This is a genomic window from Streptomyces sodiiphilus (assembly GCF_039529215.1).
GTDB lineage: Bacteria > Actinomycetota > Actinomycetes > Streptomycetales > Streptomycetaceae > Streptomyces > Streptomyces sodiiphilus.
This window is the reverse complement of sequence record NZ_BAAAMJ010000016.1, coordinates 1-113,581: the sequence shown is the minus strand read 5'-3', so window position 1 is coordinate 113,581 and position 113,581 is coordinate 1. Positions and strand designations below refer to the sequence as shown.

95 protein-coding genes and 3 pseudogenes (1 of these 98 cut by a window edge) are annotated in these 113,581 nt (G+C 72.4%); 52 read left to right on the top strand and 46 right to left on the bottom strand.

All coding sequences use genetic code 11. The features are described from left to right. The 3 genes from ABD299_RS10150 to ABD299_RS10140 form a co-directional block, all read right to left on the bottom strand. Window positions 1-705, bottom strand: partial view of a hypothetical protein gene (locus ABD299_RS10150; protein WP_344260655.1) — the 5' portion only. The gene continues 174 nt to the left of window position 1, outside the view; the window shows 705 of its 879 coding nt (coding positions 1-705); it begins with the start codon at window positions 703-705; the stop codon falls past the left edge of the window. Beyond that, window positions 666-2,402 (bottom strand): serine/threonine-protein kinase, encoded by a 1,737-nt coding sequence (locus ABD299_RS10145; protein WP_344260653.1) that lies wholly within the window; start codon window positions 2,400-2,402, stop codon window positions 666-668. Before ABD299_RS10145 ends, ABD299_RS10150 begins: the two co-directional genes overlap by 40 nt. Window positions 2,403-2,514: 112 nt before the next feature. Continuing rightward, the gene (locus tag ABD299_RS10140; RefSeq protein WP_344260651.1) at window positions 2,515-3,744 is read right to left on the bottom strand and encodes an ROK family protein; all 1,230 of its coding nucleotides are present in this window, start codon (window positions 3,742-3,744) and stop codon (window positions 2,515-2,517) included. A gap of 259 nt (window positions 3,745-4,003) precedes the next feature. On the opposite strand from ABD299_RS10140, the gene ABD299_RS10135 reads away from it, so the two are divergent. The 5 genes from ABD299_RS10135 to ABD299_RS10115 all read left to right on the top strand — a co-directional run bounded on the left by ABD299_RS10135 (window position 4,004) and on the right by ABD299_RS10115 (window position 12,023). Beyond that, on the top strand, window positions 4,004-5,704 hold the full coding sequence (locus ABD299_RS10135; RefSeq protein WP_344260649.1) for an ABC transporter substrate-binding protein: 1,701 nt from the start codon (window positions 4,004-4,006) through the stop codon (window positions 5,702-5,704). Between the two features lie 52 nt (window positions 5,705-5,756). After that, window positions 5,757-6,746 (top strand): ABC transporter permease, encoded by a 990-nt coding sequence (locus tag ABD299_RS10130; protein ID WP_344260647.1) that lies wholly within the window; start codon window positions 5,757-5,759, stop codon window positions 6,744-6,746. 19 nt (window positions 6,747-6,765) lie between these two features. After that, window positions 6,766-8,667, top strand: a complete 1,902-nt coding sequence (locus tag ABD299_RS10125; protein ID WP_344260645.1) for a dipeptide/oligopeptide/nickel ABC transporter permease/ATP-binding protein — start codon at window positions 6,766-6,768, stop codon at window positions 8,665-8,667. Beyond that, window positions 8,664-9,677 carry an ABC transporter ATP-binding protein gene (locus tag ABD299_RS10120; RefSeq protein ID WP_344260643.1) on the top strand — a complete coding sequence of 338 codons (1,014 nt, stop codon included), beginning with the start codon at window positions 8,664-8,666 and terminating at the stop codon, window positions 9,675-9,677. The genes ABD299_RS10125 and ABD299_RS10120 overlap by 4 nt, the downstream gene beginning before the upstream one ends. Before the next feature lie 198 nt (window positions 9,678-9,875). Further along, on the top strand, window positions 9,876-12,023 hold the full coding sequence (locus ABD299_RS10115) for an alpha-galactosidase (RefSeq protein ID WP_344260641.1): 2,148 nt from the start codon (window positions 9,876-9,878) through the stop codon (window positions 12,021-12,023). Between the two features lie 47 nt (window positions 12,024-12,070). Here ABD299_RS10115 and ABD299_RS10110 read toward each other — a convergent pair whose 3' ends face one another. Beyond that, window positions 12,071-14,272 (bottom strand): alpha-galactosidase, encoded by a 2,202-nt coding sequence (locus ABD299_RS10110; RefSeq protein WP_344260639.1) that lies wholly within the window; start codon window positions 14,270-14,272, stop codon window positions 12,071-12,073. Window positions 14,273-14,393: 121 nt separating this feature from the next. Here ABD299_RS10110 and ABD299_RS10105 point away from each other — a divergent pair, with 121 nt between their 5' ends. Beyond that, window positions 14,394-16,877, top strand: coding sequence for a glycoside hydrolase family 2 protein (locus ABD299_RS10105; protein WP_344260637.1), 2,484 nt, complete (start codon window positions 14,394-14,396; stop codon window positions 16,875-16,877). A gap of 1 nt (window position 16,878) precedes the next feature. Next, window positions 16,879-17,751, top strand: coding sequence for a LacI family DNA-binding transcriptional regulator (locus ABD299_RS10100; protein ID WP_344260636.1), 873 nt, complete (start codon window positions 16,879-16,881; stop codon window positions 17,749-17,751). Between the two features lie 50 nt (window positions 17,752-17,801). Here ABD299_RS10100 and gdhA read toward each other — a convergent pair whose 3' ends face one another. The 5 genes from gdhA to ABD299_RS10075 all read right to left on the bottom strand — a co-directional run bounded on the left by gdhA (window position 17,802) and on the right by ABD299_RS10075 (window position 23,833). After that, window positions 17,802-19,166, bottom strand: a complete 1,365-nt coding sequence (gdhA, locus tag ABD299_RS10095; RefSeq protein WP_344260634.1) for an NADP-specific glutamate dehydrogenase — start codon at window positions 19,164-19,166, stop codon at window positions 17,802-17,804. A gap of 124 nt (window positions 19,167-19,290) precedes the next feature. Beyond that, the gene (locus ABD299_RS10090) at window positions 19,291-21,138 is read right to left on the bottom strand and encodes a glycoside hydrolase family 15 protein (RefSeq protein WP_344260632.1); all 1,848 of its coding nucleotides are present in this window, start codon (window positions 21,136-21,138) and stop codon (window positions 19,291-19,293) included. Continuing rightward, the gene (locus tag ABD299_RS10085) at window positions 21,135-22,091 is read right to left on the bottom strand and encodes a TIGR03885 family FMN-dependent LLM class oxidoreductase (RefSeq protein WP_344260630.1); all 957 of its coding nucleotides are present in this window, start codon (window positions 22,089-22,091) and stop codon (window positions 21,135-21,137) included. The genes ABD299_RS10090 and ABD299_RS10085 overlap by 4 nt, the downstream gene beginning before the upstream one ends. 121 nt (window positions 22,092-22,212) lie before the next feature. Further along, window positions 22,213-23,178 carry a TIGR03557 family F420-dependent LLM class oxidoreductase gene (locus ABD299_RS10080; RefSeq protein ID WP_344260628.1) on the bottom strand — a complete coding sequence of 322 codons (966 nt, stop codon included), beginning with the start codon at window positions 23,176-23,178 and terminating at the stop codon, window positions 22,213-22,215. A 139-nt stretch (window positions 23,179-23,317) separates the two neighbouring features. Next, on the bottom strand, window positions 23,318-23,833 hold the full coding sequence (locus ABD299_RS10075) for a snapalysin family zinc-dependent metalloprotease (RefSeq protein ID WP_344260626.1): 516 nt from the start codon (window positions 23,831-23,833) through the stop codon (window positions 23,318-23,320). A gap of 293 nt (window positions 23,834-24,126) precedes the next feature. Here ABD299_RS10075 and ABD299_RS10070 point away from each other — a divergent pair. The 4 genes and pseudogenes from ABD299_RS10070 to ABD299_RS10055 form a co-directional block, all read left to right on the top strand. Continuing rightward, window positions 24,127-24,441, top strand: a pseudogene (locus ABD299_RS10070) (GntT/GntP/DsdX family permease); the annotation flags it as partial. A 15-nt stretch (window positions 24,442-24,456) separates the two neighbouring features. After that, the gene (locus ABD299_RS10065; RefSeq protein WP_344260677.1) at window positions 24,457-25,713 is read left to right on the top strand and encodes a D-arabinono-1,4-lactone oxidase; all 1,257 of its coding nucleotides are present in this window, start codon (window positions 24,457-24,459) and stop codon (window positions 25,711-25,713) included. Further along, window positions 25,710-26,096, top strand: coding sequence for a sensory rhodopsin transducer (locus tag ABD299_RS10060; RefSeq protein WP_344260625.1), 387 nt, complete (start codon window positions 25,710-25,712; stop codon window positions 26,094-26,096). The genes ABD299_RS10065 and ABD299_RS10060 overlap by 4 nt, the downstream gene beginning before the upstream one ends. Further along, the gene (locus ABD299_RS10055) at window positions 26,097-27,203 is read left to right on the top strand and encodes an FUSC family protein (protein ID WP_344260623.1); all 1,107 of its coding nucleotides are present in this window, start codon (window positions 26,097-26,099) and stop codon (window positions 27,201-27,203) included. 18 nt (window positions 27,204-27,221) lie between these two features. Here the strand turns inward: ABD299_RS10055 and ABD299_RS10050 are convergent, their stop codons facing one another. The 5 genes from ABD299_RS10050 to ligD form a co-directional block, all read right to left on the bottom strand. After that, complete coding sequence (locus ABD299_RS10050) at window positions 27,222-28,076, bottom strand: 3-hydroxyacyl-CoA dehydrogenase family protein (RefSeq protein ID WP_344260621.1); 855 nt, start codon at window positions 28,074-28,076, stop codon at window positions 27,222-27,224. 337 nt (window positions 28,077-28,413) lie between these two features. Continuing rightward, window positions 28,414-30,669, bottom strand: coding sequence for a catalase (locus ABD299_RS10045; RefSeq protein WP_344260619.1), 2,256 nt, complete (start codon window positions 30,667-30,669; stop codon window positions 28,414-28,416). A 73-nt stretch (window positions 30,670-30,742) separates the two neighbouring features. Further along, complete coding sequence (locus ABD299_RS10040) at window positions 30,743-31,540, bottom strand: Mut7-C RNAse domain-containing protein (protein WP_344260617.1); 798 nt, start codon at window positions 31,538-31,540, stop codon at window positions 30,743-30,745. Continuing rightward, a complete protein-coding gene (locus tag ABD299_RS10035) occupies window positions 31,537-31,818 on the bottom strand; it encodes an acylphosphatase (RefSeq protein ID WP_344260615.1) in 282 nt (93 codons plus the stop codon). The genes ABD299_RS10040 and ABD299_RS10035 overlap by 4 nt, the downstream gene beginning before the upstream one ends. A 103-nt stretch (window positions 31,819-31,921) precedes the next feature. Beyond that, window positions 31,922-32,932 carry a non-homologous end-joining DNA ligase gene (ligD, locus tag ABD299_RS10030; protein WP_344260614.1) on the bottom strand — a complete coding sequence of 337 codons (1,011 nt, stop codon included), beginning with the start codon at window positions 32,930-32,932 and terminating at the stop codon, window positions 31,922-31,924. A 76-nt stretch (window positions 32,933-33,008) separates the two neighbouring features. Here ligD and ABD299_RS10025 point away from each other — a divergent pair, with 76 nt between their 5' ends. After that, window positions 33,009-34,079 carry an ATP-dependent DNA ligase gene (locus ABD299_RS10025; RefSeq protein WP_344260612.1) on the top strand — a complete coding sequence of 357 codons (1,071 nt, stop codon included), beginning with the start codon at window positions 33,009-33,011 and terminating at the stop codon, window positions 34,077-34,079. Here ABD299_RS10025 and ABD299_RS10020 read toward each other — a convergent pair. After that, window positions 34,070-34,303: a hypothetical protein gene (locus ABD299_RS10020; RefSeq protein WP_344260610.1), complete on the bottom strand. Its 234-nt coding sequence runs from the start codon at window positions 34,301-34,303 to the stop codon at window positions 34,070-34,072. The two genes, ABD299_RS10025 and ABD299_RS10020, sit on opposite strands and share 10 nt — an antisense overlap. Window positions 34,304-34,464: 161 nt before the next feature. Further along, entirely contained in the window at window positions 34,465-34,896 is a 432-nt protein-coding gene (locus tag ABD299_RS10015) for an HIT family protein (RefSeq protein WP_344260608.1), read from the bottom strand. A 215-nt stretch (window positions 34,897-35,111) separates the two neighbouring features. On the opposite strand from ABD299_RS10015, the gene ABD299_RS10010 reads away from it, so the two are divergent. The 4 genes from ABD299_RS10010 to ABD299_RS09995 all read left to right on the top strand — a co-directional run bounded on the left by ABD299_RS10010 (window position 35,112) and on the right by ABD299_RS09995 (window position 40,506). Beyond that, window positions 35,112-35,495, top strand: coding sequence for a DUF427 domain-containing protein (locus ABD299_RS10010; RefSeq protein ID WP_344260606.1), 384 nt, complete (start codon window positions 35,112-35,114; stop codon window positions 35,493-35,495). A 155-nt stretch (window positions 35,496-35,650) separates the two neighbouring features. Continuing rightward, complete coding sequence (locus ABD299_RS10005) at window positions 35,651-38,326, top strand: glycoside hydrolase family 9 protein (RefSeq protein ID WP_344260604.1); 2,676 nt, start codon at window positions 35,651-35,653, stop codon at window positions 38,324-38,326. Window positions 38,327-38,566: 240 nt separating this feature from the next. Next, window positions 38,567-38,995 carry a hypothetical protein gene (locus ABD299_RS10000; RefSeq protein ID WP_344260602.1) on the top strand — a complete coding sequence of 143 codons (429 nt, stop codon included), beginning with the start codon at window positions 38,567-38,569 and terminating at the stop codon, window positions 38,993-38,995. After that, window positions 38,992-40,506: an SDR family oxidoreductase gene (locus ABD299_RS09995; RefSeq protein ID WP_344260600.1), complete on the top strand. Its 1,515-nt coding sequence runs from the start codon at window positions 38,992-38,994 to the stop codon at window positions 40,504-40,506. Before ABD299_RS10000 ends, ABD299_RS09995 begins: the two co-directional genes overlap by 4 nt. Before the next feature lie 68 nt (window positions 40,507-40,574). Here the strand turns inward: ABD299_RS09995 and ABD299_RS09990 are convergent, their stop codons facing one another. Further along, window positions 40,575-41,021: an SRPBCC family protein gene (locus tag ABD299_RS09990; protein ID WP_344260598.1), complete on the bottom strand. Its 447-nt coding sequence runs from the start codon at window positions 41,019-41,021 to the stop codon at window positions 40,575-40,577. A 200-nt stretch (window positions 41,022-41,221) separates the two neighbouring features. Here ABD299_RS09990 and ABD299_RS09985 point away from each other — a divergent pair, with 200 nt between their 5' ends. Continuing rightward, window positions 41,222-41,671, top strand: coding sequence for a hypothetical protein (locus ABD299_RS09985; protein ID WP_344260596.1), 450 nt, complete (start codon window positions 41,222-41,224; stop codon window positions 41,669-41,671). Window positions 41,672-41,749: 78 nt separating this feature from the next. On the opposite strand, the gene ABD299_RS09980 is transcribed toward ABD299_RS09985, so the two are convergent. Next, complete coding sequence (locus ABD299_RS09980) at window positions 41,750-42,910, bottom strand: PP2C family protein-serine/threonine phosphatase (protein ID WP_344260595.1); 1,161 nt, start codon at window positions 42,908-42,910, stop codon at window positions 41,750-41,752. Window positions 42,911-43,100: 190 nt separating this feature from the next. Between ABD299_RS09980 and ABD299_RS09975 the strand changes: the two genes are divergently transcribed. Continuing rightward, window positions 43,101-43,526, top strand: coding sequence for a MarR family winged helix-turn-helix transcriptional regulator (locus tag ABD299_RS09975; RefSeq protein ID WP_344260593.1), 426 nt, complete (start codon window positions 43,101-43,103; stop codon window positions 43,524-43,526). Between the two features lie 195 nt (window positions 43,527-43,721). Here the strand turns inward: ABD299_RS09975 and ABD299_RS09970 are convergent, their stop codons facing one another. After that, window positions 43,722-44,138 carry a MarR family winged helix-turn-helix transcriptional regulator gene (locus ABD299_RS09970; protein WP_344260591.1) on the bottom strand — a complete coding sequence of 139 codons (417 nt, stop codon included), beginning with the start codon at window positions 44,136-44,138 and terminating at the stop codon, window positions 43,722-43,724. 335 nt (window positions 44,139-44,473) lie between these two features. Between ABD299_RS09970 and ABD299_RS09965 the strand changes: the two genes are divergently transcribed. From ABD299_RS09965 to ABD299_RS09930, 8 genes are all read left to right on the top strand, one after another. Next, window positions 44,474-45,352: an STAS domain-containing protein gene (locus ABD299_RS09965; RefSeq protein ID WP_344260589.1), complete on the top strand. Its 879-nt coding sequence runs from the start codon at window positions 44,474-44,476 to the stop codon at window positions 45,350-45,352. After that, window positions 45,349-45,747: an STAS domain-containing protein gene (locus ABD299_RS09960; protein WP_344260587.1), complete on the top strand. Its 399-nt coding sequence runs from the start codon at window positions 45,349-45,351 to the stop codon at window positions 45,745-45,747. The genes ABD299_RS09965 and ABD299_RS09960 overlap by 4 nt, the downstream gene beginning before the upstream one ends. 2 nt (window positions 45,748-45,749) lie before the next feature. Beyond that, window positions 45,750-46,217: an ATP-binding protein gene (locus tag ABD299_RS09955; RefSeq protein WP_344260585.1), complete on the top strand. Its 468-nt coding sequence runs from the start codon at window positions 45,750-45,752 to the stop codon at window positions 46,215-46,217. A 5-nt stretch (window positions 46,218-46,222) separates the two neighbouring features. Next, a complete protein-coding gene (locus ABD299_RS09950; RefSeq protein ID WP_344260583.1) occupies window positions 46,223-47,230 on the top strand; it encodes a SpoIIE family protein phosphatase in 1,008 nt (335 codons plus the stop codon). Continuing rightward, a complete protein-coding gene (locus ABD299_RS09945; protein ID WP_344260582.1) occupies window positions 47,220-48,527 on the top strand; it encodes a PP2C family protein-serine/threonine phosphatase in 1,308 nt (435 codons plus the stop codon). Before ABD299_RS09950 ends, ABD299_RS09945 begins: the two co-directional genes overlap by 11 nt. A 265-nt stretch (window positions 48,528-48,792) precedes the next feature. Beyond that, window positions 48,793-51,480, top strand: coding sequence for a pyruvate, phosphate dikinase (gene ppdK / locus ABD299_RS09940; RefSeq protein WP_344260580.1), 2,688 nt, complete (start codon window positions 48,793-48,795; stop codon window positions 51,478-51,480). Between the two features lie 278 nt (window positions 51,481-51,758). Further along, window positions 51,759-52,742: an aldo/keto reductase gene (locus ABD299_RS09935; RefSeq protein ID WP_344260578.1), complete on the top strand. Its 984-nt coding sequence runs from the start codon at window positions 51,759-51,761 to the stop codon at window positions 52,740-52,742. A 71-nt stretch (window positions 52,743-52,813) separates the two neighbouring features. Further along, a complete protein-coding gene (locus tag ABD299_RS09930) occupies window positions 52,814-54,088 on the top strand; it encodes an FAD-binding protein (RefSeq protein WP_344260576.1) in 1,275 nt (424 codons plus the stop codon). 106 nt (window positions 54,089-54,194) lie between these two features. On the opposite strand, the gene ABD299_RS09925 is transcribed toward ABD299_RS09930, so the two are convergent. Beyond that, window positions 54,195-55,310: a GH12 family glycosyl hydrolase domain-containing protein gene (locus ABD299_RS09925; RefSeq protein ID WP_344260574.1), complete on the bottom strand. Its 1,116-nt coding sequence runs from the start codon at window positions 55,308-55,310 to the stop codon at window positions 54,195-54,197. 150 nt (window positions 55,311-55,460) lie between these two features. Continuing rightward, window positions 55,461-57,362, bottom strand: a complete 1,902-nt coding sequence (locus tag ABD299_RS09920) for a hypothetical protein (RefSeq protein WP_344260572.1) — start codon at window positions 57,360-57,362, stop codon at window positions 55,461-55,463. A 125-nt stretch (window positions 57,363-57,487) separates the two neighbouring features. Between ABD299_RS09920 and ABD299_RS09915 the strand changes: the two genes are divergently transcribed. Further along, window positions 57,488-57,910, top strand: a complete 423-nt coding sequence (locus ABD299_RS09915; RefSeq protein ID WP_344260570.1) for a YchJ family protein — start codon at window positions 57,488-57,490, stop codon at window positions 57,908-57,910. A 245-nt stretch (window positions 57,911-58,155) separates the two neighbouring features. Here the strand turns inward: ABD299_RS09915 and tnpA are convergent. Further along, window positions 58,156-58,427, bottom strand: a pseudogene (gene tnpA, locus ABD299_RS09910) (IS200/IS605 family transposase); the annotation flags it as partial. Window positions 58,428-58,511: 84 nt separating this feature from the next. Here tnpA and ABD299_RS09905 point away from each other — a divergent pair. Next, window positions 58,512-59,720: a DUF4032 domain-containing protein gene (locus ABD299_RS09905; RefSeq protein ID WP_344260568.1), complete on the top strand. Its 1,209-nt coding sequence runs from the start codon at window positions 58,512-58,514 to the stop codon at window positions 59,718-59,720. Between the two features lie 60 nt (window positions 59,721-59,780). On the opposite strand, the gene ABD299_RS09900 is transcribed toward ABD299_RS09905, so the two are convergent. Further along, the gene (locus ABD299_RS09900) at window positions 59,781-60,542 is read right to left on the bottom strand and encodes an IclR family transcriptional regulator (RefSeq protein WP_344260566.1); all 762 of its coding nucleotides are present in this window, start codon (window positions 60,540-60,542) and stop codon (window positions 59,781-59,783) included. 69 nt (window positions 60,543-60,611) lie between these two features. On the opposite strand from ABD299_RS09900, the gene ABD299_RS09895 reads away from it, so the two are divergent. Both ABD299_RS09895 and ABD299_RS09890 read left to right on the top strand, forming a co-directional pair. Beyond that, window positions 60,612-61,772 (top strand): 4-hydroxybenzoate 3-monooxygenase, encoded by a 1,161-nt coding sequence (locus ABD299_RS09895; protein WP_344260564.1) that lies wholly within the window; start codon window positions 60,612-60,614, stop codon window positions 61,770-61,772. A gap of 208 nt (window positions 61,773-61,980) precedes the next feature. Beyond that, on the top strand, window positions 61,981-63,687 hold the full coding sequence (locus tag ABD299_RS09890) for a phosphodiester glycosidase family protein (RefSeq protein WP_344260561.1): 1,707 nt from the start codon (window positions 61,981-61,983) through the stop codon (window positions 63,685-63,687). 24 nt (window positions 63,688-63,711) lie between these two features. On the opposite strand, the gene ABD299_RS09885 is transcribed toward ABD299_RS09890, so the two are convergent. Continuing rightward, entirely contained in the window at window positions 63,712-65,325 is a 1,614-nt protein-coding gene (locus tag ABD299_RS09885; RefSeq protein ID WP_344260558.1) for an IclR family transcriptional regulator domain-containing protein, read from the bottom strand. A 157-nt stretch (window positions 65,326-65,482) separates the two neighbouring features. Here ABD299_RS09885 and ABD299_RS09880 point away from each other — a divergent pair, with 157 nt between their 5' ends. The 6 genes from ABD299_RS09880 to pcaDC are packed head-to-tail and all read left to right on the top strand — an operon-like array spanning window position 65,483 to window position 71,167. After that, complete coding sequence (locus ABD299_RS09880) at window positions 65,483-66,304, top strand: CoA transferase subunit A (protein ID WP_344260555.1); 822 nt, start codon at window positions 65,483-65,485, stop codon at window positions 66,302-66,304. Next, the gene (locus tag ABD299_RS09875; RefSeq protein WP_344260552.1) at window positions 66,301-67,110 is read left to right on the top strand and encodes a CoA-transferase subunit beta; all 810 of its coding nucleotides are present in this window, start codon (window positions 66,301-66,303) and stop codon (window positions 67,108-67,110) included. Before ABD299_RS09880 ends, ABD299_RS09875 begins: the two co-directional genes overlap by 4 nt. Beyond that, the gene (pcaH, locus tag ABD299_RS09870; protein ID WP_344260549.1) at window positions 67,107-67,886 is read left to right on the top strand and encodes a protocatechuate 3,4-dioxygenase subunit beta; all 780 of its coding nucleotides are present in this window, start codon (window positions 67,107-67,109) and stop codon (window positions 67,884-67,886) included. The genes ABD299_RS09875 and pcaH overlap by 4 nt, the downstream gene beginning before the upstream one ends. Beyond that, window positions 67,886-68,491 (top strand): protocatechuate 3,4-dioxygenase subunit alpha, encoded by a 606-nt coding sequence (gene pcaG, locus ABD299_RS09865; protein WP_344260546.1) that lies wholly within the window; start codon window positions 67,886-67,888, stop codon window positions 68,489-68,491. Before pcaH ends, pcaG begins: the two co-directional genes overlap by 1 nt. Beyond that, on the top strand, window positions 68,451-69,983 hold the full coding sequence (pcaB, locus tag ABD299_RS09860) for a 3-carboxy-cis,cis-muconate cycloisomerase (RefSeq protein ID WP_425581295.1): 1,533 nt from the start codon (window positions 68,451-68,453) through the stop codon (window positions 69,981-69,983). Before pcaG ends, pcaB begins: the two co-directional genes overlap by 41 nt. Continuing rightward, entirely contained in the window at window positions 69,980-71,167 is a 1,188-nt protein-coding gene (gene pcaDC / locus ABD299_RS09855) for a bifunctional 3-oxoadipate enol-lactonase/4-carboxymuconolactone decarboxylase PcaDC (RefSeq protein ID WP_344260540.1), read from the top strand. Before pcaB ends, pcaDC begins: the two co-directional genes overlap by 4 nt. A gap of 83 nt (window positions 71,168-71,250) precedes the next feature. On the opposite strand, the gene ABD299_RS09850 is transcribed toward pcaDC, so the two are convergent. After that, window positions 71,251-71,691, bottom strand: coding sequence for an STAS domain-containing protein (locus tag ABD299_RS09850; protein WP_344260537.1), 441 nt, complete (start codon window positions 71,689-71,691; stop codon window positions 71,251-71,253). Between the two features lie 131 nt (window positions 71,692-71,822). Beyond that, window positions 71,823-72,644 carry an IclR family transcriptional regulator gene (locus ABD299_RS09845; RefSeq protein ID WP_344260534.1) on the bottom strand — a complete coding sequence of 274 codons (822 nt, stop codon included), beginning with the start codon at window positions 72,642-72,644 and terminating at the stop codon, window positions 71,823-71,825. A 275-nt stretch (window positions 72,645-72,919) separates the two neighbouring features. Here ABD299_RS09845 and ABD299_RS09840 point away from each other — a divergent pair, with 275 nt between their 5' ends. Further along, window positions 72,920-73,966, top strand: coding sequence for a tripartite tricarboxylate transporter substrate-binding protein (locus ABD299_RS09840; protein WP_344260532.1), 1,047 nt, complete (start codon window positions 72,920-72,922; stop codon window positions 73,964-73,966). A 51-nt stretch (window positions 73,967-74,017) separates the two neighbouring features. Then, window positions 74,018-76,174 carry a tripartite tricarboxylate transporter permease gene (locus ABD299_RS09835; RefSeq protein WP_344260530.1) on the top strand — a complete coding sequence of 719 codons (2,157 nt, stop codon included), beginning with the start codon at window positions 74,018-74,020 and terminating at the stop codon, window positions 76,172-76,174. An 83-nt stretch (window positions 76,175-76,257) separates the two neighbouring features. Here the strand turns inward: ABD299_RS09835 and ABD299_RS09830 are convergent, their stop codons facing one another. From ABD299_RS09830 to ABD299_RS09790, 9 genes are all read right to left on the bottom strand, one after another. Then, complete coding sequence (locus tag ABD299_RS09830) at window positions 76,258-76,782, bottom strand: DUF5709 domain-containing protein (protein WP_344260527.1); 525 nt, start codon at window positions 76,780-76,782, stop codon at window positions 76,258-76,260. A gap of 190 nt (window positions 76,783-76,972) precedes the next feature. Then, on the bottom strand, window positions 76,973-77,668 hold the full coding sequence (locus ABD299_RS09825; protein ID WP_344260524.1) for a TetR/AcrR family transcriptional regulator: 696 nt from the start codon (window positions 77,666-77,668) through the stop codon (window positions 76,973-76,975). Between the two features lie 10 nt (window positions 77,669-77,678). Then, window positions 77,679-79,319: an amidohydrolase gene (locus ABD299_RS09820; RefSeq protein ID WP_344260522.1), complete on the bottom strand. Its 1,641-nt coding sequence runs from the start codon at window positions 79,317-79,319 to the stop codon at window positions 77,679-77,681. After that, on the bottom strand, window positions 79,309-79,821 hold the full coding sequence (locus ABD299_RS09815; protein WP_344260521.1) for an acyl-CoA thioesterase: 513 nt from the start codon (window positions 79,819-79,821) through the stop codon (window positions 79,309-79,311). The genes ABD299_RS09820 and ABD299_RS09815 overlap by 11 nt, the downstream gene beginning before the upstream one ends. Next, the gene (locus ABD299_RS09810) at window positions 79,818-81,416 is read right to left on the bottom strand and encodes an AMP-binding protein (RefSeq protein ID WP_344260519.1); all 1,599 of its coding nucleotides are present in this window, start codon (window positions 81,414-81,416) and stop codon (window positions 79,818-79,820) included. The genes ABD299_RS09815 and ABD299_RS09810 overlap by 4 nt, the downstream gene beginning before the upstream one ends. Then, window positions 81,413-82,219: an enoyl-CoA hydratase/isomerase family protein gene (locus ABD299_RS09805; protein WP_344260517.1), complete on the bottom strand. Its 807-nt coding sequence runs from the start codon at window positions 82,217-82,219 to the stop codon at window positions 81,413-81,415. Before ABD299_RS09805 ends, ABD299_RS09810 begins: the two co-directional genes overlap by 4 nt. 86 nt (window positions 82,220-82,305) lie before the next feature. Beyond that, entirely contained in the window at window positions 82,306-83,070 is a 765-nt protein-coding gene (locus tag ABD299_RS09800; RefSeq protein ID WP_344260515.1) for an amino acid ABC transporter ATP-binding protein, read from the bottom strand. Between the two features lie 12 nt (window positions 83,071-83,082). Then, window positions 83,083-83,736, bottom strand: coding sequence for an amino acid ABC transporter permease (locus ABD299_RS09795; protein WP_344260513.1), 654 nt, complete (start codon window positions 83,734-83,736; stop codon window positions 83,083-83,085). Between the two features lie 47 nt (window positions 83,737-83,783). Then, entirely contained in the window at window positions 83,784-84,572 is a 789-nt protein-coding gene (locus tag ABD299_RS09790; RefSeq protein WP_344260511.1) for an ABC transporter substrate-binding protein, read from the bottom strand. A 233-nt stretch (window positions 84,573-84,805) separates the two neighbouring features. Between ABD299_RS09790 and ABD299_RS09785 the strand changes: the two genes are divergently transcribed. After that, the gene (locus tag ABD299_RS09785; RefSeq protein WP_344260509.1) at window positions 84,806-85,051 is read left to right on the top strand and encodes a hypothetical protein; all 246 of its coding nucleotides are present in this window, start codon (window positions 84,806-84,808) and stop codon (window positions 85,049-85,051) included. 76 nt (window positions 85,052-85,127) lie between these two features. Here ABD299_RS09785 and ABD299_RS09780 read toward each other — a convergent pair whose 3' ends face one another. Further along, a complete protein-coding gene (locus ABD299_RS09780; protein ID WP_344260507.1) occupies window positions 85,128-85,304 on the bottom strand; it encodes a hypothetical protein in 177 nt (58 codons plus the stop codon). A gap of 232 nt (window positions 85,305-85,536) precedes the next feature. On the opposite strand from ABD299_RS09780, the gene ABD299_RS09775 reads away from it, so the two are divergent. Then, complete coding sequence (locus tag ABD299_RS09775) at window positions 85,537-86,754, top strand: NAD(P)/FAD-dependent oxidoreductase (protein ID WP_344260505.1); 1,218 nt, start codon at window positions 85,537-85,539, stop codon at window positions 86,752-86,754. A gap of 45 nt (window positions 86,755-86,799) precedes the next feature. Beyond that, window positions 86,800-87,471, top strand: a complete 672-nt coding sequence (locus ABD299_RS09770; protein ID WP_344260503.1) for a peroxiredoxin — start codon at window positions 86,800-86,802, stop codon at window positions 87,469-87,471. A gap of 52 nt (window positions 87,472-87,523) precedes the next feature. Here the strand turns inward: ABD299_RS09770 and ABD299_RS09765 are convergent, their stop codons facing one another. Both ABD299_RS09765 and ABD299_RS09760 read right to left on the bottom strand, forming a co-directional pair. Next, entirely contained in the window at window positions 87,524-88,489 is a 966-nt protein-coding gene (locus ABD299_RS09765; protein ID WP_344260501.1) for a M23 family metallopeptidase, read from the bottom strand. A gap of 71 nt (window positions 88,490-88,560) precedes the next feature. Then, entirely contained in the window at window positions 88,561-89,094 is a 534-nt protein-coding gene (locus tag ABD299_RS09760) for a DoxX family membrane protein (RefSeq protein ID WP_344260499.1), read from the bottom strand. Between the two features lie 150 nt (window positions 89,095-89,244). Between ABD299_RS09760 and ABD299_RS09755 the strand changes: the two genes are divergently transcribed. Together ABD299_RS09755 and ABD299_RS09750 are read left to right on the top strand one after the other, a co-directional pair. Further along, window positions 89,245-90,357 carry a CapA family protein gene (locus ABD299_RS09755; protein WP_344260497.1) on the top strand — a complete coding sequence of 371 codons (1,113 nt, stop codon included), beginning with the start codon at window positions 89,245-89,247 and terminating at the stop codon, window positions 90,355-90,357. A 140-nt stretch (window positions 90,358-90,497) separates the two neighbouring features. Next, a complete protein-coding gene (locus ABD299_RS09750) occupies window positions 90,498-91,721 on the top strand; it encodes a VanZ family protein (protein WP_344260495.1) in 1,224 nt (407 codons plus the stop codon). 29 nt (window positions 91,722-91,750) lie between these two features. Here the strand turns inward: ABD299_RS09750 and ABD299_RS09745 are convergent, their stop codons facing one another. Beyond that, window positions 91,751-91,915, bottom strand: a complete 165-nt coding sequence (locus ABD299_RS09745; protein ID WP_344260493.1) for a hypothetical protein — start codon at window positions 91,913-91,915, stop codon at window positions 91,751-91,753. A gap of 48 nt (window positions 91,916-91,963) precedes the next feature. Next, window positions 91,964-92,890 carry a sulfotransferase domain-containing protein gene (locus tag ABD299_RS09740; RefSeq protein WP_344260491.1) on the bottom strand — a complete coding sequence of 309 codons (927 nt, stop codon included), beginning with the start codon at window positions 92,888-92,890 and terminating at the stop codon, window positions 91,964-91,966. Between the two features lie 142 nt (window positions 92,891-93,032). Between ABD299_RS09740 and ABD299_RS09735 the strand changes: the two genes are divergently transcribed. From ABD299_RS09735 to ABD299_RS09725, 3 genes are all read left to right on the top strand, one after another. Beyond that, the gene (locus ABD299_RS09735) at window positions 93,033-94,064 is read left to right on the top strand and encodes a glutathione S-transferase family protein (protein WP_344260489.1); all 1,032 of its coding nucleotides are present in this window, start codon (window positions 93,033-93,035) and stop codon (window positions 94,062-94,064) included. Window positions 94,065-94,560: 496 nt separating this feature from the next. After that, window positions 94,561-94,716: a hypothetical protein gene (locus tag ABD299_RS09730; RefSeq protein WP_344260487.1), complete on the top strand. Its 156-nt coding sequence runs from the start codon at window positions 94,561-94,563 to the stop codon at window positions 94,714-94,716. Between the two features lie 99 nt (window positions 94,717-94,815). After that, the gene (locus ABD299_RS09725; RefSeq protein ID WP_344260485.1) at window positions 94,816-96,012 is read left to right on the top strand and encodes a calcium/sodium antiporter; all 1,197 of its coding nucleotides are present in this window, start codon (window positions 94,816-94,818) and stop codon (window positions 96,010-96,012) included. Window positions 96,013-96,046: 34 nt separating this feature from the next. Here ABD299_RS09725 and ABD299_RS09720 read toward each other — a convergent pair whose 3' ends face one another. After that, window positions 96,047-97,798 (bottom strand): TIGR03767 family metallophosphoesterase, encoded by a 1,752-nt coding sequence (locus ABD299_RS09720; protein WP_344260483.1) that lies wholly within the window; start codon window positions 97,796-97,798, stop codon window positions 96,047-96,049. 136 nt (window positions 97,799-97,934) lie between these two features. Here ABD299_RS09720 and ABD299_RS09715 point away from each other — a divergent pair, with 136 nt between their 5' ends. The 3 genes from ABD299_RS09715 to ABD299_RS09705 all read left to right on the top strand — a co-directional run bounded on the left by ABD299_RS09715 (window position 97,935) and on the right by ABD299_RS09705 (window position 101,485). After that, on the top strand, window positions 97,935-98,633 hold the full coding sequence (locus tag ABD299_RS09715) for a Crp/Fnr family transcriptional regulator (protein ID WP_344260481.1): 699 nt from the start codon (window positions 97,935-97,937) through the stop codon (window positions 98,631-98,633). 114 nt (window positions 98,634-98,747) lie between these two features. Next, on the top strand, window positions 98,748-100,415 hold the full coding sequence (gene hcp / locus ABD299_RS09710) for a hydroxylamine reductase (protein WP_344260479.1): 1,668 nt from the start codon (window positions 98,748-98,750) through the stop codon (window positions 100,413-100,415). Beyond that, on the top strand, window positions 100,412-101,485 hold the full coding sequence (locus ABD299_RS09705; RefSeq protein ID WP_344260477.1) for a 2Fe-2S iron-sulfur cluster-binding protein: 1,074 nt from the start codon (window positions 100,412-100,414) through the stop codon (window positions 101,483-101,485). Before hcp ends, ABD299_RS09705 begins: the two co-directional genes overlap by 4 nt. Before the next feature lie 67 nt (window positions 101,486-101,552). On the opposite strand, the gene ABD299_RS09700 is transcribed toward ABD299_RS09705, so the two are convergent. The 5 genes from ABD299_RS09700 to ABD299_RS09680 form a co-directional block, all read right to left on the bottom strand. After that, window positions 101,553-103,457, bottom strand: a complete 1,905-nt coding sequence (locus tag ABD299_RS09700) for a propionyl-CoA synthetase (RefSeq protein WP_344260475.1) — start codon at window positions 103,455-103,457, stop codon at window positions 101,553-101,555. Window positions 103,458-103,711: 254 nt separating this feature from the next. Further along, entirely contained in the window at window positions 103,712-105,085 is a 1,374-nt protein-coding gene (locus ABD299_RS09695) for an MFS transporter (protein WP_344260473.1), read from the bottom strand. Further along, window positions 105,082-105,939, bottom strand: a complete 858-nt coding sequence (locus ABD299_RS09690; protein ID WP_344260471.1) for an SDR family NAD(P)-dependent oxidoreductase — start codon at window positions 105,937-105,939, stop codon at window positions 105,082-105,084. Before ABD299_RS09690 ends, ABD299_RS09695 begins: the two co-directional genes overlap by 4 nt. Continuing rightward, entirely contained in the window at window positions 105,936-107,294 is a 1,359-nt protein-coding gene (locus ABD299_RS09685) for a flavin-containing monooxygenase (protein ID WP_344260469.1), read from the bottom strand. Before ABD299_RS09685 ends, ABD299_RS09690 begins: the two co-directional genes overlap by 4 nt. 55 nt (window positions 107,295-107,349) lie before the next feature. Next, entirely contained in the window at window positions 107,350-108,099 is a 750-nt protein-coding gene (locus ABD299_RS09680) for an SDR family NAD(P)-dependent oxidoreductase (protein ID WP_344260467.1), read from the bottom strand. Window positions 108,100-108,279: 180 nt separating this feature from the next. Between ABD299_RS09680 and ABD299_RS09675 the strand changes: the two genes are divergently transcribed. The 3 genes and pseudogenes from ABD299_RS09675 to ABD299_RS09665 form a co-directional block, all read left to right on the top strand. Further along, window positions 108,280-109,407: a helix-turn-helix domain-containing protein gene (locus tag ABD299_RS09675; RefSeq protein ID WP_344260465.1), complete on the top strand. Its 1,128-nt coding sequence runs from the start codon at window positions 108,280-108,282 to the stop codon at window positions 109,405-109,407. A gap of 193 nt (window positions 109,408-109,600) precedes the next feature. Next, the gene (locus ABD299_RS09670) at window positions 109,601-112,732 is read left to right on the top strand and encodes a penicillin acylase family protein (RefSeq protein WP_344260675.1); all 3,132 of its coding nucleotides are present in this window, start codon (window positions 109,601-109,603) and stop codon (window positions 112,730-112,732) included. 605 nt (window positions 112,733-113,337) lie between these two features. Further along, window positions 113,338-113,581: pseudogene (locus tag ABD299_RS09665) on the top strand (hypothetical protein); the annotation flags it as partial.

Sequence of the window (113,581 nt, the reverse complement as noted above, 5' to 3'; positions counted from 1 at the left end):
GTCGTTGCGCAGCCACCGGTAGCGCAGGCTGCCGGGTTCGCCGTTGGTCGTGACCACGGCGGTCACCTCGGTGGTGCTGTCGCAGTCCGCCGTCCCGGCCGGGGCGTCGGTGTGCACCGAAACGCCGGTGACGCTCAGCTCCGGCCCGCGCTGCTGCCACAGCAGGAACGCGGCGACGGCGAACAGGACGACGGCGGCCGGCAGGTACCTGCGCGGTGACGAGAACCGGTGCCCGCGGGTCCTCGCCGGAGGCGGCTCCGGCGGCCGCAGGTCCACCAGGGTGGCACCCGTTCCGCCTGCCGTGCCGGCAGCCCCGGGTGCCGCCGGGGCGGGTCCGCCGACGGTTGCGGGGACGCCGGGTCCGAACCGCAGCAGCGTCTCCGGCAGCGCGTCCGGCGAATCCCCGCCCGCCGGAGCGGCCACCGTCCGGTCCGGGCCGCCGTCCACCGGCTCGGCCCGGCTGTCGTCCAGGACGGTCGCGCTGCCGGGGGAGCCGTCAGGCCCGGGCTCGGGACCGTCCCCCGGCGCGTCGCCCTCCGCCTCGGACGACGCCGCCTCCGCTGCGGGGGACCGGTCGACGCGCGAAGGCCAGATCGTCTCACTGACCCGGGGATCCCGGGCAGCCGGCCCGGCCGGCTCCCCGGAGGGCTCCGGGCCGGGCGGGCTCAGTGGATCGTGCAGTACTGGGTCACGATCTGCTGCCACTGCTGCCCTCCCGCCTCTCTTCCGGCCGTCGCGGCAACCGCCCAGTAGCAGACGTTGACGTTCTCCTTCTGGAAGGTGTGCTCCACCACCACGACGTAGTGGGACTTGCCGCTCAGGGGCACATGCTCGGTGTTTCCGTCCTGCGGGCCGAGGGACCCCTCGGTCCACCCGGCGTGCCAGGAGACCGGCACGGTCACCGGGCCGGTGCCACTGGTGTGGATCTCCAGCTCCGCCGTGGCCCGGCTGCCCGACTGGACGAGGTTGCGCAGCCCGAGGGACTGCACCGTGGCGGGAGGCGCCTCGGGCGGCGGCTCGTCACCGGGCGGCGGATCCCCCGGCCCGCCGTCGGTACCGCCCGGTCTTCCCGGAGCCGGATCCCCGCCGTCGCCTGTGTCCCCCGGTGTGCCGTCTCCGGTGCCCTCGCCCGTACGGTCCCCCGTGGTCTCCTCCCCGGGGTCCTCCCCGCCGGTGTCCGAACCACCCTCCCCCTCGCCGTCGTTCTCGTCCTCGCCGGGCGCGTCGGAGGCGCCGTCGGAGTCCTCCGTGTCCGGCGGTTCCTCCACCATCTCTCCGTCCCCCCAGGGGGTGGCCTCGGTGGTGGCCTCGGCCTCGGAGGCGGCCGGTGACGCGTCGCCGTCGCTCTGGGGCACCGCGGCCAGGGCCAGCAGCCCGGCGACGACCAGCGCGCTCACCGCCGCCGGCAGCACCCGGACGCCCGGCTTGTGTCCCGGCCTGGACGGCGGAGCGGGTTGCGGCTGCTCGGCCAGCACGGTGGTGGCCCGCTGCCGGGCCGGCACCCCGGGGGAGCCAGGCACCGGTACCAGGAGCGGCAGCATGGCCACCAGGGTGGCGAGACGGCCCCGGCCGCGCTCGGCCCAGTCCTCGCCGTAGCCCTTCCGGGCGGCCTCCTCCAGTTCCCGGACGAAGGCCTCCGCGTCCGCCGGCCGGTCTTCGGGGTCCTTGGCCATGCCGTGCCGGAGCAGCCCTCGCACGGCTTCCGGCACCCGGTCCTCCGGCACGGGAGCGGTAAGGTGCTTGACGGCGAGTTCGGGGTAGCTCCCGCCGGCGTAGGGCCGCTCGCCGGTCAGGCACTCGAAGAACGTGGCGGTCGCGGCGTAGACGTCGGTGGCGGGCGACGCCGGATCGCCGTTCCACTGTTCCGGGGCCATGTAGAGCGGAGTCCCGGCCACCTGCGGCGTCGAGCCGCTGCGCGCCGCGATGCCGAAGTCCACCAGGCGTGAGACGCCCTCCGTGGTCACCAGGACGTTCGCCGGCTTGTAGTCGCGGTGGACGATACCGGCCCGGTGGGCGGTGGCCAGCCCCAGGAGCGAGCCCCGCAGGATCAGCAGTGCCGCCTCGGGGCCGGTGGGGCCCTCCTGGCGCAGCAGGGCACCCAGACTGACGCCGTGCACCGGCTCCATCACGATGGCCGCGCCCTGCGGGCCCTCGATGTACTCGTAGAGGTTGGTGATGTGCGGGGAGCGCAGCTCCCCGAGCACCCGGGCCTCCTCGCGGAAGGCATGGCGGAAGGCGCCGTCCCCGGTCAGTGAGCCTTCCAGGTACTTGACCGCCACGTGGGTGCCGGTCGGTTCGTGCACGGCGAGCACCACCCGGCCGCTCGCTCCTGTCCCCAGCTCCCGGACCTCCGTGCAGTCCGGGAGCTGCCATCTGCCGCCTGTGGTGTCCCTGCCGTCCATGTCTTCTCCCCCTGACCGCCGGGCGTTCGGACCCGGCAGTCTTCCAGACACCCCGATGCCCTGTGCCGGTTCCCCCGGGGACTGTCCGGTTCGCCGGGAAGGCGGGGGTGGGTCAGGTGCGGGAGGCGGGGGCGGGCTCGCTGCCGGCGAGGTCCTTGGGCAGCCGGTGTCCCTCGCGCAGCGGGACGAGCTCGGACTGGAGCACCAGTGCCGCCGCGCCGATCGCCGGGGCGGTGGCGGCCGACCGGGAAAGCCGGACGGTGACCGGATGCGTGGCGCGGGCGAAGAAGGCGCGGTCCAGTTCCTCCTGGACCACCGGCAGGTACACCGAGCCGGCGATCGCCAGGCTCGGGCCGGTGAGCACCAGCTGCTCCAGGTCCATGACGTTGGCGAAGGTGCGGGCGGCGACCGCGAGGTGGCGGGCCGAGTCCTCCAGCAGGGCGCGTGCCCCCTCCTGGCCCCGCCGCGCGGCGCGGGTGACGGCCGCGAAGTCCGCCGCCACCGAGGAGCGGGAGCGGTCCGCGCCGCTGTCGAGCCCCGCGGCGCGGGCGACCACCGGGTCCGCCAGGGCCGAGGCGACGACGGCTGCCGGACCGGCCAGGACCTCGGTGCAGCCGCGGGCTCCGCACCAGCACTCCGGCCCGTCGATGTCCAGGCAGATGTGGCCGATCTCGCCGGCGTTCCCGCTGGCCCCCCGGTAGGTGATGCCGTTGATGAGGAGGCCCGCTCCGATGCCGGTCCCCATGTACACGGCTGCGAAGGTGGAGGTGCCGTTGACACCTCCGGACCAGTGTTCGCCGAGCGCGGCGGCGGTGGCGTCGTTGTCCAGCACCACGGGGAGCCCGGTGGCCTCCCGCAGCGCGCCGTCCAGCGGGAAGTCCTCCCAGTGCCGCATCGCGGGCGGCGTCGGCTGCATGCCGGCGGTCGCGGTCAGCGGTCCGGGGGAGACCAGCCCCAGGCCGAGCACCAGGCTCCGGTCCACCCCGACGCCCTCGATGACGCCGTCGATCTCTTCGGCCATCCGTTCCACCACTTCGCCGGGGCCGGTGGCGCCGGCCCCGGCCCGCGACATCCGGGCGACGACCGATCCGCCGAGGTTGGTCAGGACGTAGGTGATACCGGCATGGTCCAGGTGCACCCCGATGGCGTAGCGGGAGGACTGGTTGAGGGCCAGCAGGACTCTCGGTTTCCCCCCGGTGGACTCCGCCCGTCCGGTCTCCACCACCAGCCCGTCGTCGATGAGCCGGCGCACGACGGTGGAGATGGTTGCTCCCGTGAAGCCGGTCGCCTTGATGAGCCCCACCCGGCTGATGGTGCCCGCTGCCCGGATCACGTCGAGCACGGCCGATCTGCTGCTTGCGTGGGGAGTGGCCCCCGGTCCGCCCATGGGCGCCTCCCGGTTCCGTAGGTGGGACGGGGGGCGCGAAGGCCCCTGAACGGCTGGCGCCACGGCGCCGGGCAAAGCTTAGTTCATTTGCTTGACGAACCCCTCGGAATGGCGGGACCGGCCCGTGGATGCCGCTCACCGCAAGGGGTTGACTTTCTTTCTTTGGCTGCTTAACAATCCTGAAACCCGGCGGATCCCATGAGAGGACCGGAAGATGGCCCAGCGGCGACGGCGCACGGACGCACTCAAGGCAGCTGCCGGGGTGGTGGCGGCCGCTGTGCTGGCCACCGCGTGCTCCGGGGGTTCCGGTGACGGGGCCGGCAACGGAGGCGCGACTCCGCCCGGCACCCTGGTCGCGTACACCGGGCAAGCAGGCGACTACCAGGCAAACTTCAATCCGTACTCGCCCAGCATGATCGAGGGGCCGGGCACCATCTTCGAGCCGCTGTTCTACTTCAACCAGGCGCGCGAGACGGAACCGGTGCCGAGGCTGGGCACCGGTTTCTCCTGGAACGACGAGGGCACCGAGCTGTCGGTGACCGTCCGGGACGACGTCTCCTGGACCGACGGCGAGCCCTTCTCCGCCGACGACGTGAAGTTCACCTTCGACCTCCTCCTGGAGGAGCCCGCCCTCAACACCACCGGCTTCACGGGCGAGACAGAGGTGGTCAGCGACACGGAGCTGGTGATCCGCTTCGACGAGCCGTCCTTCATGGAGGGCCCGCAGCTCCTGGGCCGGATCTGGATCGTGCCCGAGCACCTCTGGTCCCGGATCGAGGACCCGGCCAACGACACGGTCCGGGAACCGGTCGGCACCGGACCCTTCATGCTGGACGACTTCAAGGCCCAGGCGTTCACCCTGACCGCCAACCCCGGCTACCACGGGGGGAAGCCCGAGCTCGAGAAGATCCGCTTCGTGGCACTCTCCGGAAACCAGGCCGGCGCCGACGCCCTGTCGGCGGGCACCGTCGACTGGCAGACCGGACCGGTGCCGGACATCCACAACGTCGGGCAGAACTACCCCGGTTACCAGGGCATCATCGTCCCGCTGTACCAGATCGCGCTGCTCACCTGCTCGGACGCGGGTCTGGGATGCACCGGCCCGCAGATCGACCCGGCCGTCCGCCGGGCCGTGTACTACGCGATGGACCGCACCCAGCTCAACACCCTCGCCTTCGAGGGCACGGCCAGCGAGATCTCGCCCGGGTTCGCCCTGCTCGAGCGCGACGAGGCACTGCTGTCCCCCGGTCTGGAGAACACTGTCGCCCCCATGGAGCCCGATCCCGGCCGGGTGGCGCGGCTCCTGGAGGGCGCCGGCTGGGCCAAGGGCGGGGACGGCATCTACGCCAAGGACGGCGAGCGCCTGTCGATGTCCGTGAGCGTGGTCTCCGGCTGGACCGACTACATCACCGCGGTGAACACCCTCGGCCAGCAACTGAAGGCCATGGGCATCGAGATCACCGCGCAGCAGTCCTCCTGGAACGAATGGTCCGACGCCCGTGCCCGGGGCGACTACCAACTGCTCATCGACTCCCTCTACCAGGGCCCGGCCCCCGACCCCTACTACCTCTACAGCTACTTCTTCGCCTCGGAGAACACCGCGGAGGTCGGATCGAGCGCCAACCCGAACTTCGCCCGGTTCACCGACGACGAGGTGGACGCCGCCCTGGACGCCCTCAAGCGGATCGATCCGCAGGACACCGCGGCCCGCCAGGAACAGTTCGGCATCATCCAGCGCGCGGCCGAGCAGGACATGCCCTACATCCCCGTCCTGACCAGCGGGACCTCCAGCCAGTACAACGCGGCGAAGTTCACCGGCTGGCCCACCGAGGACGACCTGTACGCCTTCCCGGCTGTCTGGAGCCGGCCCGACCACTCGCAGATCCTCCTCCACCTCGCACCGGCCGGCCGCTGACTCCCCTCCGCGACCCGGGCCGAGGAGGAGATCTGGTGATCGGCGGCAACCGATGAGGTACTACGTTCGCAAGTGCGGGTTCTATCTGGTCGCCCTGTGGGCCGCCCTGACGCTCAACTTCTTCATTCCGAGGCTGATGCCGGGCAATCCGGTGGATGTTCTCCTCGCCAAGCTCCAGCAGAGAGGCGGCGTGGTGGACCCGTCGCTGCGCCGCTCCTACGAACTCCTCCTCGGCACCGACAGCGACGAGCCGCTGTGGAACCAGTACGTCGCCTACCTGGCGAACATGGCACGTGGCGACCTCGGGGTGTCGGTCAGTGTCTACCCCGCGGACGTATCCGAGGTCATCGCGCAGTCGCTGCCGTGGACGGTCGTCCTGGTGGGCATCGCGACGCTGCTGTCGTTCGTCCTCGGCATCCTGCTGGGAACCGTCGTGGGCTGGCGCCGCGGCAGCTGGACCGACACTCTGGTGCCGGCCACCACCGTGCTGTCCGCGGTGCCCTACTTCTGGCTGGCGCTGCTGCTGGTGGCGCTGTTCTCCTCGGTACTGGGCTGGTTCCCGCTCCAGGGCGGCTACGACGTCGCCCTGAATCCGGGGTGGAACGGGGAGTTCATCGCCTCCGCCGTCCACCACGGCTTCCTGCCGGCCCTGACCGTCGTCATCTCCTCCGTGGGCGGCTGGCTGCTGGGCATGCGCAACATGATGGTCTCCACCATGTCCGAGGACTACGTCCTGACCGCCCGGGCGAAAGGGCTGCGCGAGCGGCGGATCATGACCCGCTATGCGGCGCGGAACGCGATCCTGCCGTCCATGGCCGGATTCGCCATCTCCCTCGGCTTCGTGGTCGCCGGCTCCATCATCACCGAGCAGGTCTTCTCCTACCCGGGCATCGGCTCCAAGCTGCTCCAGGCAGTGCAGAACAACGACTACGCCCTGATGCAGGGGATCTTCCTCGTCATCACGGTAGCGGTGCTGGGTGCCAACCTGATCGTCGATCTGTTCCACGGCGCCATCGACCCCCGCACTCGCGTCGAGACCTGACAGCCGAGGAGCCGGCATCGTGACGGACATCAGCACCCTCACCGGGACCGCCGACGAGGAAGGCCGTTCCAGCGGCCGGCGTGCCATGCTGCCGGGCTGGTCCCCCAAGCTGGGCACCGGCCTGGCACTCGTGACCGGCATCACCCTGTTCGGCGTCGTCGGCCCGTGGCTGATGGGCGACCCGGACGCCATCAGCAGCATCGGGATGACCGCACCGGGCGGCGAGCACTGGCTGGGCACCACCCAGACCGGCCAGGACGTGCTCGCCCAGCTCGCCCACGCCACCCGGGGCTCGCTGCAGATCGGCCTGCTCGTCGGGGTCATGGCGACGCTGCTGTCGGCGTTCTTCGGCATCATCGGCGGATACCTCGGCGGCGTGGTCGACGAGGGCTTCTCGCTGTTCTCCAACGTGATGCTGGTGATTCCCGGTCTGCCGCTGGTCATCGTCATCGCCGGCTTCGTGCCCGCCTCCCGGCGCGGGGCCTGGACCATCGCTGTCGTGCTGGCCATCACCGGATGGGCGGCGTCCGCCCGGGTCCTGCGCTCCCAGACCCTGTCCCTGCGCAACCGGGACTACGTGGCCGCCGCCCGGGTCGCCGGCGAGAAGCGCTGGCGGATCGTCGCCGTGGAGATCCTGCCCAATCTCCTCCCGCTGCTGGCCTCGCAGTTCGTCTTCGCCGTCATCGCCGCGATCCTCGCCGAGGCCGGCCTGTCCTTCCTCGGGCTGGGTGCCTCCAATGCCTCCACGCTGGGCACCATGCTCTACTTCGCGCAGAACGGCTTCGCGCTCCAGTGGGGAGCCTGGTGGTGGTTCGTCCCGCCGGGCCTGGTGATCGCGCTCTTCGGCTGCGGACTGGCACTGATCAATTTCAGCATCGACGAGATCATCAACCCCAAGCTGCGCCGGCAGGGCAAGGCGCTCGTGGCGTCCGGCAGGAAAGCAGCGGTGGCAGCACCCACCGCGGACAGGGTCCCCGGGACCTGCCACGGACCGGGACACCCGCCCGCCGGGGGCGGGACCGGCGCCGGCGGAACGGCCGCGGACCCGGTCCTCACCATCGACCGGCTCCATGTGGTCTACCGGGTGGAGAACCCCGTGCACGCCGTCAAGGACGTGTCGCTCACCCTGGGCCGCGGTGAGATCCTCGGCCTGGCCGGCGAATCCGGGTGCGGCAAGACCACGCTTGCCCACGCCGTCAATCAGCTGCACCTGCCCCCGGCCGAGATCACCTCCGGGTCGGTCACCTTTCACGACCGCTCCGGCCGGGACATCGACCTGCTCGCCCTGCGCGGCGAGGAACTGCGGGCCTTTCGCTGGGCCAAGCTCTCCATGGTCTTCCAGGGGGCGATGAACTCGCTCAACCCGGTGATCTCCATCCGTTCCCAGCTGGAGGACGTCCTCACCACCCACCGGCCGGGCATGACGGGTGCGGGCCGGCGGGAGCGGTGCGCCGAGGCGCTGGAACTCGTCGGGGTCGACCCCCGACGGCTGGACTCCTTCCCGCACGAACTCTCCGGCGGGATGCGCCAGCGCGTCATGATCGCCATGGCGATGCTGCTCGACCCCCAGGTGATGATCATGGACGAGCCGACCACCGCGCTCGACGTGGTCGTCCAGCGCGGCATCCTCCAGGAGATCCTGAGGCTGCGGGACGAGATCGGCTTCGCCGTCGTCCTCATCACCCACGACCTGCCGCTGCTGCTCGAACTGAGCGACCGCATCGCCGTGATGCACGAGGGAGAGGTCGTCGAGTACGCCCCCGCCGCACAGATGTACCGCGACCCCCGGCACCCCTGCACCCGCCGGCTCCTGGCGTCCTTCCCCAGCCTGACCGGCGAGCGGGGCTCCTTCCTCCGCACCGGCGAGACCACCGGCGGCCGGTACGCCGGATCCGACCCGACCGAGAGGACCCCGGGATGACCACCCTCGCTGTCCGCGACCTGGTGAAGGACTACGCCCTTCGTTCCGGGCTGCGCCGCTCCACCCTGCGGGCCGTGGACCGGGTGTCCTTCACCCTGGAGCCGGGCCGGACCGTCGCGCTGGTCGGCGAGTCGGGGTCGGGGAAGTCCACCGTCGCCCGGATGATCGCCCGGCTGGAGAAGCCCAGCGCCGGGCGGATCACCGTCACCGCACCGGACGGACGGCCGGTACCGGACCGCCACTACCGCCACCACGTGCAGATGGTCTTCCAGGACCCCTTCGGCTCGCTCAATCCCTTCCACACCGTCGAGCACCACCTCGCCCGGCCGCTGCGTCTGCACGGCCGCGCCAGGAACCGCGAAGAGGCCCGCGCTCTGGTCGAGGAACTGCTCGAACGCGTCAATCTCGGCCCGGCGCGCACCATCGCCCGGCGCAGACCGCACGAACTGTCCGGCGGCCAGCGGCAACGGGTGGCCATCGCCAGGGCACTCGCGCCCGGTGCCACAGTGGTGATCGCCGACGAACCGGTGTCCATGCTCGATGTCTCCATCCGGCTCGGCATCCTCAACCTGCTGGCCAGGCTCCAGCGCGAGGACACGCTCGCCGTCCTCTACATCACCCACGACCTGGCCACCGCGCGGCACTTCTCCGACGACATCCTGGTGATGTACCGCGGCCGGGTCGTCGAGCGCGGCCCGGCCGACGAGGTGATCCTGCGGCCCCGGCACCCCTACACCCGGCTGCTGGCCTCGGCCGCGCCCGACCCCGGGGCCCGCGGCCGCTCGCCGGAGGCCGCGGTCGTGACCGGTGCCGCCGGGGAGCGATACGCCGCCGGCGCCGGCAGCGGCTGTGACTTCCGCGGGCGCTGCCCGCGGGCCACGGACGCCTGCTCCCGCGTCCCGGAGGACGCCGAGGTGGGCTACGACCACTACGCCAAGTGCTGGCACCCGCTGGCGGCGACGACCGGGCCGGACACCGCGGCGGACAGCGGGGAGCGGCGGGCCGGCTGACCCGGCCGCCGGGGCGGGGGACGGGCGCCTCGTCGGCGCGGGGGTCTCCCCGCGGAATTCCCGGGAGCCCGGAGGAGGTCAGAGATACCGCCAACTGGTTTGGTACCGCAGTCTGTTGGGGACCGGATCACCGGTCGCAGACCGCACCTCCAGCACCGGCAGCAGCACCGCGCCGCCCCCCCACGCGAGGAGTCCCCGATGTCCCGTTCCCTGGTCACCTGGTCCGGCAGCGAGGTGACGCTGCACTTCGCCATCGGCGGGAACCTGCCCGTCAGCCTCCTCTCCCTGCGGCCCGCCGGCTCCCCGTACACCCCGCCCGCGGAGCTGGACGGCGCCCCGCTGGTGGAGGTCCAGGCGCTGGGACACGGCCGCTCTCCCGGCAGTCACCGGTACGCCGGCACCGTCACCGGATCGCGCCTGCGCTACGCCCGGCACACCACGGCCCGGAAGGAGGCCGAGGCCGCCGACGAACTCCGAGTGGAGCAGAGCGACCCGGTGACCGGCCTGATGGTCACCAGCGTCTTCCAGGCCAGTGACGGGGTGCCGGCCGTGCGCACCTGGACCGAGGTCCGCGCCGAGCCCGATGATCCGGGCGAGCCGGCCCGGACCCTGCGGCTCCAGGCCGTCACCTCACTGGTCACCGGGGCGTTCCTCGACGACGCGGGCTGCCGGCCGGAGGAACTGGACCTGCTGCACGGGGACAGCGACTGGGCGGCCGAGTCCCGCTGGCACCGCATCCCGCTGCGCGGGGCCGGGCCGGCGGACCGCGACCCGGCTCTCCACCCTCACGCGCCGCGCGGCCGGTTCGCCCTGACCTCCCGCAGCTCCTGGTCCACCGGCGAGCATCTGCCCACCGGGGCGCTGCTGGCCCGCGACGGTTCCTGGGCGCTCTCCTGGCAGATCGAGCACAACGGTGCCTGGCACTGGGAGGTGGGGGAGCGGAAACGGGGCGCCTATCTGGCGCTGCTGGGACCGACCGACGCCGAACACCAGTGGAGCCGTACCGTCACCGCTCAGCGGGGTTTCAGCACGGTGCCGGTGTCGCTGGCGGTCGCCGCGGGCGGCCTCGACGAGGCACTCGGTGCGCTGACCCGGCAGCGGCGGGCGCTGCACCGGGGACGGCCGGGCGCCGGTCTTCCGGTCGTCTTCCACGACTGGGGGAGCACCCGGGGGGAAGACCCCACCGCCGCCCGGCTGAGGCCGCTGGTGGACGCCGCGGCACGGGCGGGGGCCGACTGCTTCTGCCTCGACGCGGGCTGGTGCGACGAGGACGGCCGCTGGTGGGACATCGTGGAGGAGTGGCAGCCCTCCCGCAGCCGCTTCCCCGCCGGGCTGGAGGAGGTGGTGGACCGCATACGCGGCCACGGCATGGTTCCGGGGATCCGGCTCGAACCGGAGGCGGTCGGCGTCCGCTCGCCGGTCGCGCGGCGGCTGCCCGACGAGGCGTTCTTCCTGCGCGACGGGCAGCGCGTCGTGGAGCACGGCCGGTATCACCTGGACCTGCGGCACCCCCGGGCCCGGGGGCATCTGAACGAGGTGATCGACCGGCTCGTCACCGACCTGGACATCGGCTGCTTCACGTTCGACTACGGCATCATGCCCGGCCCGGGGACAGACCGGGACGGAGCGGCACCCGGGGACGGGCTGCTGGCCCACAACCGGGCCCATCTGGCCTGGCTGGACACACTCCTGAGCCGCTATCCGGACCTGCTCGTCGAGAACCGCGCCTCCGGGGCGATGCGGATGGACTACGCCATGCTCTCCCGGCTGCACCTCCAGTCCGTCTCGAATCAGCGGAACCCGCTGTTCTGTCCGCCGATCGTGGCCGCGGCCCCGGCCTCCGTGCTGCCCGAGCAGGCGGGCAACCGGGCGTCCCCGCGGCCCGGAACGGACACCGAGGAGACCACCTTCACCCTGGCCGGCGGCATCCTGGGGCGGTTGTGCCTGTCCGGCCCGCTGGACGGCATGACCCCAGGTCAGACGGAGCTGATCCGTGAGGCCGTCACGGTCCACAAGCAGCTGCGGTCCTGGATCGCCCGGTCGCTGCCGCTGTGGCCGCTGGGCCTGGCGGGACCGTCCACGCCCTGGGTCGTGCAAGGACTGCGCTCCCCGGAGGCGAGGGGTGACTGCGCCCTGACCGTGTGGCGGCGGCCGGGAGCCCCCGCCGAGCTGGAGGTGCCGGTGGCGCACCTGCGGGGCGCGGCGGCCGAGCCGCAGATCCTCTTCCCGGCCAAGGCCGGGCCATGGGACCTGCGATGGGACGCCGGGGGCGGTGTCCTGCGGATCGCCGTTCCCGCCGACGGCCCGGTTGCCGCCGCCCGGGTGATTCGCCTGAGCCCGTCCTGAGCCGTGCCGTGCCCGGGCCGGTCAGGCCCGTCCCGGGCGCCCGGCGGTCACTGACGAGTCGCCCGCAGCAGGGCCAGGCGCTCCGGGAAGAGCACCGGGGCCTGCAGCCCGGGGCCGCCCAGGACCCGGCCGGGAAGCCGGACGCCCCGCGGGCTCCACCAGGGGAGTTCCGCGCCCCACCGGTGGGCGTTGCCGTCGGGGACGTCCCCCGGAGGCTGGGGCCGTACGTGGTAGACGGCATCCGGGGCCAGGCCGGGCAGCGTGACCGGACCCGGCGGGTACAGCTCGGAACTGGCCGTGGCGACCAGCGCGTACAGAGCCTCGGACCGGTCGGCCGCGACCACACCGTGCAGCCGGTAGGCGGGGTCGGGGTGGTCGGTGTGGACCGAGGTGCCGGTGTGCAGCAGCCCGCGCAGTTCCTTGTAGAGGCGGACCCAGGCGGCGAGCCGTTCCCGCTCGCCCTCGCCGGCCGCGGTGAGGTCCCATTCGATGCCGAAGTGGCCGAACAGCGCCGTCCCGGCCCGGAAGTCCAGCGGATGACGGCGGTCGGTGGTGTGCGCCAGACCCGAACCCACGTGGGTGCCCATGAGTTCCAGGGGGACGAGCAGATTGGTCCAGCGCTGGATCCCGCCGCGCTCCAGGGCGTCGATGCAGTCCGAGACCCACACCCGGTCGGTGCGTTCCAGGATCTCCAGGTCGACGCGGGCGCCGCCGGAGGAGCAGGACTCGATCTCCACCGACGGGTGGCGGCTCCGCAGCTCGTCGATCAGCCGGTAGGCGGCCAGCGTCTGGTCGTGCACACCGGCCCGGCCCGCGGGCTGGTGGCCGGCCTCGACGAGGTCCCGGTTGTGGTCCCACTTGAGGAAGGAGACCGGGTACTCGGTCAACAGGGCGTCCAGGCGCCCCAGCACATGGGCGAACGCGGCGGGCCGGGAGAGGTCGAGGACCTGCTGGGAGCGGGCGGCACCGGGCAGCCGGTTCCCGGTGGCCATGATCCAGTCCGGGTGGGCACGGGCCAGGCCGGAGTCCTCGCTGATCATCTCCGGCTCGACCCAGAGTCCGAACTCCATGCCCAGGCCGGTGACATGGTCGGTCAGCGGACGCAGCCCGCCGGGCCAGACCTCGTCGGAGACGTACCAGTCGCCCAGGGCGCGGCGGTCGTCGCGTCGGGCGCCGAACCACCCGTCGTCGAGGACGAAGCGTTCGGCGCCCACCGCCGCCGCGGCGTCGGCCAGCGCGCACAGCCGGTCCAGGTCGTGGTCGAAGTAGACGGCCTCCCAGGTGTTGACCACGACGGGCCGGGGACCGATGGGGTGGTGCGGACGGGAGCGCAGGTGCCGGTGGAAACGGGCGGAGAGCCCGTCGAGCCCTTCACCGTGTGCGCCGTACTGCCAGGGCGAGGTGTACGAACCCTCCGGCGGCAGGATCACCTCCCCGGACAGCAGCAGTTCCCCGGAGCCCAGCAGGGAGACGGAGTGGAAGGTCCGCTCGGCGAACGTGCGGTGGTTCCCGGACCAGGCGGTGTGCACGGCCCAGATCTCGCCGGAGCGGTTGCCGAAGCCGGCGGTGCCCGCGGCCAGCAGGTAGGCGGCGTCGTAGCCGGTGCGGCCGGTGCGGTTCTCCCGCACCCGCAGCCCTTGGGTGAAGGCGGTGCGCTGCGGACTGCGCTCGCGCAGGTGATGCCCGGTGAAGTCGAGCAGTTCGGTGGCGGCGGGCGGGACGGGGAGGGTCAGCTGGAGGGCGTCCAGCGCGAAGGGGGTGTCCCCGAGGTTGGTGAGCGTCGCGCGCTGACGGACCAGCCCGGCCGGCGTGAGCTCGACGGTCAGGCCGAGGCCGAGGGCGGCGGTCTCGTCCCGGGCCCGGACGGTCAGCCCGCCGCCCTCCCGCGAGTCGCCGGCGGCGGGGAGGGGAAGGACCTCGTGGACCAGGAAGGCCGTGGAGAAGTCGGCCCCGCCGCGGTTGCCGGTGAGGCCGGGGGTCCCCAGCCAGCCCGCCGACTGCTCCGGCAGCACCGAGATCTCGACCGGTTCGTCCACCGAGAAGCCGATCGGCTGCGGGCGCCGGGCCAGCTCCAGGTCCCGCAGGGCGGCCGGGTCCAGGGGGCCGAGATCGCCGCCCCAGTGCACGACGCGCGGCAGGGTGCCCCCGGACAGCGCCAGCACCAGGCTGACCCCTGCCGCCCGCAGGTGCGTCAGCCCGTCGCAGCCGGCGCCGGGTGTGCCGCCCGCCGGGGGAGGGTGTGGTGCCACGGTGCCCCGCCTTCCTGTTCCGCCTGTCCGAGTGGTCCGGTCTTCATTGACTTACTTTGTTCACTGGCGTAAGAATCCCGGATGATACCCGGTGGGCGGCTGACTGAGGAGAGTGCCGACGATGATGCGCCAGACCCTGCACGACGGTTGGCATCTGACGGCGGTGGCCGGCCCGGTCCCCGGGAACATCGCCGGTGCCCGCGTCCCGGCCTCCGTGCCCGGCAGCGCTCACCTCGACCTGCTGGCCGCCGGCCTGATCCCCGATCCCTACCTTGACCGCAACGAGGAGAAACTGGCCTGGGCCCACCGCACGGACTGGCGGTACCGGCGGACCCTCCGGGCCGGCCCGCCCGCCCCCGGCGAACGGGTCGACCTGGTCTTCGAGGGGCTGGACACCGTGGCGGAGGTGGAGCTCGGCGGACACCTGCTGGGCAGCACCGCCAACATGCACCGCGGGTACCGCTTCGACGCCGGCGGCCTGCTCACCGGAGGTGACCAGGAGCTGGTGGTCACCTTCCGGTCCGCCCTGGAGTACGCCGAGAGGATCCGGAAGGAACTCGGGGAGCGCCCGCGCGCCTACCCCCACCCGTTCAACATGGTCCGCAAGATGGCCTGCAGCTTCGGCTGGGACTGGGGCCCCGACCTGCAGACGGCCGGCATCTGGAAGCCCGTCCGCCTCGAACGATGGCGCACCGCCCGCATCGCCCGGCTGCGCCCGCTGGTGACGGTGACCCCCGACGGCACCGGACGTGCCGAGATCCACCTGGACATCGAACGCTGCGAGGGTGCCGAGGACACCGGACTGGTGGTGACCGCGGACGTGGACGGCCACGCCGCACGCTGCCCGGTACCGCCCGGTGCGGACACCGCCACCGTCACCGTGGAGGTTCCCGGTGCCCGGCTGTGGTGGCCGGCCGGCTACGGCGGCCAGCCGCTGTACGGGCTGCGGGTCACCCTGGGCCTGCCCGGCACGGACGAGCCGCTGGAGACAGCCCGCCGCCGCATCGGCTTCCGCACCATCACCGTGGACACCGTGCCGGACGACATCGGCACCCCGTTCACCGTGGTCGTCAACGGCGAGCCGGTGTTCGCCAAGGGAGCCAACTGGATCCCGGACGACCACTTCCTCACCCGGGTCACCCGGGAGCGCCTGGAGCGCCGGGTGGGCCAGGCCGTGGACGCGCACATGAACATGCTGCGGGTCTGGGGCGGCGGGATCTACGAGACCGAGGACTTCTACGACGTGTGTGACGAGCGGGGCATGCTCGTCTGGCAGGACTTCCCCTTCGCCTGTGCCGCCTACCCGGAGGAGGAACCGCTGCGCGGCGAGGTCGAGGCCGAGGCCAGGGAGAACGTCGCCCGCCTGACCTCGCACCCCTCGCTCGCCCTGTGGTGCGGGGGCAACGAGAACCTGTGGGGCTTCCGTGACTGGGGGTGGCGCGAGGAACTGGCCGGCCGCACCTGGGGCCTGGGCTACTGCACCGGCGTGCTGCCCTCGGTCGTCGCCGAACTCGATCCCACCCGCTTCTACGCCGAGGGCAGCCCCTTCAGTCCCGGTGCCGGGATCGACGAGGTGCACCCCAACGACCAGGACCACGGCTGCCGCCACGAGTGGGAGGTGTGGAACCGGTTGGACTACACCGAGTACCGCGCTCATGTACCGAGGTTCTGCTCGGAGTTCGGCTTCCAGGGGCCACCGGCCTGGTCGACGCTGATCCGCTCCGTGCACGACGAGCCGCTGACCCCGCACGCCCCGGGCTTCCTGCTGCACCAGAAGGCGGAGGACGGCAACGGCAAGCTGGAGCGCGGCCTGGCCCCCCATCTTCCGGTGCCCGCGGACTTCGCCGACTGGCACTGGGCCACCCAGCTCAACCAGGCCCGGGCCGTCGCCTTCGGCATCGAGCACTTCCGGTCCTGGTGGCCCCGGACCGCCGGCGCGCTGGTCTGGCAGCTCAACGACTGCTGGCCGGTCACCTCCTGGGCGGCCGTCGACGGCGACGAGCGGCGCAAGCCCCTGTGGTACGCGCTGCGCCACGCCTACGCCCCGCGTCTGCTGACCTTCCAGCCCCGCGACGGAGCACTCGCACTGGTGGCCGTGAACGACACCGCCCTCCCCTGGGAGGGCGAGGTGCGCCTGGAGCGGCAGACCTTCGCGGGCACCGGGCGGGCGGCGGCTAGGATCCCTCTGGACGTGCCCGCCCGGTCGGCCGTCGTGCTCGACCCGGGCGGGGAAGTGGTGGCGGCCGGCCGGCCGGAGGAGGAGGTCCTGGTGGCGACGGCGGACGACATCCGGGCCGTCCACCTCTTCGGCGAGGACGCCGATCTCGCCTACGCCCCCGACTCGCTGCGTGCCGAGGCGGTGGCCGTCGAGGGCGGCTACCGGGTGGACGTGCGGGCGGTGTCCTTCACCCGGGACGTCGCCCTCCTCGCCGACCGGCTCGCCCCCGACGCGGAGGTGGACGAGATGCTGGTGCCGATGCTGGCCGGGGAGGCACGCTCGTTCACCGTGCGCACCGCCGCCCGGCTCACCGCCGCGGAGCTGACCGGGCCCGCGGTGCTCCGCTCGGCGGGCAGCCTGTGCGCCGCCCGGACGGCACGGTCCTGAGGTGGCGCGGGACTCAGGGACCCCGGAGGCGGCGGCCGTCGGCCTGGTGCTGGCCCGGCCCGCGCGGCTGCTGGGCATCGAGCCGTTCTTCATGGAGTTCATCGCCGGGATCGAGGAGCGGCTGGCCGAACGCGAGCTGTCGGTGCTGCTCCACGTGGTGCCCACGCACGACGCGGAGATCGCCGCCTACCGCCGGTGGGCCGCGCGGGGTCTGGTCGACGCGGTCGTGGTGGTCAACCTCGCCGCCGGTGACACCAGACCCGGGGTGCTGCGCGAGCTGGGCATGCCCGCGGTGGTCGTCGGCAACCGGGAGGGCGAGCCGGGCATGCCGTCGGTCCGCACCGACGACACCGGCCCCGTGCACGAGGCGCTGGCCCATCTCCTGGCGCTCGGACACCGCCGGATCGCCCGGGTCAGCGGCCCGGCGGAGCTGCTGCACACCCGGGCCCGCGGTGCGGCCATGGCAGGCCGGCTGCGCGATGAGGGCCTGGAGGCGGTGACCGTGGAGGGGGACTACTCCGAGGAGTCCGGAGCCCGGCTCACCGAGCAGTTGCTGCGGCGCCCGGAGCCGCCCACCGCGATCCTCTACGACAACGACGTGATGGCAGTGGCGGGCCTCGGAGCCGCGAAGGGCCTGGGCGTGGACGTCCCCGGGCAGCTCTCGCTGGTCGCCTGGGACGACTCGACGATGTGCCGGCTGGCCACACCCGCGCTCACCACCATGAGTGTGGACGTGCACCGGTTCGGGATGTCCGTCGCCGAATCGGTGCTGGAGCTGATCGACGGCCGTCCCGTCGCCGACCGGGCATCGCCCACCGCCCACTGCGTGCCGCGCGGCTCCACCGCTGTCCGCGCCTGCCCGGCCACCGTCTGAACGCGGTGGGGGTGGGCCCGGCCGGGCCCACCCCCATTCGATCCCGCTGCTCAGACCACGCCCTGGGCGATCATGGCGTCGGCCACCGTCTCGAAACCGGCGATGTTCGCGCCCGCCACGTAGTTCCCCGGCCGCCCGTAGCGCTCGGCCGTCCCGTGGCAGGTGTCGTGGATGTGCTTCATGATCTCGGCCAGCCGGTCCTCGGTGTGCTCGAAGGTCCACGAGTCACGGGAGGCGTTCTGCTGCATCTCCAGCGCGCTGGTGGCCACCCCGCCGGCATTGGCCGCCTTGCCCGGGGCGAACGCCACCCCCGCTTCCTGCAGCACCCGCACCCCGTCGGGGTCGGTCGGCATGTTCGCGCCCTCGGCGACCACCTTGACGCCGTTGCGCACCAGCGCCGCCGCGTCCCGGCCGGACAGCTCGTTCTGCGTGGCACACGGCAGCGCCACGTCGCAGGGCACCTCCCAGATGCCGGAGCCGCTCACGAACCGGGCGCCGCGCAGTTCGGCGTACTCGGCGACCCGGCCCCGCCGCTTCTCCTTGATCTCCTTCAGCAGCTCCAGGTCGAGACCCTTCTCCTCCACCACGAAGCCGTCGGAGTCGGAGCAGGCCACGACCGTGGCGCCCAGCTGCTGGGCCTTCTCCGCCGCGTACAGGGCGACGTTGCCGGAGCCGGAGACCACCACGCGACGGCCGTCGAGCTGCTCCCCGCGGGCGCGCAGCACCTCGGAGGTGAACAGCACCAGGCCGTAGCCGGTGGCCTCGGTACGGACATGGGCGCCGCCCCAGCCGATGCCCTTGCCGGTCAGGACACCCGACTCGTACCGGTTCGTGATCCGCTTGTACTGGCCGAACAGATAGCCGATCTCACGGGTGCTGACTCCGGTGTCGCCGGCCGGCACGTCGGTGTACTCGCCCAGGTGCCGGTAGAGCTCGGTCATGAACGACTGGCAGAACCGCATGACCTCCGCGTCCGACTTCCCCCGGGGGTCGAAGTCGCTGCCGCCCTTGCCGCCGCCGATCGGCATGCCGGTGAGGGCGTTTTTGAAGATCTGCTCGAAGCCGAGGAACTTCACGATCCCGAGATTGACCGAGGGGTGAAACCGCAGGCCGCCCTTGTAGGGCCCCAGCGCACTGTTGAACTCGACCCGGAAGCCGCGGTTGACATGGCTGTGACCGGCGTCGTCGGTCCACGGGACCCGGAAGATCAGCTGCCGCTCCGGCTCGCAGAGCCGCTCGATGAGCGAGGCCTCGGTGAGGGCAGGCCGGGCCAGGAGCACCGGCGTCAGCGACTCCAGCACCTCCCGGACGGCCTGGTGGAACTCCTGCTCACCCGGGTTGCGCCGGAGGATCTGACCGTATATGCGCTCGAGAAGGCGGTCGTGGTCGGCGTTGAGATCGTGCTCTGCGGGCATCCGGTGAGGCTCCTGGTGCGAATGGCGGTCCCCGTACCGCGGTGGGTGGCGCGGTGCTCGCGGGAGGGTGCGGGCGCGGGGAAGTCTAGTCTGCCGCCCCGCACCCTCAGCGGTCCGGCACGCCTCAGCGCCGGGAGCGCCGGTTCGCCCAGGCGTGCAGGGCATCCAGACGGCCGGCCTCGTCGAGGTTCATCGCCGCCTCGATCAGGGCCAGATGAGTGAACGCCTGCGGGTAGTTGCCCAGGAATGTCCCGTCGCCGGTCATCTCCTCTGAGAAGAGGTCGAAGGGCCCCGACCGGGCGCACAGGGACGCGAAGCGTTCCCTGGCCTCCTCGGGACGCCCGGCCAGTACCAGGGCCGACACCATGTCGAAGGAACACATCAGGAACGCCCCCTCGCCGTGACCGATGCCGTCTCCGGTGGCCTCGGGGTCGTAGCGGTGGATGAGGTCGGGTCCCCCGCCCAGCTCCTGCGCGATCGCGTCGATCGTGGACGTCACTCTCGGGTCGTCCCCGTCGAGCAGCCCCAGCAGCGGCAGCTGCAGCAGAGCCGCGTCGACGTTGCGTGCCCCGTAGGACTGCACGAACGCGCCCTTCTCCTCGTCGTAGCCCTGTTCCAGCAGTTCCTGGCGCACGGCCTCGCGCTCCCGGCGCCAGTGGTCCAGCGGGGCATCCGCGTCCTCGGCCAGTTCGGCCAGCTTGATGCCGCGGTCCAGGCAGACCCAGGCGTACAGCTTGGAGTACGTCCAGTGACGGGGTTCCCCGCGGACCTCCCACACGCCGTGGTCCTTCTCCCGCCGGCGCCGGGCGCAGGTGTCCACCAGCCGGCGCACCTCGGCGATCTCCTCCGGGGTGAGACCACCGGTGACCTCCTGGAAGACGTAGGCCGCGTCCAGGACGTGTCCGTAGCTGTCGATCTGGTGCTGCCCGTACGCCTCGTTGCCGACCCGCACGGGCCGGGATGCGGCATACCCCTGGAGGTGGTCCAGTTCGCTCTCCTCGATGCCGGTACCGCCGTCCAGGTCGAGCATCGGCTCCAGGCGGTGCTCGCGGTCCGCGCAGCCGTCCAGCATGAAACGGAGGTACCGGCCGGCCTCGTCCTCGTGGCCGAGCCGCAGCAGCACCAGCACCACCAGGGCCGCGTCCCGGTGCCACACGTAGCGGTAGTCCCAGTTGCGTTCCCCGCCGGTCCATTCGGGCAGCGAGGTGGTGGGCGCGGCCAGCAGCCCTCCGGTCTCGTCCGAGAGCAGCCCGCGCAGCACCAGCACGCTGCGCCGCACGTGCTCGGCGCCCACTCCGTCGTACGAGGCCCGGTCCGACCAGGTCTGCCAGGCGTCCACGGCGTCGGCCCGCAGCCGTTCCGCGGTGGCGCGGTCGACCCGGCGTGCCTGGTCCCCGCGGTATCCCAGAGCCAGTACCGCGGCGTCGCCCGCGCCCAGCCCGGTCACGGACTCGACGGCCCCCTTGGCGTCGATCCGCGGTCCGGGCTCGCCGCCCAGCCACAGCGGGGCGTTCTCGCACAGCAGCACTTCCCCGGTGTGCGACCAGCGCGCCGCCGTGCGTCCGTAGTCCGGCCGCGCGGTCACCCGGGACCGCACCGTGGCGTGTCCCGACTCGCAGTAGACCAGGCGCACCAGCATTCCCTCGGCGACGATGCCCCGCCCGGCCGCGGAGCCGGGGGCCTTCACCGCCAGGAAGTCGTGGGCCGCGACGGTGCCGTGCGGGGCCCGCCAGCGACTCTCGAGTACCAGGCTGTCCCGCAGGTAGCGGCGCTCCGGCGGACCGGCGCCGTCCACGGTGAGCTCCCAGGCGCCGCCGACGGAGCGGTCCAGCAGCCGGCCGAACACGCTGGGCCCGTCGAAGCGGGGTGCGCACAGCCATTCCACCGAGCCGTCCGGGCCGGCCAGGGCAGCGGTGTGGCAGTCCGACAGGAAGGCGTACTCGCCGATCGGAGGGAAGTCCCCGGTGCTCATGAGGTCACCTCCGGCAGCACGTGCTCCCCGAAGGCCTCGACGAATTCCACCTGGCCGGGGCCGACCTGGTGCAGCATCACCCGGTCGAAGCCCTCCGCGGCCCCGGCCAGCCAGTCCGCGTGCTCGGCGAGGTCCGCCGACACATGTACGTAGGGCTCCACGTCCCCGGGCGAGACGAACCGCGCGGCCTGCTCGAAGTGGTCCGGCCGCGCGATCTCCCAGCCCACATCGCTGCCCAGCGCCGCCTCCTTCCACTGGTCGTGAGCGGCGGCCAGTGCCGCCTCACGGCTGCGGTCCCAGGACAGATGGACCTGGAGCAGCGAGGGGCCCCGGCCGCCCGCGTTCCGGTAGGCGGCCAGCGTGTCGCGCTGGGCGTGACCGGGCTGGTTGATGGTGATCAGGCCGTCGGCCCACCCGGCGATCTCACCGGCGGTCCGCGGGGTCACGGCTGCCCCGATCAGGGCGGGCGGCTGGTCGGGACGGGTCCACAGCCGGCCGTGCTCCACCCGGACCGGTTCCTGGCGGGTCACGGTCTCCCCGGCGAACAGCGCCCGCATGATCTCCACGGAGGCGGTGAGCCGCCGCATGCGCTCCGGCTTGGGGGGCCAGTGCGCTCCGGTGACCCGCTCGTTGAGCGCCTGGCCGGTCCCCAGCGCCACCCAGCAGCGTCCCGGGTACATCTGGGCCAGGGTCCCGGCTGCCTGGGCCAGGACCGCCGGGTGGTAGCGGACGCCGGGGGAGGTGACGACACCCATCGGCAGTGAGGTCGCCTCCAGCGCGGCGCCCAGCCAGGTCCAGGCGTGACCGGAGTGCCCCTGCCGGGAACTCCACGGCGCGAAGTGGTCGGAGCACATCCCCGAGGTGAAACCGGACGACTCGGCCGCGCGGAGGGCATCCAGCAGGGCACGGGGGGTGAACTGTTCGTGCGAGGCGTGAAATCCGTACGTGGTCATCGGCCGGCTCCTTGACGCAGCAGTGCTCGGGCGGGGGCGCCGTCCCCGTCGGGGAGCTACCAGATCGGTCATGACCTCCGGGTTCTCCGGCCGGTGATCCGCCAAACCCGGGCCCGCCGGCTCACAGCGAGCGGAGCGCCGGAAGCAGCTCGTCCTCGGCCCAGGAGAGGAACCGGTCCTGGTGGGCGCCGCCGATCTGGATGAGGCCGATCTCGGAGAAGCCGGCGTCCAGGAAGGGCCTGATCTTCCGCACGTGCTCCTCGACGTCGGGCCCGCAGGGCAGCTGCCGTGCCACGTCCTCCTCGGTGACGTAGGAGGTGGCGGCCTCGAAGGCCTGGGGGCCCGGCAGGTCGGCGTTGACCTTCCAGCCCAGGCCGAACCAGCGGAACTGCTCGTGGGCCCGGCGTACCGCCGCGTCGCGGTCCGGGTCGTAGCACACGGCGATCTGGCCGATCCGGGGCTTGCCGGTGCCTCCCGCGGCGTCGAACATCCCACCCAGTTCCGGCTTCGGCTCGACGGCGATCATGATGTCGGCCTTGCGGCCGGCCAGCCGGCAGGACTCCGGGCCGGAGACCGCCATGCCGATGGGCACCCTGGCGTCGGGGAGGTCCCACAGCCTGGCGGACTCCACGTCGTAGTACTCGCCGCGGTAGCTCACGGTCCCCCCGTCGAACAGCCGGGAGATGATGTCCAGTGCCTCGCCGAGCATGCCATGGCGGACCCCGACGGCCGGCCAGGCACTGCCGGCCACTCCCTCGTTGAGGTTCTCCCCGGCCCCGATCCCCAGCCGGAACCGTCCCTGCGAGAGGATCTGCACGGTGGCGGCCTTCTGTGCGACGACCGCGGGGTGGTAGCGGATCGTCGGACAGGTCACGAAGGTCATGAGAGGAATCCGCTCGGTGGCCTGAGCCGCGGCGCCCAGCACCGACCAGGCGTACCCGGAGTGCCCCTGCTCGGTGAGCCAGGGCTGGTAGTGGTCGCTGATGAGAGCGAAGTCGAAGCCCGCCTCCTCGGCCGCGCGCACATCCCGGACCAGCTGGTCGGGGGGCGCCTGCTCGCACAGCATGGTGTATCCGAACGCGGTCATGAAGATCGTTCCTCGCTTTCCACCGTGGAACTCCCGGAAAGCAAGCGTATGACCGTATTTTTCCTCTGTCATGCGGCCACGCGGGCCGCGCCGGCGTCGTCGCCGCGGCCCGCGTGGATGTCCGAAGAGGCGTCCGGGGTCAGCCGAACCGGCGCTCGACCGCCGCCCGCTCCTGGGCGTTGGGGTAGCGGTTGGTGCAGGAGACCCCGGCGCTGGAGCCGGACATGAGGCTGGAGCACGGCCCGGGCTTCACGTCGGGGAGCCCGAGCAGGTGCCCGAACTCGTGGGCCGCGATCCGGATGGTGTCGTAGCCCTCGTTGACGGCCTGGCGGCCCATGTACCAGTAGCCGTTGCCCAGCCGGGAGGTGTAGGCGCGCGGCCAGCCGTTGTCCGCGTAGACGCGGATGTTCGCCTGCTGGCCGGACTGGACGGGGCGCAGTTCCACGTTGGACACGCTGGCGTTCCATACCTGGGCCCCGGCGTGCACGGCGGAGGTGAACTCGGCCGCTCCGCTGGCGTCGTAGGTGAGGACGACGGCTGCCGTCGAGGGGGCCTCCGGGGCCGGGGCGGCGGTTGCCGCCGGGGCTCCCGCGAGGGCGAGCGTCACCAGCAGCAGCGCGCCGAGTACGGCGCGTCCGAGTTTGCCGAGGAACATGGTCGGTCTCCTTGTGGGGGTGGCGTGAAGTAGTCATGGACATGACATAACTGCGGGGCGGGGGTGGTGCCCGGAGGCTGTCATCTCCCGCCGCCACTCTGCCCCGGCGGCACTCCTCTCAACCCTTCGCCGTACGGCAACCGGAGGACATACCGTCAGAATGTCCGGGTACGCAGGCAGCCGCCCCTTACGAGGTGCCGACATGGACGCCGCGCACGGAAGGTCCCCCTGTGACGACCCTGGCCATGCTCACCGTGGTGGTGGGCTCCACGTGCCGCTCTTCCTGCTGACCGGTGAGGCAGGCCACCGCCATTCCGGTGATCCTGCTCGCCTTCGTCGCCGCCGCGCTGCTGCGCGTCTGCCTGGGCTCCGGCACGGTCGCTACGGTGACCGCTGCCGCCGTCGTCGCCCGGACCGTGGAGGCCGGGGACCCCCGGCAGTGATGCTCGCCGCCGTTGTCGTCGCCATCGGCGCCGGTGCTGTCCCATGTGAACGAATCCGGCCTCTGGCTGGTCAACCGCTTTCTCGGGCTCACCGGGAAACAGACGCCGCAGACCTGGACCGTCATGCAGACGATCATGGGGACGGCGGCCTTCGCCGCGGTCCTCCTGCTGAGCCTGTTCGTGCAGCGGCCGGTCTCCGTCCGGCGAACGGACGGAAAGGAGAGAACCACGGTGCCCGAGGAATTCGTCAACTGGTCCGGAAGCCTGCGCTTCACACCGGGGGAGCGCAGCGCGCCCCGCACCGAGGAGGAGGTGGCGGCCGAGGTGCGTCGGGCGGCCGAGCGCGGCCTGACCGTCCGGCCCGTCGGGTCCGGGCACTCCTCGGTGCCGCTCATGGCCACCGACGACGTGCTGATGTCCCTGGACGCCCTGACCGGCCTGGTCCGCCACGACACCGCCGCCCGCCGGGGGGCCGTGCTGCCCGGCACCGGTCTGGCCGACGCGGGACGGCTGTTCGCCGAGGCCGGTCTGGGCATGGAGAACCTGGGCGATGTCGACTACCAGGCCATCGCCGGGGCGATCGGCACCGGTACCCACGGCACCGGGCTGGCCCTGGGCAACCTGTCCTCCACCCTGGTGGGCGGCCGGCTGGTCACCGGTACCGGCGAGATCTTCCCGTTCGGGGAGGACGCCGGGGAGGACGCCGGGGAGGACCTGGTCCGGGCGGCCCAGGTGTCGCTGGGGAGTCTGGGAGTCCTCACCTCGCTCACGCTCCGCCTGGTTCCCGCCTACGGTCTGCACCGGCTCAACTGGTGCACCCACATCGACTGGGTCCTGGACCACTTCGGGGAGCTGGCCCGCGCCAACCGCCACTTCGACTTCTACTGGTACCCGCGCAGCGACGACGCCCAGGTGCGCACCCTGAACGAGCCCGGCCGCGAACCCGCGCTCGTCCCCCCGGGGGCCCGGCTCCACGCCGACGAGACCGGGCCGGGCCACGAGATCATCCCCAACTCCCGCGATCTCCGTTTCGACGAGATGGAGTACATGCTGCCGCTGGAGGACGGCCTGGACTGCTTCCGCGAGGTCCGCAAGCGGATCAAGGAACGCCACCGGCAGAACGTGGGCTGGCGGGTCCTGGTGCGCACCGTCGCCGCCGACGAGGCGATGCTCAGCAACTGCACCGGCCGCCCGACCATGACCATCGCGCTCCTGCAGAACAACGAACTGCCCCACGAGGAGTACTTCGCCGACCTCGAACCGCTGTTCCTCGAGTGGGGCGGCCGTCCCCACTGGGGGAAGAAGCACACCCTGACCGCTGCGGGGCTCCGCCCCCTGTACCCGGAGTGGGACGCCTTCCAGGACATCCGGCGCCGCCTGGACCCGCAGGGCGTCTTCCTCAACGACTACCTGCGCCGGCTGCTGGAGGAGACATGAGCACACTCGGACCGCTGGGCCGCACCACCTGGGTCTTTCCCGGCGGACACATCCCCGCCGCCGGCACCGGTGCCGAGCCGGAGTTCACCAGCCGCGACGAACTGTGCCTGCTCAACAGCGGTGGCGACGACGCCCAGGTCGAGCTGACCGTCCTGTACCAGGACCGCGAGCCGGTGGGTCCCTACCGGGTGAGGGTCGGTGCCCGCCGGGTCCGCCACGTGCGCGTCAACGACCTCATCGACCCGCAGGCCGTGCCGCTCGGCGTGCCCTACGGTGCGGTGGTCCGCTCCGACGTTCCCGTGGTCGCCCAGCTCACCCGCGTCGACACCCGCCGGGGCAAGCTCAGCACCTCGGTGGCGGCGGGATACCCCGCGGAGGTCTGAGTGGGCCGCACCCGCTTCGCGGGACCGGCCGGCCGGCTGCGCCGGGCGGGTGACCGCCTGCGCCGGCACGCCCTGTCCGTGCTGCTGGCCGGTGTCGCGGCCGGGCTGGCGTTCGCCCTGGCCAGCGCGTTCTTCGGCACGCAGGAGGCGTTCTTCGCGCCGATCGCCGCCGTGGTCTGCGTGGGCATCACCGCCGGGCAGCGCATCCGGCGCGCCGCGGAGATCGCCGTCGGGGTGGCCGTCGGGCTCACGGCCGCCGACCTGCTGGTCCGGCTGACCGGGGCCGGCCCTCTGCAGCTCGGTGCCGCCGTGGTCCTCGCCATGGCCCTGGCCGTGTCGCTGGGCACCGGCAGCGTCCTGGTCAACCAGGCAGGGGTGGCAGCGATCCTGGTGGTCGCCCTGGCACCGGAGGGAGACGCCAACCCTCTGGTGCGGCTGGGTGACGCGCTCATCGGCGGTGGCGTCGCGCTGGTGCTCAACGCCGTGGTGGCCCCGGACCCGCAGCGCGCGGTGCGGCGGGCCGAGGAGCAGGTGATGGAGACGTTCACCGGTACCCTCCGGCAGGTCGTGACGGCGCTCGAGGACGGCGACCTGGAGCGCGCCGAACGGGCTCAGCGGGAGATCGCACGGCTGGAGGACCGGCTGGCCGTCCTGGACCACTCGCTCGCCGCCGCCCGGGAGAGTGCCCGGCTGGGCCGCCGCCGCTCGCTGCGCCCGCTCGGGCCGCTGCTGCTGGCCCGTTCCCGGATGGACACGCTGGCCGTCACGGTCCGCTCCCTCACCCGGGGGGCCGCCAACGCCGTGCGGCACGGACGCCCGGTCGATCCGAGGGTGGTGGCCGGGGTCGGTCATCTCGCGGTTGCGGTGACGGAGCTCCAGTGCTGGGTCGAGGGCCGGAGCGACGAGGAGGACGTGCACCACGCCGCCCTGCGGGCCGCCGGCACCGCGTCCGGGAGTCTGGGCGAGGTGCGCGGGCTGACGGCCCATGTGCTCATCGGGCAGCTGCGCTCGGGCGCGATCGATGTGCTGCGGGCCACCGGGCTCGACCAGGCCGGCGCCGTGCTCGCGCTGGAGGAGGCGGCCGGCCGGGCCGACGAGCAGCGCTGAGCCGTCCGGGTGCCGTGGTCAGGGCCAGGTGTAGAAACCCTGCCCGGTCTTCCGGCCCAGCTCGCCCCGCGCCACCATGTCGTGCAGCAACTGCGGGGGAGTGAAGCGATCGCCCAGGGCGTCGCGCAGGTGCTCGGCGATCGCCAGCCGGACGTCCAGGCCGACGAGGTCCGTGAGCCGCAGCGGGCCCATCGGGTGGCGGTAGCCCAGCGTCATGGCGTTGTCGATCGCGGCCGGCTCGGCCACGCCCTCCTCCACCATCCGGATCGCCTCCAGGCCGAGGGTCACACCGAGCCGGCTGGTGGCGAAGCCGGGGGAGTCCTTGACGATCACGTCCTGCTTGCCGAGCGCGTGTGCCCAGTCCACCGCGGCCTGCACGGTGTCTCCGCCGGTGTCCGGGGCGACGATGATCTCCACCAGGGAGGACGCGGGCACCGGGTTGAAGAAGTGCATGCCGAGGAACCGTCCGGGACGGGTCAGTACCGCCGCCAACTCGGTCACGGAAAGTGAGCTGGTGTTGGTGGCCAGCACGGCCTCCGGGTTCACCACCCGCTCGGCCGCGGCCAGCAGGGTGGCCTTGAGCTCGGCGCTCTCCGGCACCGCCTCGATCACCAGGTCGACGGCCGGGGGCAGCAGATCGACCGAGGTGACCGTGCCCACCCGGTCGAGCACCTCACCGGCCGGCTCGGTGAGTTTGCCCCGCTCGACGGCGCGCTGCAGGCCGGTGGCCACCCGCTCGTGGGCGGCCACCGCGGCCTGCCGGTCGCTCTCGGCCACCACGACGGAGGAGCCCGCGGTGGCGAAGGACTGGGCGATCCCGGCGCCCATCCGGCCGCCACCGATCACTGCGACGGTGCGGGGTGCCTGAGTCATGGACGAAACCCTCCTCGGAAGCTCCGGTGCGGGGACCATACCGTAGCGCTGACCGAATGCTTGGTCGGCCTCGGCTCCGAGGTGAGGGTGTCGGTCTGGAGTTCCCGGCAGTAATCCGCAGCCCGCGCACTGGGCGTCGACACGGGCGACGGTGCCGATCGTCAGCCTGTCCAGGCCGTAGATCTCCGCTCCGTGGTTGGCCGGGAGCGTGGTAAGCGCTTGCCGATCTGCGGCGAGTATGACAACGGACCCCGGGAGCGTCAAGAGCCCCGTCCGCCGCGGCGGTTGCGCGGCAGACGGGGCCGGTACGGGGACGCGCGGACCGCGCTCGGCGGAGCTAGACCTGGGCCGGGAAGCGGTCCCAGACCCGGTGTTCGGTGAGCAGCTGACCCACATCGTTCAGCGTGCCGACCGCGGTGTCGCCCAGGACCACACCGGGCGCCGACGGTGAGCAGCCGGCTGCCTCCAGGGCCCGCTCCGCGCCCCCCCAGCCGCCGATGGCCTTGGCGTGCCGGAACGCCTCGCCCACCAGCAGCAGCACCCGCGGGTCGGGGGCCGCGCCACCGGGGGTCTCGTCCCCCGCCTTGGCGTCCCGGGCACCGACCGCGTCCGCCGCCGCGGAGGGGGTGCCGGCCAGCAGGACCGCGTCGAATTCCACTGAACGGGCGGCGGCGAACGTCCGCTGGACCGTGACGGGATCACCGCCCGCCGTCCCGAGTTTTTTGCCGGAGGGCGCGATGACCAGCGGGACCATGCCGCGCTCGGTGACCGCGTCGCGCACCGCCCGCACGCTGTCCAGGTCACTGCTGTCGTCGGCGACGATGCCCACGATCCTGCCGGTCACCGGCCAGCTCCCGCCCACCTGGGAGAGCGCGGGGCTCGCCTCGTGCTCGGTCAGCGGCTCGGAGGGGGAGGGCGCGGGCAGGCCGATGCCCTCGGCGACCTTCTCGCACAGCACGGGGTCGATGTTGGCGAGCGTCCGCAGTACGCGTTCCTTGATGTGCTGCTCGTAGCACTTGCCCAGTTCGAAGGTGTAGGCGCCGATGATGTGCTCCCGCTCGACGGGGGACATGCTCAGCCAGAACAGGCGGGGCTGGCTGAAGTGGTCGGCGAACGACGCGGGCGCCTCGCGGACCTTGCGGCTCTCCGGCACGGTGACCGGGGTCTCCACATAGCCGCCGGCGTCCGCTCCGGCGAGGAACGGGCAGCCGCCGTCGAGGGAGTTGGGGTGATAGGGGGCCACTCCGGTGTGCACCGCCTGCTGGTGCATGCCGTCCCGCAGCATGTCGTTGACCGGGGCGTGCGTGCGGTTGATGGGGATCTGGCCGAACTTGGGGCCGCCCAGCCGGGTGATCTGGGTGTCGATGTAGGAGAACAGCCGCCCGGCCAGCAGGGCGTCATCCGTGATGTCGATGCCCGGCACCAGGTGGCCCGGGTGGAAGGCGACCTGCTCGGTCTCCGCGAAGAAGTCCGACGGGTTCGCGTTCAGCGTCAGCAGGCCGACCGGCTGCACCGGTGCCAGCTCCTCCGGCACGATCTTCGTCGGGTCCAGCAGATCGATGCCCTCGAAGGTCTGCTCAGGGGTGTCCGGGAAGGTCTGGATGCCCAGCTCCCACTGGGGGTGGGCGCCCGCCTCGATGGCATCCGCCAGGTCGCGCCGGTGGAAGTCCGGGTCCACGCCGTTGGCCAGCTGGGCCTCCTCCCACACGAGGGAGTGGACACCCGCCCTCGGCTTCCAGTGGAACTTCACCAGGGTGGTGCCGCCGGCGGCGTCGACCATGCGGAAGGTGTGGACGCCGAAGCCCTCCATCATCCGGTAGGAGCGCGGGATGCCCCGGTCCGACATGTTCCAGAGTGTGTGGAACGTCGCCTCGGTGTGCAGGGAGACGAAGTCCCAGAAGGTGTCGTGTGCGCTCTGTGCCTGCGGGATCTCCCGGTCCGGGTGCGGCTTGCCGGCGTGGATGATGTCCGGGAACTTGATCGCGTCCTGGATGAAGAACACCGGGATGTTGTTGCCCACCAGATCGAAGACACCCTCGGAGGTGTAGAACTTGGTGGCGAATCCGCGGGTGTCCCGCACCGTGTCGGCCGATCCGCGTGACCCCAGCACGGTGGAGAACCGCACGAACACCGGGGTCTCCACGTCCTTCGCCAGGAAAGCCGCTCTGCTGACGTTCGAAGCGGTGCCGTAGCCGCGGAACACCCCGTGGGCCGCCGCTCCCCGGGCGTGCACCACCCGTTCCGGGATCCGCTCGTGGTCGAAGTGGGTGATCTTCTCCCGGAGATGATGGTCCTGCAGCAGGACCGGCCCTCGCGGGCCGGCCTTGAGCGAGTGGTCGGTCTCCGGCAGTCGCAGCCCCTGCGCGGTGGTCAGCCGGGCACCGGTCTGGGCGCGGACAGTGGGGTGCGCACCGGTGTGCCGCCCGGTGGGCGAGACGGGCTCCGGGCCGGTCTGGTCCGGCTTGGGGGGCAGCGGCTCCCGGGGCTCGGTGGGCTCCTCCAGCGGAGGGGTCGCGCTGCTGGGGCGCCCGGGAATCTCGCCTTTCGGACGGTCCTCGCGGTTCTCCGGGGTGACGGGCCTGTGGTCTTCCACCGTTCCTCCGAGCTGTTCTGACCTGGTGCCGGCGTGCTGTCCTTCCGCCTCCGGGTTACCGGGGAACCGCCCGTCAGTCCTCACCACCGGGCATTTCGGCCGGATGGCCGTGTCCGGCCTCGGCCAGACGCGCGACGACGGTGCGGTTCGCCGCCTCCACCAGGTTCCGCAGCCGTTCCCCGTGCGCACCCCGCCAGAACACCCGGCCGCAGGAGGCGCACCGGCTGAAAGCGTCGTAGGTGCGCCGGGTGCCGGGCCGCAGCAGCCGTTCGACCTCGGACCTGTCCGCGGCCTCCAGCAGGCCGTTGCACGCCGGGCACCGTGTCCACGGCGCCAGGGGCGGCGCGAACCGGTCCAGTACATCGGTCAGCTGGTCGTCCGGGCGGTCTCCCCGGACAAAGGCACCGCGCCACAGCCGACGGCGCATCAGCACCCCCCGGTCCCTGGTGAGCAGTATCCGCCGCTCGGCACCCGCCCGGGCCACGAGCGCGGCGTCACCGGCGTCCGGCGGGCACTCGGTGTCCAGGCCGACCAGCCGCAGCCTCCGGGCCAGCGCGCCGAGGTGGACGTCCAGCAGGAAACGCGGCGGGCCCGGTGGCAGCCGCTCCGGACGGCGCACGGCCTCGATACTCACCCGTTCGCCGGGAACCGGCCGGTGGGATGCGGCCAGCGGCCGGTCACCGGAGGTCAGCGCGCCCACCTCGGACAGCGGGATGCCCACGGACTGCACCACGTGTCCCAGCGAGGACGTCCCGTCGTCCGGCACCGCGAGCTCCGGCACCGCCCGGAGCCGGGCCGGGAGGAAGAACCGCAGCCGTGGGTCGGGGCGCAGGAGCAGCGTGCCCGGCGGACCCCCGCCCAGGGTGGTCACGTCCGTGGGGCGGGCCGCACGTCGAAGCCGGTCAGGCCCTCCGGCTCCTCGGGGTGAACGGCCACCTCCTCCACGACCGCCGCGGCCGGCCCTCGCCGCGCCCAGGTCACCAGCCGTGCGACATCCTCCTCCGTGCCCTCGAAGACCGCCTCCACCCGCCCGTCGGGGAGGTTGCGGACCCAGCCGCACACGCCGTGCTCCCGGGCCGTGCGACGGCAGCTGTCACGGAAGAAGACGCCCTGCACGGTTCCCGAGACGACGATCCTGCTGCGCCTCATGCTCCGGCACCTCCCATACGCTTCGCCCGCGGCCCCGCAGGGCGGGGCCGGGCTTCCTCCGGCGGGAGCCGTGGCTTCCCGCCCTGCCCGCTGCCCCCGCCGCTCAGTGTTCCGGACGCGCCCGGCTGGGCTGGACCCGCTTGGGCTCGCCGGCCGCCTTCGGATGGTCCGGGGGATAGGGGAGGTCTCCCAGCCGGTGCTCGCGTTCGTCCCGCTCGGCCAGCTCCAGAGCGGGCTCCAGGCGTCCGGGACGCTCCGTCATGTCCGCGTGCACATCGCCCACCTCGGCGTACCGGCGCCCCATGGTGACCAGGTCGAAGTCCTCCGGGCGGGCGTCCTCCAGCTCCTCCCAGCGCAGCGGGGCGGAGACCGGTGCCCGGGGACGCGGGCGCACCGAATAGGCGCTGGCGACGGTACGGTCCCGGGCCGTCTGGTTGTAGTCCACGAACACCTTCTCGCCCCGCTCCTCCTTCCACCAGGCGGTGGTGATCCGCCCGGGCGCGCGCCGCTCCAGTTCCCGCGCGATCGCGATGGCGGCGCGCCGCACCTGGGTGAACGTCCACTCCGGCTCGATCGGGACGAAGACGTGCAGCCCGCGGCCACCGGAGGTCTTGGGCCATCCGGGCAGCCCCAGCTCCCCGAGCAGGGGACGCAGTTCCCGGGCCGCGAAGAGCGCGTCCGTGTAGTCCGTGCCCGGCTGCGGGTCCAGATCGATCCGCAGCTCGTCCGGGTGCTCGGTGTCCTGCCGGCGCACCGGCCACGGGTGGAACGTCAGACAGCCCAGGTTCGCCGCCCACAGCACGGCGGCGGGCTCGGTGGGGCAGATCTCGTCCGCGTACCGCCCGCTGGGGAAGGAGATGCGGCCGGTGGGGATCCACGACGGCAGGTTCTTCGGTGCGCGTTTCTGGAAGAAGGACCCGCCCTCCACCCCGTCGGGGTAGCGCTCCAGGGTGGTGGGCCGGTCCCGCAGCGCGCGCACGATGCCCTCGCCGACCGTGAGGTAGTAGCGGGCCACGTCCAGCTTGGTGAACCCGCGCTCGGGGAAGTACACCTTGTCAGGGTTGGACAGCCGCACCGTTCGCTCACCGGCCGTCAGTTCCAGCACCTCACCCATGACCCCACGGTAGGACGTGCGGCGCCCCGCCGCCTTCCGGCGCGCGCGAGCCCGCCCGGGGACGCACAATCGCCCCATGGACCTTCCGGTGATGCCGCCCGTCAGGCCGATGCTGGCCAAGCCGGTGGACGCCATCCCGCCCGGCATGTGGTACGAGGCCAAGTGGGACGGCTTCCGCGCCGTTGTCTTCCGGGACGGCGACGAAGTGGTGCTCGGCAGCCGCTCGGGCCGGCCCCTGACCCGGTACTTCCCCGAACTCGCCGACGCCCTGCGCGGCGGGCTCCCGGAGCGTTGCGTCGTGGACGGGGAGATCGTCGTCGTCCGGGAGGGCCGGCTGGACTTCGACGCGCTGCAGATGCGCATCCACCCCGCCGGCTCGCGGGTGCGGCTGCTGGCCGGGGAGTACCCCGCCTCCTTCATCGCGTTCGACCTGCTGGCGCTGGGCGGTGAACGGCTGCTGGAGGCCCCGCTGGACCGGCGCCGCGCCCTGCTGGCCGAGGCACTGCGCGACGCGGTGCCGCCCCTCCACCTCGCCCCCGCCACCACGGACCGCGCGGTGGCCGAGGAATGGTTCGACATCTACGAGGGTGCCGGCCTCGACGGGGTGATCGCCAAGCGCCGCGACCTTCCCTACCGGCCGGGTGAGCGCGTGATGTTCAAGATCAAGCACGAGCGGACGGCCGACTGCGTCGTCGCCGGAATGCGCCACCACAAGAGCGGCCCGGTTGTCGGCTCGCTGCTGCTCGGCCTCTACGACGACGCCGGCGGGCTCCAGCACGTGGGGGTCTGCTCGGCGTTCCCCATGCGGCGCCGCCGGGAGCTGGCCGAGGAGCTGCGGCCGCTGGTCATGGACAGTGCCGAGGGCCATCCGTGGGCCGAGTGGGGGCGCGAGGAGGCGCATGAGAGCGCCCGGATGCCCGGAGGGCCCAGCAGATGGTCCGGGGGCAAGGACCTCTCCTGGGTGCCGCTGCGCCCCGAGCGGGTGTGCGAGGTGGCCTACGACCATCTCCAGGGGGACCGCTTCCGGCACATCGCGGCCTTCCGTCGCTGGCGCCCGGACCGGGAGCCGCGTGAGTGCACCTACGCGCAGCTCCAGGCGCCGGCCCGTTACGACCTGGCCGAGGTGCTGGCCCCGCCTCAGGCGTGATCGACCAGGTTCTGGTGGCCCTGCACCCGGGCGCAGTGCGCGCAGCAGAAGAACTGTCCGTCGGACTGCAGGCCGTGTCCCAGGATCCGGCACTGGCAGTTCTCGCAGATCGGCGCCATCTTCGTGGCCGCGCACTCCAGGCTGTCGAACACGTGCACCGCCCCCGCGGCCCGGACCTCGAATGCCATCTCGTAGTCGTTGCTGCACACCTCGCACACGGCCATGGGTGTCTCACTCCTCGTTGCCTGCTCGGCTCGTCCGGCGGCGTTCCCGGCCGGACAGGTGCGGGCCGGCTCTCCGGTCCCGCGTCCGCAGTCAGCATGCTGCCCGGAACTGCCGGCACCCGGAGCGACGCGGGAGGGCGGACTCGACCGGAGCACACCGGTCACCCGTCCGGTCCAGGCGGGGAGTCCAGCGCCGCGCGCACCCGGGCCGCGGCCCGCCTGGCGTGCTCCTCGTCCGGGTACGGGTGACGTGGCCAGAAGAACCCCCGCAGCCCGTCGCGCCGCTCGCGCGGCACGATGTGCACGTGCAGATGGGGAACCGACTGGCTGACCCGGTTGTTCACCGCCACGAAGGTGCCGGCCGCGGCCATGCCGCGCTCCACCGCGCCCGCCAGCCGTCTCACCCGCAGGAAGAACGGCCCGGTCTCCTGGGCCGTCAGGTCGGTGAGGGTCTGCGCGTGCCGCCGGGGGATCACCAGGACGTGGCCGGGGAACAGCGGCCTGCGGTCCAGGAAGGCCACCACCTCCCCGTCCTCCATCACCCGGAGGCAGGGCTGCCGGCCGGCCACGATCGCGCAGAAGGGGCACTCCATGGGGCCGGGGTACCCACCGGGGTCCGGCCCATGGCGTCCGGGCGGGAAGCCGTGAGGCCCGGCCGGCGTTGCCGGTGGGACGAGCGCCGTCGCCGAACGAGGTCAGGGTCGTGGGTGCCTGCCGGGCGGTGTGCCGGTGCCCGGGGACCTGGCCCGTTCGCGAGCCGGAGGGTTTCCGGCGCTGCGGGCCCTTGAGCTGTGATCAAGGAGGAAACATGAGCGATGCAGGCCCCGGCCACCGTGCCGTCGCCGTCGCGGGCACCGGGCGGGTCCGGGTCACGATCCGGGGGCGGCTGGTGGCCGACTCCCGGCGGTCGGTACTGGTCCACGAGTCCGGGCTGCCGGTCCGTTACTACCTGCCGCCGCAGGACGTGGACCATTCGGCCTTCGTCCCGACGCCCACCCGCACGTACTGCCCGTTCAAGGGGGAGGCCGTCTACTGGGCCTACCGGGGCGCGGGGGAGGGGGTGCCGGAGGTGCCGGACGTGATGTGGTCGTATCCCGACCCCCTGGCTCCCCTGGCCGCCATCGCCGGGCATCTGTCCTTCTACGGCCATCTGGCCGATGTGGTGGCCGAGGAGTTCCCCGGGGCCGGGTGACCAGCCTCCCGGTCAGTCCGGGCGGTCGGATGTCTTGACGGGCCACCGTCATGGCTACAGGATGCAGTGGGAGCGCTCCCACTGCCCGGGGGGACGCGCGGGCCCGTGCTGCCCCGCGTCCCTCACGTCCGTCCACCAGCCGGAAGGACCGAGCTGTGCCTCAACGCCCCACCCCGACCTCCCCCGACCCGGGTCGCCCGCGCCGCGGCAGACGCCGCGCGCTCGGCGCCGCCCTGGCCTCCGCCGGGCTGCTCGGCGGCGTCCTCGCCGTGCCCGCAAGCGGCGCCGAGACGGCAGACGAGGGTCCGGAACTGATCGTCAACGGAGACTTCTCCGACGGCACCACCGGCTGGTGGTGGACGGAGAACTCGCCGGGTGCCGTCGACGACGGCAAGCTGTGCGTCGAGGTGCCGGGCGGCACCGTCGAACCCTGGGACGCCATCGTCGGACAGGACGGCATCCCGCTCCAGGAGGGGGAGAGCTACACGCTGAGCTTCACCGCCACCTCCACCGTCCCCATCGTGGCGCGCACCAACGTGCAGATGGCGACCGAGCCGTGGGACCAGGAACACTCCTCGGCCGATGTCATCGACGACAGCGGTGAGCAGGTGACGCACGTCTTCACCGCCGCCGCCGACCACGAGGCGGCCCAGCTCGCGTACCAGATCGGCGGCAGCGCGGAGCCGTTCACGTTCTGTCTGGAGCAGGTCTCGCTGCGCGGTGGCGCCGAACCGCCCGTCTACGAACCCGACACCGGTTCTCCGGTGCGCGTCAACCAGGTGGGCTACCTCACCGACGGACCCAAGCGGGGAACCTTCGTCACCACTGCCACCTCCCCGCTGAACTGGAGCCTGCGGGACGCCGGCGGGACCGAGCGGGCGTCGGGCAGCACCTCCCCGGCAGGCGTGGACCCCACCTCACGGGAGAACGTCCACACCTTCGACTTCAGCGAGGTGACAGAGCCCGGCGAGGGCTGGACGGTCACCATCGACGGTGAGACGAGTGACCCGTTCGCCATTGGCGACGACCTCTATTCCTCGCTGCGCACCGACGCGCTGGCGTACTTCTACCACAACCGCAGCGGCATCGAGATCGACGCCGACCTGGTCGGCGAGGAGTACGCCCGCCCGGCCGGGCACGTGGACGTGGCGCCGAACCAGGGCGACGGCGACGTGCCCTGCCAGCCCGGTGTCTGCGACTACCGGCTGGACGTCACCGGCGGCTGGTACGACGCGGGCGACCACGGCAAGTACGTCGTCAACGGCGGCATATCCGTGGCCCAGGTGATGTCCGCCTACGAGCGGACCCTGGTCGTCGACGGAGCCGACGGCGACGCGCTGGGCGACGGCAGCCTGCGGGTGCCCGAACGCGGCAACGGCGTGCCGGACATCCTGGACGAGGCCCGCTGGCAGCTGGACTTCCTGATGCGCATGCAGGTCCCGGCCGGAGAGCCGCTGGCCGGCATGGCGCACCACAAGATGCACGACCGGGCCTGGACCGGGCTGCCGCTGCTGCCGCACCAGGACCCGCAGCCGCGAGAGCTGCACCCGCCGTCCACCGCCGCGACGCTCAACCTGGCGGCCGCGGCGGCGCAGTGCGCCCGGCTCTTCGAGCCCTACGACGCGGACTTCGCCGGCCAGTGCCTGGAGAGCGCCCGCACCGCCTGGGACGCGGCCCGCGCCAACCCGGCACGGTACGCCGACCCCAACGACGGCCAGGGCGGTGGCGCCTACAGCGACAACGACGTGACCGACGAGTTCTACTGGGCCGCGGCGGAACTGTTCATCACCACCGGCGAGGACACCTACCGGCAGGCACTGCTCGGCTCCCCGCTGCACGGTGACACCGACGCCGTCTTCCCGCGCGGCGGCATGTCCTGGGCGCAGACCGCGGGAGTGGGCGCGCTGAACCTGGCCACCGTGGACAACGGCCTGACGGCCGCGCAACTCGCTCAGGTGCGCCGCATGGTCACCGAGGCGGCCGACGGCTACGCCGCCGACGCGGCCTCCGCCGCCTACGGGGTGCCCTACGCCCCGGAGAACGGGGAGTATGTGTGGGGTTCCAACAGCCAGGTGCTGAACAACATGGTGGTGCTGGCCACGGCCCACGACCTGACCGGTGACGCCTCCTACCGTGACGCGGTGCTCAGCGGCCTCGACTACCTGCTGGGCCGCAACCCGCTGAACCTGTCCTACGTGACCGGTTACGGTGAGCGCTACTCGAAGAACCAGCACCACCGCCACTGGGCCAATCAGCTGAACCCGGACCTGCCCAACCCTGCTCCCGGCTCGGTCGCGGGCGGTCCGAACAGCTCGCTGCAAGACCCGATCGCCCAGCGCTACCTCCAGGGCTGTGCTCCGGCCATGTGCTACATCGACCACATCGAGTCCTGGGCCACCAACGAGATCACCATCAACTGGAACGCCCCGCTGGCCTGGATCGCCTCCTACACCGACGACCTCGGCCGCGGTGACGACGGCGGTGACGACGGCGGTGACGACGGCGGTACGAACGGCCAGTGCGAGGTGACCTACTCCGCCCACCGCTGGGACAGCGGCTTCACCGGCCAGGTCTCGGTGCGCAACACCGGGTCCTCCCCGGTCAGCCCCTGGGAGCTGCGCTGGTCCTTCCCCGATGACCAGCGCATCACCCAGGCGTGGAACGCCGAGGTGACGCAGACCGGGCGGGACGTCGTGGCCCGGCCGCTGAGCTGGAACGGCACCATCGAGCCGGGAGGCACCGTGAGCTTCGGCTTCAACGGCAGCTCCGGCGCCCAGGCGGCGGACCCGGCCGCCTTCACCCTGAACGCCGGGGCCTGCCAGGTGCGGTGACCCGGTGGCCGGCTGAACCCCCTCCTGGCGCAGCCGGCGGCCGGGGCGCCCCGCACGGGCGCCCCGGCCATCCGCGCCGGCGGTCCCGCTCCCCGTGCCCGCCCGCACGGCGGAGCAGGACACCGGCGCGCCGGTGTCCCCCTGCGGGGCGCCGCGTCCGCGCCGCGCGCTGATCCACCGGGGACGGCGGGGCAGCACCTAGGCTTGATCCACACACAGCCGGGTCCCGCGGAGGTATCAGTGAATGTCCGCCTGCTGCGCATGGTGGGGGTCGCCACGGCGCTCTACGGAGTGGCCGTCACCCTGAGGCCCGGCCTGCTGGCCAGGCCGTCGGGCCTGACGGACGAGGACGGGCGGACGGCACCGCACACCGCCATCTCGCTGCGCCCGCTGGCCTGGCGCGACGCCGCGAGCGGACTCGCCATGGCACTGGCCCCCGAGGGCCCGGCGCTGCGGGCTGTCGCCATGGCGCGCGTCGCGTCCGACTTCGGGGACGCCGTGCTGCTCGGCGCCACCATGCCCGACCCGGTCACCCGGGCCAAGGCGGTGGCGATCTCGGTCGGCTGGGGGGCGCTGTCCCTGGCCGGACTCACCGGCCCTGGCGGGCGACGCGGCGAGTCCGGGCCGAGGCCCGGACCCGGGCGCCGGCGCGAGAGCACGGACACGTGACCGAGGGGCCGCTGTGCCTGGTCACCGGGGCCAGCGGGTACATCGGCGGCCGTCTCGTTCCGCAGCTGCTCGCCGCCGGGTTCCGCGTCCGCTGCCTGGCCCGCACGCCCGGCAAGCTGCGCGACCATCCCTGGGCGGGGGAGGTGGAGACGGTCCGCGGGGATGTCACCGACCCGGACTCCCTGCGGGACGCCATGCGCGGGGCCGCCGTCGCCTACTACCTGGTCCACGCACTGGGCAGCGGCAGCGACTTCGAGGAGACCGACCGCCTGGCCGCCCGGGTGTTCGGGGAACAGGCGCGGGCCGCCGGGGTGGGCAGAATCGTCTACCTGGGCGGTCTCACCCCCGCCGGGGTGGACGAGAGCACGCTGTCCGCGCATCTGCGGTCCCGCTCCGAGGTGGGCCGCATCCTCCTGGACTCGGGGGTTCCCACGGCGGTTCTGCGGGCCGCGGTGGTCATCGGCTCCGGTTCCGCCTCGTTCGAGATCCTGCGGTATCTCACCGAGCGCCTGCCGGTGATGGTGACGCCGAGCTGGGTGCGCACCCGGCTGCAGCCCATCGCGGTCCGCGACGTGCTGCGGTATCTGGTGGGCTGCGCGCGGCTGCCCGCGGAGGTGAGCCGTACCTTCGACATCGGAGGGCCGGACGTGCTCACCTACCGGGAGATGATGCAGCGGTACGCGTCGGTCGCCGGTCTGCGCCGGCGCCTGATCGTGTCCGTGCCGGTACTCACACCCACTCTCTCCAGTCACTGGATCGGACTGATCACCCCGGTGCCGGCGGGTCTGGCCCGGCCGCTGGCGGAGTCGCTGCGCCACGAAGTGGTGTGCACCGAGCAGGACATCCTGCGGTACGTCCCGGATCCGCCGGACGGCCGCATCGGTTTCGACCTGGCGCTGCGCCTGGCGCTCAAGCGGGTCCGGGAGGCCGACGTGGCCACCAGGTGGTCCTCGGCGTCGGTGCCCGGGGCCCCCAGCGATCCCCTGCCCACCGACCCGGGGTGGGCCGGCGGAAGCCTCTACACCGACTGCCGTGCCCGGCGGGTGAATGCCCCGCCGCAGGATCTGTGGCGGGTGATCGAGGCCATCGGCGGCGAGAACGGCTGGTACTCCTTCCCGCCGGCCTGGTCGGTGCGCGGCTGGCTGGACCGGCTCACCGGCGGAGTGGGACTGCGTCGCGGGCGGCGTGACGCACACCGTCTGCGGGCCGGTGACTCGCTCGACTTCTGGCGGGTGGAGGAGATCGAGCCCGGACATCTGCTCCGTCTGAGGGCGGAGATGCGGCTTCCGGGACTTGCCTGGCTGGAGCTGACGGTGGGCCGGGGCAGGGACGGAGTCACCGTCTACCGGCAGCGGGCCCTGTTCCACCCGCGAGGACTGGCCGGTCATCTGTACTGGCGGGGAATCTCGCCTTTTCACGCCCTGGTGTTCGGCGGGATGGCACGCAACATCGCCAAAGTGGCGGAGAAGCGGGAGCGGCGGACGGCGATGGCCGGCCGCCCCGGTTCCTGACCGGGCGGCCGGCCACCGTCGCCGTGTCCGCGTGCTCCGCGGCGCCCGCGCCGTGCGGCCCAGGGGGATCAGAGTTCGCCGCGCCAGGCGCCGGTCTCCGCGCCCCGCTTCTCGATGAACTCCTTGAAGTTCTCCAGGTCGGGGGTGGCCTTCCGGCGCACGAACCCCAGCTTGTCGCCGATGGCGTCCGTGAGGAGTTCCGGGGCGTACTCCAGCTGGAGCATGATCTTGCAGTGCTGGCCGTCCAGGCGGTGGAATGTCACCACACCGGCCTGCTTGGGGCCCTTGCGGCTCACCCACGCGATCCGCTCGTCGGGCAGCTGCTCGGTGATCTCCGCGTCGAACTCCCGCTCCACACCGGCGATCTCGGTGACCCAGTGGGTGAGGCCGTCGCTGATCTGGTCCACCCGCTCGACCCCGGACATGAACTCCGGGAACTCGGTGAACTGTGTCCACTGGTTGTAGGCCCGGGAGACGGGCACGGCCACCTCGATGGATTCCTCGATGTGCGACATGAGGTGATCTTTCCTCCTTCCGGACGGTTTCGGTACGCCGGACGGAGTACCCCTCGGGCCGGCCGGGAAGCGGAGCCGTCCACGCCGGACGCCGGCTGGGCCCTCACTGCCTGCGCGGAGACGCGCAGATGACGGTCCGTCCGGGGACGGGCGGGCTTCTGGAGGTCTGGACCGGCCCCGGACGTGGAAGTCGTGCCGTCATGGATATCTCACCTGCGGACGATGCCCGGCCCGCCGGTCACCGCCGGCCGCCCGGACTGGACGACACCACGGTTGAGGCGCTCGGCGCGCTCTCCGAAGCGCTGGAGACGACGGAGCGGGCCCGTGGACATCTCTACTCCTTCCACCAGCTGACCGGAGGGGCAGACCTGCGTCTGGACCGCGCGGTGGAACTGCTGCGGGAAGCCGGGCATCAGGACGCGGCTGCCCTGGTGGAACAGGAGATCCTGGGACGCAACGTGATCCCGGGGCACTGGACCTTCCAGATCGTGGAGCGCTACGACGACACGTACTACCGCCCGTTCGCGGAGGTCGAGCAGCGGCTGCGGGACGAGCTCGCCCAGGGGCGGCGTCACCTGTTCGAGGCGGAGATGAAGGAGGCGCGGCGCACCAGGGGGCACCCGGACCACACGGCTCGCCCGCCCGGCTGAGACCGCCGACGGTCCGATCCGGCGTTTTCCCTGTGTCGGGCCGGCCGGGGGCCCGGCGCGGAGCGCGGTGCCGCCGCCTCAGCCCGTCCGGCGTCCGTGCCAGTCCATGCAGACGACCAGTGCGTCGTCCTCCTGTTCCACCTCCCCGCGGAAGCCGGCCAGCTCGGTGAGCATGGCGCGGGGCACCTGTGCGGGTGGCAGCAGCCGGGTGCTGGTCAGTGCCCGGGCCAGCGCCTTGTCGCCGTAGTGGTCCCCGGCCGGGGAGCTGACGTGGTAGACGCCGTCGCTCACAAACGCCATCCGGTCGCCGGGCAGTACCCGGAAGGGCTGGCTGACGTAGACGGTGTCCTCGAACATGCCCAGGGGCAGCTGGGCCTCCGGCTCCAGGCGCTCGACCGACCCGTTGCGCATGCGCCAGATGCGGGGGGAACCGGCGTCGACGATCTCCATGAGGCCGGTCGCCAGGTGAAAACGCAGCAGCAGAACGGAGACGTGGGCGGCGCCACGGTGCTGCTGGTACAGGGCCTGGTCCGCCAGATATGCCTGGTCCTGCAGGTCAAGACCTGCCCGGCGGGCATTGCGCAGCGCGTTGACCGCGAGGTTGGTGAGCAGTGCGGCCTCTATGCCCTCGCCCATTCCGTTGGTCACGGTCAGCGTGAGGTGATCGCCGTCGGTCGACCAGTCGAAGTTGTCGCCGTGGATGGCGTAGGCGGGCTCCAGTTGGGCGCCCAGCTCGAATTCCGGGCGGGTGAGGGACCGGCCGGGCAGCAGCTGCCACTGCATCTCGGCCGCGAGCGTGAGCCGTTCGGCTCGCCGGGCCTGAAGGTAGACGTCGGTGTCGCGTTCCGCAATGACGATCTCGTGTCCGAGGATTTCCGCGAGATTCCCGAGTTCGTCGAGGACCTCCGGTGAGTAATGTTCTCCCGGAACACGCAGGGAGAGTACGCCGATCCGGTCACCGCGCACGCTCACCGGCAGATGGAGGGAGACCTCCTGGGAATCACCGGCGACGCGGATGTAGGGTTGCTGCGACCCGAACGTCCGGCCCGGTGCGCTGGTGTGGATGGACACGGGGTCCGCGGTGTACGGCGGGGTGCCGACCGGATGGAGTGTGCTCATCCCGTAGTCCGCGACCAGCAGTTCCACGGCGGTCACCGAGTAATGCCGCCGCAGTGCCGCCCGGGCCGTGGTGAGCAGGTCATGAGGGGCTGCACCGCGCAGTGCGCGTTCCACAGCCATGAATCTGTCCACGGTGTGACAACCACCTTCGGAAAGAAATGCCGGATAGGAGAAGGAACGTGCCGTTCAGGCATCAGGGGTGACAAGGCCGACTCGGAGTGTCAAAGTTGAGCGCGTGAAACCAGCACCGTCCCAGCCCCGGTCTCGCGATGCGGCACATGCGGCATCGGAGGTCATTGAGCTGCTGGAGATGCTATGGGAGCGGGGCCGGGACGCCGCGTCCTCGGCGCCGGTGTCGTCCTCCCAGTTGCGTGTGCTGTACATCCTGGAGCGTGACGAGGGCATCAATCTACGGACCCTCGGCGAGTTGCTGGGCTCCGCCCCGTCCTCGGTCAGCAGATTGTGCGACCGGCTCCAGGCCGTGGGTTTCGTCGAGCGGGTGCCCAGCCCGGCCAGCCGCCGCGAGCTGGAGTTGTGGCTCACCGGGCGAGGCCGGGCGTACCTGCGTGATCTGCGAGCACGCCGTGAGGAGACGCTGCTCGCCGCCATCTCGGCCATGCCGCCCGGCTCCCGCAAGGCGCTCGTGGAAGGGCTGGCGGGCTTTCACGCCGCTGTGGAGAAGACGGCGCCCGCCCATGCCAAGCGGTCCGGGGGCCGGGCCGCCCGCTCGGCGTAGCCGGGTTTCCGTGCCTTCGCCCACGATCGCTCGCATGCCGCTCCTTGCCTCGCCGGTCTCGGCCCACGTCCGCAGCCTGTTCGCCCGAGGCTGCTGAGGACACCGGGCCGGAGGCCACGGCAGGGCAAAGACTGTTGCGTTGTCGATACAGTTGTCAAATGGCAACTGTTTGGCTCCGGCCGGTGGGCCGCGCCCTCACACCCGCCGTGGGTGCGCTCCCAGTTCCTCCTCGAGGGCGAGCCGGAGATCGTCCAGCGCCTCGGTGAGGGAGATGTCCGCCACACCGCCGGTGTTCTCCAGCAGCGAGTGCACGGTCCGTCTCTGCCGTTCCCGGGTCTCACGCAGCGTCTTCCGGCCCGCGGGAGTGAGGACCAGGTGCCGCGTGCGGCGGTCGCGTGCGGCGGGCTCGCGGTCCAGCAGGCCGCCTGCTTCCATTCGGGCGCACAGCCGGCTGGCCGCCGACGGCGTCAGACCCAGTTGCCTGCCCAGGCCCCCGCAGGTCATGCGGTCCCCGGCGGCCACCACCCCGAGCGCCCTGAGCTGGGCCCGGGGCATCACGTCGCTCTGCCGGGCCCTGGTGCGCTCCCACAGGCCGACGACGGCGGCGGCCACCCGGCTCTCGCTCGCGGGCTGCGTCGCCTCTCCCGCCGGCGCAGGGGGTGAAGAGCCGGCTGCGGGGTGAAAGGGGTCGGGGTGCACTGCCACCGTGACTGCTCCGATTCCTGCTCGCGGGTGGCGGACCGAGGTGTGCACTGGGGCCTGCCCGGGTCTGCGAGGGTTATGTGTCACATGCCCGGGCTTTCCGCGTGGACCGCCTCTCGCTTACATTTGCCGTACGGCAACAAAGCGCCTGCGTCCTCCGCACCGTCCACCGGTCGCGGGAGTCCCGGACCGCCGCCGGCCGGGCCGTCCGGTGAGACGGCCGACTACTGCGAGAGGTTTCATCTGTGAGTGTCAGCGAGGCCGCTGTGCGAGAGCGCCTGAGAACGGTGCTCACCGAACGCGACGAGGAAATCGCGGACCGGTGGGTGCACCTGCAGCTCGAGCAGGGAGCGTTCGGGTCGAGCATCAGCGAGATGGAGCTGCGTGGTGAGGCGGACGCCCTCATCGCGGCTCTGCGCGCCGGTCTGGAGAGCAGCCTTCCGGTGGACCGGGTGGTGATGTCCCACGCGGATCTGCGCAGTGCCGTGACCGAGTTCTCCATGCAGCGGGCCCGCAACGGCGCGGCACCCACCGTGACGTCCCTGGCCGTGCTCTCCCTGAAGGAGGCACTGCTGGAGGCAGTGCAGCGCGGAGTGCAGGACACCTCGGAGCTCCTGGCCGCTGCGCTGATGATCAACAGGCTCCTGGACGCCGCCGGCGCACTGTCCTTCGACATCTACGTCGCCGGGCGTGAGGAGATCATCAGCCGCCAGAGCAGACAGCTGATGGAGCTGTCCACCCCCGTCGTGCGGCTGTGGCGGCACGTCCTCGCGGTCCCGCTCATCGGAACCCTGGACACCGCCCGCACCCAGGTCGTCATGGAGAACCTGCTGCAGGCCATCCAGGACCACGAGGCCCGGGTGGCCATCGTCGACATCACCGGTGTGGCGGCCGTGGACACCTCCGTCGCCCAGCACTTGATGCAGACCGTGAACGCCGTGCGGCTGATGGGCGCGGACTGCGTGATCAGCGGCATCCGCCCGGCCATCGCGCAGACCATCGCCCAGCTCGGGATCGACCTGTCCACGATCCTGACCAAGGCCACCCTGGCCGACGCACTGGCCGCGGCGGTCCGCATCACGGACCAGCCCGAGGTCTCCGGCGACGAGACGGCGGCGCGATGACGAGCCGTACCCCCGCGGGGGTGCCCATTCTCCGGCTGGGGAACGTCCTGGTGACCGGTGTGCTCGACGAACTGGACGACCGGGCGGCGCAGGCGTTCACCGAAGAGCTCACCGAGCGGATCGCGGCCGAGTCCGTCCACGGGGTGCTCATCGACATCTCCCGTCTGGAACTCATCGACTCCTTCGTGGCCCGGACACTGAGCGAGCTCACCACCACCGCCCGGCTGCTCGGCGCGCGGGTCGTGGTGGCGGGCATGCGGCCGGCGGTGGCCATCACGCTGGTCGAACTCGGCCTGGAGCTCGACGGGGTGGAGACCGCGCTCAACGCGGAACAGGGAATGGCCGCACTGGGCTGGTACCACACCCCGCGGCCCCCGGCGGAGGGACCCCGGTGAAGATGTCCGACGAGGCCCTGACCGGCCCGGCCGGTGCCCTGCAGGCCGGCACCGGCAGGGACGAGGAGCACGGGCCGGTCACCTACGAGGTCCGCACGGAGGAGCATTTGCTGACGGTGCGCCACGCCGTCCGTGCCGCGACCCTGAAGTGCGGTTTCGGTCTCGTCGACCAGACGCGGGTGGTCACCGCGGCCAGCGAACTGGCCCGCAACGCCTACATCCACGGCGGGGGCGGCACGCTGACCCTCGAACAGCTGGGGCAGCACGGCCGGACCGGCCTGCGGCTGACCGTCAGTGACGACGGGCCGGGGATACCGGATGTCGAGAGGGCGCTGGCCGACGGTTTCACCACCGGCGCGGGCCTCGGCCACGGCCTCGGCGGCGCCCGCCGCCTGATGCACGACTTCCGGATCCGCACCGCCCCCGGCGCCGGAACCACGGTCAGTGTGGTCCGCTGGACGGAGCGGTAATCCCCGTGCACCCGGCCCCCACCCGGAGCTTCCGGATCGACCACGACAGCGCCGTGCATCTGGCCGCCGCCGGCGCGCGGACCCTCGCCCAGCGGTGCGGGCTGCGCGGCGCGATGCCCGAACGCGCCGCGGTCGTCGCCAGCGAACTGGGCAGCAACCTCGCCAAGCACGCCGCGGGCGGCATCCTCTATCTGCAGCCGGCACCACTCGGCGGCGGCATCGAGATCGCCGCCGCCGACCGCGGGCCCGGCATGGCGGAACTGGAGCGCTGCCTGCGCGACGGCTACTCCACCACCGGCACCCTGGGCAGCGGCCTGGGGGCCGTCCGCCGGATCGCCACCGACTTCACGATCCGCACCGAGCGGGGCACCGGAACTCTCGCCTGTGCCCGGCTCCTGGCACCCGGACACCCCGCCGCGCGGCTCGACGTGGGGACGGTGTGCCTGGCCGCCGACGGAGAGACGCAATGCGGGGACACCTGCGCCGTGGCCGACACCGGTGCGAGCCGCACCGCTGTCGTCATCGACGCCCTCGGCCACGGCGCGCACGCGGAGGAGGTGGCCCGCAGCGGACTGACGGCGTTCCGGCGGGACCCTTCCATGCCCTTGCCGGAACTGCTGTCCGCGCTGCACAAGGCGCTGCGCCGCAGCCGGGGGGCGGCCGTCCTGCTCATGCGGGTCCACGAGGGCAGCGCCGAGTTCTGCGGTGCGGGCAATGTCCGATGCCAGATCGTTTCACCCGATCGGGTGACTCACGGGCCGTCCGGCCCTCCAGGTATCGTCGGCTGGAAGATGCCCCTGCCGAAGGTCCACCGCGTGCCGCTCACTCCCGGTTCCGTCGCCGTCGTCCACACCGACGGCATCGACCCGCGGTGGCCCGGCGCCCGCAGGCCCTTCCTGCACCGCCTTCCCCCACCCCTGCTCGCCCTCGCGCTCGCCCACGGCCACCGGCTCTCCCGGGACGACGCCACGGTGCTGACCGCCACCGCGCTGCGAAGGACCCATGACCACTGACAGCAGCCGCTACCGGGCGCTTCCCCAGCTGCGCCGGGCGGTCCGCCGGCTTGCCCATACCCACCGCCTCCCGGTGGAGCTGCGGGCACGCCTGGTGGTGTCCGTCACCGCCGTCGCCCGGCCGGAGCTCGCCGCAGGCCGCTACGTGTCCCTGGAGAGCTCGGTGGAGAACCGGAGCGAGGACCGCCCCGGTCTCCTCGTCGTCGCCTGCCGCAGCCCTCAGCGGGAGGAGGCCCTGCGGGCCACCGGGCTGCCGCTGCCCGCCGAGGTGCTCGCCGACGGTGCCGCCGTCTGGCGAGCCCCCCTCCCGCGCCGCCCCACGGCGCTCCCGGCCGGCCCGTCGGCCCGTCGGGCCACCGCCACCGGTGCCCTGGACCGGCCGGGCGGTAACGGCTCACCGGTCACCGGACAGCCGCCGGAGGCGGACGCGGTCGAGGAGGAACTGCTGGAGGTGATGGCCCGCGCCGACACCCTCGCCTCCGAGCACCGCCGCCTGGAGCGCGAGCTGGCCGAGACCAACCGGGGCGTGCTGGCCCTCTACGTCCAGCTGGAGGAGCGCGACGAGAAGCTCCGCAAGGCTCACGGCAAGACGCTCCGCGAACTGGAGGACGCGCTGCGACCCCCGCCTCTGCACATCGACGGTGTGGAGCTGGCCGTTCACTACGAGCCGGCCGGCACGGACGCTCCCACCGGCGGCGACCTCTACGACTGGTTCGTCCTGCCCGACGGCACGGTCCACATCACCGTCGTGGACGCCCTGGGCCACGGTGTCACCAGCACCCGAAGCGCTCTCAACGTCACCCACGCCGTGCGCACTCTCGCCCTGGAGGGCCATCCGCTGGAGTCGATCGTCGGCCGCACCGACGAGATCCTGCTGCCCTTCGACCGTGACCTGATGGCCACCGTGCTGCTCGCCCGGCTGGACCCCGCCACCGGCGTCCTCCTGCTGGCCAACGGCAGCCACCCGCCGGCGCTGCTGCTGCGCGCGGACGGCTCCGCGGAGTACCTGGAGCTGCCCGGGCGCGGCATCGGCTTCCCGCTGTCGGGCAGCGAACGCCTGCTGCGCACCGAACTGGGGCCCGACGACCTGCTGGTGCTCTACACCGACGGGCTGACCGAGAGCCGCCGCGACCCGCGCGAGGGCGAGGCCCGCCTGGTGGAAACGGCCCTGCGCCACGCCGCCCTTCCGCTGGCAGAGATCCCCGGAGCCATCGCCGAGGACATGCACACGGTGATCCTGCATCCGGACGACACCCTCGCCATGGCGGTCCGGATGCCCCACGCCCCCCGCCCCTGACGCCGGGGCCGTCCCGGCCCCCGCCGCCCGCCGGTGGCTCTGGCGTGCGGAGACGATCCGCGGGGAGGACGAGGCCGAAGGTGTCACCGGGGCCGACCGGGTAACGGGACGGGGGCCGAATGGTCCTCGGCGTGGCCCCCTCCGGCTCCTGGGAGCCGGCGCGGGTGCGAGGGACGCTCGGGGGAGAAGCCGAGAAAGCCGAGCACCGTCCACAAGACCCGCGGGGGGCGCACGACGCCCCGGGCCGCAGATGTGAGGGGCAGTCATGCCGAAGTACGTGTACGACTTCGCCGAAGGCGGCAGGGAGATGGCCGGCCTGCTGGGAGGAAAGGGCGCCAACCTCGCGGAGATGACCCGGATGGGACTCCCCGTTCCGCCCGGGTTCACCGTCACGACCGAGGCGTGCCGCGCGTTTCTGGCCGTGGGCACCGAACCGGACGGTCTGCGCGAAGAGGTCGCCGAGCACCTGGCGCGCCTCGAACAGGCCACCGGCCGCAGGCTGGGCCGGCCGGAGGACCCGCTGCTGGTGTCGGTGCGCTCCGGCGGCCGTTTCTCCATGCCGGGGATGATGGACACCGTTCTCGACATCGGCCTGAACGACGAGTCCGTGCTCGGTCTGGCCCGTATCTCCGGGCAGGAGCGCTTCGCCTGGGACTCCTACCGCCGGCTGATCCAGATGTTCGGCAGGACCGTCATGGGCGTGGACGGTGAGCAGTTCGAGGACGCTCTGGCCAAGGCGAAGGCGGCGAGCGGGGCCGTGCTGGACACGGAGCTCGGCACGGACGGGCTGAGGCGGCTCGTGGAGTCCTACAAGCAACTGATCCGCACCGAGACCGGGGAGGAGTTCCCGCAGGACCCGGTCGAGCAGCTCCACCGCTCGATCGGTGCCGTGTTCTCCTCCTGGAACGGGGAGCGTGCCCGCGTCTACCGCAAGCGCGAGCACATCTCCGAGAGCCTGGGTACCGCCGTCAACGTCCAGACCATGGTCTTCGGCAACCTGGGAAGCGACTCGGGGACCGGGGTCGCCTTCACCCGGGACCCGGCCACCGGACAGCCCGGTGTCTACGGCGACTACCTGTCGAACGCGCAGGGCGAGGACGTCGTCGCGGGCATCCGCAACACCGTGCCGCTCCAGGATCTGGAGCGGATCGACCCGGCGTCCTACCGGCGCCTGGGGGAGTGCGTGCGGCTGCTGGAGGACCGCTACCGGGACCTGTGCGACGTGGAATTCACCATCGAGCGCGGCAAGCTGTGGATGCTGCAGACCCGGGTCGGCAAGCGCACCGCCGAGGCCGCCTTCCGTATCGCGGCGGAACTGACCGACGAGGGGATGATCTCCCCGGACGAGGCGCTGGGCCGGGTCAGCGGCGACGAGCTCGTCCGCCTGATGTTCCCCCGGATCGACGGCACGGCCGCCGGAGCGCCGCTCGCCCGCGGCATCGCGGCCTCGCCCGGGGCGGCCGTCGGGGCGGCCGTCTTCGACTCGGCGGAGGCCGTGCGCCGCGCGGCCGCCGGCCAGAAGGTCGTCCTGGTGCGCCGGGAGACCAACCCGGACGACCTGCCCGGCATGGTGGCGGCCCAGGCGGTTCTCACCAGCCGCGGCGGCAAGACCAGCCACGCGGCGGTGGTCGCCCGCGGCATGGGCCGGGTCTGCGTGTGCGGGGCGGAGGAGCTGACCGTGGACGTCGAGGCGCGGATGTTCACCGCCTCCGACGGGACGGTGGTCACCGAGGGCACCGTCATCTCGGTGGACGGCTCCTCGGGAACCGTCTACCTCGGGGAGGCCCCGCTGGAGGACTCCGCGGTGCTGCGCTACCTGGAGACCGGCGTCGCCGGCCCGGGCACGGTCGAGTCGGTGGACCGCGCGCTGCGGCACGCCGACGGCATCCGGCGGCTTGAGGTGCGGGCCAACGCGGACACCCCGGAGGACGCCGTACGCGCCCGCCGCTTCGGGGCCCAGGGCATCGGGCTGTGCCGCACCGAGCACATGTTCCTCGGGGAGCGCCGCCGCCTGGTCGAGGACATGATCCTGGCCGCGGACGACACCGGACGCGAGGCGGCCCTGGACGCCCTGCTCCCGCTGCAGCGGGAGGACTTCACGGGGATCCTGGAGGCCATGGACGGGCTCCCGGTGACCATCCGTCTCCTCGACCCGCCGCTGCACGAGTTCCTGCCCGACCGCACCGAACTGGCCGTCCGCATCGCGACCTCCGAGGCATCCGGCGGTGTCACCGACGCCTACGACGTCCAGTTGCTGGAGGCCGTGGAGCGGATGCACGAGCAGAACCCGATGCTCGGCCTGCGCGGAGTACGCCTGGGCCTTCTGGTCCCCGGACTGGTGGCGATGCAGGTGCGCGCGATCGGCGAGGCGGTGGCGGCCCGGGTGCTGGCCGGCGGCGACCCGCGCGCGGAGATCATGGTCCCGCTCATCGACACCGTCGAGGAACTGCGCCTGGTGCGCGACGAGGTGGAAGAGGTCCTCGCCGAGGTGTCCGCGCGGACCGGGGTGCCGGTCGACTGCCCCGTCGGCACCATGATCGAGCTGCCCAGGGCGGCACTCACCGCGGGAGAGATCGCGAAGTCGGCGGACTTCTTCTCCTTCGGCACCAACGACCTGACCCAGACCACCTGGGGCTTCTCACGGGACGACGTGGAGGCCGAGTTCTTCTCCGCCTACCTGGAGAAGGGCATCTTCAAGGTCTCCCCGTTCGAGACGATCGACCTCGACGGGGTCGGCCGCCTGGTCGGGATCGCGGTGCGGGAGGGCCGGGAGACCGCCCCCGGGCTGAAGATCGGAGTCTGCGGGGAGCACGGAGGAGACCCGGCGTCGGTCCACTTCTTCCACGCCACCGGCCTCGACTACGTCTCCTGCTCACCGTTCCGCGTCCCCGTCGCCCGCCTCGAGGCCGGCCGCGCCGCTCTCCCCGACCACGAGCGCAGCGACAGCAGGTGACCCGCGCGCCCTGACGGGCCGCCGTCCAGGAGAGGAGCCCCGCTCACCGCTCGCATCCACCCGGCCCGACGNCCCGCCCGGCCACCGGCACCCGCCGCCCCCGCGCAGCCCCCGAAGCACCGCGGGGGCGGCGGCGCGCCCCGCGCCGTCCTTCCCCAGCGGCGGCACTCCGGTCACGTCGCGGCTCGGCTGCCGAACGCCGGCGCGCCGGACGGGCGGGCTGTGTGATCGTGGGAGCGGTACCGCGAGCCGACTCGCACGGGAGAGAGAAGAAGATCATGGAACAGCGGACATTCGGCAGGACCGGCCGGCAGGTCTCCGTCGTCGGACTGGGAACCTGGCAGCTCGGCGCCGACTGGGGGGAGGTGCGCGAGAAGGACGCGATGGCCGTGCTGGACGCCGCGGCCGAGTCGGGAGTCACCTTCTTCGACACCGCCGACGTCTACGGCGACGGCCGCAGCGAACAGCTGATCGGCGAGTACCTGCGCCGTCGGCCCGGCACGGAACCCCTGGTCGCCACGAAGATGGGCCGACGGGTGGACCAGCTCCCGGAGAACTACGTGCTGGACAACTTCCGGGCCTGGACCGACCGCTCCCGGAGCAACCTCGGCGTGGACACCCTCGACCTCGTCCAGCTGCACTGCCCGCCCACCGCCGTCTACTCCTCCGACGAGGTCTTCGACGCCCTGGACACCCTGGTCTCCGAAGAGCGGACCGCCGCCTGCGGAGTGAGCGTCGAGACCTGCGAGCAGGCTCTCACCGCCATTGAGCGGCCCGGCGTGGTGAGTGTCCAGATCATCCTCAACGCCTTCCGGCAGAAGCCGCTGGAGAAGGTGCTGCCCGCTGCCCGGGAAGCGGGAGTGGCCGTCATCGCCCGTGTCCCGCTGGCCTCCGGCCTGCTGTCCGGCCGGTACACGGCGGGCACGGTCTTCGCGCCGGACGACCACCGCACCTACAACCGGGAGGGGCAGGCGTTCGACCGGGGCGAGACATTCTCCGGTGTCGACTACGCCACCGGTGTCGAGGCGGCGGCCGAGTTCTCCGCACTGGCACCCGAGGGGGCGACGCCGGCCCAGGCCGCGCTGCGCTGGATCATCGACCTCCCCGGTGTGACGTCGGTGATCCCCGGGGCGCGCTCGCCGGAACAGGCCCGGGCCAATGCCGCTGCCGCCGGCCTGCCGCCGTTGCCCCCGGCCACCGCGGAGCAGGTGCGCGACCTGTACGACCGGCGGATCCGGGCCCTGGTCCACGACCGCTGGTGAGCCGGGCCGAGCCACCTCACACCGTCGCCGGGCCCGTTGAACCCGCCGACCTCATCAGACCGGGAGCACAGATGCCGACATCCGCAGCCGCCGCGCCGAAGAACTGGGCGGGCAACATCACCTTTGCCCCGGCCCGGGTGCACCGGCCCGCGGCCGTCGGGGAGCTCCAGGAGATCGTCGCCGGTGCGGAGCGGGTACGCGCGCTGGGCACCGGGCATTCCTTCAACCGGGTAGCCGACACCGAAGGTGACCTGGTGCGTCTGGACGGGCTGCCGCACCGCTTCGAGCCCGACCCCGCCTCCGCCACCGTCACCGTTGCCGCCGGCATGCGCTATGCCGAGGTGGCCGGGCTGCTGCACGCCGAGGGTTTCGCCCTGGCGAACCTCGCCTCGCTGCCGCACATCTCGGTGGCGGGTGCCTGCGCCACCGGCACACACGGCTCGGGCGACACCCAGCAGAGCCTGGCCGGGGCCGTCGCGGCTCTCGACATCGTCGGGCCCGGGGGAGAGATCCGCAGGCTCAGCCGGGAGGAGGACGCCGACCGTCTGCTCGGCGCGGCGGTCTCGCTCGGGGCCCTGGGCGTCGTCGTCGGGGTCACCCTGGACATCGAGCCCGCCTACGAGGTGGCGCAGTGGGTCTACACCGGGCTTCCGCTGGACGCTCTCGCCGACGGCTTCGGGGAACTGTTCTCCGCCGCCTACAGCGTCAGCGTGTTCACCGACTGGCGGGAGGAGGGCATGGTCTGGCTCAAACGCAGGACGGACCGGGAGGGCCCCGGGCACCCGGGGGACCGGTGGCTGGGCGCCCGGAGGGCTGTCCGCCCTCACCACCCGGTGCCCGGCATGCCGCCGGAGTACTGCACCCGGCAGGGCGGCGTCCCCGGGCCGTGGCACGAGCGGCTGCCGCACTTCCGGCCGGACTTCACCCCCAGCCGGGGCGAGGAACTGCAGTCGGAGCTGCTGCTGCCCCGTGACGCGGCCGCGGAGGCGAGCCGCGCACTGCGGGGCCTCGGCGACCGTATCGCCCCCGTGCTGCAGGTCTCCGAGGTCCGGACGGTGGCCGCGGACGGCCCCTGGCTGAGCCCTGCCCACGGACGTGACAGCGTCGCGTTCCACTTCACCTGGCTCCCGGATGCGGTCGCCGTGCTGCCCGTGATCGCCGAGGTGGAGGCGGCGCTGACGCCGCTGGGGGCCCGGCCGCACTGGGGAAAGCTCACCGCCGCGGACCCGCGGACCCTGCCGCACCGCTACGGCCGGGCCGAGGATTTCCGGCGCCTGATGCGGGAGTGCGACCCGGCGGGGGTGTTCCGCAACGCCTTCCTCGACGGGCTGTGGCCGACGGGCTGAGAGCCCGGCCGCTCGGTGCGCCGCCGCGGGGCAGGCCCGGGACCTCCGCCCTCGCGGTGGCCCCGGGCCTGCCGCCGTCACGACAGTGCCCGGCAGTGCGCCGGCGTCATCTCACTGTGCAGGGGGTGCCGTTGAGACGGGCCCCGGCCGGTGCGGTGAACCCCGCTCCGCTGGAGGTGCCCTGGAAACCGAAGGACTGGGTCCCGCCGTTGGCCGCGATCCGGCCGTTGGAACCGGTGCTGCGCGCCGTGACCGCGCCCGAGGCGGGGCTGATCAGCGCGTTCCAGGCGCTGGTGACCGTGTGACCGGCGGGGAGAGTGAAGTCCAGTTCCCAGCCGTCGATGGGAGTGGAGCCGGTGTTGGTGATGGTGGTGTCGACGGTGAAGCCGCCGGGCCAGGTGTGGGTGCTGTAGGAGACCTGGCAGGCCGCCGGCGTCCCCGGAGTGCCGCCGTTCCCGCCCCCGGCGTTCACCGCGGAGGAGAACGAGTTCACGGCCAGACCGGTGCCGCCCTCCCACGGCTCGAAGCCCGCCTGGATGCTGGTGAGGTACCAGTCCGGGGTGGCCAGACCGTGGCTGACGGCCTGGTCGATGAAGTCCTTGACGTCGAAGCTCCAGCTGCTGATCGCGGAGGGCGCCAGGAAGGAGATCACGTCGTTCGAACCGTTGCTCCCGGTCCACACCTCCCAGCTGCGGCCGCCGACGTGGGCCGTGCCGACCGGCGAACCGATGGGCTGGACCGGGCCGACCCGGTTGAACCAGATCATGATCTCGGTCCGGTTCACCCCGTTGGTGCGGGGTGTCGGGTCCAGCCAGATGTCGTACGCGGCGTTGTAGACCCCGTTGCCGGTGTAGCGGTAGGAGACGCTGCTGGGCGCGCTGCCGATCGAGCTGATCCGCATGGGCAGCGTCGTGCGGGGCGCGCAGTTGCCGTAGTGGCAGCCGTCGTAGACCGAGGGGTAGGACTTCGGGGCGCCGTTGGTCGGCACCGAACCGTCGGCCTGGGTGATCTCGAAACCGTTGCCGGTCACATTGATGCACTGGGTGGCGCCGGTGCCCCAGCGGTTGTTCTGCACCACGTACCGGTCCTGGATTGTGGTGGTGCCGTAGCGGTCGCAGATCTGCTGGTTCGCTTGGGCGGGAGCCGCTGCGGTGAGCAGCGCGCCGAGCGAGGCCAGAACGACGAGGACGGTCATCGTCGCGGAGCGGGGATGGGATCTCATGGTGTCCCTTCAGCAGGAGCGGTGCGGACTCTGGGAGCGCTCCCATGCACTGCCGTGCCGGACTGTAGGGCGAGACCGGGCCCATGACAAGACGGGCGGCGGCATCTGTGCTTCTCCGTGCCCCGGCCGGCGTCCCGCTCCGGGGCCGCCTCACAGGAGGAACAGCACCGCCGCACCCCACAGGACGCCGGCCGCCACGGCGGCCGGGCCCAGCGGCATGCCCTGCTGGGCCGGGTCCGCCTCCTGAGCGGGACGCAGCTCCGGGTAGTGGATCAGGGCCCGGATCTCCTCCACGGCCCGGTCCGAGACCGCCCGGCCGCGCGTCTTCCGCTCCAGCCAGCCCCACCCGAGAGGGCCGAGACGGATCTGCCTGTGCCGTCCCACGATGGTCAGCGCGTCCTCGTGGCCGCGCACCCCGGTGAGCTCTTCCCACCGCACCTGCCGCACCCGCCACGGACCGGCCACCCACAACCCGTTCCGGTCGGCGGTCACCCGCCAGTTGGCCGCGGTGGCCACCGACGTGGCCAGCACCGGCAGGCCGGCCACCGCCAGCAGGGCCGACCAGCCGAACCCGTCCGAGGTCACGGCCCAGATGAACCCCACGTTCACCAGCAGCAGGAACGCCGCCACCCCGCGCGAGGCCGCCCCCGCCGACCAGCTCAGCGGACGCTCCGACGGCGTCATCCCGGCGGCCACCTCGGCCGCCGGGCGGGAACGGGGCCGCTCCCGGCGTGCGCCGCCCCCGCGCCCGCCATCCCGGCCCTCGCCGTGCCCGGCGGCACCGGCTGCCCGCTGCCGGCCGGCACGGCCGGACGCCGGGCGCACCGGGGTGACGCCGAACTCCAGGACCGGCTCCTCGTCGCCGGCCTCCGGCATGGCCAGGAACGCGATGTCGGCCCCGGAGCCGGGGGCGCCGTACAGCACCGCCTCGCGCAACGGGGGCTCGGTGTCACTGCCCCGGAGCACCTCCCGCATCACCTGCCGTGCCTCCTCGGCAGCAGCCGCCGTGGCCTCCGGGTCGTCGGGGATCTCGTCGGAGTCCACCGGCAGGGCGTGGACGAGCAGGGCCGGCTCACTTCCCGCCGGGTCATCGGCCGCGAAGACCCGGATGCGGCTGTCCCCGGGCCCTTCACGGACGAGCACCCGCAGGGCCGGCTGCGGCTGCGAGCGCAGGCGCAGCCCTCGTCGCCGGCCGTCCACGCCGTTGACCAGCGCGGCAATCCCCGGCACACCCGTGGCCAGCAGCAGCATCTGCCAGCCGAACGCGTCGTACGGCTCGGAGACCAGCCGTGCCCAGGAACCGTCGACCAGCACGGCGGTCCGCTCGCCCACCGGATGGTTCTCCGGATAGAGGGCCTCCAGCGTCCGCTCGCCCCCGGGCAGGGCCACCGTGACGCTGTCCTCGTCCCGACCGGTGACCTCCGCCTCGATCCGGTCGGCGCGGGCCGCGCGACCCTCGTCCCCTGCGACGCCGGCAAGGCCTTTCCACAGCGCGAAACCGGCCACCGCCAGCAGCGCGGAGGCCAGGACGAAGGCGATGCGGCCGCGCCGGAACGCCGCCGCCTGCGCGGGAAGCGGATGACGGGCACTGCCCGCGGTCCGCTCGGCGAGCTGTCGCTGCCGTGCCCCTGCGGCCAGCCGTTCCAGCAGGGCGGCAACGGTGAAGGCGGCGGCGGCGAGGAAGGGAAGGTTCCCGGTGAACGGTGCCTCGCCCATCATGTCGTCGGTCAGCAGCATCAGCACGGTGAGCGGTCCGAGCACCAGCAGGGCGAGCCGGGGCTGCCGCGCCACCCAGTACAACTCCAGCAATGCCACACCGGCCAAGGTCATGCCCCACCACTGAGGCCCGCAGGGGGAGTTGACCGTGCACACCGGCTCGTCGATGCTGATCACGGCCCACACCGAGGCCAGCACGAGCGCGGTGCAGGACCACAGCGGGTTCGTCCACCGGGCGGGAGAGGCGGCGAGCCAGCGGCGGACATCCTCCGACCGCCACGAAGGTGTCCCGGCGGGCAGATGCTCCGGCGGGAGAGGTACGAGAGGCGTGGTCACGGCAGCATTATGCGACGCGCGTTCCCCGCCGCTCACCCTGGTTCCGGCGACTCCCGGCGAGGTTCGGAGCTTCCACCGGCGGGGGAGAGGCCGGGGCGTGCCCGGCCGGGACGCAGAATGGAGGCATGGCACGACGCGCACCGCGCCCCCGGCGCACCCGCCCCGTCCCCGCGACCTGCCCCTGCGGGCTGCCGGGCGGACTGGACGGCTGCTGCGGACGGCTGCACCGCGGCGAGGAGCGGGCGGCGACGGCGGAACAGCTGATGCGCTCCCGCTTCAGCGCCTTCGCGGTCGGGGACGAGAACTACCTGCGGCGCAGCTGGCATCCGCGCACCCGCCCGGCCTCCGTCGGCCTCGACCCCGCGACGCGCTGGACACGGCTGGAGATCCTCGCGGTCGCCGGCGGCAGTGCCTTCCACACGGAAGGCACCGTCGAGTTCCGCGCGCACTACCGGCTGCGGGGGGAGCGGGGCGAACTCACCGAGCGCAGCCGGTTCGTGAGACACGGCGGGGACTGGGTCTATCTGGACGGCGAAACGAGCACCTGACCCGACGGCCGGCGGGACGGCCCCTGCCGCACCGGGCGGCGCGGGAGCCGGGCTCCGTGTTGACCCGAAGGGGTGGCCCGCGCGGCGGGCGCGCATATCCGGCCTGCCCGGAAGGTAGTTACCCCGGTCTGTTCGAGATCCTCCCGGCTACCGTGACTATTCGCAGTGCACCGGGGCTTCAGCCCGGTGGTGAAGCGAATCTGAGAGTTGCCCTGACCTGAGCTGTGTGCATGGATTCGCACTGTTCACCTCAGTCCAGGTCCAAGCGGTCGGTTCTGCTGTTCGATGTACTGTTTGACGGTGCTGAGCGGTGCGCCGCCAAAGCGGTACCGGCGAAGTACGAGCCGGACCAGAGTCGTTGTGCCCGCCAGTAGTGGGGGGCGAGGTCGGGGAACTCCTGGCGCAGCCGTCGGGATGAGACGCCCTTGAGGCTGTTGACCAGTTTGGACACGGCGACCTTCGGCGGGAAGTGCACGAGCAGGTGGACGTGGGTGTTCTCGCCGTTGAACTCGACCGGCTCGGCCTCGAAGTCCTCGCACAGCGGTCGCCGTGGAGGACCTGGCGGCCATCCGCACACGCGGGACGGCCGCAGACTGGACCCATGGAACTCCAGATAACGGCGACCGCACCCGAGCATCCGGCCTCCCTGCTCGACCTGCCCTGGGACGTCCCGCTGGAGAAGTGGCCCGACGAGTACCTCGTCGCCCTGCCGCGCGGCATCTCCCGGCACGTCGTCCGGTTCGCCAGGGCGGGGGACGAGATCATCGCCGTCAAGGAGGTGGGGGAGTGGGCGGCGGTCCGGGAGTACGGGCTGCTGAAGGACCTGGACAAGCTGGCCGTCCCGGCCGTCGACCCGGTGGCGGTGGTCACCGGCCGGTCGGACGCCGGCGGTGAGCCGCTGGAGCCGGTGCTCATCACCCGCCTGCTGAAGGGCTCGCTGCCCTACCGGGCCATGTTCGAGACGACGATGCGCCCCGGCACGGTCCGGCGGCTGCTCGACGCCCTGGCGGTGCTGCTGGTCCGGTTGCACCTGAGCGGCTTCGCCTGGGGCGACTGCTCGCTGTCGAACACCCTCTTCCGCCGGGACGCGGGCGCGTTCGCCGCCTACCTGGTGGACGCCGAGACGGGCCAGCTCCAGCCCGAACTCACCCGCGGCCAGCGTGACTACGACCTGGAGATCGCCCGGGTGAACATCGCCGGGGAGCTGATGGACCTGGAGGCCGGCGGTTCCCTGCACCCGTCGGTGGACCCGGTCTCCTTCGGAGAGGAGATCGTCGAGCGGTACGGGGAGCTGTGGCACGAGCTGACGCGCACCTCGGTCTACCCGCGCGACAAGCGCCATTACATCGACCGCCGGATCCGGCGGCTGAACGACCTGGGCTTCGACGTCGCCGAGATGCAGATCCAGCGCTCGCCCGACGGCGATGCCGTCACCTTCCTGCCGAAGGTCGTCGACGCGGGCCACCACCAGCGACAGCTGCTGCGGCTGACCGGCCTGGACACGGAGGAGAACCAGGCCCGCAGTCTGCTGAACGACCTGGAGACGTGGATGACCACCCAGGACGACTACGCACCGGGCGACCCCCTGGGGGCACGGCCCGAGGTGCTCGCCCACCGCTGGGTCCGGGACGTCTTCCGGCCCGCGGTGCGGGCGGTGCCGCGGGAGCTGCGGGAGGGGGCGGACACCGCGCAGATCTACCACGAGCTGATGGAGCACCGCTGGCTGCTGTGCGAGGAGGCCGGACACGACGTCGGGCTCCAGGCCACGGTCGAGGACTACGTGCGCAGGGCCCGCGAGCGCCGCGCCTGACCGGCCGCGGGCCGGAGGATCCCGGACGGCCCGCGGTCCGGCTCGCGCCGGGCCCGGATGTCAGGAGGGCCGGGCCTCGGCGTAGGAGCGGGCGATGCCCGCCGCGGTGGCCCGCAGAGGTCCGGTGAGACGCGGCAGTTCGCGGGCCCGGCGGGAGGCCACCACGATGCCGACGGCGGCGACGGCCCGGCCGTCGACGATCACCGGTGCGGCGGCCGAGCAGGAGCCCAGGGTCATCTCCTGCGAGGTGAGGGCGTACCCCTGGGCGCGCACGGCGGCCAGCTCGCGCCCCAGCCTGCCGGGCTCGGTGATCGTGTAGGGGGTGGGCCGCTCCAGCGGCCGCGACAGATAGGAGCTGACGAACCACTCCTCCTCGAAGGCGAGCAGCACTTTGCCGACCCCGGTGGGATGCATGGGCAGGCGCCCTCCGACCCGCGAGACGATGGGGACCGCGCGCCGGCCGTAGACCTTGTCGGCGTAGAGCACCTCGGTGCCGTCCCGCACAGCGAGGTGCACGTTCTCCCGCGTCTCGGCGAACAGCTCCTGCATCCAGGGGCGGGCCAGGTCGGGCAGCAGGTTCTCCGCGAGCCGGCCCAGTTCCCACATCCGCGTGCCGATCCGCAGCCGCCCGTCGGAGCACCGCACCAGGACCCGGGCCTGCCGCAGCTCCCCTGCTATCCGGTGCACCGTGGTCAGCGGCAGATCGCTGCGCCGGGCGATGCCGGTCAGGGTCAGCCGGGGATGGAGCTCGTCGAACGCGCCCAGGACGGCCAGTACCTTCGAGGTGACCGACCGCCCCGCTTCCCTCCCACCGCCTGCCATGGGATCCAGTATTCCACTGAGCGGAAGAACGCTCTGGGCCCGCGAGACGGGCTCCTCCAGGCTGCTGCCATGCAGACACAGGTCGCCATCATCGGAGCCGGCCCCGCCGGACTCCTGCTCTCCCACCTGCTCCACCTGCGCGGCATCTCCTCGGTCGTCGTCGAACGACGCAGCCGGGACTACGTGGAGCAGCGGGTACGGGCGGGGGTGCTGGAGCAGGGCACGGTGGACATGCTCGTCGAGTCGGGGGTGGGCAGCCGCCTCCTGAAGGAGGGGCTCAGGCACGAGGGCATCGAGCTCAGATACGGTGACCGGGCCCACCGCGTCGCCTTCGAGGACCTGGTGCCGGGCCGGGCCATCACCGTCTACGGCCAGCAGGAAGTGGTCAAGGACCTGATCGCCGCCCGGCTGGAGGCCGGGGGCGACATCCGCTTCGGGGTCCAGGACGTGGCCCTGCACGGCATCGACGGCGAACGGCCGTACGTCACCTTCGGCGGCGAGCGGCTGGACTGCGAGGTGATAGCCGGCTGCGACGGCTTCCACGGGATCTCCCGGCCGTCCGTGCCCGAGGGGGTGCTCACCGCCTACGAGCGCGAGTACCCCTTCGCCTGGCTGGGCGTTCTCGCTCGCGTCGAGCCGTCGGCCGACGAGCTCATCTACGCCTTCACCGAGCGGGGCTTCGCCCTGCACAGCATGCGCTCGCCCACGGTCAGCAGGTTCTACCTGCAGGTTCCCGTCGGCACCCGCGTCGAGGAGTGGCCGGACGAGCGGATCTGGTCGGAGCTGAGGACGCGCCTGGAGACGGTGGAGGGTTTCACTCTGGCCACCGGTGAGATCTTCGAGCGGGGCCTCACCCCGATGCGGAGCTTCGTCGTCGAGCCGATGCAGTACGGCCGGCTGTACCTGGCCGGGGACGCCGCGCACATCGTGCCGCCGACCGGTGCCAAGGGGATGAACCTGGCGGTGGCCGATGTGCGGGTGCTGGACCGTGCCCTGGGCGCGTTCTTCGAGGACGGCTCCACCGCTCTGCTCAACGGTTACTCCGAGGCGTGCCTGAAGCGGGTGTGGAGGGCCCAGCACTTCTCGTGGTGGATGACCACGTTGCTGCACACCTTCGACTCGGACGACGCCTACGGCCGGCGGCTGCAGCTGTCCCATCTCGACTACGTCGCGTCCTCACGGGCCGCGGCCACCACCTTGGCCGAGAACTACGTGGGCCTGCCCTGGTGACGATTGTCACCGGCCGGGCCCTCCCGTTCGGCCGGAAGGGTCCGTACGCTCGGTCGCCGGGCTCGTCCCGGCCGCCGGCGGGGTGAGGGGTCCCGGCGCCGGCCGGTCACCGGGGTGTCGCGGCACCGACGCCGTGTGTCCGCCCGCCCGTTGAGTCCGTCCCGCATTCTCGGGGCAGTTCCCTGCCGGCCGGGCGAAAGGCGACAGCATGCAGATCCCTTCCCCGCGCAGGGCCCCGGCCGTCGCGGGCGCGGTGGCCGCCTGCGTCCTGGCCGTGTCCCTGGCCACCGCCGTGACGGGCCGGGCGGCCGACGGCCGGGCCCGGGCCGCGGAGGGTGCCGTGCCGGGGGCCGCAGCCGTGCACCGGGCGCAGGAGGCGGACGCGCTCTCCGGGCGCCTGCCGCTGGGGCCGCCCGGCCTGGAGGAGACGCGCACCGTGCGCGAGATAGCTCCGGGGCTGACGCATGTCGCCATCGAGCGGGGCCGGGCCTCGGCGGACGACTTCTGGACGGTCACCGTCGGAGTGGCCACCACCGAGGGCGACGCGGCGGAGCTGGAGGAGGCGGTCCGCGCCGCCGGGTACGAGCCGCGCCGCGACCACACGGCCGGTCCGGACCCGGCGGATCCGGACGGCCCGCCGCTGGGCTGGCTGGTGCGGACGGGCCGGTACCCCGACGAGGCCGCCGCCCGCACGGTCCGGAACGACCTGGCGGTCCGGGTGCCGGCCGCCCGGGTGCACGCCACCGCCGAGGACGGCAACGGCACCAGCGGTCCGTGGTCCCTCGACATCCTGGTCGTGGACCCCGGTCTCTTCGAGGGAAGCATTGGCTCCCGGCTGGCGCGGGGGACGGTGAGCGGGCGGGAGACCACCGGATCGATCGCGGCCCGCGCCGGCGCCCTGGCCGCCGTCAACGGGGGGTACTTCGTCGTCGGGGACGCCCCGCCGGTGCCCGGCCCGCGGGCCGCGGGCACCGAAGGCGACCCGGGCGGCATAGCGGTGATCCGCGGGGATCTGGTCTCCGAGGCGGTCGACGGCCGGCCCGCATTGCTCGTTCCGGACGGCCCCGGGCGGGGTGCCTCGGTGCGGCGGCTGCGCACCGAGATCACGGCCGTCGCCTCCGGCGGGGCCCGGCGAGAGGTCACCGGCCTCAACCGGCAGGCCGGGCTGGTCCTCAACTGCGGCGGAGTGGGGAACGCGAGGCCCTTCACCCGGCCCGCCCACGACTACACCTGCGGGAACGACGACGAGCTGATCGCCGTCACACCGGTCTTCGGGGACACGGCACCTCAGGGACCCGGCCACCAGGTCACCCTGGACTCCGCCGGCCGGGTCACCGGCGTGCGGCAGGAGCGCGGAGGCCCGGTGCCGCCGGACGGTGTACTGCTGCAGGGGACCGGAGCGGGGGCGGTGTGGCTGCGGGAGAACGCCGTCGCCGGTGCCGCCGTCCGGCTGGAGAGTTCCGTGCTGGACGCGGAGCTGGGAGTGCAGCCGGCGCGGATCGGGCGGTCGTCCGTCGTCAACGGCGGACCGCTGCTCCTGCGGGACGGTCTGGTGGTGCTCGACCCGGTCCGGGACGGCTGGTCCCCCGAGGCGATCGAGGGGCACGACCGCGCGGCCTTCTACAACGGCTGGTACCAGAGGCGCAATCCGCGCACCGCGGCCGGGGTCACCGAGGACGGACGGATCATTCTGCTGACCGCCGACGGCCGCCGTCCCGGGCACAGCGTCGGCCTGAGCATCCCGGAGACGGCCGAGGTCATGCGTGGCCTGGGCGCCGTCGACGCGGTCAATCTGGACGGCGGCGGCTCGACCGCGATGGTCGTGCACGGCGAACTGCAGGGACTGCCCGGCGACCCGGCGGGGGAGCGCCCCGTCGGCGACGCCCTGGTGCTGCTCCCCGACGGAGGGGGATGACCTCGGGCCGGGCCCCGTCCGGATTCAGGCGTCGCTGATCTGCAGGTACCGCCCCGCCGGGTGCAGGTCGGCCTCGATGGCGGAGGCCGTCTCGCGCAGGGCGGGCAGCAGGTCGTTCCGGGCCTGGTCCACGGTGCGGCGGCTGGCGTGCATGGAGACGTTGACGGCGGCGACGACCCGGCCGGTGTGGTCGCGGACCGGCACGGCCAGGGACCGCAGCCCTTCTTCGAGTTCCTCGTTGACCAGGGCGTGTCCGGTGCGGGCGGTTTCCTCCAGGATCTCCATGAGACGGGCGGGCGCGGTCGCGGTGTGCCGGGTGAGGGGCTCCAGCGTCGCCCCGGCCAGCAAGGCGGAACGCTCCTCGGGGGGCAGGCCGGCGAGCAGCACCCGCCCCATCGCGGTGGCGTACGCCGGGAAGCGGGTGCCGAGGGTGATGTTCACCGCCATGATGCGGACGGTGGGGACCCTGGCCACGTACCGGATGTCGGTGCCCGCGAGAACCGCCATGGAGGCGGAGTCCTGGGCCCGCTTGACCAGGTTCACCAGGTGCGGCTCCGCGATCTGTGTCAGCGTCAGCTGGGACAGGGGGCCGAAGCCCAGGTTCAGCACCCGGGGGGTGATCCGGTACTTCCGTTCCCCGACGGCGACGTGTCCCAGGTGTTCCAGGGTGATCAGGGCCCGCCGGGCGGTGGCCCGGGCCAGGCCGGTGGCCTCCGCGACCGAGGAGAGGCCGAGAGCGGCCCGTCCGGGACCGAAGGCGGTCAGGACGCCGAGGCCCCGGGCGAGGGATTCCACGTACTCGGGGCCGAGCTCCTGCTTGGCCCTCCGGGGGGCCGGTACCGGCCGGGCGGCGGCCGTGGGCGCCGCGGGCGGGGAGGCCAGGGCCTTCTCCATCTCCGCGGCCGTCCCGAGCAGCCGGGGGAGCACCGACTCGCGCAGGGACCGGGCGCTGTGCCGGCTGGTGTGGCTGACGACGCTCAGCGCGCACACCGCATGCCCCTCCGGGGCACGGACGGGCACGGCGACGGCGATCAGCCCGGGTTCGACCAGTTGGTCGTCGGCCGCCCAGCCCGCACGGGCCGCGGCGGCCACCCGCTCGCGGAACGCGGCTTCGGCGTCCGTTCCCGAGTCCGCCCGGCTCCGGCGCCAGTGCGCCCAGTCCTCCGGGCTCCAGCCGGAGGCGAACAGCACTCCCGGTGCCGCACCGTCGGCGGGCAGCGGGTCGCCGATCCGGAAGGTCAGCGACATGGCGCGGCGCCTGGTCCGCTGGCGCACCAGGCGTATGCTCTCGCGGTCCGGCACGGCCAGGGAGACCGACTCGTCGAGATCGTCGGCGAGCGCGTCGATGACGGGGCCGAAGAGGGCGGGCATCCCGCAGGCTCCCAGGTAGGCGTTGCCCAGTTCCATCAGACGCGGAGTGAGCACGGCGTCCCGGCCCTCCAGGCGTGCGTAGCCCAGGTGCTCCAGGGTGCTCAGGACCCGGTCGACGGTGGAACGAGCCAGGCCGACGGCCTTGGTCAGTTCACTGACCGGCCGGCGGCCGTCCGCGGCGGCGAGCTTCTCGATCACGGCCAGGCCGCGCAGCAGTGGGCCGACCGCCTCCCCGGGCGGGGAAGCATCGCCGGTGCCGGTCGTCATGAAGGCTCTCCTGAGAGGTGAGGGACGGGGGGCGGCCGGAGGAGACCGTACCTGCCTTCCGGCATTGACACAGCAGGCCCGGCCGGTTCACACTCTGCCCGCACACAGGGAATGAACACAAGTTCACTGTGCGAACGAATCTCGGAAAGGAGGGCGGATGGCCGAGATCCTCAGCCTGCGGGAAGCCGTGGCCGAGCTGATCCACGAAGGCGATACCGTCGCCATGGAGGGTTTCACCCATCTCATCCCGTTCGCGGCGGCGCACGAGGTGATCCGGCAGGGCATCGGCGGCCTCACGCTCGTCCGCATGACGCCGGACGTGGTCTACGACCAGCTCATCGGCGCCGGCCTGGCGAAGAAGCTGATCTTCTCCTGGGGAGGAAACCCCGGGGTCGGCTCGCTGCATCGCTTCCGCGACGCGGTGGAGAACGGCTGGCCCCGTCCGCTGGAGGTCGAGGAGCACAGCCACGCCGGCATGGCCGTCCGCTACACGGCCGGAGCCTCCGGCCTTCCCTTCGGAGTACTGAAGGGCTACCGCGGCACCGGTCTCCTGGACCGGACTCCCACGGTCTCGATGATCAGCTGTCCCTTCACCGGTGAGGAGGTGGCGGCCGTGGCCGCCCTCACCCCCGACGTCACCGTCATCCACGCCCAGCAGGCCGACCGTGACGGGAACGTGCAGCTGTGGGGCCTCACCGGCGTCCAGAAGGAAGCGGCACTGGCCGCCCGGCGTGTCCTGGTCACCGTCGAGGAGATCGTCGACAGGCTGGAACCCCGGTCCGGTGGCGTGGTGCTGCCGGCCTGGACGCTGACCGCGGTCGCCGAGGTGCCCGGCGGCGCCCATCCCTCCTACGCGGCCGGCTACTCCGTCCGCGACAACGACTTCTACCAGGAGTGGGACACCGTCTCCAGGGACCGGGAACGGTTCACCGCCTGGATCGACGAGCACGTCACGCAGCACCGGAAGGCAGCACGATGAGCGGGTCCGCACCGAGCACCACCGCCGCCGCCACACCCGCCGGTGAGTGGACGTCCGACGAACTGATGGAGATCAACGCCGCCCGGGCGCTGGCCGGGGCCCGCACCTGCTTCGTCGGCATCGGCCTGCCCAGCACCGCGGCCAACCTCGCCCGTGCCACCACCAACCCCGGTCTCGTCCTCATCTACGAGGCGGGAGCCATCGGGGCCAAGCCCACCCGGCTCCCGCTGTCCATCGGCGACGGGGAACTCGCCGACACCGCCGACGCGGTCGTGCCGGTGCCCGAGCTGTTCGCCTACTGGCTGCAGGCGGGCCGGATCGACGTCGGGTTTCTCGGCGCCGCCCAGCTCGACCGCTACGCCAACATCAATACCACGCTGGTCGGCCGGGGCCCGGGCAGGCCCGACATCCGTCTGCCGGGCGCGGGCGGAGCCCCCGAGATCGCCGCCCACTGCGGTGAGGTCCTCATCGTCCTGCGCCAGCGGCCGCGGGGATTCGTCCGCGAACTCGACACGGTCACCTCCGTCGGGCACGGTACCGGCCCCGGCAGCCGTCAGCGCCTCGGCCTGCCCGGCAAGGGCCCCACCGCGGTCATCACCGACCTCGGCATACTGCGGCCCGATCCGGACACCGCCGAACTCGTTCTCACCGAACTCCATCCCGGCGTTACCGTCGAACAGGTACGCGACGCCACCGGCTGGGACCTGAGGACCGCCGATGTGCCCGGTGTCACCGCCGAGCCCACCACCGAAGAACTCACCGCACTCCGTTCTCTCAAGGCCGCAGGAAAGGCCGGTACTCCATGAGCGCATCCGCGCCGCAGCTCACCCAGAGCGACATCAGCGCCGAGATCGACGCGGCACACGCCGCCTACACCGACGCCGTCGCCGGGGGAGAGCCGCCCCGCCACCACCCCGCCCGTGACTACGCCCCTTACCGCAGCAGTGCCCTGCGGCACCCCAAGCAGCCGCTGGTTCCCCTGCTGGACCCGGAGGCGGCCGAACTCTCCGGCCCCGTCTTCGGCCATACCGACATCACCCCCCTCGACCAGGACCTGACCCGCCGGCACACCGGTGAGCCGCTGGGCGAGCGCATCACGGTCACCGGCAGGGTCCTGGACCGCGACGGCCGTCCGGTCCGCGGCCAGCTGGTGGAGATCTGGCAGGCAAACTCCTCCGGCCGCTACGCCCACCAGCTCGACGACCACCCCGCGCCGCTCGACCCGAACTTCACCGGCGTCGGCCGCTGCCTCACCGACGACGAGGGCCGCTACTCCTTCACCAGCATCAGGCCCGGGCCCTACCCCTGGCGCAACCACCTCAACGCCTGGCGGCCCGCACACATCCACTTCTCGCTCTTCGGTTCCGCCTTCACCCAGCGCCTGGTCACCCAGATGTACTTCCCGGGCGACCCGCTGATGCCCTACGACCCCATCATCCAGGCCGTTACCGACGACGCCGCCCGGCAGCGCCTGGTCGCCGCCTACGACCACGACCTGTCGGTCCCCGAGTGGTCCCTGGGCTACCGCTGGGACATCGTCCTCGACGGCCCGTCCGCCACCTGGATCGAGGAAGGACGCTGATGACCGGTCCGACCCCCGCCCCGCCCCCCACCGCCTCCCAGACCGTGGGCCCCTTCTACGGCTACGCCCTTCCCTTCCCCGGCGGACCGGACGCGGCCCCCGCCGGACACCCCGGCACCGTGACCGTCCACGGCTGTGTCCACGACGGCGCCGGAGAGCCCATACCGGACGCCCTGCTGGAGTTCTGGCAGCCCGCCCCCGACGGATCGCGCCGCGGTGCGCCGGGCTCGATGCGCCGCGACCGGGTCACCGGTGGCTTCCCCGGCCGCGACGGCGTGCGCTTCACCGGCTTCGGCCGGGTGGCCACCGACGCGGACGGGCACTACGCGCTGCGCACCCTGCCGCCCGGTGGCGTCCCCTATCTGTCGCTGATCGTCTTCGCCCGCGGGCTGCTCCACCACCTGTACACCCGGATCTACCTGCCCGACCGCACCGACGCCGCCGCCGACCCGCTGCTCGCCTCCCTGGAGCCGCGGCGCCGCGCCACCCTGCTGGCCGTGGAGGAGCCCGGCGGGGCACCGGCGACCTACCGCTTCGACATCCGCCTGCAGGGCGACGGCACCCATGAGGAGACGGTCTTCCTTGAGTTCACCGAGCCGGCCTGACGGCGACCCGGCGGCGGATCCCCTGCCCGAGGACGGAGGCCTGCTGGCCCCCGTCCGGGCCGGGTCGGCGGCCGAGGAGGCCACCGCGGACACGTCCTGGCTGGGAGCCATGCTGGACGCCGAGGCGGCGCTGACCCGGGCCCAGGCGGACCTCGGGCTCGCCCCGGTGGCCGCGGCCGACGCGGTCGCCGAGGCGGCGGCCGCCCATCCTCGGGACGGCGCCGCCGTGCGCGCGCTCGCGCTGCGCGCCCGCTCCGGCGGGAACCCGGTCATCCCCCTGGTGGCATCCCTGGCCGAGGCCGTCTCCGGCCGGGACCCGGAGGCGGCCGCCTGGGTGCACCGCGGCGCGACCAGTCAGGACATCATGGACACCGCCGCGATGCTCGTCGCCTCCCGCGCCCTGGAGCCGGCCCTGGCCGACCTGTCGGTCACGGCCGGGATCCTGGGCCGGCTGGCCGCCGCACACCGCGACATCCCGATGCCCGGCCGCACCCTGACCCAGCACGCGGTGCCCACCACCTTCGGCCTGAAGGCAGCCGGCTGGCGCAGCCTGGTGCTCGACGCCCACGACCGTCTCGCCGCGGTCCGCTCCGCCCTGCCCGTACAGCTGGGCGGCGCGGCGGGGACCCTGGCGGCCTTCCACACCCTGGCCGCGCAGAGCCCCGCTCCCGGTCCGCGGGCAGCCACCGCGGGCCCCTCGCCGGATGCCCCGGCCACCGGCGCCGACCCCGGGACCGCGTTGCTCGCCGCCTACGCCGCCCGGACCGGGCTGGCCGAACCGGTCCTGCCCTGGCACACCCTGCGCACCCCGGTCGCCGATCTCGCCGGCGCGCTCGCCTTCACCGCCGGGGCGCTCGGCAAGTTCGCCGCGGACGTCCTGGTGCTGACCCGCACCGAGACCGGGGAGGTCACCGAAGGAGCGGGCGGAGGCTCGTCGGCGATGCCGCACAAGTCCAATCCTGTCCGCGCCACCCTGATCGCGGCCACCGCCCGCCAGGTCCCGGCTCTGGCCGCCGTGCTCTACGGCTCCCTCGCCGCCGAGGACGAACGGCCGGCCGGGGCCTGGCACGCCGAGTGGCAGCCGCTGCGGGAGGCCCTGCGGCTGGTCGGGGGAGCGGCGCGGGACGCGGCCGGGCTCGCCGGCGGCCTGCGTGTCCACCCGGAACGGATGCGGGCGAACCTCGCTGTCACCGGCGGGCTGGTCACCTCGGAACGTCTCGTCGCGGCCCTCACGCCCCTGACCGGCCGCGGCGAGGCCAGGGCTGCCGTGACCAGGGCGGCGCGCCGGGCAGCCGAGGAGGGAACCGGCCTGGCCGAGGCCCTCGGCGCCGAGCCGGCACTCGACGGCCTGATGTCCCCCGAACGCCTGGCCGCCCTCCTGGACCCCGCCGGCTACCGGGGCTCCGCGGGCGCCCTGACCGACCGAGCCCTGCGCCGCCCGGTGCCCTCCGCCCAGAACTCCACGACCAGCGAAGAGGAGACGCCTCGATGAGCGGCAGCACGCCCGGCTCCCTGAACTACCGGACCGACGGGGACCCCGCCGCGCCCCCGCTGATCCTCGGCCCGTCGCTGGGCACCTCCCTCGCCGTGTGGGACCGGCAGACCGTCGCACTCGCCCGCACCCACCGGGTGATCCGCTGGGATCTCCCGGGCCACGGCGGCTCGCCCGCCGGGCTGCTGCCCGCCGGACCGGCCGTCGCCGACCTGGGACGGCTGGTCCTGCGCCTGGCGGACGAGGTGGGAGCGGACCGTTTCGGCTACGCCGGTGTCTCGCTGGGCGGGGCCGTCGGCGCCTGGCTCGCACTCCACCACCCCGAACGCGTGAGCGCACTGGCCCTGGTCTGTTCCTCCGCCCGGTTCGGTGAGCCGGGGCCCTGGCGGGAGCGGGCCGCGCTGGTGCGGGGCGCTGCCGGAACCGGCCCGGTGGCGGACACCGCACCGGCACGCTGGTTCACGCCCTCCTTCGCGGACAGCCCTCAGGCCCTGGCGCTGCTGGCCGACCTGCGCGCCACCGACCCGGAGTCCTACGCGGCCTGCTGCGAGGCGATCGCCGCCTACGACCTGCGGGAGGCGCTGCCGGACATCACCGTTCCCACCCTGGTCGTCGCCGGACGGCAGGATCCGGCCACCCCGCCCTCCCACGCCCGGGAACTGGCCGACGGGATTCCGGGCGCGGGACTCACCGAGGTGGCCGGTGCCGCTCATCTGGCCGGGGTCGAACGCCCCGGCCCGGTCACCGCGGCTCTGCTCGGCCACTTCGCGGACCCCGCCGGGTCGGGACAGCCGCCCTGCGGCGACGCCGCCCGGCACGAGGCCGGGATGACGGTGCGGCGCGCGGTGCTGGGGGACGCGCACGTCGACCGGGCGGTCGCCGGTACGACTCCGTTCACCGCGGACTTCCAGGACTTCATCACCCGCTACGCGTGGGGGGAGATCTGGACACGTCCCGGGCTCGGCAGGGAAACCCGCAGCTGCGTCACCCTCACCGCGCTGACCGCGCTCGGTCATCATGAGGAACTCGCCATGCATGTACGGGCCGCGCTGCGCAACGGCCTCACTCCGCAGGAGATCGGGGAGGTGCTGCTCCAGACCGCCGTCTACTGCGGTGTCCCGGCGGCCAACGCCGCCTTCGCGGTGGCCCGGCGGGTCCTGGAGGAGGAGTCCTCGGGTGGCTGAGAGCGTCACGTCCGCGCGCCGCCGGGCGGCCCCACTCCGCCGGCGGCGCGCGGACGCGTCCCCCTTCCCCCGGGCCCGCAGGGTCACGCCGGGGCGAGGACCCTGCCGGGCCGCGGACCGGCCGCCGCCGGTTCCGCCGCCGGAGCCATGACGCCGCCCGCCGCACCGGCAGGCGTCCGCGACTCCGGCAGGCGCGCCAGCACCTCGAAGGCCTCTGCCAGGCCGGCGAGACGCAGAACGCGCAGGACGAACGGGCTGCTGATGACCAGCCGAAGCCGGCCACCGCGGTTCAGCGCCCGCATGCGGGCCCGGACCAGCAGCGACAGCCCGCCGCAGTCGATGAACGTGACCTGCCGCAGGTCGAGAACCAGGTCGGGGCGGAATCCGGCGGTCAGGACGTCGAGGGTGGCCGAGAGCGGCTGCCCGGTCTGAATGTCGACCTCTCCTGCCGGCGCGACCAGGACGGTGCTGCCGTCCGTGCGGATGCTGTGCTGGAGGGGGAGCGGTGCTGAGTCATCGGCCATGCCCCAAGCAAAGCCTGTGGAGCCGGCATCAGACAGGGACCGATGGTCCCGGGGTCCCGGGCCGGTCAGTACAAGGTGACGACCCGTCGGGGAGGGACTGTCGGCCCCGGTGGCCGCTCCGGCGCCGTTCCTCAGGCTCGCCCGGAGGCGCCGGCGGTGACGGAGGACTGCGCACCGGACAGCGGGATCCGGCCGGCGGACAGATCGGCCTCGATCCGGGCGGCGGTGGCCAGAAGCGGAGGGAGCAGCGTGTGCCGGTTGGACTCCACGGAGGTCCGGCTCGCGTGCGTGGAGACGTTGACGGCGGCCACCACGTTCCCGGAGCCGTCCCGGACGGGGGCGGCCAGGGACCGCAGGCCCTCCTCCAGTTCCTGGTCGACCATGGCCCAGCCCTGTGCCCTCACCTTCTCCAGGGCCCCGCGGAGCTGGGGGACCGAGGTCACCGTGCGCGGGGTGTACCGGGTGAGCTCCGCCCGCGTGAGGTGGTCCTCCAGCGCGCCGGGCGGCAGCCAGGCCAGCAGTACCCGGCCCATGGAGGTGGCGTACGCGGGGAACCGGGTGCCGATGGTGATGGAGACCCGCATGATCCGGGACGTCGCGACACGGGCCACGTAGACCACGTCCGTTCCGTCGAGCACCGCGAGGGAGGCGGACTCCTGGACCTCTGCCACCAGGCGCTTCAGGTGGGGCTGGACCAGTTCGGGGAGCGAGAGGCTGGACAGATACGCGTACCCCAGTTCCAGGACACGGGGGGTGAGCGCGAACAGACGTCCGTTGCTGTGCACGTAGCCCAGGTCGGCCAGTGTCAGCAGGAACCGGCGCGCGGCGGCCCTGGTGAGACCGGTGGCCTCGGCGACCTCGCTGAGAGTGAGCTCCGGGTGGTCGGCGTCGAACGCGCGGATCACCGACAGCCCTCTGGCGAGGGACTGCACATGCTCGGATCGTTCCGTCAACGGAACCCCTTTCCCGGATGGCCGTCTGTTCGCGATCAGAACCTTCGACCGCAGAACGAACCTAGGGTGGAAGCTTTTCGGCGTCAACGGGTTGACGTGCGGGTTGATAGTCCCTAGCGTCACGGCATCGCACGTCATGCGAATAATCGTTCGCACTGCGAACATCTGGAGATGTCCCGCTGTCGGTCGCCGGATCCCGACCGCCGCCCCCTCTCCGCACCCGCACGGGCGCCCCGCCGCCCGCCCCCTCCGTACGCACTTCAGGAGATACACCAGTGAACAGACGCATATCGGCTGTCGGCGCGCTCGTCGCGGCGGGCCTCCTCGCCGCCGGCTGCTCCGCGGAGAGCGGCTCCGGTTCCTCGAACGGTTCGGACGCCGGATCCGGCACCTTCCCCAGCGGCACGGTCCACATCGTGGTGGGCTCCGGCCCTGGCTCCACCATGGACATGCTCGCCCGCGGCCTGGCGCCGCGCCTCCAGGCGCTGTGGGGAGAGTCCGTCGTCGTCGACAACGTCCCCGGTGCCAACCAGTCCGCCGCCTACCACGAGGCCGCCGGGGCCGACCCCGACGGACACACGCTGTTCCTCGGCGTGCACGGCACCATGGGCATCCACGACCAGCTGGGCACCATCGACCCGGGCTGGCAGGAGTTCGAGTGGTTCGGCACCATCCTCGAGGAGCCCTGGACTCTCTACACCGCTGCCGACGGCGACATCAAGGACCTGGACGACCTGCTGGCCCAGGACCTGATCCGGTACGGCGACAGCGGCTACGAGAGCCCCATCAACCCTGTGGCGCTCACCTTCTTCGAGGCGTTCGACAAGGACTTCGTGTTCACCCCCGGCTACGACCCGGGAGCCGCCCAGCAGAGCGTGCTCACCGGGGAGCAGCACATCGTCGGGCGTGACGCCGCCCAGATGCTGCGCAGCGGCACCGACGAGGACTTCCGCGCGCTGCTGGTGTTCTCGGAGGAGCCCAGCCCGTTCCAGCCGGACGCCAAGACCCTCAAGGACCTGCGCGACGACTACGGCGTGGACATCCCGGAGCAGGAGATCTTCCAGCTCGGCTTCCCCATCGGCACCACCCCGGGCACCCCGGAGGAGATCGTCGACGCCCTGGCCGACGCCATCATCACACTGCTCGAGGAGGACGAGGAGTTCCAGCAGTGGCTGCGTGACAACCACATGGCGGACAGCGTGCTCGCCGAACGGATCGGGCGCGAGGTGACCCGCGAGCACGTGGACGCGGTGACCGAGCAGTACGCCGAGTTCGGCGTCAAGGACATCCAGAAGCGGCTGGAGTCCGGCTCGGCCAACTGACGCACCGACCCACCGACGGAATCACGGACCACGGAAACAGGAGTCGCACCCGTGCTGTCTGCCTTGATGGAGGCCTTCTCCCTCATCCTCACGCCAGTGGGGATACTCACCCTGATCGCCGGGACGATTGTCGGCCTGACGTTCGGGATGCTGCCCGGTCTCGGGGCCAGTCAGGCGATGATCCTGCTGCTCCCGTTCACCTACGGAGCCGACCCGCACTACGCCATCCTGCTTTTCGTGGCCGTGATGTCCTCGGCGTCCTTCGGGGGCTCGCTGCCGGCGATCCTCATCAACACCCCCGGCACGCCGGCAAACGTCTGTACGACCTTCGACGGCTATCCCATGGCCCGCCGCGGCGAGGCCGCCAGGGCCATCGTCATCTCCGGGATGGCCTGCCTGGTCGGCAGCACCGTCGGAGCGGCGGCGCTGTTCACGATGATCCCGGTCATCTCCAGGATCATCACCGCCTTCGGCGCCAAGGAGACCTTCTGGCTCGTCGTCTTCGGCATCGCCATGATCTCCCTGTCGGCGAAGGGCAACACCCTCAAGGGCCTGGTCGCCGGTGGCTTCGGCCTGCTGATCGCGTTCATCGGCCGCAACTACGTGTTCCCCGGAGAGCGCTACACCGGAGGGCTCAGCTTCCTCTACGACGGCGTGCCGATGGCCGCCCTGCTGGTGGGCATGTTCGCCGTGGTGCCCATGATCTTCCTCGGTGCCAAGCGCACCGTCGTGGAGGGCGTGGGAACCGGCCCGGCCACCACGGCACTGACCGGGTTCCGGCAGCAGTCCCGGCAGGGTCTCCTCGACGTCTGGCGGTACCGCTGGGGGGCTCTGCGGGGCTCGGTGCTGGGCGTGCTGCTCGGCATCATCCCGGCGGTCGGCGGCGCGACCGCGAGTTTCGTGAACTACCTCACTTCCAAGCAGCTCTCCCGCAACGGGGACGAGTTCGGCAAGGGAAGCCCCGAAGGGCTCATCGCCTCCGAGGCCGCCAACGACGCCAAGGACGGTGGTGCGCTGATGCCCACCCTGGCCTTCGGCATCCCCGGCGACCCCAATACCGCCGTGCTGCTGGGCGCGCTGCTGATGCACGGCGTGGCACTGGGCAGGCCGCTGTTCTCGCACGAGCTGTCCATGGTCGTGATCATCGTCCTGGGGCTGCTGCTCGGCCAGCTTCTCGTCTCGGTCCTCGGCATGCTGACCGGACCCTTCATCGCCCGGATCACCACCGTCCCGAGCTTCACCCTGGTGCCTGTGGTGGTGATGTGCGCCCTGGTCGGCTCCTACCTCTACCGGCACAACGTGTGGGACACCGTGATCGTGGTGATCGCCGCGATGATCGGCTACGCCTTCACCCAGTTCAACTACCCGGTGATCAGCCTGGTGCTGGGATTCCTGCTCGGCGCGGAAGCCGAGCGGGCCCTCATCCAGACGCTGATCATGTCCCAGGGCAGCTACACCGGCCTGTTCCAGGGCGGCATCGTGTGGACCATCATCGTGATCATGCTCCTGTCCTTCGCCGGGTCGTATCTGCTCAACAAGCGCCGGTCCCGCAACCGTGCGGCTGTGCCGGCCATGGCCGGCACGAACGGCCCGGACGCGGGGCACGGCCCCGCCGGCGGGGCGGCGGACACGCCCGGGCCGGGACACCCCGCCGGCGCACCGGCCGACGACGCAGGGGAAGCACGCCGGGAACGCGTCCTGGGAACGGCATTCGCCCTCGTGATGCTCGCCTGCAGCCTCGCCTTCCTCATCGGTGCGATCGGCTACGAGGGCAACATGGGGCTCTTCCCGACCGGCGTGGCCACCGTGGTGACCGCACTGCTGGTGCTGGTCGTGGCCGCTGAGCTGTCCCCCCGGCTGAACGCCGTCCTGGCGAAGATGGACGGCGGTGCGGACGTCTTCAAGGACAAGGGCGGCAGCGAGCTCTCGGCGCAGAGCATGCGCAGCCACGGCCGGATCCTCGGCTGGGTGGCGGGCTTCACCACGGCGATGCTGATCTTCGGATTCCTGGCCCTGCCCGTCATGATCTCCGCGTTCGTCTGGCGCTCCGACCGGCAGCGGCTGCGCACCGCCCTGGTGCTCGGCGGAATCGCCGCGGCCCTTCTGATCGGACTGGGGGCCGCCTCGCCCACGATGTTCTGGCCGGGCGTGCTGCCGCCGTACTTCCCCGGCTTCCTGGGCGGCGGACGGGTTCCCGCGCTCTTCTGACGATTCCGGTCACCGGCCACCCGCCGGCCTCCACGGCTTCTGCCCGGAGGCCGGCGGGTGGCCCGTTCCGGCGCCGGAACGGGTCAGCGCCGGGTGTCGGCGGGGGGTTCGGCGCCGCCGGAGTCCTCTCCCCCCGGTTTTTCCTCGAATCCCTCCGGCTCCTCCTCGATGACGTGTACTGCGGCCTCCTCCGCACCGGCCGCGCCACCGTCGATCCCGACATCCCTGGCGTGCACGTCGTCGGTCCGCCCCGGGAACCCCTCGTCCGGAGCGACGATCCGTCCCGCGCGTTCGGTACCGGCCTCCTTGTCCACCGGCTCACCGGCCATGCCCGGCTGGTCGCCGATGCCGTTCCCCTCCGGCACGCCGACGTCCGGTTCCTCCTCGCGGAGCCGCTCGTCCAGGGACTCACCCTCCCGCTGCTCGCGCGCCGTGATTCCGTGACGGGTGACGCCCAGTGGCTTCTCCGGCGGGGAGTAGCCCTCGTCCAGCGTTTCGTCCAGCCCCTTCTCGTCGAGCGAGTTCTCCAGGTCCAGGTCACCGGAGAGCTGCTGCCGGTCGGTGCCGGTGGGCTGGTAGACCTCGTCGCCCATCTCTTCGTCGGGCATGCTGTACCTTCCTCTGTCCCCTGTGCGGACTTCTGACCGGGAGCTTCACGGGTTCCCGGTGCGGTCGCCGGAAAACCGCGCGGCGACGAGGAGGCTCCGCGGGCACCGGGCACACGTCACCGGGTGCCGGTGACGGAGAGCAGGGGAACGGTTCCGCTGCGGCGTGTGCAGGCGCGGGCGGACCGCCTTGTCAGTGCTCCCGGCGGCCGGCGTTCTCCCGGCCGGTCTCGTCATGGCCGGCTTCCTCGCGGGTGACCAGGTCGCGGAACCAGGCGACCGGCGGGAGATCGAGGTCGGCCAGGCTCACCCGCTCCGCGCCCTGACGGGCCTGGACCTGGGCGAGCACGAGATCGGCGTGCACCACAGCCACCTCGTCCAGTCCCAGCGGACCGTTGTCGGAGTACCAGTAGGCGACGCCCGTGCACATCTCGAGCAGGGCGAGCCGGGCCACCCGGGTGTCGGGCACCGACATGGTGTGGCTGGCGGTGCCCTCGGCGAGCTGCCGGGCCCACAGCTCCTCGTACTCGTCCCGCAGCGCCACCACGGCCGCGCGGTTCTCCTCGTCCAGGGAACGCAACTCCCTGTCCACCACGACGGTTTCGGTCCGGCGCAGACCGTGGGCGAGCACATGCAGCAAGGTCAGCGCGGCCAGTCGCTGCACCGGCGAACCGACCTGGGCCAGCACCAGCCGGGCGTCGGTGTTCAGCCGCACCAGGGACTCGCGCATCAGCCGGACCAGCAGATCCTCCTTGCGGTCCATGTAGTGATAGAGCGTCGCCAGCGAAAGGCCCGCACCGGCCGCGAGATCCCGGATGCCGGTGGCCTGGAAACCGCGGGAGGCGAACAGCTCCAGGGCACTGGAACGCAGCCGTGCGTATGAGGACATAAGGCCAACCCTAGGTCAGTATGCCGAGGTCATGGACGGCGATTCCGCCCACCGCTGTCGCCAGCACCCGCAGCCCGGGCAGCTCGTCGGCGTCCACCCGGGTCGGGTCGCGGTCCAGCACCGTGAAGTCGGCCAGCAGGCCCGGCGCGATCCGGCCGCGGGAGCGCTCGGCGTGCGCGGCGTAAGCGGAACCGGCCGTGTAACTGCCCAGCGCGGTCTCCACGTCGACCCGCTCGTCCGGGGCGAGCACCAGGCCGCCGAGCGTGCGGCGGGTCACCAGGGAGTGGATGTTCGCCAGCGGGGCGCCGGTCACCACCGGTCGGTCCGAACTGCCGGGAACCACCACCCCGCGGTCGGTGAACGACCGGACGCGATAGCACCATTGCGCGCGCTCCGGGCCGAGGGCATCGGCCATGCCGTCACCGGCCTCGCGCACCAGGGATGCCTGGGGCACCGGGATCACCCCGAGCCGGGAGATGCGTTCCACCTGCTCCGGCGAGGCTACCGCGCAGTGCTCGAGCCGGTGCCGCGGGTCGCGGCGCGGGTAGCGGCGCTGGGCCTCCTCGTACGCGGACAGCACCACGTCCACGGCGCGGTCGCCGATGGCGTGGGTGGCCACCTGCCAGCCCGCCCGGTGCGCCGCCACGATGGTGGCCGACAGCTTCTCCTCGTCGTCCTGCAGGAAGCCCCGGTTGCCCGGGTCGTCGGCGAAGTCGCAGCACATCGCCGAGGTGCGGCCGATCAGCGAGCCGTCGGAGAACACCTTGACCGCGCCCAGCCGCAGCCGGTCGTCCCCGAAACCGGTGCGGATGCCCAGATCGATGCCGAACCGGTACGGGTCGTCGCGGTGAGCCTCCAGCGGGTGCAGCACGTCGGAGGCGACCATGAGTGTCGTCCGCTGCAGGAGCAACTCCTCGTCTCGGGCCTGCTGATATGCCGCGATCTCCACGCCGCTGTGACCGATCCAGCCGCCTCCGATCCCCGCCTCCTGCACGGAGGTGATCCCCTCGGCGGCGTAGCGCCGGGCGGCCGCCCCGATCGCCCGCACCAGCAGGTCCGCGGGAAACGGGAAGAGCAGCCCCCGCACCAGTTCCTGGGCGCGCTCCTGGAGCAGACCGGTCGCCCGGCCGGAGGAGTCGCGCACGATGCGCCCGCCTTCCGGGTCCGGTGAGCGCTCGGCCCCGGACCGTTCCAGGACGAGCGAGTTGACCACGCACATGTGACCGCTGGTGTGCTTGAGCCACACCGGGTGGTCCGGTGCCGCGCGGTCCAGGCCCTGGGCGGTCGGGTGGCCGCCGGTCATCCGGTTCTGGTCGTAACCGGCCCCGATGATCCACTCACCGGCCGGCCGCCGCGCCGCCTCGCGCGCCACGAGGTCGTACACCTCCTCCACGCTGCCGGTCCGGGCCGGGGAGAGATCGAGCTCCTCCAGGCTCATCCCGTACCAGGCCATGTGGTTGTGGGCGTCGTGGAAACCGGGCAGCACGCACCGGCCCGCGAGGTCCACGGTGCGGACCGCGGGCAGCTCCGCGGTTTCCTCCTCGCCGACGGACACCACTCGTCCGCCGAGGACCGCGAACGAGGTGGCCCGGGGGCGGGCGGGGTCCATGGTCAGGATCCGCGCGTTGCGGTAGACGACGTCAGCCCTCATGGGTGTCCGGTGTCCTTCCGTCCGCGCCGGGCCCGGCAGTGAGCACGTCTCGCAGCCGCCGGCGGAACTCCTCGCCCCACGGCAGCGGCCGGCGCGTCGTCCGGTCGATGCGTACGACGGTGCGTGCCCCCTCGGCGGCGACGGCCTGTCCGTCGGCGGTGCCGATCGCGAAGCCGACGGTCATGCTGGTGCGGCCCAGGGCCGTCACCCGTTGTTCGACGCGGAGCGGTCCGGGCCTGTCGACCGGCCGGGCGAAGTCCAGCCGGAGCCCGGCCACGACATGGTGGCGTTCGGGCCGCACCGCCGGGTCGGGGTCGTACGGGTAACCCATCGCGTCGAGCAGCCGGCTGAAGGCCCGTTCGGCGTGGACGACGAACCGGGCGTGGTGCAGCACCCCCAGTGCGTCGAGCTCGTCCCAGGCGACGGTGGTGACGGTCCGGAAGCGGCCGGGGAGCGCGCCGGCCGGCCGAGCGCCGGTCCCGTCCTGTTCTGCGGTGGTCACGGCCGGTCACCGCCGTCGCGAGCCGCCGGTACCGCGGCGTCCCAGCAGGGGCCGCGGTCGGCCCGCAGCTCGCCCTTGGCCACCCGCTCGGACGGGGTGACCGGCAGCGAGTCGCGGACACACCAGTAGCGGGGAACCTTGAACGGTGCGAGCCGCTCGCGGCAGAACTCCAGCAGCGCGCGGACATCGGGCGCCTGCGGTCCGGCCGGCACGACGAACACCTTGACCTCCTCGCCCCGCAGCGCGTCCGGTTCCGGCACCACCGCGGCGGTGCGCACGGACGGGTGGGACTCGAGGAGGGCCTCGACCTCGCGGGCGGACACGTTCTCCCCGGAACGGCGCACCATGTCCTTGGCCCGGCCGATGTAGTGGATGCGGCCCGCCTCGTCCGACCGGACCCGGTCGCCGGTGTGCATCCGGCCCCCGCGCAGGACACGTGCGGTGTCCTCGGGCCGGCGCCAGTAGCCCGACATCAGACCGGTGCCCGAGATCACCAGTTCACCGGGCTCGCCCGCGGGCACGGGACGGCCCGAGTCGTCGACGACCTCGGCGTGCTTGCCCGGCTGCGGCCGGCCGATGCAGCCGGTGCCCACGGTCTCGTCGTGGTCCTCGGGGGTGACGATGAGGTCGGCGCCGGACTCGGTCATACCGAACGCCTCGTACCAGGGCACCCCCCAGCGGTCCTCCAGGGCCCGGTGCAGTTGTGCGGGGATGCCCGAGGCCAGTACCGCCCGCACCCGGTGCTCCCGGTCGAGCGGGTGCGGTGGCTGGGCCAGCAGCGCCGCGGGCATCATGCCCAGGCAGTAGAACACCGTCACCCGGTGCTCCCGCAGATCTGCCCACATGCGGCTGGCACTGAACCGGTCGGCCACCACCAGGCGAGCCCCCGCCAGGAGAGCGGCCGCGACGTTCCACTGCGGATCCATGTAGCTGAACGGCTGGGCCGTGTAGAGGACGTCATCAGGGCCCAGGCGCGGGAAGTTGTCCCGGAGCGCCCGGGCGATGGTGAGCCAGTAGTGGTTGCTCAGCATGCAGCCCTTGGGCAGCCCGGTGGTCCCCGAGGTGTACTGGATGTTCACCAGATCCCCGGGGGCCGCGGCGTGCCCGTCGCCGGCCGCGTCGCCCGCGCTCCCGCCCGGGGAGGCCGCCGGCAGGTCGTCCGCACGCACGATGGTGACCGCGACACCGGCCTCACCGGCGGCCGCGCCGATCAGCTCCGCGTACGCCGGCGTGGTGACCACCAGCGCGGGTCCGGAATCGCGCAGCAGGTGCGCGGCGTCGGCGCTGCGGGTCTGGGTGTTGACCGGGACCATGGCGAGTCCCGCGCGGGCCGCGGCCAGCCACACCAGGGGGAACTCGGGGATGTTCGGCAGCATCAGCGCCACCCGGTCGCCGGGCTCGGCCCGCTGCCGCAGGAAGCGGGAGATCCGGTCCACCGCCGCGTCGATCTCCCGGAACGTCCAGGCCGGGCGGTCCGCGTGCGGGAACACCCAGGCGACCTTGTCGCCGTGCAGCCGCGCCGCCCGGGAGACCAGCGCACTCAGTGTCGGCGGGTCGTCCCGCTCCGGTGCGCCGGCCGGGATGCCGGTGCTCATGAGTCCTCCCGCTTCTGCCGCGAACCCTCCGGGGCCGGGGCGGGCACGGAGACGGGCGGACCGGTGTCGACGACGCGCATGGACAGATCCACCTCCGTGGCGAGCGCCTCCTCCAGGGTGGTGCCCAGCCCGCGGTCGACGGCCTCCTTGGCCAGGGCGAGGGACACCGGCGGCTGTCCGAGGAGGCGCTCGGCCAGCGCCAGCGCGTGCCCGCGGTGCTCCCCGGCCGGTACCACCTCGTTCACCAGCCCCCAGCCCTGGGCCTCCTCGGCGGTGAACACCGTGCCGGTCATCAGCAGATACTTCGCGCGCTGCGGTCCCAGCACGGCGGCCAGCAGCTGGGAGACGCCGTTGGTGACGGTCAGTCCCACCCCGGCCTCGGGGAACGAGAACCGGGTGTACTCGGCCGCCACAACCAGGTCGCAGGCCAGGGCCCACTCGCACCCGGCGCCCACGGCCCAGCCGTGCACCGCGGCGATCACCGGTACCGGGCTGCGCTTGATCACCCGGGTGACGTCCTGCAGTCGCTCCAGGCGTTCCCGGGCCATGAGGGAATCCTCGGCCCCGGCCGGTTCCTTGAGATCGTGGCCGCTGCAGAAGGCGCGGCCCGCCCCGGTGAGGACGACGGCCCGCGCGCCCTCGGCGACGGCACGCCGGAGTGCGGTGCTCAGCTCCCGGCTCACCGCGTCGGTGACCGCGTTGAGACGGTGCGGCCGGTGGAGTTCGATCACTGCCACCGGTCCGGCTGTCTCGTAGCGGACCAGGTCCCGGCCGGTATGGCCGGTCTCCGTCACTGTCGCCATCTGCGTTTTCCGTTCCCTTGCTGCGTGTGGTGCTTTTCCCGCCCCTGCTGTGGTGTCCGCGCCCCGCCCGGCGCCGCGGTCCCCGCTCAGGTCTGTTCGACCTGACGGAGGAACGCCCGGCCGCGCTCGCTGGCGGGCCGGTCCAGCACGTCGGTGGGCGGCCCCTGTTCGGCGATGCCCCCGTCGGCCATGAGCACGACCCGGTCGGCGACCGCGCGGGCGAAGCGCATCTCGTGGGTGACCACCATCATCGTCATGCCGCTCAGTGCCAGGTCCCGCATGACCGCGAGCACCTCGCCGACCAGTTCGGGGTCGAGCGCACTGGTGGGTTCGTCGAAGAGCATCACCTTGGGGTGCATGGCCAGCGCCCGCGCGATGGCGACCCGCTGCTGCTGACCCCCGGACAGGCTCATCGGGTAGCGGTCGGCGAACTGCCGCAGGCCCACCTGCTCCAGCAGGTCCAGCGCGTTGGCCCGCGCCTTCTCCTCGTTCCGGCGGGCGACCCTGACCGGAGCGGTCATGACGTTGTCCAGCACGGACTTGTGCGGCCACAGGTTGAAGTGCTGGAAGACCATGCCCACGTGCCGGCGCATCCGGTTCAGGGACTTCTCGTCGTAGCGCAGCCGGCGGCCGTCGATGACGATCTCGCCGGAGTCGATCTGCTCCAGCCCGTTGACGCAGCGCAGCAGCGTGCTCTTGCCGGCCCCGGAGGGGCCGATCAGGACCACGACCTCGCCGGTGTGCACGGTCAGGTCCACCCGGTCGAGCACGACGTGGTCGCCGAACGCCTTGTTGATCTGCCGCATGTGGACCAGCGGGGCGCCGGTGGCAGGGGTGACGGGGTGTGTCATGGGTGCCGCCTCTCAGATCGCGTATCGGGAGTGCCGGCGCTCGATCCGGCGGAGCAATGCCGTCAGCAGCAGCACGATGATCAGGTAGTAGACGGCCGATATCAGGTAGTAGGTCAGCGGCGCGTAGGTGGCGGCCGCCAGCTTCTGTGCCTGCATGAAGAGGTCCGGAACCGTGATGAAGGACGCCACGGCGGTGTCCTTGACCGCGATGATGAACTGGTTGCCCAGCGCGGGCAGGGTGGACCGGAAGGCCTGCGGAGCCACCACGATCCGCATCGCCTGGAACTTCGTCATGCCCAGGGAGCGGGCGGACTCGGTCTGGCCCTTGGCCACCGACTGCACACCGGACCGGAAGATCTCCGCCATGTAGGCGGCGTTGTGCACGGTGAGTCCGATGACCGCCGACCAGAAGGCGGAGATGTTGACCACGGTGACCAGGCCGTAGTAGATGACGAACAGCTGGGTCACCATCGGCGTGCCCCGGATGATGGCCAGATAGCCCTGGGCGAGCCATCGCAGGACAGCGAAGCGGCTCATCCTCATCCAGGCCACCACCAGCCCGACTGCCAAGGCGAACGCCACCGCCAGCACGGCCAGTTGCAGGGTGATCAGCAACCCTTCGAGCATCAGCGGGGCGGAACTTCTGAAGGCGTCCACGATGGACATGGCAGGTATGTCTCCTCAACAGCCGGGCTGGTGGCCTCGTTCTCGGGTCAGGGCGTGTCGGCCTGGCTGATGTCCACGCCGAACCACTTCTCGCTGAGTTCGGCGTAGGTGCCGTCCTCCCTGATGGCCGCGAGAATCTCGTTGACCTCCGCGGTGAGTTCCGCGTTGCTCTTCTGGCTGGCGATCGCGGCCGGGTCCGGGAACAGGACCTCACCGACGAGCTTGATGTCGAGACCGGTCTCGTTGATCTGGTACAGACCCAGGAGGTTGGTGGTGATGGCCGCGTCGAGGCGGCCGTTGGCCAGCTCGGTCAGGGCCTCGTTGTCGCTGTTGTAGGTCCTGACCTCGGAGACGCCGGGCTGCTCCTTGGCGAACTCCTCGAACGTGGTGCCCAGCACCACGCCGACCGTGGCGTTCTCCAGGTCCTCCACCGAGTTGACGGAGGCGTCGCCCGGGACGAACAGCTGGGCGCCCGCGACGTAGTACTCGTCGGTGAAGTCGACCTGCTCCTTGCGCTCCTCGGTGGGCGACATGGAGCCGATGATCAGGTCGTACCGGCTCGACTTCAGTCCCGCAACCAGGGAGTTGAAGGGGCCGGTCACGGGGTTGGGTTCAAGGCCGAGCCGCTCGGCGACCTCGCTGCCGAGGTCGACGTCGAAGCCGGTGAGCTTCCCGTCGTCGTCGAAGAAGTTGAACGGCCGGTACTGGCCGCTCATGGCAAAAGTGAGCTTTCCGTCCTCGACGAGCTGATAGGCGTCGTCGGAGTCGGATGCCTCCGACTCCCCTCCGCAGGCCGTGGCGGCCAGGGCCACCGTCATGCAGGCCGCCAGAGTCATTGCCGCGCGTCGTGTGACTGGTCTCCGCATCGCAGAGCCCTCCTCGTTCCGTCCACGACCGATCAATCGATCGATTGATCGGTTGCGCGGAAAAGTACTGAGCTCTCGCAACAGGTGTCAATGCCCGTCTCGTGGGTAACGGGCGTCCGTTGTCGTTCCGTGTCCTGGGGGATGTGCGGCGGGCGGCATGGCGTTCGGCCTCCCGGGGCGGCCCGGCGCCTACAGTGGCAGGCATGATCACCGGAGACCATGTCCGCGAACTGCTGCGGTCCGGCGCCGAACGTCCCGTTCTCGTGATCCTCGAGGGCCGCGCCCTGGTCGTGCCCGCGGCGGAGCTGCGCGCGGGTGCGCACGCCGGGGCGTACGAAGTCATTGCCCGGGACGGCCTGCCCGCGGGGCTCGGTCCGGACACCCCCGGTCGCGAACTCGACGAGCTCGCGAGCCGTCTGGACGCGGCCGTGGCGGAGCAGGGCGGCTGAAGGGCTTCGGGGACCACCCTCGAAGCCCTGTGTGAGGTGACGCGGGCGGGCGGCGGGGTGGTGCCGCCGCCCGCGTCTACGCGTCCCGCGCCGGCGGCGGTGCAGTGGGGAGGTCCTCGGACCGGCGCTCCGGGGGCTGCTCCGGCCGTGTCTCGGCGAGCAGGTAGGGGTAGGGGCAGCTGCGCGGGTCCGGGGCGATGCAGGAGTTGCAGGACCTGCTGCGGTCGATCACGCACTTCGGTGCCGGCTTCATGTGCGCCTCCCTTGGCGACTCCGGCATTCATGATACCCCGGGGGGTATTTTCCACGCAGGGCGCACCCGCCCCGGCGGGGCCGGGCATATACCCCCCTGCGTATTTGCCGTGGCGGCGAAAGTGGCATACGCTCGCAAAGCAGAGATACCCTAGGGGGTATCTCTCGGAAGGTCTTTCCGCTGTGCCCGCCCAAGCCACGGCCTCCGGCACCTACCTCCAGGGAGTCGCCCCATGAGCCCGAACCGCCACCACCGCGTCCTCATCATCGGCGGCGGCACCGCGGGAATCACCACCGCCGCCCGCCTGCGCCGTGCCGGAGTCACCGACATCGCGCTGCTCGACCCCACCGAGACGCACTGGTACCAGCCGCTGTGGACCCTGGTCGGCGGAGGCCGGGCGCCGCTGCGCAGCACGCGCCGGTCCGAGGCGTCCGTGATGCCCAAGGGGGTGCGCTGGATCCGTCAGGCCGCCGTCTCGGTCGACCCGGAGGCCCGGACCGTGGTCACCTCGCACGGTGACGAGGTCGGGTATGAGTACCTCGTCGTCGCCCCCGGCCTGCAGCTCGACTGGGATGGCGTCCCGGGGCTGGCCGAGGCCATAGCCCGGCCCGGCGGCGGAGGAACCGGGGTGACCAGCAACTACTCGCCCGAGTACGCCCCGCGCACCTGGGATCTCATCCGCGGCATGCGCTCGGGCACCGCCGTGTTCACCCACCCCGCCGGCCCCGTCAAGTGCGGGGGAGCGCCGCAGAAGATCATGTATCTGGCGGCCGACCACTGGCGCAGGGAAGGCGTGCTCGACCAGATCGACATCGTCTTTCTGTCCGCCGAGACGGCCCTGTTCAAGGTGTCGCCGTGGGCGCAGGTCCTGGAACGGGTGGCGGACCGCTACGGTGCCCGCATCCGGCTGAGCAGCCAGGTCACCGCCCTGGACGGCGACCGCCGGGAACTCACCGTCAGTGACGACGCCACGGGAACGTCCTCGACGCTCCCGTACGACCTGCTCCACGCCGTCCCGCCGCAGAGCGCACCCGACTGGATCAAGAAGAGCGCGCTGTCCGACCCCGCGAGCCCCTGGGGATACGTGGAGGTCGACAAGCACACTCTCCAGCACGCCCGCTACCCGGAGGTCTTCGCGCTCGGCGACGTCGCGAACCTCCCCACCTCCAAGACCGGCGCGGCCATCCGCAAGCAGTCCCCGGTCGTGGTGGCCAACCTGCTCTCCGTCATGCGGGGAGAGAAGCCCCGCCGGAAGTACGACGGATACACCTCCTGCCCGGTGGTCACGGCCCGGAACCGGATGCTGCTCGCCGAGTTCGACTACGACCTTCGGCCCGCGCCCAGCGTGCCGCTCCTCGACACCGGCAAGGAGCGCTACGACATGTGGCTGCTCAAGCGCTACGGACTGCCGCAGATGTACTGGCACGGCATGCTCGCCGGCCGCGTCTGAGGCCATCACCGGACAGCCCTCTCACGGAGCACGAAAGGAAGAACCATGACCACCTCGACCGCACCCGCGGCCCCCCGCCTGCCCCTGATCGGGGACAGGGCCCCGGACTTCGAGTCGGACAGCACCCACGGGCCGATCCGGCTCGCCGACTACGCCGGCCGCTGGCTGGTGCTCTTCAGTCACCCCGCGGACTTCACTCCGGTGTGCACCACGGAGTTCGTCGCCTTCGCCGAACTGGCCGAGGAGTTCGCCGCCCGCAACGTCGCCCTGCTGGGCAACTCGGTGGACTCCGTCCACAGCCACCTGGGCTGGACCCGGTCCATCGAGGAGAAGCTCGGCGTCCGCATTCCCTTCCCGATCATCGCCGACCTCGACACGAAGGTCTCCCGCGCCTACGGGATGCTCCACCCGAACACCTCGGGCACGGCCGCCGTGCGCGCGGTCTTCGTCATCGACCCGGAGCAGACCGTCCGAGCGGTCCTGTACTACCCGATGAACGCGGGCCGGATGATCCCGGAGATCCTGCGCCTCATCGACGCCCTGCAGACCTCCGACCGGGACGGCGTGGCCTGCCCGGCGAACTGGCGGCCGGGTGACGACGTGGTGCTGGGTGCCCCGCGGAGCCAGGAGGAACTCGACGCCCGGCTCGCCGACGACTCCGTCACGCTGACCGACTGGTACCTGGCAACCAGGCCCGACACGAACCCGGCCCGCTAGCGGAAGCGCCGCCCTTGATCCGCTGCCCGTGCGACACCGCACGGGCAGCGGATCAGCCCTTGCCGGCCGGGCGGTGCGCTTCGGCGGGCGGTACCTCGAACTCCTCCCCGTTCGCGGGCACGCCGACGCCCCGCCAGGTGAAGGGGATACCGCGGGCGCTGTGCAGGTCGGGGCCGTCCATCAGCTGGAAGTGCAGGTGCGGCTCGGTCGAGTTGCCGGTGTTCCCGCACTCGGCGAGTTCCTGGCCGGCACGGACGGTGTCCCCGGGTGCCACCCGGAGGGACCCGCGCCGCAGATGGGCGTACTCGGCGAAGAGGCCGCCACCCAGGTCGAGGGTGACATGGTTGCCGGTGACCCGGCGGGGTCCCGCCATGGACCGCAACACTCCTTCGACCAGGAACAGGGCCAGCGCCGGAAGCGAGTTGCGGGAGAATCTGCCGCCGCGGATACGGTCGGACGCACTGATAACGGTGCCATCGGCGCAGGCCAGCACAGGCCTCCCGTAGGCGGGGAACTCCTCGGCGCGCCGTACCGGGGGCCACAGCAGCGCGAAAGACGGGCCCGGACTTCCGGCCGGCGCGGCGACGATGTCGATGGCATACGTCTGGCCGTAGGCGTCCGTGCCGTGCGAAGGCACCTTGGTGGCAGGGCTGTTGAGGGCCTTCCAGCGTCCGGCGACCGGGGCGTCGACCGGCACGGCACCGGAAGCGAGGAGCTGTCCGCCCTCCGTGGTCGCGGCCCGCCGCGCCCGGACCGCGCGGCGATGGGCGGGGGAGAGCCTCCGGGCCGCCCAGCTGCCCACGAGATCCACGACGAGCGCCGCGTAGAGGACGAACCCCGCCGACAGGGCGGCCCGCAGTCCGCCCGGCACGGTGCCTCCGGCCGAGGAGAACAGCGCGCCGGCCACCAGCAGCAGCGTCACCGTCCCGAGAGCTCTCACCCGCCACGTCCGGTGCCACCGGTACCAACGGGCGGCCACGTCCTCCTCGTGGGTCCCTGCGTTGCCGTGTGCTGTCATCCCGGTTCCCCCCTGCGGACCACGGTACCGCTGATGACACCACCGCCCACGGGCGGGCGTGCCCGCGGGACTCAGACGCCCGTGGGGTCCGCTCGGCCGCTCCCGGGTGGCTCCTCGTCGGGGCCCGGGGGCGTGGACCAGGCGTGGGCGGCGATGGCGAGCCCGGCGGTGAGAAGGACGATGTTCTTGATCACGTACTGGCCCGCCAGGGTGGGGCAGGCGGCCGGCCCGGCCCACATCTCGTCGGCCAGCACGACGAGGGTGAGGAACGTGCCGCTCATGTGGACCAGGAAGACGGCCAGGGTCAGCCGCAGCAGTAGCCCGGTGACCAGGCCGGTCCCGATCAGGATCTCCATCATGCCCAGCAGCGGCCGGGACACGTCCGCGGGGACGTGATGGAAGGTCAGGGCGCTCATGGTGCGGGTGGCCAGATCCTCGGCGGCGCTGGTGCCCGGGATGAGCTTGAGGGCACCGAACCAGAGGAAGAGGATGCCGACGGACACCCTCAGGACGGTGAGGCTGTGGCGCCGGTAGAGAGCGGCGAGCCCGGCACCCGGTGGCTTCGGTGGCGCGGACGGGTGCGAAGGCGGAGTCAGTGTGGTCATGGTGAGCCCTTCCACGGATCCTGAGTGTGGGAGCGCTCCCATGCGCTGCTGCCGGAACTGTACGGCCAACCGCATGATCAGGCAAGACGCCGCGCACGGGCACCTTCCGCCGACAGGACGGGCCGAGGGGGTTCTTCCTACACTGGAACGGTGGACGGCGAACCGGTGACGCTGTTTCTGTGCGGTGACGTCATGCTCGGCCGCGGTGTCGACCAGATCCTGCCGCACCCCGGCGACCCCACGCTGCGCGAGCCGTACATCCGGGACGCCCGGGACTACGTCCGGCTCGCCGAGGCCGGCTCCGGGTCCGTCCCCCGCCCGGCCGGATTCGCCTGGCCGTGGGGCGCTGCCCTGGAGATCCTCGAGGAGTGCGCACCCGATGTGCGGCTGGTCAACCTGGAGACCGCCGTCACGCGCGCCGGTGCGTTCGAGCCCGGCAAGGGCATCCACTACCGGATGCACCCCTCCAACCTCGGCTGCCTCCAGGCGATCCGTCCCGATGTGTGCGCCCTGGCCAACAACCACGTCCTGGACTTCGGCCGGGAAGGGCTCACGGAGACGCTCGGTGCCCTGGCCCGGGCGGGGATCGCGACAGCCGGAGCCGGGCGGAACGCCGGGCAGGCCCGGCGCCCGGCCGCCGTTCCACTCGCGGGTGGCGGGCGGGTCCTCGTCTTCTCCTTCGCCCTGCCGACCAGCGGCGTCCCCCACGGGTGGGCGGCGACCGAACACCGCGCGGGTGTGGACTTCGTACCGGACACGACGGAGGAGTCCGCCCTCGCGGTGACGGCCCGCATCCGGCACGAGAAACGGCCGGGTGACCTCGTGGTCGTGTCCGTCCACTGGGGCTCCAACTGGGGGTACGAGGTTCCCCCGGACCACAGACGCTTCGCGCACGCGCTCGTCGACGGCGGCGCGGACCTCGTGCACGGGCACTCCTCCCATCACCCCCGGCCCCTGGAGCTGTACCGGGAGAAGCCCGTGCTGTACGGCTGCGGCGACTTCATCAACGACTACGAGGGAATCACCGGTTACGAGCAGTACCGGGACGACCTCCGGCTGATGTACCTGATCTCCGTGAATCGTGGCACCGGCAGGGCGCTCCAGGTGCGGATGGTGCCCCTGCGCTCGGAGCGGCTGCGGCTGCTGCGTGCCTCCCCGCCCGACAGCGCGTGGCTGCGTGACACGCTCGACCGGGCCTGCCGGGGCTTCGGTTCCCGGGTCGTCCCCGGCCCCGACGGCACGCTGGTCCTCGGCGGCGGCTGAACCCGCCGCTCGGGCACCGCGGAGCGGAGAGGTCGCCTACCCTGTCGGTCAGCGAGCGGCCCCGCAACCGGGACGCGTCGCGGACCCCGCCCGCCTCCGGACCCGCCCCGGCCGGCCCCGCCGCAGAAAGCATCAGCACCGTGTTCCGTACGTACCTGCTGCCCGTCGAGGCAGCGGTCTGGATCTTCCCCTTCGTCGCCGCGGTGATCGTCGTCCCCGTCGCCGTCCGCGGCTACCGCAGACGCGGCAGGGCCGGAGGCTGGTCGGCCCTGGTCTTCTACAGCTTCGTCTTCTACCTGCTCGCCGCGCTGCTGCAGACCCTGATGCCGCTGCCCCTGGACACCGACGCGCACTGTGCCACCGTGCGGTACGCGAGCAGCCCGCAGCTGCAGCCCCTCGCCTTCGTCGACAGCATCTCCGCCGCTGCCGGGGGGAACCGGTCGCCGCAGCACCTGCTGGGCCTCGCCCCCACCTGGACCACTCTCCTCAACGCCGTGCTGCTGCTCCCGCTGGGCGTCTATCTGCGCTACCACCTGCGGCAGGGACTCCTCGCCTCCACCGCGCTGGCCTTCTTCACCTCCCTGTTCTTCGAGACCACCCAGTACACCGGGCTGTGGTATCTGTACGCCTGCCCCTACCGGCAGTTCAACGTCGACGACCTGACGCTCAACACCGCGGGCGCGGTTCTCGGCTGGTTCCTGGCGGGGCCTCTCGGACGACGGCTCCCCGTCAACGACCCACACCTGGAACGCGTTCGGTACGGCAGCCGGGTCACCGTCCCTCGCCGAGCCCTGGCCTGGCTCACCGACCTGGCGGGCTGGTTCATCACCTGGACCCTGGTCACCGGCCTGACGGCCGTGGCCACGGACTGGGCCACCGGGCGTCAGTACGCCTTCCCCATCGGCACCGCGCTCGGTCTGCTCTGGTTCTGGCTGGTGCCCGTCGCCTGGGGCAGCACACCCGGCAAACGGGCCGTGCTGCTGCGCATCACCCGGCCCGACGGACAGCGGGCCGGCCCGCTGCGCATCGCCGTCCGCTGCCTGTTGCTGTACGCCCCGCTCGGGCTGGGCTGGCTGACCCTGGCCGACCACACCGGCACGGTCACCTTCCCCGACCCGGTTTCCCGGCTCCTTCCGGGAGCGGTCCTGGCGGCGGTCCTCCTGACCGGCGTGTGGTCACCGCTCGCGGTACTGCTGCGGCGCGACCGGCGCGCACCGTACGAGCGCTGGTCGGGCACCGTCGACCGGGCCATCCCCAACCGCCGGGAACGCTGGGCCGCGGCGAAACGGCCTCCGGCCCCCGGCGACCCCTGTCCGGAAGAAGCGGCCGGCGAACCCCGGCCGGGGGCGGTGCCCCGCCACTGAGAATCCCGGTCCGGAGCGCTTGCCGCCCCTCAGCCGATGTCCATGGACAGGCGCACGACGAGCGCGCCGGGCAGCTGCTGGATCTCGACCAGGTCGCACAGTTCGTGCATCAGCCACACCCCGCGGCCTCCGGCGGCGGAGAGCGGATCGGGACGGCGGCGCCCGACGAGGGCATCGCCTGCCCGGCTGACCACGGTAGGCCAGGAACGGGCCCGGCTGTCAGCCCGGCCGTCGGACTGCCCCTACACGCTGCGGGTCAGCCACGCCCGCATCCCGGGGTCCAGTGGTTCCACCGCCGCCCGGTAAAGCGCCATGTCCTCGTCGGTGAAGACGTTCTGCCACTGGCCGTTCCTCCCCTTGTGGAAGAACTCCAGCGAGGTGAGGGCCTCGGCGAGCCGCCCGGGGAACACCTGATCCTGCGTGGCCTTCATGTCCGAGAACGTGCAGGCCTTCACCAGAGCGGGCCAGCGGGCCTCGTCGACGGGGATCCCCAGGAACGCGCTCACCCGCCGCATCTCCTTGTCGAGATCGTCGAGCATGTCCTGGAAGTGCAGGAACAGGACGTTGGGCTCGTCCCGGTGCCCCCACCAGGACTCGAGATGGCGCGTGGGGGAGTTGTAGGGCCAGCCGTTCGCCTCCCAGGGGAACGGACTGCGGGTGAAGTAGTCGCGCCAGAACGCGCGGATGTCCTCGGGCACCACGGGCAGCCGGGGCGTGTACACGTCGTCCTCGTCCGGAGGGTCGGGGAACTCGTCGCGCAGCCCGTTCATGCCCAGCGCGTGGTTGTGTGCCGACACGGCGGTGTCCCGCAGATCCCTGGCCACGACCAGGTAGGACACCTCCGAGTAGACGGGTAAGGCGTCCATGGGCAGATGCGTCTTGAGGAACCGCCGGTGCCGCTGCTCCTCCAGAGTGCCGAGCATGGCGTCGACGGGCACGAAGCGGCAGTCGAGCCAGGGGCTGATCTCCATGAGCGGACCCGGCAGGCGGGTGTCCTGGAACACCAGAACGGACGCGATGCGCTGCGTCCAGGTGGTACCGACCTTGGCGGGAGTGGAGATGACGATGTCACCGGGACGCGGCTCGTACCGGTCCCAGGAGGTGCTGTCGGTGAAGTAGGACCGGTAGGTTCGCCGAGGCGGACGCAGCAGAGTCGTCTGGGTGCGCATGTGGAAAGTCTGCGCCGCCGGGCCGTACCCCCTCAAGACGGCCTCGTCCCTCCGAGCGCTCCGGGGCAGGTTTGGTGCGCGGCCCGGGGGATAAGCGTTCGGGACCGGCGCTTGGCGCCCCCGCGACGGAAGGAGCCCGACGGTGAGTGACCCCGCCGACAGCACGACGGACGGCAACGCCTCCTACGGCCGCAAGCCGTTCAAGCGGTCCCGCAGCCACTTCACCGATCGCATCACGGCCGATGCCCGGGACGGCTGGCCGGTCGAGGCCGGCCGCTACCGGCTGGTCGTCAGCCGTGCCTGTCCGTGGGCGAGCCGCGCCCTGGTCTCCCGGCGGCTGCTCGGGCTGGAGGACTCCCTGTCGCTCGCCGTGGCCGACCCGATCCAGGACGACCGCAGCTGGCGCTTCACGCTCGACCCGGACGGGCGCGACCCGGTGCTCGGCATCCGCTACCTGCACGAGGCCTATGACGCCAGGGAGACGGAGTACCCCGGTGGCGTCAGCGTCCCGGCGGTCGTGGACGTGCCCACCGGGAAGCTGGTGACCAACGACTACCAGCAGATCACCCTGGACCTCGCCACCGAATGGACGGCACTGCACCGGCCCGGCGCGCCCGACCTCTACCCCGAGGCGCTGCGCGACGAGATCGACCACGTCATGGACGGCATCTACCGTGACGTCAACAACGGTGTCTATCAGGCGGGCTTCGCCCTCGGGCAGCAGGAGTACGAGGGGGCGTGCCGCGGGGTGTTCCGGCGTCTGGAGCAGGTGTCCGAGAGGCTGGTGAACCGCCGCTACCTGGTGGGCGACACCATCACGGAGGCCGACATCCGGCTGTTCACCACGCTGGTGCGGTTCGACACCGTCTACCACAACCACTTCAAGTGCAACCGCTGGAAGCTGGCCGAGGACCCGGTGCTGTGGGCCTATGCCCGGGATCTCTATCAGACACCCGGATTCGGCGACACGGTGGACTTCGACCACATCAGCCGGCACTACTACCGGGTGCACACCGGTATCAACCCGACCGGCATCGTGCCGCTCGGCCCCGACCCGGCCCGCTGGCTGACCCCGCATCACCGTGACGAGCTCGGCGGGCGCCCCTTCGGCGACGGCACGCCCCCGGGACCGCCCCCCGCGTCCGAGGTGATCCCTTCCACCGCCCACGGCTGAGAGCGCCTCCCCGCTGCCGCCGCGTGGGCCGTGGTCCCGTCGTTTGCCCAGTTTCGCCGTGCGGCCGGGGCGGGGAGCGGACGCTCGGACCCCGGACGGTCACAGGTGAGTGCGGCGGAACTGCGCGGCGCCGCCATGGCGTTGGGTTGAACGAACACCGACCACCGTCTGGCCACCGCCCGTACGCCGCCCGTACGCCGCCCGGTCGGCCCCGACTGTTCCCGTCGATGCCCGCCGGTCTGCCGGAAGCAAGGATGTCCGCCGTGAATCCCCTGCGCCACGCCAAAGGTGTTCTCTGCGTCGGCGCGGCCACGGCGATCTGTCACACCGTCATGTCCGTGGGCTACGCCTGGGCCCGTGAGAGTTCCGCCCCCAGCGAGGCCACGGTGTTCGCCGGTGCTGTGTCGAGTTCCTGCTCTCGACGGTCGCTTCCTGGCTGCTCATGCCCCTCTTGCTGTGGGCGGGTATGCGGGCCACGGGAGAGCGCGGAAACGTTGTGCTGATCGTCTTCGGCGGGTTGCTCTGGGTGGGGTTTTCCGGATGGTTCATCGACGACATCGACCGCCCGGGCGGTCACGTACCGATCCCCGCTCTTGCCGCGTTCGCCCTCGTCGGCACCGCGCTGGCCGGTGCCAGACCGGTCGGCCGCTGACTGCCCTTCTTCTTCACGGCGCACAAGCGGTTCTCGCGGGTTCGGGGGGAAAGGGTGCAGGAACGGTGCCCGGCCGTCGGGGCTGTTTAGAATCCAGCGGTGGATCTTCTCGACGTGGGTCGTGTCATCGCCGGTCTCGTGCTGCTCACCCTGGGAGGTGAGGTGCTCGTCAGGGGGGCCTCCTCATTGGCGCGGAGGGCCGGCATCTCCGCCCTGGTGGTCGGGCTCACCGTGGTCTCGGGGGCCACCTCCGCTCCCGAACTGGCGGTCACCATCGGCTCGGTGATGGGCGGTGAGCCGGAACTGGCGGTCGGCAACGTGGTCGGCAGCAACATCGCCAACGTCCTGCTCATCCTCGGTGTCTCCGCGCTCGTCATCCCCCTCGCGGTCAAGCGGCGGCTGGTGCGGATCGACCTGCCGATCATGGTCGCGGTGTCGGTCCTGCTGCTGGTGATGGCGCTGGACGGCGGGATCGGCAGACTGGACGGGGTGGTCCTGCTCGGCGTGCTGGTCGCCTACACCGTGGTCACCATCGTGGTCAGCCGCCGTGAGGCGGCGGAGGAGCGTGCGCTCGCGGCGGGCCGCGCCGCAGGGGCGGCGGCCGGTGCCGGGGAGGCGGGCGGGGAGGACGAGGAGCCCCCGGCCTCTGTCGTGAAGTCGCTGCTCTTCGTGGTGACCGGCGTCGGACTGCTGGTGCTCGGCGCCAGGCTGCTGGTCGACGGCGCGGTGAACGTGGCGGCCGCCTTCGGTGTCAGCAGCCTCGTGATCGGCCTCACCGTCGTGGCGATCGGCACGTCCCTGCCCGAGCTGGCGGTGTCCGTGATCGCGGTCCGCAGGGGCGAGCGGGACCTGGCGGTGGGCAATGTCGTGGGCAGCAACATCCTCAACATCAGCCTGGTTCTCGGTCTGCCCTCGGTGATCTCGGCCGGCGGCATTCCGGTGCCGAGCGCGGCGGTCGCGCTGGACATCCCGCTGATGCTGGCGGCTGCCGTGGCGCTGCTGCCCATCGCCTTCACCGGCTTTCTCATCGTCCGGTGGGAGGGCGGTCTCTTCCTTGCCCTGTACATCTCCTACACCGTCTTCGTGGTCCTGGCGGCGACCGAGCACGACGCGCTGGCCGGGTTCACCACGGTCATGGTGCAGTTCGTACTGCCGCTGATCGCGGTGACCCTCGCGCTGTTCAGCGCCTACGAGGTGCGCATGCGCGGGCGGCAGCGGACGGAGCGCGGCCTGCGCCGGGCCGGCGAGGCCGGAGGGGACGAGGCGCCACCGGGGCAGGGACCTGGCGGGTCCTGACCCCGGCCCTTCCGGCCCGCCGGGCGTCAGCCGGTCACAGCGGGAAGGGGGAGGGCAGGAGCAGCTCGGTGTTGCGGTCGGCCGGGCCTCCGCGGCGTCCGCCGTCGGCCGTGTCGGACCGCTTCTGCCAGTCGTTGACGGATAGTTCGCGGGCCAGTGAGGCCAGGGAGGCGGGGTCGTCCAGACGCCCGGCGTGGGAGAGCGGGGCGTCGGTGTCCACGAGGGTGGTCAGGAGGGACAACGTGTTGTCGGGGTGGGCGGAGATCTCGATGATGCGGCTCTGCTGGGGCCAGTCGATGTGGGAGGCCGTCGTGATCTCCCAGAAGCCGCCCGGTGCCGCCCAGCCGGCGGGACGGGCGTGCGGCAGGATGCGGTTGGTGTGGGTGTGGCCGCTCACCATCGCGACCGCGTTGGGGAAGCACAGCAGGGTCTGACGCAGCCGGGTGCCGTCGACACGGGGGAACAGCCATCCCAGTGGGTCGGTGGTGTTGTTCATGGTCTCCAGCGTGTGGTGGGAGAAGACCAGGAAGAGCCGGTCGGGAACGTCGTGCGTCACCTCCCTGCCCTCGGCGGTCAGGTAGCGGCTGCTTCCCGCGCGCAGCTCGTCCTGGAGCCAGCGGTGCTGTGTGCCGTCGATGGAGCCGTTGGCTCCGCCGTTGGGGTTGACCGTGTCCAGTACCAGGCAGCGGACGATGCCGTGGTCGAAGGCGTAGTAGGCCCTGCCGCTCGCCCGGTTGGCGGCCGTGAAGCCGTGCCCGACCGGGGTTCCGGTGGTGGAGAAGTGTTCCTCGATCATCTCCGACCGGGACAGCAGCCTGCGCAGTGGATCGGCCGTCACCCGGCGCACCGGTCCGTCGAACGCCTTGGCGAGGGCGTCGCCGGAGCGCTCGTAGGCGGCGGCGGCCTCGGCGGCCTCCTCCACCGAGGCGGGCCAGCCGACCGGCTTGTGGGAGCGGGTGGCCACCTGGTTCAGCAGCCAGCCGGACGGGAGGTTCCCCTGCACCAGCCCGTCGTGGTTCCCGTACACGGTGTACCAGGGCATGCCCAGGCCGCCGGCGGTGAACTGCCGCCGGGCCGCGTCCAGGAGCTGTGGCTTCGTGGGGAAGCCCCACAGCTGCCGGGGCCGGTCCGGCCGGCCGTCCGGTTCGGGGTGCCAGTAGGCGGCATCGAAGCGCTCCAGGTCGGCGACTCCCTCCCAGCGGGCGGGGTCACCCGAGTCCGGGCGGACGGTCCCGCCGTCCAGCAGATCGATGTACCAGCGCATCTCGTTGAACTGGGCGTTGTCCACGGTGTCGCCGGTGACGATGCTGAACGCCAGCGGAACACCGGTGGAGGGACCTTCGCCCACCTGACGGATCGCCCGGACCATGGCGTCCACGATCTGCGCGGAGAGCATCTCCTGCGGCCGGTAGGCGCTGGAGAAGACCTGGCCCCAGGCGGCGGCGTCAGGATCGGCCCAGCGGTCCAGGAACTCCACGCGGGCGGGGGACTGCGCGTCGATGATGTGCAGGTCGGACAGCTGGGCGAAGGCGAGCAGCGGCCGGGAGCGGGCCGTCAGCCCGCTGCCGCCGCCGAGGTCGCCGCGTACCAGGTGCGGCTCGCCGGGGCCGCTGGTCAGCAGTCGGTAGCCGCCGGGTCCGGGCTGCCCGGGGAGCAGGGTGCGGCTGAGGGTCGTGGTTCCGGTTGGCGGGCCGGCGGCGTGCGACGCCGGAGCACCGAGATCCACGGCGGCTGCCGCGGTTCCGAGCACCGCGGCCCCGATGAGGCCGCGACGGGAGATGGCCATGCTGGCTCGCTCTCTGGGGGAGTGGGCTGGATCGACCAGAACAGAGAATGGGCTGGCAAGGTACATGTCAATAGTGCCGGCCGGGTGGCGTGGGACGCGCAAGAAGTCGCGGCCGGATCCGCATTACGGTGCGTGGATGGGAAACAACCAGTCGACGCTCTCCGTCCTGCTGCGGCAGCTCCCGCTGTTCTCCGGGCTGACCGAGGACCAGATCGGCGTGCTGCGCGCAGGCTCCCGCATCACCGTCCTGGAGCGCAACGGGATCCTGTTCCGCCAGGGGGACCCCGTGCGGGGCTTCTTCTTCGTGCAGCGCGGGCAGATGCAGCTGGCGGTCTCCACACCCGACGGCGCGGAGAAGGTGGTGGAGATCGTCGCCGCCGGGGAGACCTTCGGCGAGGCCGTGGTCTTCGACGGCCTGCGGTACCCCGTGACCGCCACCGCCCTCGTCAGCACCGAGCTGCTGGCCGTCTCCAGCGACGCGGTTCTCGACCTCCTGGACCGGGACCCCGCCTTCGCACGCCGCATGCTGGCCAACATGGCGGTCCGCCTGCGCCGCCTGATCCGGGACGTCGAGTCGTACTCGCTGCGCTCCGGGGTCCAGCGGGTCGTCGGCTTCCTGCTGCACGAGGCCGGGAGCGGTACGGAGGTGGAGGGCCGGGCCACCGTCACCCTGCCGACCCGCAAGCATGTGCTCGCCTCCCGGCTCAACCTGGCCCCCGAGACGTTCTCCCGGGTGCTGCGGGAACTGTCGGCCGACGGACTGATCGCGGTCGAGGGGAGGCGGATCGTCCTGCACGACATGCCCGGCCTGCAGGCCCGGCTGGAGTGGCAGTGATACCGGTCACACGGGCTCTTCGAAGGCCCGGAATTGACCGGCGTCAAGGATTTCCGGTGGCCCCCTGCCTACCGTCTGTCCCGGCAAGGCCAGGACTCGACCAGGAGGGCACGCATGCTCTGCTTCCAGTGCGAACAGACCGACCGGACCGGCGAAGTACCCGGCTGTGCGGGGGCGCTCGGCAACTGTGGCAAGGACTCGGGCACGTCGGACCTGCAGGACCTGCTGCTGTACGCGGTCAAGGGCATCGCCCAGTACGCGGTGCGCGCCCGCGATCTGGACGCCCCCGACGACGAGGCGGCCGGCTTCATTCTCTCCTCGGTCTTCACCACCCTGACCAACGTCAACTTCAGCCCCACCCGGTTCGTCGCCCTGCTGCGCGAGGCGGCCGCCGTGCGGGACCGCGTGCGGGCCCGTTACGAGGAAGCAGCCCGTGCTCGCGGACTGGACCCCCGGCCGCTTTCCGGCCCCGCCGCCTTCGAACCCGCGCCCGACATGCCGGGGCTGCTCGGACAGGCGGCCGTCGCGCGCGTCGACCACGGCATCGCCCTGGTCGGCCCCGACATCACCGGCCTGCGCGCCCTCCACCTCTACGCGCTGAAGGGCATCTGCGCCTACGCCCACCACGCCCACGTCCTGGGCCGCCACTCCGAGAAGGTGTTCGCGGGCGTCGAGGAAGGGCTGGCCTACCTGGCCGAGTCGCCCACCGATGCCAACGAGCTCCTGGCCCGGGCCGTCGGCCTGGGACACCTGAACCTCGCGGTCATGGAACTTCTGGACGCCGCCAACACCGGCACCTACGGCGCCCAGCAGCCGACCGCGGTCCGCTGCACGCCGGTGGCCGGCAAGGCCATCCTGGTCAGCGGGCACGACCTGAAGGACCTCGCCGCGGTACTGGAACAGACCAAGGACACCGGGATCAACGTCTACACCCACGGGGAGATGCTGCCCGCCCACGGCTACCCCCTGCTCAAGGCGTATCCGCACCTGGCCGGCAACTACGGCGGGGCCTGGCAGGACCAGCAGAAGGACTTCGCGGAGTTCCCCGGGCCGGTGCTCATGACCTCCAACTGCATCATCGAGCCCCACGCACGCTACCGGCGGCGGATCTTCACCGCGGGCCCGGTCGGCTGGCCCGGCGTGCGGCACATCGCCAACGGCGACTTCACCCCGCTGGTCCGGGCCGCCAGGGCACTGCCGGGCTTCACCGAGGACGGCCCCGAGCAGTTCATCACCGTCGGGTTCGGGCGCGACGCGGTGCTCTCCGTCGCCGACGACGTCATCGGGGCGGTCAGGCGCGGCGACATCAGGCACTTCTTCCTGGTCGGCGGCTGCGACGGCCCCACCCCCGGACGCGACTACTACGCGGACTTCGCGCTCGGCGCGCCGCGCGACAGCGTGGTGCTCACGCTCGGCTGCGCCAAGTACCGGTTCAACCGCCACGACTTCGGGGAGATCGGCGGCATCCCCCGGCTGCTGGATCTCGGTCAGTGCAACGACACCTACTCCGCGATCGCCATCGCCTCGGCGCTGGCCGACGCCTTCGGCTGCGGCATCAACGACCTGCCGCTGACGCTGGCGCTGTCGTGGACCGAACAAAAGGCGGTGGCGGTGCTGCTGACGCTTCTTGCCCTGGGAGTGCGCAACATCCACCTCGGCCCCACCCTGCCCGCCTATCTCACCCCGGCACTGGTCCAGGAACTCGTCGACCGGTTCGGCCTGCGGGTCGTCGGTGACGCCGGCACCGATGTGGCCGCGGCACTGGAGCGTGCGCAGTCATGACCTCGGCCACCGAATCCGCCGCACCGGCTCCGGCGGGCCGGGAGAGCCCCGTCGTGCTGACCACGCCCGACGGCGAGCGCCTGGAGTTCGGCTGCGACGGCGGCACCAGCGTCCTGGACGCCGCCGCTCAGGCCGGCGCGGCCCTGCCCTCGTCCTGCCGGCAGGGGACCTGCGGGTCCTGCCGGGCGGCCGTCACCGGTGGCGAGTACCGCCTCGGCACGCACAGCGGGCAGGCACTGACACCGGCCGACCGCGAGCGCGGCGAGGTCCTGCTGTGCCGCACCTATCCGCGCGGCCCGCTGTCGGCGGAACTGCCTTACTCCTCCTCGCGGATCCTGTACGGCGGAATCCCGGCCCGGGAGGCCGTCGTCACGGCGCTGGAGACAGTGGCACACGAGACGGTGCGCCTGCAGCTGCGGCTGGAACCCGACGGGACGGCGGGGGAGGGCTGCCAGTTCGACCCCGGTCAGTTCCTGGAGCTGCAGATTCCCGGGGAGGAGACCAGGCGCGCCTATTCCCTGGCCAACACCGGGAACTGGGAAGGACGTGCCGAGTTCCTCATCCGGCTGCGGCCGGGCGGCGCGTTCTCCTCCTACCTGCGGGAGCGGGCAGCCGTCGGCGACCGGCTGCCGGTGCACGGCCCTCAGGGCGCCTTCGGCCTGCGGGAGACCGGGCCGGCACCCCGCTGGTTCGTCGCGGGCGGTACCGGCCTGGCGCCGCTGCTGTCGATGGTCCGGCACATGGCCGAGTGGCAGGAGCCGCAGCAGGCCCGGCTGTTCCTGGGGGTCGAGGAGGAGCGGGACGTCTTCGGGGTCCCGGAGCTGTCGGAGGCCGAGGCGCAGCTGCCCGGTTTCGCCTTCGAGGTCTGTGTCCGCCACCCCGGACCGTCCTGGCCGGGACCGTCCGGCAACCCCGCCGAACGGCTGGCCGGGGCCCTGCGGGCCGCGTCCGTCACCCCGGACATCTACGTGTGCGGGCCGCCGGCGCTGATCGAGGCCGTGGAGAGGGTGGCGGCGGCTGCCGGCATCGCCCCGGACCGGGTCTTCCGGGAGCGGTTCCTGCCCGGCTGAGGGGTCGGCGGGCCGCCCGCACCGGCGGCCCGCGGACACCCCGGACCCGCCCGGGCCCGGCGTCCGGTCAGGTGTCCTCGCGCAGCACCGGACGCAGCGCCTGGATCACCGAGGGATCCTCGATGGTGGAGGGCAGCGCCGGGTCCCCTCCGTCGGCGATGTCCCGCATGGTGCGGCGCAGGATCTTGCCCGACCGCGTCTTGGGCAGCGCCTGGACCACATCGACCCGGCGCAGCGCGGCCACCGGGCCGATCCGCTCCCGCACCGAGGCGACCAGCTCCGCGCCGATCTCCTCGGCGGAACGGCTCACCCCCGACTTCAGGACGACCAGTCCGCGCGGAACCTGCCCCTTGATGGCGTCCTTCACCCCGATCACGACGCACTCGGCGACATCGGGGTGCGCGGCCAGCACTTCCTCCATCGCGCCGCTGGAGAGCCGGTGCCCGGCGACGTTCAGCACGTCGTCGACACGGCCCATGATGTAGACGTAGCCGTCCTCGTCCTTGCGGCCGCCGTCCCCCGACAGGTAGTAGCCGTCGTAGGCGGACAGGTAGGAGCGGATGTACCGCTCGTCGTCGCCCCACAGCGTGGGGAGGGTGCCGGGCGGCAGCGGAAGCCGCAGGGCCACCGCGCCCTCCTCGCCGTCGGGCACCTCCTTGCCGTCCTCGCCGAGGATGCGGACGTCGTAGCCGGGCACCGGCAGCGTCGGTGATCCGGGCTTGGTCGGTTGCGGGTCCAGGCCCATCGGGTCGGCGACGATCGGCCAGCCCGTCTCGGTCTGCCACCAGTTGTCGACGACCGGGATACCGAGCAGGTCGCCCGCCCACCGGTAGGTCTGGGGATCGAGACGCTCGCCGGCCAGGAAGAGGTGACGCAGGGATCCGGTGTCGTGGCGGGCGTACAGGGAGCCCTCCGGGTCCTCCTTCTTGATCACCCGGATCGCCGTGGGCGCGGTGAACAGCGTCTTCACCCCGTGGTCGGCGACGACCCGCCAGAACGCCCCGGCGTCCGGGGTGCCGACGGGCTTGCCCTCGTACAGCACGGTGGTGCACCCGGCCAGCAGCGGGCCGTAGACGATGTAGGAGTGGCCGACCACCCAGCCGACGTCCGAGGCCGCCCAGAACACCTCCCCGGGCCCGGTGGCGAAGATGTTCTCCATCGACCAGCGCAGCGCCACGGCGTGCCCGCCGTTGTCGCGCACCACGCCCTTGGGCCGCCCGGTCGTCCCGGAGGTGTAGAGGATGTACAGCGGGTCGGTGGCCGCGACCGGGGCGCAGCCGACGGGCTGGGCCCCGGCGACGGCCTCCGCCCAGTCCACGTCCCGGCCCTCGGTGAGGCCGGCCGGGCACTGCGGGCGCTGGAGGATCAGACAGCGCTCCGGTTGGTGCTCCGCCTGGTCGAGCGCCGCGTCCAGGAGCGGCTTGTAGGCCACCACGCGCTGGGGCTCGATGCCGCACGAGGCGGACAGCACGACCTTGGGCCGGGCGTCGTCGATGCGTACCGCCAGCTCGTGCGCGGCGAAACCGCCGAACACGACCGAGTGCACCGCCCCGATCCGGGCGCAGGCCAGCATCGCGATCGCCGCCTGCGGGATCATCGGCATGTACACCACGACACGGTCGCCCCTGGTCACGCCCCAGGAGGACAGCAGGCCCGCCAGCCGGGCCACTTCGTCGCGCAGCTCCCGGTAGGTGAGACGGGTGACGGTCCCGGTCACCGGGCTGTCGTGGATCAGTGCGAGCCGGTCGCCGTGACCGGCCTCCACGTGCCGGTCCACGGCGTTCCAGCAGGTGTTCAGTTCCCCGTCGGGGAACCACCGGTACAGCGGCGCGCGGGAGCTGTCGAGCGCCTTCGACGGCGGGACGGTCCAGTCGATCGCCCGGGCGGCTTCCAGCCAGAACCCCTCGGGATCGTCGAGGCTCCGGCGGTGGACGTCCGCGTAGCCGCCGGGCCGATGGGAGGTTGCTGCCATTCCACGTTCCTTTCACGCAAGGGACCGGCGAAGGCCGGTCCCCCAGCGTGCCCGCCGCGGCAGCGGTCGCCGCGCAGGGGCACGAGGCTCGGTGGGTGGGGAGGGAGAGAAGGGGGCACGGGGAGGCAGGACAGTACCGCTCGGCCGCCGGCCGGTCCGTCACCCGGGCGTCCGCGCGGCGTCCCGGCCTGGCTGACCGGACAAGTTAGCACCCGCCGCCGGTCCGGAACCGCCCGGGTGCCCTACGCGTCAGGTCACCGGCCGGCGGTGCGGTCCAGGGCGTAGCGGAGCTGGAAGGACAGGGCGACCGTCATGAGGGCGGCGGGTATCACGGTGAAGCCCACCAGCAGTGCGGTGAGGGCGGAGTCCGTCTGCGCCACCGCCTGGCCCTCGGTGGTGGAGACGAAGCCCCCGACGGCCAGGGCGGCGGAGTACACGTAGGGCCCGATGGCGGTACCGGTGGCTTCCGTCGCCGTCCACACCCCGGTGTACGCCCCGGCCCGCGCCGACCCCTTCGCCTCGGCGGCGGCGACGGCGTCCGGCACCATCGAGAAGGCGAACAGCTGGAGACCGGCGAAGGCGATGCCCAGGGCCACCACCACGGCGATCGTCGCGGCCACGCCCAGCATCCCGCCCAGCAGCAGCGCCATCGACCCGGCGATGAAGATGCCCTGGCAGATCAGCAGTCCGCGCTGCTTGCCGATGCGCCGGGACACCATCATCCAGGCCGGGCCGGCCAGGATGGCCGGAGCCAGGAAGCCCCCCATGAACACGGCGGTCAGTCCGCTGTTGCCGAAGACGTACAGGGTGTAGAAGGGCAGCGCCGCCAGGAACAGGTGCGTGGTGGTGCCGGTGAACAGGTAGGACAGCACCAGCGCCCGGAAGTTCCGGTCCCGCCAGGCGACCTTGATGTCGTCGAGGGTGGAGTGGGCGCGCCCGTCGGGGCGGCGGAACCCGCAGCGGGAGGTGAGCTTGCGGACCCCGGCCAGGGAGACGAGGCCCGAGATCACCATGGCACCGGCCAGCAGCAGCGCCATCGTGGAGTAGTCCGCGCGTGCGCCCGAGGCGACCAGGGCCGGCGCGGCGACACCGGCCCCGAGCAGCCCCACGGTCAGGAACAGCATCCGGAACATGAAGACCCGGGTGCGCTCGTGGTAGCCGACCCGCAGATCGGAGGGCGTCGTCAGGTAGGGCACCTGGAAACACGCGAAGAGCGTGTTGCCGACGACGAACCAGCAGCCCACCCACAGGGCGGCCCCCGGACCGGTGAGGCCGGCCGGGACCGAGAACATGGCGACCATGGCGCAGGCCAGCAGCAGGCCCCATCGCAGCATGCGGAGCCGGTGCCCGCTGCGGCGCGCCTCCCGGTCCGAGAGCGTGCCGAGCAGCGGGTGGACCAGGGCGTCGATCACCTTCGGCAGCAGCATCACCAGACCGGCCAGGAAGGAGGTGACGCCGAGGGTGTGGGTGAGGAAGTAGAGCAGCAGAAGCCCCGGAACGGTCGACCAGACACCCATGCCGATCGATCCGGCGGAGTAGGTCATCAGGTCGCCCAGCCGGGCACGGGACGACGGGACCGGGGCGCCGGCCGGGTGCGGGGCGGGCGGTCCGCCCTGGGCGGTGGTCATGACGCGCTCCGGTGGCGTTCGGTGAGGCCGGCGGCGAGTTCCGCGCCGTCGAAGGCACCGCCGCGGATCCGGCCGGCGAGGGTACGGGCGACGATGCGGTCCGTCACCGACGGCAGGTGGCGGGCGAGGAACAGCTCCACGGCCCCGCGGCGGGTGGTCGCCAGATCCCGGCGCACCCTCCGGCCGAGCGCCGCCCGCAGCACGGTGTCCACCACGCCCTCCAGGGGCTCGTACCGGCTCACCCCCTCCAGCGACAGGCCGGCGGCCGCCGTCGAGTCGTGGATCGGGCTGCGCACCGCCGAGGGATACACACAGGTCACGCCGACGTGTGTGCCGATCTCCAGCCGCAGCGCGTCGGCGTAGGCCACCAGTGCCCGCTTGGAGGCGCCGTACGCGGCCGCCAGCGGCAACTGCATCACCGCCATCCGGGAGGACATCATCACCACCCGGCCCCGGGAGGCCACCAGGGCGTCGGTACAGGCGGCCGTCACACGCCAGGCGCCGAGCAGGTTGATCTCCAGCTGGCGGCGGGCCTCGCCCCCCGGTGCGAGCTCGGCCGCGGCAGGCCCGCCGACTCCGGCGTTGTTGATGAGCACATCGAGCCCTCCCATCCGTCCGATGGCCTCGGCCACCGTGGCGGTCACGCTCGCGTCGTCGGTGATGTCGCAGGCCAGGACCTCCACCGGGTCCTCCGGGCCGGGAGCCAGGTCGAGGCCGGTCACATGGGCCCCCAGCCCTGACAGGCGGGCGCCGACCGCCCGCCCGAAGGTGCCGGAGGCGCCGGTGACCAGAACCCGCACGCCGCGGGCATCGCGGTGGCCCCGGCCGGAGCGGGAGGGACGCGGGCTGCTCATACGGAGGTCTCCTCGCGATGTGACGGGGTGAACGGCCGGGCACCGCGGCGCAGCCGGGCCCGCCCGGCCCGGAGCTCGCGGGGCAGGTCGGCCAGGTACTGGTCGAAGTCGATGCGCATCATAGGGCGCCGGTCGGCTCCCCACCGCCGGGTGGCGTCCCGCAGGGCCCGGGCGACGGCGCGCTGCTGGTCCCTCATGGGGGGCAGGGCGTAGGTCCCGGACCAGCAGGCGGCCACCAGCCTGGCCTGGGCCTCCACCACCGGGAGCGCGGCTCCGGTGGACTGCATCAGTCCCACGAACGCCAGGGAGGGGTTCCGCAGGTGGAAGACCCGCTTGTACAGCGGGAGCCGCTCGGGGTCCGCGCCCAGCCACCGGGCGGACAGGAAGGGGATGCTCACCCGGTAGCCGGTGGCCCACACGATCACGTCCACCGGGTCCGAGGTGCCGTCGGCGAACACCACCCGGTCCCCGTCGAGGCGGTCGATGCCGGGCCGGGGTGCGACCTCTCCGTGGGTCAGGCGGTGCAGGATCGTGTCGCTGACGGTGGGATGGTTCTGGAAGAGGCCGCCCGAGGGCGCCGGCAGGCCGTAGCTCTGCGGCGTGCCCACGGCCAGCCTCAGGAGTGTCTGCGCGATGCCCTGGCGCAGCCGCCACGGCAGTGCGGCCAGGGCGCCGCCGGTCGCGTCCGCGGGCCGCCCGAAGAGGTACTTCGGCACGATGTGGACGCCCCGCCGGGCCGACAGCAGTACCGGCCCCCGGGCGACATGGGAGGCGTCCACGGTGATGTCCATGGCGGAATTGCCCATGCCCACGACCAGCACCCGCCGGTCCCGGAAGCACTCCGGGTTCCGGTAGTCGTGGGCGTGCATCTGGGTGCCGGTGAAGGTGCCGGGGCAGGCGGGCTCGGGGCCGCGCGGATCCCAGTTGTGACCGTTGGCGACGACGACGGCGTCGAACCGGCCGGTGCCGCCGGCCCCGGTCGTCACCGACCATCCGCTGCCACCGGGCTCCCGTTCGACGGAGGTGACGGTGGTGCCGAATTGGATGTGCTCGGTGAGGCCGAAGGTCCGCGCGTAGTCGGCGAGATAGCCCGCCACGAGATCGGCGGAGGGGTAGTCGGGCCAGTCCCGCGGCATCGGGAATCCGGCGAACTGTGTGCGTGCCCTGCTGGTGTTCAGGTGCAAGGAGTCGTAGGCGGGGGAGAGGCCGCTGCTGTTGTCCCGCGCCCACAGTCCGCCGGGCCGGTCGCCCCGCTCGTAGGTGACGACCTCCAGGCCGGCGTCGAGCAGCGCCTTGGTGGTGGCGAGCCCTGCTGCTCCGGCGCCGATCACGGCGACCCGGCTGGGCGTGGTCATGGGGCTTCTCCTCGGGAAGTGGAGGGGTGGGAGCACAGTTCCGGGGGCGCCGGGTTCAGGCGGAGCCGGTACGCCGCAGTCGCCGGGTCATCAGGCGGGTGTAGCCGCGGGGGGTCAGGCGATGGGCCCACCAGGCGAGCCTGGCGGTCCGGCCGGGCAGTACCAGGTCCTGCCCGGTGTCCACGGCTTTCACGATCCGGCCGGCCACCTCGTCGGCGGTGATCTCGGGCCCGGTGGTGGTCCGGACGATGCCCTCGGCCCGGGGCGCCTCGCTCATGCCGCCGGTCACGAACGTCGGATGCACCATGGTCACCGAGACGCCCCGGGGGGCCAGCTCCGGCCGCAGCGCGGTGAACAGGCCCGTCACCGCGTGCTTGGCCCCGACGTACGCCGGCCGGCCCAGCACCGGGGCGAAGCCCGCCACCGAGCTCAGCACCACGATGCGGCCCCGGGAGCGGGTCAGCGCCTCCAGTGCGGCGCGCGTGCACAGCAGGGCCCCGAAGTAGTTGACATCCATGACCCGGCGGTAGGTGGCGGCGTCGTGATCCAGCAGTCCGCCGATGGCGGAGATGCCCGCGTTGTTGACCAGCACGTCGATCCTGCCGTGCTCGGCGAGCACCCGCGCGAACGCCTCGCGCACCTGCTCCTCGTCGGTGATGTCGCACCCGGTGATCCGGTCGTCGCCGGGCGGGCAGGCCCCGGGCAGGTCCAGCCCCGCCACCGTCCGGCCCGAGTCGGCGAACCGCCGCATCAGGGCGGCGCCGATACCACCGGCGGCTCCGGTGACGACGACCACTTCGGTCATGGGGTGCTCCCAGGGATGTTGTGCGGCCCGGCGGCCCACTCGGCCCGCGCCTCACGGGCGGCCGGCGGCGTTGTGGAGATCCCCAACCGTAGGGGCTGATCCCGGGAGGCTGTATGTCCGCGACCACGGGTTTCCCGCCGGGGCTTGTGGACGGCCACAACCGGCGGGCACGATCGGGGAATGCCCTCCCGTGACGACTGGACTGCCGTGGTCGACCTCATCGAGAACGTCGTCGGTGATGACGACCTGCTGCCGTCGGTGGTCGCCGGGGTGCGCACGATGGTGCGCGAGGTCGGGGTCCTCCCGCCCGCCGACATCGCCGGTCACACCCGGGCTCTGCTGGCCGCCGCCACCCGCGCCCTGGCGGCCCGCCGGGGACCGACGGAGGCGGAGCTGTCGTTTGTCGAGGAACTCGCCCTCACGCGCGCCCGGCAGGGCGTTTCCATCGAGGCGGTGCTCGGTGCCATCCACGTGGCCGAACGGGCGATCTGGTCGCGGGCCCGCGAGACGGCGGCTGCCCGCGGTGTCGGGGCGGAGATCCTGCTCGACGCCCGGGAGCTGTACGACGACTGGGCCGAGGCGGTGCGGGCCAGGCTGATCACCGCACACCGCATGGCCAAGGGGGAGCAGGACCCGCGGGCCGGGGACCGGGACACGGTGCTGCTGCGGCGGCTGCTGGCGGGCGGTTCGGCCGCCGCGCTGGCGGCGGCCGAGGCGGGTCTGCCGGTCTCCGCGGGACTGTGGGTGCTGGTGGCCAGGCCCGGACCGGCAGCGGCGGGGCTCCATCGAGCCCTGCGCGAGCAGGACCCTGTGCTGTGCGCCCCCGTGGACGATCTGGTGGTCGGCGTCCTCACCCGTGAGCCACCGGTCCGCCTGGTGAACACCGCGGTGGCAGCCGGTATCGCGGGACCCGCCGAACCGGAGGAACTGGCCGCCGCCCGGCGGCTGGCCGTTGCCGCGCTCACGGCCGCCGAGGCGACGGGCCGCACCGGCGCGGCGCACATCGGGGAGGTGGCCGCGCTCGCCGCCGTACTGGACCGCGCCGATCTCGCCGCGGTGCTGCTGGACCACCACCGCTCCGCCTGGGCCACGCTCGGCTCGAACGCCGAGCCGGTCGCCCACGCCGTCAGCGCCTGGCTGGAGGCGGACCGCGATGTGAACGCGGCGGCCCGGCGGCTCTTCGTCCATCCCAACACCGTCCGCAATCGCGTCCAGCGATTCTCCGAGGTCACCGGCATCGACCCGGCCACCACCTTCGGCGCCGTGGACGCCTGGTGGCTGGCCCGTACCTGGCTCACCCGGGCCTGACCGCCCGAGGGGGAGGGAACTGCCCCGCGGCGATTCCGTGTTCGAGGGCTATCCCTGCGTGGCGGGTGCGGTTAACGTTCGCTCACTCCCCACCACGACGCTCCCCAGGAGGCGTGTTCCCGTGAGACTTCCCGCCCGGGCACCGGCCCGGCGCACCACACTGCGGTTCCGGACCGCTCTCGCGGCCGCGGTCATGATGACCGCGGCTCTGCTCGTACCGCTGGCGACGGCCGCTCCCGCCGCCGCGGCCGACGACCCCGCCCCCGCCCCCGACGATCCCTGCCTCGGACAGTGCCAGGAGATCCTTCCCGCGGGCCAGAACGGCCACGCGACCCTCGCCGGCATCCTCCTGCACCAGACCATCGGCACCCGGCCCGCCCACTCGGCCGACCAGCTTCCGCTCTACGACGAACTGCTGTACAACTACAGTGGCTTGACGGCCGATCAGCTTGCGTCCTACTTCCACGACGCCTCCTTCGGCGTCCCGGCGGACCAGGTGGAGAGCCGCATCTCGCCGCGCTCCGACGTCACCATCACCCGTGACAAGGCCACCGGCACCCCGCACATCAAGGGGACCACCCGCTCCGGTACCGAGTTCGGTGCCGGTTACGCGGCCGGGCAGGACCGGCTGTGGCTGATGGACATCCTGCGGCACGTCGGCCGCGGCGAGCTCTCCTCCTTCGCCGGCGGCGCCGCGGGCAACCGGGCGCTGGAGCAGAGCCTGTGGGCGGTGGCCCCCTACACCGAGGAGGACCTGCGGGCGCAACTGGAGCGGGTGCGTGACTCGGGGGAACGCGGCGCCCAGGCGTACCAGGACATCCAGGACTATGTCGCCGGGATCAACGCCTTCATCGACGACACGGTCTCGGCGCTCACCTACCCCGGAGAGTATGTCCTGACCGGACACGGCTCCCGCATCGAGGACTTCACCGCGACCGACGTCGTCGCGATAGCCGCGGTGATCGGCGCCATCTTCGGTAACGGGGGCGGGGGAGAGGTGGACAACGCGCTGGCCGAGCTGGCGTTCATCGAGCAGTACGGCGAGGCGGAGGGCCGCCGTGCCTACACCGCCTGGCGGGCGCAGAACGACACCGAAGCGGTCACGACCATCGACGAGAGCTTCCCCTACGCCCAGTCGCCTGCCGACCCGGTGGGCGTGGCGATGCCGGACGCCGGATCGGTCACGGCCTACGAGCACGCGCAGAACGGCACCGGCACCGGCGCCTCCACGGCTGCGCCGACTGCGGGCGAGCCCGCCGGAGTGCTGCCCGCCGACCTGATCAGCGGTGATCACGGCATGTCCAATGCGCTGGTCGTCTCGGGGGAGCACACCGCCTCCGGCCACCCCGTCGCCGTCTACGGGCCGCAGACCGGCTACTACGCTCCCCAGATCCTGATGGTGCAGGAACTGGACGGACCGGGCCTGCGCGCCCGGGGCGCCTCCTTCCCGGGTCTGAGCTTCTATGTGGAGATAGGCCGCGGCCTGGACTACTCCTGGAGCGCCACCTCCGCCAACCAGGACATCACCGACACGTTCGCCGTCGAACTGTGCGAACCCTCGGGCGCCGCCCCGACCACCGATTCCGGGCACTACCTGCTGCGCGGGGAGTGCACCCCCTTCGAGCCGCTGGTCAAGCACAACGCGTGGAAGCCGACCACCGCCGACTCCACCAAGGCCGGCTCCTACGATCTGGTGACGCTGCGCTCGGCCTACGGGCTGGTCACCCACACCGGGACCGTGGAGGGCAAGCCGGTCGCCTTCACCCAGCTGCGGTCCACCTACCGCCACGAACTCGACTCCGTGATCGGCTTCCAGAAGTTCAACGACCCGGGCGCCGTCACCTCGGCGCAGTCCTTCCAGGAGGCCGCGCGGGACATCGACTACACCTTCAACTGGTTCTACGCCGACGCGGACGACACCGCCTACTACAACTCGGGCGCCAACCCGGTCCGGGCCGAGGGCACCGACCCCGACAAGCCGATTCTGGCCGATCCCGCCCACGAGTGGCAGGACTGGGACCCGGCGGCCAACACCTCGGCGCGTCTGCCGTCCGCACAGCATCCGCAGTCGGTGAACCGGGACTACTACATCAGCTGGAACAACAAGCAGGCCGCCGACTTCTCCTCCGGCTGGAGCAACGGCGCGGTGCACCGCGCCGATCTGCTCGAGGAGAGGGTCGCCGGGCTCGTCACGGCGGGCGGCGTGACCCGGACCACGCTGGTGCAGGCCATGCAGGACGCGGCAGTGGTCGACCTGAGGGCCGATCAGGTGCTGCCGGAGATCCTGGACGTCATCGGTCCGGAGGCGGGGGAACTGGCCGGCCAGGTCCAGGCCCTCCGCACCTGGCAGGAGTCCGGGTCGCACCGCCGCAAGGCCACGAAGAACGCCAAGAGCTACGAGCACGCGGAGGCCATCCGGGTGCTGGACGCATGGTGGCCGCTCCTGGTGGAGGGCCAGTTCACACCCGCCCTGGGTGAGGACCTGTACCGGGCCCTCACCAAGGTCTCCCGGATCAACGAGTCCCCCTCCAACGGCCAGAACGGCTCGGGAGCGGCCGGGGACGGCATCGGTGCCGGCGAGGCCCACCGGGGATCGGCCTTCCAGCACGGCTGGTGGGCCTACGTCGACAAGGACCTGCGCAGCGTGCTCGGCCGCCCTGTCGACAGCCCGCTGGACCGCGCGTACTGCGGGGACGGCGACCTGAACGCCTGCCGGGACATGCTGCTGTCGACCCTGGCGCAGGCTGTCGCCACCCCGGCACCGGAGATCTATCCGGGTGACGACCACTGCTCTCCCGGCGACCAGGTGTGTGCCGACTCGATCGTGCACCGGGCCATGGGCGGGATCACCGTTCCCGCGATCGCCTGGCAGAACCGCCCGACCTATCAGCAGGTCGTCGAGTTCCCCGCGCGGCGCACCGACGACCTGACCAATCTGGCCTCGGGCGCCTCGGCCTCCGCGTCCAGCTATCAGAACGCGGTGGTGGTGTCCTACCCGCCGTCCAACGCCGTCGACGGCAAGCCGTCGACACGGTGGGCCAGCAAGACGGTGGACACCGCCTGGATCACGGTGGACCTGGGGTCGCAGCAGCAGGTCGGCAGAGTGGTCATCGACTGGTCGACCCAGTACGCCCGGCAGTACCGGATCGAGGTCTCCGCCGACAACCGGGCCTGGGAGACGGTCCACACCACCACGGCCGGGCGGGGCGGTGTGGACAACCGGACGTTCTCCGCGGCCGACGCCCGCTACATCCGGATCTCCTGTCTGGAAAAGGCGACGAAGAACCGCTACTCGATCTTCGAGATCGGTATCTACCGGCAATGACCCACCAGCCCCGGGCCCCGGTCGTGCCGGCGTCGATGGGGCTCTGACACGGCGATCGCGTCCCGCCCCGGCCGCCACTTCCGGCCGGGGCCGGACGCCTGACCGTTTTTCGCACGTTCTCACGGAGCCCTTATCCCGCCGCTCGGTAGGTTGAGGGCTGTCGCGCACCGGAGCCGGGGGTGGAGGAAACGGTTCCTGCGCTTCGGTGCCTCGTCACCTACAGCCCCAGGGGGCCCATAGTCCAGGCGTCCACGGACGGCCGCCTACCGGAGCCGGTAGGAAGCAACCTCCCGGAAGGAGCCTCCGGAGCCCCCGCACGTGTGTCACGTGCGGGGGCTCCCCTTGTGATCCGGGCCTTTCAGACGGCAGACGTATGACCTCGGCCCCGGGATCTCTTACTCCGTTGTGGGCACGCCACGCCGATGGGACATCCGGTGAAAGAGTGACGGTTCTGCCCTGGCCACCCGAAAAGACCATCAGTTAGCTCGAACGCGGATTTCTCCGGTGGTGCGCACCCGGATTCCGGATGAGGCTGATCACGTCGCTACTGCGCTCGAAGAACCGACGCCGTGTCGGTTCCCGCAGTCACGTCCGAAAGGAAGAACATGCGCACCGCTCGAACTCTTCTTCTCTCGGCCGCCATCACCGGCCTTCTCGCGGCCACGGCTCCCGCAGCCAGTGCCGTGACGACCGAGACGAAGGCCCCGCAGATCGGCTCCCTCGGTATCGCTGCCACCGAACTGCCGGCCCGGGATGACGACCGCCACCACGACCGGGACCGGAAGCGTGACTGGGACCGGAAGCACGACTGGAAGCATGACTGGAAGGGTCACCACAAGAAGCCGCGTG

What these genes read in the sequence shown, in the direction of transcription:
- ABD299_RS10145 (WP_344260653.1), bottom strand. Translation starts at nt 2,402, where the DNA reads ATGGACGGCAGGGACACCACAGGCGGCAGATGGCAGCTCCCGGACTGC.
- ABD299_RS10135 (WP_344260649.1), top strand. Translation starts at nt 4,004, where the DNA reads ATGGCCCAGCGGCGACGGCGCACGGACGCACTCAAGGCAGCTGCCGGG.
- ABD299_RS10130 (WP_344260647.1), top strand. Translation starts at nt 5,757, where the DNA reads ATGAGGTACTACGTTCGCAAGTGCGGGTTCTATCTGGTCGCCCTGTGG.
- ABD299_RS10120 (WP_344260643.1), top strand. Translation starts at nt 8,664, where the DNA reads ATGACCACCCTCGCTGTCCGCGACCTGGTGAAGGACTACGCCCTTCGT.
- ABD299_RS10115 (WP_344260641.1), top strand. Translation starts at nt 9,876, where the DNA reads ATGTCCCGTTCCCTGGTCACCTGGTCCGGCAGCGAGGTGACGCTGCAC.
- ABD299_RS10105 (WP_344260637.1), top strand. Translation starts at nt 14,394, where the DNA reads ATGATGCGCCAGACCCTGCACGACGGTTGGCATCTGACGGCGGTGGCC.
- gdhA (WP_344260634.1), bottom strand. Translation starts at nt 19,166, where the DNA reads ATGCCCGCAGAGCACGATCTCAACGCCGACCACGACCGCCTTCTCGAG.
- ABD299_RS10090 (WP_344260632.1), bottom strand. Translation starts at nt 21,138, where the DNA reads ATGAGCACCGGGGACTTCCCTCCGATCGGCGAGTACGCCTTCCTGTCG.
- ABD299_RS10085 (WP_344260630.1), bottom strand. Translation starts at nt 22,091, where the DNA reads ATGACCACGTACGGATTTCACGCCTCGCACGAACAGTTCACCCCCCGT.
- ABD299_RS10080 (WP_344260628.1), bottom strand. Translation starts at nt 23,178, where the DNA reads ATGACCGCGTTCGGATACACCATGCTGTGCGAGCAGGCGCCCCCCGAC.
- ABD299_RS10075 (WP_344260626.1), bottom strand. Translation starts at nt 23,833, where the DNA reads ATGTTCCTCGGCAAACTCGGACGCGCCGTACTCGGCGCGCTGCTGCTG.
- ABD299_RS10060 (WP_344260625.1), top strand. Translation starts at nt 25,710, where the DNA reads ATGAGCACACTCGGACCGCTGGGCCGCACCACCTGGGTCTTTCCCGGC.
- ABD299_RS10050 (WP_344260621.1), bottom strand. Translation starts at nt 28,076, where the DNA reads ATGACTCAGGCACCCCGCACCGTCGCAGTGATCGGTGGCGGCCGGATG.
- ABD299_RS10035 (WP_344260615.1), bottom strand. Translation starts at nt 31,818, where the DNA reads ATGAGGCGCAGCAGGATCGTCGTCTCGGGAACCGTGCAGGGCGTCTTC.
- ligD (WP_344260614.1), bottom strand. Translation starts at nt 32,932, where the DNA reads ATGGGTGAGGTGCTGGAACTGACGGCCGGTGAGCGAACGGTGCGGCTG.
- ABD299_RS10025 (WP_344260612.1), top strand. Translation starts at nt 33,009, where the DNA reads ATGGACCTTCCGGTGATGCCGCCCGTCAGGCCGATGCTGGCCAAGCCG.
- ABD299_RS10020 (WP_344260610.1), bottom strand. Translation starts at nt 34,303, where the DNA reads ATGGCCGTGTGCGAGGTGTGCAGCAACGACTACGAGATGGCATTCGAG.
- ABD299_RS10015 (WP_344260608.1), bottom strand. Translation starts at nt 34,896, where the DNA reads ATGGAGTGCCCCTTCTGCGCGATCGTGGCCGGCCGGCAGCCCTGCCTC.
- ABD299_RS10010 (WP_344260606.1), top strand. Translation starts at nt 35,112, where the DNA reads ATGAGCGATGCAGGCCCCGGCCACCGTGCCGTCGCCGTCGCGGGCACC.
- ABD299_RS09990 (WP_344260598.1), bottom strand. Translation starts at nt 41,021, where the DNA reads ATGTCGCACATCGAGGAATCCATCGAGGTGGCCGTGCCCGTCTCCCGG.
- ABD299_RS09985 (WP_344260596.1), top strand. Translation starts at nt 41,222, where the DNA reads ATGGATATCTCACCTGCGGACGATGCCCGGCCCGCCGGTCACCGCCGG.
- ABD299_RS09980 (WP_344260595.1), bottom strand. Translation starts at nt 42,910, where the DNA reads ATGGCTGTGGAACGCGCACTGCGCGGTGCAGCCCCTCATGACCTGCTC.
- ABD299_RS09975 (WP_344260593.1), top strand. Translation starts at nt 43,101, where the DNA reads ATGCTATGGGAGCGGGGCCGGGACGCCGCGTCCTCGGCGCCGGTGTCG.
- ABD299_RS09960 (WP_344260587.1), top strand. Translation starts at nt 45,349, where the DNA reads ATGACGAGCCGTACCCCCGCGGGGGTGCCCATTCTCCGGCTGGGGAAC.
- ABD299_RS09955 (WP_344260585.1), top strand. Translation starts at nt 45,750, where the DNA reads ATGTCCGACGAGGCCCTGACCGGCCCGGCCGGTGCCCTGCAGGCCGGC.
- ABD299_RS09945 (WP_344260582.1), top strand. Translation starts at nt 47,220, where the DNA reads ATGACCACTGACAGCAGCCGCTACCGGGCGCTTCCCCAGCTGCGCCGG.
- ppdK (WP_344260580.1), top strand. Translation starts at nt 48,793, where the DNA reads ATGCCGAAGTACGTGTACGACTTCGCCGAAGGCGGCAGGGAGATGGCC.
- ABD299_RS09935 (WP_344260578.1), top strand. Translation starts at nt 51,759, where the DNA reads ATGGAACAGCGGACATTCGGCAGGACCGGCCGGCAGGTCTCCGTCGTC.
- ABD299_RS09930 (WP_344260576.1), top strand. Translation starts at nt 52,814, where the DNA reads ATGCCGACATCCGCAGCCGCCGCGCCGAAGAACTGGGCGGGCAACATC.
- ABD299_RS09925 (WP_344260574.1), bottom strand. Translation starts at nt 55,310, where the DNA reads ATGAGATCCCATCCCCGCTCCGCGACGATGACCGTCCTCGTCGTTCTG.
- ABD299_RS09915 (WP_344260570.1), top strand. Translation starts at nt 57,488, where the DNA reads ATGGCACGACGCGCACCGCGCCCCCGGCGCACCCGCCCCGTCCCCGCG.
- ABD299_RS09905 (WP_344260568.1), top strand. Translation starts at nt 58,512, where the DNA reads ATGGAACTCCAGATAACGGCGACCGCACCCGAGCATCCGGCCTCCCTG.
- ABD299_RS09900 (WP_344260566.1), bottom strand. Translation starts at nt 60,542, where the DNA reads ATGGCAGGCGGTGGGAGGGAAGCGGGGCGGTCGGTCACCTCGAAGGTA.
- ABD299_RS09895 (WP_344260564.1), top strand. Translation starts at nt 60,612, where the DNA reads ATGCAGACACAGGTCGCCATCATCGGAGCCGGCCCCGCCGGACTCCTG.
- ABD299_RS09890 (WP_344260561.1), top strand. Translation starts at nt 61,981, where the DNA reads ATGCAGATCCCTTCCCCGCGCAGGGCCCCGGCCGTCGCGGGCGCGGTG.
- ABD299_RS09885 (WP_344260558.1), bottom strand. Translation starts at nt 65,325, where the DNA reads ATGACGACCGGCACCGGCGATGCTTCCCCGCCCGGGGAGGCGGTCGGC.
- ABD299_RS09880 (WP_344260555.1), top strand. Translation starts at nt 65,483, where the DNA reads ATGGCCGAGATCCTCAGCCTGCGGGAAGCCGTGGCCGAGCTGATCCAC.
- ABD299_RS09875 (WP_344260552.1), top strand. Translation starts at nt 66,301, where the DNA reads ATGAGCGGGTCCGCACCGAGCACCACCGCCGCCGCCACACCCGCCGGT.
- pcaH (WP_344260549.1), top strand. Translation starts at nt 67,107, where the DNA reads ATGAGCGCATCCGCGCCGCAGCTCACCCAGAGCGACATCAGCGCCGAG.
- pcaG (WP_344260546.1), top strand. Translation starts at nt 67,886, where the DNA reads ATGACCGGTCCGACCCCCGCCCCGCCCCCCACCGCCTCCCAGACCGTG.
- pcaB (WP_425581295.1), top strand. Translation starts at nt 68,451, where the DNA reads ATGAGGAGACGGTCTTCCTTGAGTTCACCGAGCCGGCCTGACGGCGAC.
- pcaDC (WP_344260540.1), top strand. Translation starts at nt 69,980, where the DNA reads ATGAGCGGCAGCACGCCCGGCTCCCTGAACTACCGGACCGACGGGGAC.
- ABD299_RS09850 (WP_344260537.1), bottom strand. Translation starts at nt 71,691, where the DNA reads ATGGCCGATGACTCAGCACCGCTCCCCCTCCAGCACAGCATCCGCACG.
- ABD299_RS09830 (WP_344260527.1), bottom strand. Translation starts at nt 76,782, where the DNA reads ATGCCCGACGAAGAGATGGGCGACGAGGTCTACCAGCCCACCGGCACC.
- ABD299_RS09825 (WP_344260524.1), bottom strand. Translation starts at nt 77,668, where the DNA reads ATGTCCTCATACGCACGGCTGCGTTCCAGTGCCCTGGAGCTGTTCGCC.
- ABD299_RS09820 (WP_344260522.1), bottom strand. Translation starts at nt 79,319, where the DNA reads ATGAGGGCTGACGTCGTCTACCGCAACGCGCGGATCCTGACCATGGAC.
- ABD299_RS09810 (WP_344260519.1), bottom strand. Translation starts at nt 81,416, where the DNA reads ATGAGCACCGGCATCCCGGCCGGCGCACCGGAGCGGGACGACCCGCCG.
- ABD299_RS09805 (WP_344260517.1), bottom strand. Translation starts at nt 82,219, where the DNA reads ATGGCGACAGTGACGGAGACCGGCCATACCGGCCGGGACCTGGTCCGC.
- ABD299_RS09800 (WP_344260515.1), bottom strand. Translation starts at nt 83,070, where the DNA reads ATGACACACCCCGTCACCCCTGCCACCGGCGCCCCGCTGGTCCACATG.
- ABD299_RS09795 (WP_344260513.1), bottom strand. Translation starts at nt 83,736, where the DNA reads ATGTCCATCGTGGACGCCTTCAGAAGTTCCGCCCCGCTGATGCTCGAA.
- ABD299_RS09790 (WP_344260511.1), bottom strand. Translation starts at nt 84,572, where the DNA reads ATGACTCTGGCGGCCTGCATGACGGTGGCCCTGGCCGCCACGGCCTGC.
- ABD299_RS09785 (WP_344260509.1), top strand. Translation starts at nt 84,806, where the DNA reads ATGATCACCGGAGACCATGTCCGCGAACTGCTGCGGTCCGGCGCCGAA.
- ABD299_RS09780 (WP_344260507.1), bottom strand. Translation starts at nt 85,304, where the DNA reads ATGAAGCCGGCACCGAAGTGCGTGATCGACCGCAGCAGGTCCTGCAAC.
- ABD299_RS09775 (WP_344260505.1), top strand. Translation starts at nt 85,537, where the DNA reads ATGAGCCCGAACCGCCACCACCGCGTCCTCATCATCGGCGGCGGCACC.
- ABD299_RS09770 (WP_344260503.1), top strand. Translation starts at nt 86,800, where the DNA reads ATGACCACCTCGACCGCACCCGCGGCCCCCCGCCTGCCCCTGATCGGG.
- ABD299_RS09765 (WP_344260501.1), bottom strand. Translation starts at nt 88,489, where the DNA reads ATGACAGCACACGGCAACGCAGGGACCCACGAGGAGGACGTGGCCGCC.
- ABD299_RS09760 (WP_344260499.1), bottom strand. Translation starts at nt 89,094, where the DNA reads ATGACCACACTGACTCCGCCTTCGCACCCGTCCGCGCCACCGAAGCCA.
- ABD299_RS09740 (WP_344260491.1), bottom strand. Translation starts at nt 92,890, where the DNA reads ATGCGCACCCAGACGACTCTGCTGCGTCCGCCTCGGCGAACCTACCGG.
- ABD299_RS09720 (WP_344260483.1), bottom strand. Translation starts at nt 97,798, where the DNA reads ATGGCCATCTCCCGTCGCGGCCTCATCGGGGCCGCGGTGCTCGGAACC.
- ABD299_RS09715 (WP_344260481.1), top strand. Translation starts at nt 97,935, where the DNA reads ATGGGAAACAACCAGTCGACGCTCTCCGTCCTGCTGCGGCAGCTCCCG.
- hcp (WP_344260479.1), top strand. Translation starts at nt 98,748, where the DNA reads ATGCTCTGCTTCCAGTGCGAACAGACCGACCGGACCGGCGAAGTACCC.
- ABD299_RS09705 (WP_344260477.1), top strand. Translation starts at nt 100,412, where the DNA reads ATGACCTCGGCCACCGAATCCGCCGCACCGGCTCCGGCGGGCCGGGAG.
- ABD299_RS09700 (WP_344260475.1), bottom strand. Translation starts at nt 103,457, where the DNA reads ATGGCAGCAACCTCCCATCGGCCCGGCGGCTACGCGGACGTCCACCGC.
- ABD299_RS09695 (WP_344260473.1), bottom strand. Translation starts at nt 105,085, where the DNA reads ATGACCACCGCCCAGGGCGGACCGCCCGCCCCGCACCCGGCCGGCGCC.
- ABD299_RS09690 (WP_344260471.1), bottom strand. Translation starts at nt 105,939, where the DNA reads ATGAGCAGCCCGCGTCCCTCCCGCTCCGGCCGGGGCCACCGCGATGCC.
- ABD299_RS09685 (WP_344260469.1), bottom strand. Translation starts at nt 107,294, where the DNA reads ATGACCACGCCCAGCCGGGTCGCCGTGATCGGCGCCGGAGCAGCAGGG.
- ABD299_RS09680 (WP_344260467.1), bottom strand. Translation starts at nt 108,099, where the DNA reads ATGACCGAAGTGGTCGTCGTCACCGGAGCCGCCGGTGGTATCGGCGCC.
- ABD299_RS09675 (WP_344260465.1), top strand. Translation starts at nt 108,280, where the DNA reads ATGCCCTCCCGTGACGACTGGACTGCCGTGGTCGACCTCATCGAGAAC.
- ABD299_RS09670 (WP_344260675.1), top strand. Translation starts at nt 109,601, where the DNA reads ATGATGACCGCGGCTCTGCTCGTACCGCTGGCGACGGCCGCTCCCGCC.